Annotated in this window: 100 protein-coding genes and 1 pseudogene; 38 read left to right on the forward strand and 63 right to left on the reverse strand. The window is 64.6% G+C overall.

All coding sequences use genetic code 11. The features are described from left to right. Both N7422_RS19375 and N7422_RS19380 read right to left on the reverse strand, forming a co-directional pair. Positions 1-1,368, reverse strand: a 1,368-nt coding sequence (locus N7422_RS19375; protein ID WP_279808042.1) for a heavy metal sensor histidine kinase, incomplete at its 3' end; no start/stop codon positions are given. Beyond that, on the reverse strand, positions 1,365-2,039 hold the full coding sequence (locus N7422_RS19380; protein WP_279808043.1) for a heavy metal response regulator transcription factor: 675 nt from the start codon (positions 2,037-2,039) through the stop codon (positions 1,365-1,367). The genes N7422_RS19380 and N7422_RS19375, both read right to left, overlap by 4 nt. A gap of 293 nt (positions 2,040-2,332) precedes the next feature. Between N7422_RS19380 and N7422_RS19385 the strand changes: the two genes are divergently transcribed. Continuing rightward, a complete protein-coding gene (locus N7422_RS19385; protein ID WP_279808044.1) occupies positions 2,333-2,536 on the forward strand; it encodes a hypothetical protein in 204 nt (67 codons plus the stop codon). Positions 2,537-2,605: 69 nt separating this feature from the next. Here the strand turns inward: N7422_RS19385 and cmoB are convergent, their stop codons facing one another. From cmoB to N7422_RS19420, 7 genes are all read right to left on the reverse strand, one after another. Further along, entirely contained in the window at positions 2,606-3,562 is a 957-nt protein-coding gene (gene cmoB, locus N7422_RS19390) for a tRNA 5-methoxyuridine(34)/uridine 5-oxyacetic acid(34) synthase CmoB (protein ID WP_279808045.1), read from the reverse strand. Next, a complete protein-coding gene (gene cmoA / locus N7422_RS19395) occupies positions 3,559-4,302 on the reverse strand; it encodes a carboxy-S-adenosyl-L-methionine synthase CmoA (protein WP_279808047.1) in 744 nt (247 codons plus the stop codon). Before cmoA ends, cmoB begins: the two co-directional genes overlap by 4 nt. Before the next feature lie 89 nt (positions 4,303-4,391). After that, entirely contained in the window at positions 4,392-4,784 is a 393-nt protein-coding gene (locus N7422_RS19400) for a protease inhibitor I42 family protein (protein ID WP_279808048.1), read from the reverse strand. 168 nt (positions 4,785-4,952) lie between these two features. Then, positions 4,953-7,373: an endopeptidase La gene (gene lon / locus N7422_RS19405; RefSeq protein WP_279808050.1), complete on the reverse strand. Its 2,421-nt coding sequence runs from the start codon at positions 7,371-7,373 to the stop codon at positions 4,953-4,955. Positions 7,374-7,586: 213 nt separating this feature from the next. Continuing rightward, a complete protein-coding gene (locus N7422_RS19410; RefSeq protein ID WP_279808051.1) occupies positions 7,587-9,998 on the reverse strand; it encodes a glucose/quinate/shikimate family membrane-bound PQQ-dependent dehydrogenase in 2,412 nt (803 codons plus the stop codon). Positions 9,999-10,029: 31 nt separating this feature from the next. Next, the gene (locus N7422_RS19415) at positions 10,030-11,376 is read right to left on the reverse strand and encodes a carbohydrate porin (RefSeq protein ID WP_279808052.1); all 1,347 of its coding nucleotides are present in this window, start codon (positions 11,374-11,376) and stop codon (positions 10,030-10,032) included. A gap of 286 nt (positions 11,377-11,662) precedes the next feature. Next, positions 11,663-13,711, reverse strand: a complete 2,049-nt coding sequence (locus N7422_RS19420; RefSeq protein WP_279808053.1) for a TonB-dependent receptor — start codon at positions 13,709-13,711, stop codon at positions 11,663-11,665. Positions 13,712-14,079: 368 nt separating this feature from the next. Here N7422_RS19420 and N7422_RS19425 point away from each other — a divergent pair, with 368 nt between their 5' ends. After that, a complete protein-coding gene (locus N7422_RS19425; RefSeq protein WP_279808054.1) occupies positions 14,080-14,301 on the forward strand; it encodes a VF530 family protein in 222 nt (73 codons plus the stop codon). After that, a complete protein-coding gene (locus N7422_RS19430; protein ID WP_279808055.1) occupies positions 14,301-14,927 on the forward strand; it encodes a Pr6Pr family membrane protein in 627 nt (208 codons plus the stop codon). Before N7422_RS19425 ends, N7422_RS19430 begins: the two co-directional genes overlap by 1 nt. 173 nt (positions 14,928-15,100) lie before the next feature. Here N7422_RS19430 and N7422_RS19435 read toward each other — a convergent pair whose 3' ends face one another. The 3 genes from N7422_RS19435 to N7422_RS19445 form a co-directional block, all read right to left on the reverse strand. After that, on the reverse strand, positions 15,101-15,862 hold the full coding sequence (locus N7422_RS19435) for a siderophore-interacting protein (protein WP_279808056.1): 762 nt from the start codon (positions 15,860-15,862) through the stop codon (positions 15,101-15,103). Next, complete coding sequence (locus N7422_RS19440) at positions 15,859-16,386, reverse strand: PadR family transcriptional regulator (protein ID WP_279808057.1); 528 nt, start codon at positions 16,384-16,386, stop codon at positions 15,859-15,861. Before N7422_RS19440 ends, N7422_RS19435 begins: the two co-directional genes overlap by 4 nt. Positions 16,387-16,543: 157 nt before the next feature. Beyond that, positions 16,544-19,663, reverse strand: a complete 3,120-nt coding sequence (locus N7422_RS19445) for a transglycosylase domain-containing protein (protein ID WP_279808058.1) — start codon at positions 19,661-19,663, stop codon at positions 16,544-16,546. Between the two features lie 427 nt (positions 19,664-20,090). On the opposite strand from N7422_RS19445, the gene N7422_RS19450 reads away from it, so the two are divergent. Continuing rightward, the gene (locus N7422_RS19450) at positions 20,091-21,509 is read left to right on the forward strand and encodes an amino acid permease (RefSeq protein ID WP_279808059.1); all 1,419 of its coding nucleotides are present in this window, start codon (positions 20,091-20,093) and stop codon (positions 21,507-21,509) included. A gap of 123 nt (positions 21,510-21,632) precedes the next feature. On the opposite strand, the gene N7422_RS19455 is transcribed toward N7422_RS19450, so the two are convergent. Beyond that, complete coding sequence (locus N7422_RS19455) at positions 21,633-23,252, reverse strand: FMN-binding glutamate synthase family protein (RefSeq protein WP_279808060.1); 1,620 nt, start codon at positions 23,250-23,252, stop codon at positions 21,633-21,635. A gap of 160 nt (positions 23,253-23,412) precedes the next feature. Between N7422_RS19455 and N7422_RS19460 the strand changes: the two genes are divergently transcribed. Next, positions 23,413-23,670, forward strand: a complete 258-nt coding sequence (locus N7422_RS19460) for a type B 50S ribosomal protein L31 (protein ID WP_279808061.1) — start codon at positions 23,413-23,415, stop codon at positions 23,668-23,670. A gap of 91 nt (positions 23,671-23,761) precedes the next feature. Here N7422_RS19460 and N7422_RS19465 read toward each other — a convergent pair whose 3' ends face one another. Continuing rightward, positions 23,762-28,048 carry a DEAD/DEAH box helicase gene (locus tag N7422_RS19465; protein ID WP_279808062.1) on the reverse strand — a complete coding sequence of 1,429 codons (4,287 nt, stop codon included), beginning with the start codon at positions 28,046-28,048 and terminating at the stop codon, positions 23,762-23,764. A gap of 117 nt (positions 28,049-28,165) precedes the next feature. On the opposite strand from N7422_RS19465, the gene N7422_RS19470 reads away from it, so the two are divergent. Continuing rightward, positions 28,166-28,579, forward strand: coding sequence for an NUDIX domain-containing protein (locus N7422_RS19470; RefSeq protein ID WP_279808063.1), 414 nt, complete (start codon positions 28,166-28,168; stop codon positions 28,577-28,579). On the opposite strand, the gene metR is transcribed toward N7422_RS19470, so the two are convergent. Beyond that, the gene (gene metR / locus N7422_RS19475) at positions 28,563-29,480 is read right to left on the reverse strand and encodes a transcriptional regulator MetR (protein ID WP_279808064.1); all 918 of its coding nucleotides are present in this window, start codon (positions 29,478-29,480) and stop codon (positions 28,563-28,565) included. The genes N7422_RS19470 and metR overlap by 17 nt on opposite strands. A gap of 110 nt (positions 29,481-29,590) precedes the next feature. Continuing rightward, positions 29,591-35,008, reverse strand: coding sequence for a DUF6543 domain-containing protein (locus tag N7422_RS19480; protein ID WP_279808065.1), 5,418 nt, complete (start codon positions 35,006-35,008; stop codon positions 29,591-29,593). Positions 35,009-35,208: 200 nt separating this feature from the next. Between N7422_RS19480 and N7422_RS19485 the strand changes: the two genes are divergently transcribed. Continuing rightward, a complete protein-coding gene (locus tag N7422_RS19485; protein WP_279808066.1) occupies positions 35,209-36,204 on the forward strand; it encodes an alpha/beta hydrolase in 996 nt (331 codons plus the stop codon). 12 nt (positions 36,205-36,216) lie between these two features. Here the strand turns inward: N7422_RS19485 and N7422_RS19490 are convergent, their stop codons facing one another. From N7422_RS19490 to N7422_RS19540, 11 genes and pseudogenes are all read right to left on the reverse strand, one after another. Next, complete coding sequence (locus tag N7422_RS19490; protein ID WP_279808067.1) at positions 36,217-36,552, reverse strand: GlpM family protein; 336 nt, start codon at positions 36,550-36,552, stop codon at positions 36,217-36,219. Positions 36,553-36,579: 27 nt separating this feature from the next. Next, positions 36,580-37,908 carry a sigma-54 dependent transcriptional regulator gene (locus tag N7422_RS19495; RefSeq protein ID WP_279808068.1) on the reverse strand — a complete coding sequence of 443 codons (1,329 nt, stop codon included), beginning with the start codon at positions 37,906-37,908 and terminating at the stop codon, positions 36,580-36,582. After that, positions 37,905-39,809 carry an ATP-binding protein gene (locus N7422_RS19500; protein WP_279808069.1) on the reverse strand — a complete coding sequence of 635 codons (1,905 nt, stop codon included), beginning with the start codon at positions 39,807-39,809 and terminating at the stop codon, positions 37,905-37,907. Before N7422_RS19500 ends, N7422_RS19495 begins: the two co-directional genes overlap by 4 nt. Before the next feature lie 61 nt (positions 39,810-39,870). Further along, positions 39,871-40,605 carry an amino acid ABC transporter ATP-binding protein gene (locus N7422_RS19505; protein WP_279808070.1) on the reverse strand — a complete coding sequence of 245 codons (735 nt, stop codon included), beginning with the start codon at positions 40,603-40,605 and terminating at the stop codon, positions 39,871-39,873. Next, positions 40,602-41,273 carry an ABC transporter permease subunit gene (locus N7422_RS19510; RefSeq protein WP_279808071.1) on the reverse strand — a complete coding sequence of 224 codons (672 nt, stop codon included), beginning with the start codon at positions 41,271-41,273 and terminating at the stop codon, positions 40,602-40,604. The genes N7422_RS19505 and N7422_RS19510 overlap by 4 nt, the downstream gene beginning before the upstream one ends. Then, entirely contained in the window at positions 41,274-42,020 is a 747-nt protein-coding gene (locus N7422_RS19515; RefSeq protein WP_279808072.1) for an amino acid ABC transporter permease, read from the reverse strand. 146 nt (positions 42,021-42,166) lie between these two features. Beyond that, positions 42,167-43,084, reverse strand: coding sequence for a glutamate/aspartate ABC transporter substrate-binding protein (locus tag N7422_RS19520; RefSeq protein ID WP_279808073.1), 918 nt, complete (start codon positions 43,082-43,084; stop codon positions 42,167-42,169). Between the two features lie 410 nt (positions 43,085-43,494). Beyond that, positions 43,495-45,033 (reverse strand): glycerol-3-phosphate dehydrogenase, encoded by a 1,539-nt coding sequence (glpD, locus tag N7422_RS19525; RefSeq protein ID WP_279808140.1) that lies wholly within the window; start codon positions 45,031-45,033, stop codon positions 43,495-43,497. Between the two features lie 262 nt (positions 45,034-45,295). Beyond that, positions 45,296-46,051: a DNA-binding transcriptional repressor GlpR gene (gene glpR, locus N7422_RS19530; protein ID WP_279808141.1), complete on the reverse strand. Its 756-nt coding sequence runs from the start codon at positions 46,049-46,051 to the stop codon at positions 45,296-45,298. A gap of 90 nt (positions 46,052-46,141) precedes the next feature. Continuing rightward, positions 46,142-47,617 (reverse strand): annotated as a pseudogene (gene glpK / locus N7422_RS19535) (glycerol kinase GlpK); the annotation flags it as partial. Positions 47,618-47,696: 79 nt separating this feature from the next. Beyond that, positions 47,697-48,548, reverse strand: a complete 852-nt coding sequence (locus tag N7422_RS19540) for an aquaporin (RefSeq protein WP_279808075.1) — start codon at positions 48,546-48,548, stop codon at positions 47,697-47,699. 305 nt (positions 48,549-48,853) lie between these two features. Here N7422_RS19540 and ybaK point away from each other — a divergent pair, with 305 nt between their 5' ends. Together ybaK and N7422_RS19550 are read left to right on the forward strand one after the other, a co-directional pair. Further along, positions 48,854-49,324, forward strand: coding sequence for a Cys-tRNA(Pro) deacylase (gene ybaK, locus N7422_RS19545; protein ID WP_279808076.1), 471 nt, complete (start codon positions 48,854-48,856; stop codon positions 49,322-49,324). Between the two features lie 99 nt (positions 49,325-49,423). Beyond that, positions 49,424-50,203 (forward strand): PhzF family phenazine biosynthesis protein, encoded by a 780-nt coding sequence (locus N7422_RS19550; RefSeq protein WP_279808077.1) that lies wholly within the window; start codon positions 49,424-49,426, stop codon positions 50,201-50,203. A 51-nt stretch (positions 50,204-50,254) separates the two neighbouring features. Here N7422_RS19550 and N7422_RS19555 read toward each other — a convergent pair whose 3' ends face one another. Beyond that, complete coding sequence (locus tag N7422_RS19555) at positions 50,255-51,364, reverse strand: ABC transporter ATP-binding protein (protein WP_279808078.1); 1,110 nt, start codon at positions 51,362-51,364, stop codon at positions 50,255-50,257. After that, positions 51,361-52,281, reverse strand: a complete 921-nt coding sequence (gene argF, locus N7422_RS19560) for an ornithine carbamoyltransferase (RefSeq protein ID WP_279808079.1) — start codon at positions 52,279-52,281, stop codon at positions 51,361-51,363. The genes N7422_RS19555 and argF overlap by 4 nt, the downstream gene beginning before the upstream one ends. 363 nt (positions 52,282-52,644) lie before the next feature. Here argF and N7422_RS19565 point away from each other — a divergent pair, with 363 nt between their 5' ends. Further along, positions 52,645-54,753: a molybdopterin oxidoreductase family protein gene (locus N7422_RS19565; RefSeq protein ID WP_279808080.1), complete on the forward strand. Its 2,109-nt coding sequence runs from the start codon at positions 52,645-52,647 to the stop codon at positions 54,751-54,753. Positions 54,754-54,844: 91 nt separating this feature from the next. Further along, the gene (gene grxD, locus N7422_RS19570) at positions 54,845-55,180 is read left to right on the forward strand and encodes a Grx4 family monothiol glutaredoxin (protein ID WP_010952251.1); all 336 of its coding nucleotides are present in this window, start codon (positions 54,845-54,847) and stop codon (positions 55,178-55,180) included. Between the two features lie 113 nt (positions 55,181-55,293). On the opposite strand, the gene bfr is transcribed toward grxD, so the two are convergent. Together bfr and N7422_RS19580 are read right to left on the reverse strand one after the other, a co-directional pair. After that, positions 55,294-55,767, reverse strand: coding sequence for a bacterioferritin (gene bfr, locus N7422_RS19575; RefSeq protein ID WP_279808081.1), 474 nt, complete (start codon positions 55,765-55,767; stop codon positions 55,294-55,296). A 202-nt stretch (positions 55,768-55,969) separates the two neighbouring features. Further along, positions 55,970-56,191: a bacterioferritin-associated ferredoxin gene (locus N7422_RS19580; RefSeq protein WP_279808082.1), complete on the reverse strand. Its 222-nt coding sequence runs from the start codon at positions 56,189-56,191 to the stop codon at positions 55,970-55,972. 214 nt (positions 56,192-56,405) lie between these two features. On the opposite strand from N7422_RS19580, the gene N7422_RS19585 reads away from it, so the two are divergent. Then, positions 56,406-57,008 (forward strand): peroxiredoxin, encoded by a 603-nt coding sequence (locus N7422_RS19585; protein WP_279808083.1) that lies wholly within the window; start codon positions 56,406-56,408, stop codon positions 57,006-57,008. 133 nt (positions 57,009-57,141) lie between these two features. Here N7422_RS19585 and rnt read toward each other — a convergent pair whose 3' ends face one another. Together rnt and pyrC are read right to left on the reverse strand one after the other, a co-directional pair. Then, positions 57,142-57,816 (reverse strand): ribonuclease T, encoded by a 675-nt coding sequence (rnt, locus tag N7422_RS19590; RefSeq protein WP_279808084.1) that lies wholly within the window; start codon positions 57,814-57,816, stop codon positions 57,142-57,144. Further along, the gene (gene pyrC, locus N7422_RS19595) at positions 57,813-58,859 is read right to left on the reverse strand and encodes a dihydroorotase (protein ID WP_279808085.1); all 1,047 of its coding nucleotides are present in this window, start codon (positions 58,857-58,859) and stop codon (positions 57,813-57,815) included. Before pyrC ends, rnt begins: the two co-directional genes overlap by 4 nt. Positions 58,860-58,989: 130 nt before the next feature. On the opposite strand from pyrC, the gene N7422_RS19600 reads away from it, so the two are divergent. Together N7422_RS19600 and N7422_RS19605 are read left to right on the forward strand one after the other, a co-directional pair. Continuing rightward, entirely contained in the window at positions 58,990-59,955 is a 966-nt protein-coding gene (locus N7422_RS19600; RefSeq protein ID WP_279808086.1) for an OmpA family protein, read from the forward strand. A 128-nt stretch (positions 59,956-60,083) separates the two neighbouring features. Next, on the forward strand, positions 60,084-61,301 hold the full coding sequence (locus tag N7422_RS19605; RefSeq protein WP_003254941.1) for an argininosuccinate synthase: 1,218 nt from the start codon (positions 60,084-60,086) through the stop codon (positions 61,299-61,301). A gap of 53 nt (positions 61,302-61,354) precedes the next feature. On the opposite strand, the gene N7422_RS19610 is transcribed toward N7422_RS19605, so the two are convergent. Then, positions 61,355-61,879 carry a hypothetical protein gene (locus tag N7422_RS19610; protein WP_279808087.1) on the reverse strand — a complete coding sequence of 175 codons (525 nt, stop codon included), beginning with the start codon at positions 61,877-61,879 and terminating at the stop codon, positions 61,355-61,357. Positions 61,880-62,254: 375 nt separating this feature from the next. Here N7422_RS19610 and N7422_RS19615 point away from each other — a divergent pair, with 375 nt between their 5' ends. Beyond that, entirely contained in the window at positions 62,255-62,881 is a 627-nt protein-coding gene (locus tag N7422_RS19615; RefSeq protein WP_279808088.1) for a response regulator transcription factor, read from the forward strand. A gap of 43 nt (positions 62,882-62,924) precedes the next feature. On the opposite strand, the gene N7422_RS19620 is transcribed toward N7422_RS19615, so the two are convergent. The 7 genes from N7422_RS19620 to metG all read right to left on the reverse strand — a co-directional run bounded on the left by N7422_RS19620 (position 62,925) and on the right by metG (position 68,656). Then, entirely contained in the window at positions 62,925-63,101 is a 177-nt protein-coding gene (locus N7422_RS19620; protein WP_279808089.1) for a hypothetical protein, read from the reverse strand. A gap of 104 nt (positions 63,102-63,205) precedes the next feature. Continuing rightward, the gene (gene nth / locus N7422_RS19625; protein ID WP_279808090.1) at positions 63,206-63,844 is read right to left on the reverse strand and encodes an endonuclease III; all 639 of its coding nucleotides are present in this window, start codon (positions 63,842-63,844) and stop codon (positions 63,206-63,208) included. Positions 63,845-63,848: 4 nt separating this feature from the next. Beyond that, positions 63,849-64,373, reverse strand: coding sequence for an Rnf-Nqr domain containing protein (locus tag N7422_RS19630; protein ID WP_279808091.1), 525 nt, complete (start codon positions 64,371-64,373; stop codon positions 63,849-63,851). Further along, a complete protein-coding gene (locus N7422_RS19635; RefSeq protein WP_279808092.1) occupies positions 64,370-64,981 on the reverse strand; it encodes an RnfABCDGE type electron transport complex subunit G in 612 nt (203 codons plus the stop codon). Before N7422_RS19635 ends, N7422_RS19630 begins: the two co-directional genes overlap by 4 nt. Further along, the gene (locus tag N7422_RS19640; RefSeq protein ID WP_279808142.1) at positions 64,978-65,949 is read right to left on the reverse strand and encodes an RnfABCDGE type electron transport complex subunit D; all 972 of its coding nucleotides are present in this window, start codon (positions 65,947-65,949) and stop codon (positions 64,978-64,980) included. The genes N7422_RS19635 and N7422_RS19640 overlap by 4 nt, the downstream gene beginning before the upstream one ends. A gap of 37 nt (positions 65,950-65,986) precedes the next feature. Next, entirely contained in the window at positions 65,987-66,526 is a 540-nt protein-coding gene (locus tag N7422_RS19645) for an Rnf-Nqr domain containing protein (RefSeq protein WP_279808093.1), read from the reverse strand. Between the two features lie 90 nt (positions 66,527-66,616). Then, positions 66,617-68,656: a methionine--tRNA ligase gene (gene metG, locus N7422_RS19650; RefSeq protein WP_279808094.1), complete on the reverse strand. Its 2,040-nt coding sequence runs from the start codon at positions 68,654-68,656 to the stop codon at positions 66,617-66,619. 158 nt (positions 68,657-68,814) lie between these two features. Between metG and apbC the strand changes: the two genes are divergently transcribed. After that, positions 68,815-69,909, forward strand: a complete 1,095-nt coding sequence (gene apbC, locus N7422_RS19655; RefSeq protein WP_279808095.1) for an iron-sulfur cluster carrier protein ApbC — start codon at positions 68,815-68,817, stop codon at positions 69,907-69,909. Between the two features lie 178 nt (positions 69,910-70,087). Here the strand turns inward: apbC and N7422_RS19660 are convergent, their stop codons facing one another. Further along, a complete protein-coding gene (locus tag N7422_RS19660) occupies positions 70,088-70,297 on the reverse strand; it encodes a cold-shock protein (protein WP_003254922.1) in 210 nt (69 codons plus the stop codon). A 327-nt stretch (positions 70,298-70,624) separates the two neighbouring features. Between N7422_RS19660 and dcd the strand changes: the two genes are divergently transcribed. Continuing rightward, entirely contained in the window at positions 70,625-71,191 is a 567-nt protein-coding gene (gene dcd, locus N7422_RS19665) for a dCTP deaminase (protein ID WP_003258001.1), read from the forward strand. A gap of 97 nt (positions 71,192-71,288) precedes the next feature. Then, positions 71,289-71,531 carry a hypothetical protein gene (locus tag N7422_RS19670; RefSeq protein ID WP_279808096.1) on the forward strand — a complete coding sequence of 81 codons (243 nt, stop codon included), beginning with the start codon at positions 71,289-71,291 and terminating at the stop codon, positions 71,529-71,531. Between the two features lie 10 nt (positions 71,532-71,541). Here the strand turns inward: N7422_RS19670 and N7422_RS19675 are convergent, their stop codons facing one another. From N7422_RS19675 to N7422_RS19705, 7 genes are all read right to left on the reverse strand, one after another. Next, a complete protein-coding gene (locus N7422_RS19675) occupies positions 71,542-72,657 on the reverse strand; it encodes a M14 family metallopeptidase (protein ID WP_279808097.1) in 1,116 nt (371 codons plus the stop codon). Between the two features lie 125 nt (positions 72,658-72,782). Continuing rightward, positions 72,783-73,124 carry a hypothetical protein gene (locus N7422_RS19680; protein ID WP_279808098.1) on the reverse strand — a complete coding sequence of 114 codons (342 nt, stop codon included), beginning with the start codon at positions 73,122-73,124 and terminating at the stop codon, positions 72,783-72,785. A 111-nt stretch (positions 73,125-73,235) separates the two neighbouring features. Then, complete coding sequence (locus N7422_RS19685; RefSeq protein WP_279808099.1) at positions 73,236-75,671, reverse strand: penicillin acylase family protein; 2,436 nt, start codon at positions 75,669-75,671, stop codon at positions 73,236-73,238. 201 nt (positions 75,672-75,872) lie between these two features. Then, positions 75,873-76,070, reverse strand: a complete 198-nt coding sequence (locus N7422_RS19690; RefSeq protein WP_110738790.1) for an SEC-C metal-binding domain-containing protein — start codon at positions 76,068-76,070, stop codon at positions 75,873-75,875. A 7-nt stretch (positions 76,071-76,077) separates the two neighbouring features. After that, on the reverse strand, positions 76,078-76,554 hold the full coding sequence (locus tag N7422_RS19695; RefSeq protein ID WP_279808100.1) for an LEA type 2 family protein: 477 nt from the start codon (positions 76,552-76,554) through the stop codon (positions 76,078-76,080). 2 nt (positions 76,555-76,556) lie between these two features. Next, positions 76,557-77,033 (reverse strand): YchJ family protein, encoded by a 477-nt coding sequence (locus tag N7422_RS19700; protein WP_279808101.1) that lies wholly within the window; start codon positions 77,031-77,033, stop codon positions 76,557-76,559. A 4-nt stretch (positions 77,034-77,037) separates the two neighbouring features. Next, on the reverse strand, positions 77,038-77,532 hold the full coding sequence (locus tag N7422_RS19705; protein ID WP_279808102.1) for a DUF6231 family protein: 495 nt from the start codon (positions 77,530-77,532) through the stop codon (positions 77,038-77,040). A 160-nt stretch (positions 77,533-77,692) separates the two neighbouring features. Here N7422_RS19705 and N7422_RS19710 point away from each other — a divergent pair, with 160 nt between their 5' ends. The 4 genes from N7422_RS19710 to N7422_RS19725 all read left to right on the forward strand — a co-directional run bounded on the left by N7422_RS19710 (position 77,693) and on the right by N7422_RS19725 (position 80,317). Continuing rightward, positions 77,693-78,385: an OmpA family protein gene (locus tag N7422_RS19710; protein ID WP_279808103.1), complete on the forward strand. Its 693-nt coding sequence runs from the start codon at positions 77,693-77,695 to the stop codon at positions 78,383-78,385. 88 nt (positions 78,386-78,473) lie between these two features. Then, positions 78,474-79,193, forward strand: a complete 720-nt coding sequence (locus N7422_RS19715; protein ID WP_279808104.1) for an OmpA family protein — start codon at positions 78,474-78,476, stop codon at positions 79,191-79,193. Positions 79,194-79,290: 97 nt separating this feature from the next. Further along, positions 79,291-79,566, forward strand: coding sequence for a DUF1145 domain-containing protein (locus N7422_RS19720; RefSeq protein WP_279808105.1), 276 nt, complete (start codon positions 79,291-79,293; stop codon positions 79,564-79,566). Continuing rightward, positions 79,559-80,317 carry a collagen-like protein gene (locus N7422_RS19725; RefSeq protein ID WP_279808106.1) on the forward strand — a complete coding sequence of 253 codons (759 nt, stop codon included), beginning with the start codon at positions 79,559-79,561 and terminating at the stop codon, positions 80,315-80,317. Before N7422_RS19720 ends, N7422_RS19725 begins: the two co-directional genes overlap by 8 nt. A 370-nt stretch (positions 80,318-80,687) precedes the next feature. Here the strand turns inward: N7422_RS19725 and N7422_RS19730 are convergent, their stop codons facing one another. After that, positions 80,688-81,152 carry a CopD family protein gene (locus N7422_RS19730; RefSeq protein ID WP_279808107.1) on the reverse strand — a complete coding sequence of 155 codons (465 nt, stop codon included), beginning with the start codon at positions 81,150-81,152 and terminating at the stop codon, positions 80,688-80,690. Positions 81,153-81,250: 98 nt separating this feature from the next. On the opposite strand from N7422_RS19730, the gene dinG reads away from it, so the two are divergent. From dinG to pdxH, 5 genes are all read left to right on the forward strand, one after another. Then, the gene (dinG, locus tag N7422_RS19735; RefSeq protein WP_279808108.1) at positions 81,251-83,395 is read left to right on the forward strand and encodes an ATP-dependent DNA helicase DinG; all 2,145 of its coding nucleotides are present in this window, start codon (positions 81,251-81,253) and stop codon (positions 83,393-83,395) included. An 81-nt stretch (positions 83,396-83,476) separates the two neighbouring features. Then, positions 83,477-85,705 (forward strand): beta-galactosidase, encoded by a 2,229-nt coding sequence (locus tag N7422_RS19740; RefSeq protein ID WP_279808109.1) that lies wholly within the window; start codon positions 83,477-83,479, stop codon positions 85,703-85,705. 113 nt (positions 85,706-85,818) lie between these two features. Next, entirely contained in the window at positions 85,819-86,964 is a 1,146-nt protein-coding gene (locus tag N7422_RS19745; RefSeq protein WP_279808143.1) for a serine hydrolase, read from the forward strand. A gap of 99 nt (positions 86,965-87,063) precedes the next feature. Beyond that, a complete protein-coding gene (locus tag N7422_RS19750) occupies positions 87,064-88,041 on the forward strand; it encodes an OmpA family protein (protein ID WP_279808110.1) in 978 nt (325 codons plus the stop codon). Between the two features lie 19 nt (positions 88,042-88,060). Further along, positions 88,061-88,708, forward strand: coding sequence for a pyridoxamine 5'-phosphate oxidase (pdxH, locus tag N7422_RS19755; protein ID WP_279808111.1), 648 nt, complete (start codon positions 88,061-88,063; stop codon positions 88,706-88,708). 28 nt (positions 88,709-88,736) lie between these two features. On the opposite strand, the gene N7422_RS19760 is transcribed toward pdxH, so the two are convergent. Beyond that, positions 88,737-88,967: a hypothetical protein gene (locus N7422_RS19760; protein WP_279808112.1), complete on the reverse strand. Its 231-nt coding sequence runs from the start codon at positions 88,965-88,967 to the stop codon at positions 88,737-88,739. A 147-nt stretch (positions 88,968-89,114) separates the two neighbouring features. Between N7422_RS19760 and N7422_RS19765 the strand changes: the two genes are divergently transcribed. Then, positions 89,115-89,579 carry a glycine zipper 2TM domain-containing protein gene (locus N7422_RS19765; protein ID WP_023632818.1) on the forward strand — a complete coding sequence of 155 codons (465 nt, stop codon included), beginning with the start codon at positions 89,115-89,117 and terminating at the stop codon, positions 89,577-89,579. 102 nt (positions 89,580-89,681) lie between these two features. On the opposite strand, the gene N7422_RS19770 is transcribed toward N7422_RS19765, so the two are convergent. The 7 genes from N7422_RS19770 to N7422_RS19800 form a co-directional block, all read right to left on the reverse strand. Beyond that, complete coding sequence (locus N7422_RS19770; protein ID WP_279808113.1) at positions 89,682-91,289, reverse strand: NAD(P)/FAD-dependent oxidoreductase; 1,608 nt, start codon at positions 91,287-91,289, stop codon at positions 89,682-89,684. Positions 91,290-91,393: 104 nt separating this feature from the next. Further along, positions 91,394-92,071, reverse strand: coding sequence for a hypothetical protein (locus N7422_RS19775; protein ID WP_279808114.1), 678 nt, complete (start codon positions 92,069-92,071; stop codon positions 91,394-91,396). Between the two features lie 209 nt (positions 92,072-92,280). After that, positions 92,281-92,982: an ATP-binding cassette domain-containing protein gene (locus N7422_RS19780; RefSeq protein WP_279808115.1), complete on the reverse strand. Its 702-nt coding sequence runs from the start codon at positions 92,980-92,982 to the stop codon at positions 92,281-92,283. Next, on the reverse strand, positions 92,983-93,750 hold the full coding sequence (gene livG / locus N7422_RS19785; RefSeq protein ID WP_279808116.1) for a high-affinity branched-chain amino acid ABC transporter ATP-binding protein LivG: 768 nt from the start codon (positions 93,748-93,750) through the stop codon (positions 92,983-92,985). Beyond that, on the reverse strand, positions 93,747-95,003 hold the full coding sequence (locus N7422_RS19790; RefSeq protein ID WP_279808117.1) for a high-affinity branched-chain amino acid ABC transporter permease LivM: 1,257 nt from the start codon (positions 95,001-95,003) through the stop codon (positions 93,747-93,749). The genes livG and N7422_RS19790 overlap by 4 nt, the downstream gene beginning before the upstream one ends. Further along, positions 95,000-95,923 (reverse strand): high-affinity branched-chain amino acid ABC transporter permease LivH, encoded by a 924-nt coding sequence (gene livH, locus N7422_RS19795; protein WP_279808118.1) that lies wholly within the window; start codon positions 95,921-95,923, stop codon positions 95,000-95,002. The genes N7422_RS19790 and livH overlap by 4 nt, the downstream gene beginning before the upstream one ends. A gap of 238 nt (positions 95,924-96,161) precedes the next feature. Continuing rightward, positions 96,162-97,277 carry a branched-chain amino acid ABC transporter substrate-binding protein gene (locus tag N7422_RS19800; RefSeq protein WP_279808119.1) on the reverse strand — a complete coding sequence of 372 codons (1,116 nt, stop codon included), beginning with the start codon at positions 97,275-97,277 and terminating at the stop codon, positions 96,162-96,164. Between the two features lie 359 nt (positions 97,278-97,636). Between N7422_RS19800 and N7422_RS19805 the strand changes: the two genes are divergently transcribed. Then, on the forward strand, positions 97,637-97,942 hold the full coding sequence (locus tag N7422_RS19805; RefSeq protein WP_279808120.1) for a DUF2288 domain-containing protein: 306 nt from the start codon (positions 97,637-97,639) through the stop codon (positions 97,940-97,942). Positions 97,943-98,160: 218 nt separating this feature from the next. Here the strand turns inward: N7422_RS19805 and N7422_RS19810 are convergent, their stop codons facing one another. Beyond that, on the reverse strand, positions 98,161-100,344 hold the full coding sequence (locus N7422_RS19810) for a hypothetical protein (RefSeq protein WP_279808121.1): 2,184 nt from the start codon (positions 100,342-100,344) through the stop codon (positions 98,161-98,163). A 191-nt stretch (positions 100,345-100,535) separates the two neighbouring features. Here N7422_RS19810 and N7422_RS19815 point away from each other — a divergent pair, with 191 nt between their 5' ends. Beyond that, a complete protein-coding gene (locus N7422_RS19815; RefSeq protein WP_279808122.1) occupies positions 100,536-101,423 on the forward strand; it encodes an NAD(P)-dependent oxidoreductase in 888 nt (295 codons plus the stop codon). On the opposite strand, the gene N7422_RS19820 is transcribed toward N7422_RS19815, so the two are convergent. Further along, on the reverse strand, positions 101,323-103,587 hold the full coding sequence (locus N7422_RS19820) for an EAL domain-containing protein (RefSeq protein ID WP_279808123.1): 2,265 nt from the start codon (positions 103,585-103,587) through the stop codon (positions 101,323-101,325). The genes N7422_RS19815 and N7422_RS19820 overlap by 101 nt on opposite strands. 254 nt (positions 103,588-103,841) lie before the next feature. Further along, a complete protein-coding gene (gene rapA, locus N7422_RS19825; RefSeq protein ID WP_279808124.1) occupies positions 103,842-106,688 on the reverse strand; it encodes an RNA polymerase-associated protein RapA in 2,847 nt (948 codons plus the stop codon). A 127-nt stretch (positions 106,689-106,815) separates the two neighbouring features. On the opposite strand from rapA, the gene N7422_RS19830 reads away from it, so the two are divergent. The 7 genes from N7422_RS19830 (at position 106,816) to N7422_RS19860 (ending at position 111,750) form a co-directional block, all read left to right on the forward strand. Beyond that, complete coding sequence (locus tag N7422_RS19830) at positions 106,816-107,508, forward strand: hypothetical protein (RefSeq protein WP_279808125.1); 693 nt, start codon at positions 106,816-106,818, stop codon at positions 107,506-107,508. 112 nt (positions 107,509-107,620) lie between these two features. Next, entirely contained in the window at positions 107,621-107,947 is a 327-nt protein-coding gene (locus tag N7422_RS19835; RefSeq protein ID WP_279808126.1) for an aspartate-semialdehyde dehydrogenase, read from the forward strand. 59 nt (positions 107,948-108,006) lie between these two features. Beyond that, positions 108,007-108,168: a hypothetical protein gene (locus N7422_RS19840; RefSeq protein WP_186662249.1), complete on the forward strand. Its 162-nt coding sequence runs from the start codon at positions 108,007-108,009 to the stop codon at positions 108,166-108,168. A gap of 135 nt (positions 108,169-108,303) precedes the next feature. Continuing rightward, positions 108,304-108,420: a cytochrome c oxidase subunit CcoM gene (ccoM, locus tag N7422_RS19845; RefSeq protein ID WP_023629476.1), complete on the forward strand. Its 117-nt coding sequence runs from the start codon at positions 108,304-108,306 to the stop codon at positions 108,418-108,420. A gap of 249 nt (positions 108,421-108,669) precedes the next feature. After that, positions 108,670-110,658: an FUSC family protein gene (locus N7422_RS19850; protein ID WP_279808127.1), complete on the forward strand. Its 1,989-nt coding sequence runs from the start codon at positions 108,670-108,672 to the stop codon at positions 110,656-110,658. Next, a complete protein-coding gene (locus N7422_RS19855; RefSeq protein ID WP_279808128.1) occupies positions 110,645-110,851 on the forward strand; it encodes a DUF1656 domain-containing protein in 207 nt (68 codons plus the stop codon). The genes N7422_RS19850 and N7422_RS19855 overlap by 14 nt, the downstream gene beginning before the upstream one ends. Positions 110,852-110,862: 11 nt before the next feature. Continuing rightward, positions 110,863-111,750: an HlyD family secretion protein gene (locus tag N7422_RS19860; protein ID WP_279808129.1), complete on the forward strand. Its 888-nt coding sequence runs from the start codon at positions 110,863-110,865 to the stop codon at positions 111,748-111,750. A 75-nt stretch (positions 111,751-111,825) separates the two neighbouring features. On the opposite strand, the gene N7422_RS19865 is transcribed toward N7422_RS19860, so the two are convergent. Beyond that, positions 111,826-112,554, reverse strand: coding sequence for an SDR family oxidoreductase (locus N7422_RS19865; protein ID WP_279808130.1), 729 nt, complete (start codon positions 112,552-112,554; stop codon positions 111,826-111,828). Between the two features lie 101 nt (positions 112,555-112,655). Here N7422_RS19865 and N7422_RS19870 point away from each other — a divergent pair, with 101 nt between their 5' ends. Beyond that, positions 112,656-113,435 carry a LysR family transcriptional regulator gene (locus tag N7422_RS19870; protein ID WP_279808131.1) on the forward strand — a complete coding sequence of 260 codons (780 nt, stop codon included), beginning with the start codon at positions 112,656-112,658 and terminating at the stop codon, positions 113,433-113,435. Between the two features lie 13 nt (positions 113,436-113,448). Here the strand turns inward: N7422_RS19870 and N7422_RS19875 are convergent, their stop codons facing one another. Beyond that, positions 113,449-114,207 (reverse strand): SDR family oxidoreductase, encoded by a 759-nt coding sequence (locus N7422_RS19875; protein ID WP_279808132.1) that lies wholly within the window; start codon positions 114,205-114,207, stop codon positions 113,449-113,451. Positions 114,208-114,236 lie beyond the last annotated feature (29 nt).

A 114,236-nucleotide genomic window follows, 5' to 3' on the forward strand; every position in this document is an offset into this window, starting at 1 on the left:
CAAGGTGAATCGAGTCGGGCCCTGCGGCTGGCTTTGCACCTCGACCCGCCCGCCATGCAACTGCATGATCGACTTCACGATCGCCAGTCCCAACCCCGTCCCGCCTTCCAGTCGCGAACGTCCGGCCCCGGCCCGATAGAAGCGCTCGAACAGGTGCGGCAGGTGCGCCTGACCAATCCCCACCCCCTGGTTTTCCACCCAGACGCCAATCTCATTGCCCTGACGCTCGATGCCCACGGCCACCGGTTTGCCCTCCGGGCTATGGCGAATCGCGTTGCTCAACAGGTTCGAAAGCGCGCGCTGAAACATCAACCGGTCCGCCAGCGCGGTGCCCCAACCCTGCAGGTGCAGGGAGATGCCCTTGAGCTCGGCACTGAACGCGAACAGTTCGCTGACCCGCGCCACCTCGTCGGCCAATGCCACCGGGGCCAGCACGACCTGGGCCTGTGGCTGGCTGACCTGGGCGAGGAACAGCATGTCGTTGATGATGCGGTTGAGCCGGGTCAGTTCGTCGACGCTGTCTTCCAGGGCTTCGCGGTACTTGTCGCCATCGCGCTCGCGGGCCAGGGTCACCTGGGCCTTGCCCATCAGGTTGCCGATGGGCGTGCGCAGTTCGTGGGCCAGGTCGTCGGAGAACTGTGACAGTTGCCGTACGCCATGATCGAGCCGGTCCAGCATGACGTTGATGGCCCGAGCCAGGTCGCCCAGCTCAGCGGGCAGCCCTTGGTCCGGCAGGCGGTGTTCGAGGTCCTGCGCCGAGACTTGTCCTGCGATGCGGCGAAAGTGCCGCAACGGGCGCAGGCCGCGCTGGACCAGCTTCCAGGCGGCGATGCCGATGAGCACCAGCAGCAGCGGCAGGGCCAGGAGGGTCGAATGCAGGTAGGCCTGCAGCAAGCTGCTGTCATCGCTGCGATTGAGCGACATCAGCACCTTGACCGGGGTGTCGTCGCGCAGGCGCATCAGGCGGCTGGCAGTGAGGATCTGGTTGTCGGCGCCGTCGCGCCAGACGTGGAAGCTCAGCCGGTTGTCGCTGTCGAGGTTCATCAGATGCTGGGATTGCAGGGCCGGGCCAAGGCTCAGCAGCGCCGGATGGCGGCCATTGACGGCCATCACGCTGAGGCTCAGGTTGTCATGGCCCATCACCAGGTCGAGCAGGGGATGGGCACGGGCGCCCAGGTCATCGCTGCGCAGGTCCACGCGCAGGTTGTGTTCGACCTGCTGCATCTTGCGCGCCAGGTCCTTGCGTGCCCGGCTGTCCAGCTCGTGGTCGAGGGCGAACACCGCCAGGCACGCCAGCAGCAGCACCAGCGCGGCGCCCATCAAGGTGACGGTCAGGCCCAGGCGCAGCGACAGGGTCGGGCGTTTCACGTGCGCGCCTCGAGTACGTAGCCGACTCCGCGCAGGGTATGGATCAGCTTGTCCTCGAACGGGTCGTCGATCTTCGCCCGCAAGCGGCGGATAGACACTTCCACGACGTTGGTGTCGCAGTCGAAGTTCATGTCCCATACCAGCGAGATGATCTGGGTGCGCGACAGGACCTCGCCGCTCTGGCGCATCAACAGGTGCAGCAGGGCGAACTCCTTGGCGGTCAGGTCGATGCGCTGGCCACCGCGCCAGGCCCGGTGGCGACCGGGGTCTAGCTCGAGATCGGCGACTTTCAGCGTACTGGGCTGCAGGTGCTGGTCGTTGCGTCGCAGCAGGCTGCGGATCCGGGCCAGCAGTTCGGGGAACTCGAAGGGTTTGAGCAGGTAGTCGTCGGCCCCCAGGTCCAGGCCTTTGACCCGGTCGGCCAGGCGGCCGTGGGCGGTGAGCATCATGATCCGCGTCGACGATTCGGCACGCAGGCGTTGCAGTACGCTCCAACCGTCCAGTTCGGGCAGGTTGACGTCGAGGATCACCAGGTCGTACGGCTGCTGGCGGGCGAGGTGCAGGCCATCGGTGCCGGTGTGGGCACAGTCGACCACATAGCCGTTTTCGCGCAGGCCCTGTTGCAGGTACTCGGCGGTGCGGGGTTCGTCCTCGATGATCAGTAGGCGCATGGTCGGGCTCTGTGTGGAAAGGGGGGCGATTCTCGACCCTGTAGTGACATCAGGGTCAAGCGGCGAGAATGTTACTGGATGCGAATGGACAAGCGGCGGGAATAACGGATTTGTAATGCGCGGGTCATCTGCCTGACAGGGCCGCCGTCATCGCGGGGCAAGCCCGCTCCCACAAAGGCAGCACGACCCCGCGATGCGGTTCTCTTGCAAGACTGTAATGTCCGCCTCACCTTGCTGTTAGCTGCGTCTTGGCATGCTGGCCCTGTCGATACGGTTATCATGAGGCAAGCACGATGAACCTTACCAAATACCTGCTGCTGGCGATCCTGGCCCTGGGCAGTACCAGCGTTTTCGCCGAAGGCGGTGCCGAGCGTTCCAAGCAGTTCTGGCAAGCGTTCCGCGAAGACCAGGCGCGCCTGCACGGCGACAAGCAGCAGGCTGTGGCCGAGCGTGAGCGCAAGGCGCAGGAGAAGGCCCGCGAGGTGGCCAAGGACTGAGTACCACACACCTGCGCCGCGACAGCTCCTCGCCGCAGGTGGATTGCGGCGCCCCTGGGGGCGCCTTTTTTATTTGCGCGCCAGCAGCGTGGCCCGGCGTGGGGCCGGCAGGCCTTCGATGGTCTTGCCGTGGTCGTTCGGGTCGAGGAAATCGCCCAGCGACTGGTAGCGCATCCACTCGGTGCTGCGTTGTTCCTCGACACTGGTGACGCTGACATCGACGCAGCGCACATCACTGAACCCGGCCCGGCGCAACCAGCGCTCCAGCGCCGGCACCGACGGCAGGAACCAGACGTTGCGCATCTGCGCGTAGCGGTCCTCGGGCACCAGCACCTGCTGCTCGTCACCTTCGATCACCAGCGTCTCCAGCACCAGCTCGCCACCCTTGACCAGGCAGTCCTTGAGCGCCAGCAGGTGCTCGATGGGCGAGCGGCGGTGGTAGAACACGCCCATGGAAAACACGGTGTCGAAGCCTTCGAGGTTGGCCGGCAGGTCTTCGAGGGCGAAGGGCAGGTGCCAGGCCGGCAGTTCCGGCAGGTACTGTTGCACGGCCTGGAACTGGCAGAAGAACAGCCAGTTGGGGTCGACGCCGATGACCATGTCGGCGCCGGCGCCGAGCATGCGCCACTGGTAGTAGCCATTGCCGCAGCCCACGTCGAGCACGCGCTTGCCCTTGAGGTTCAGGTGCGGGCCGACCCGTGACCATTTCCAGTCCGAGCGCCATTCGGTGTCCACATGCACGCCGAACAGGTCGAACGGGCCCTTGCGCCAAGGTGACAGGCCCATCAGCGCCTGGCGCATCTGCGCGCGGGTGGCGTCGTCGCAGTCACAGTCCAGGCGCAAGCCGTCGACCAGGTCGATCTCGCTCGGGGTCAGCCGGGGTAGTGCCTCGAGGGCGCCGCGCCAGCGGTCGAGGTCGCCGTGGCCCTTTTCCAGCTTGGCGTCCAGTTGTGCCTGCAGGCCTTGGGACCAGGTGGCAAGGGGCGTGCCCGCCAGGCGGCGGACGAGGGGGGACAGATCGATCATGGCAGGGCTATCAGCGAGGCGAAATTGAGGCATTGGAACCACGGCACGACCTTGGAAAAACCGGCGGCGTGCAAGCGTTCCTTATGGGTTTGCAGGGTGTCGGGCTTCATCACGTTTTCGATGGCACTGCGCTTCTGGGCGATTTCCAGTTCGCTGTAGCCATTGGCGCGTTTGAAGTCCAGGTGCAGTTCGTTGAGCAACTGCTGCTCCTGCTCGTCGGCGAAGCGCAGCTTCTCCGAGAGAATCAGCGCGCCGCCCGGCAGCAGGGCCTGGCGGATGCGTGCGAGCAGTTCCAGGCGCTGTTCGGGAGCGATGAACTGCAGGGTGAAGTTCATCGCCACCACCGAGGCCGGTTCGAGTTCGAGCTTGAGGATGTCGGCCTCCAGCACCTGTGCCGGCAGCAGTTCCTGGAACATCGAGTCCTGGGCGGTGAGGTACTGGCGGCAGCGCTCGACCATGGCCGCGGAATTGTCCACCGCGATCACCCGGCAGCCGTCGCTGCGCACATGGCGGCGCAGGGCCTGGGTCACCGCGCCCAGCGAGGCGCCGAGGTCGTACAGCGCGGAGTTCGGCTGGGCGAAGCGGGCGGCGAGCACGCCGAGGTTCTCGACGATGGTCGGGTAACCGGGCACCGAGCGCTTGATCATGTCCGGGAACACTTGCACCACGTCCTCGTTGAACACGAAGTCGGGCACCTGCTCCAGGGGTTGGGCGAATAGGCGGTCGGGTTGTTTGCTCACGGTGGGTCCAGGCGGCTGGCAATCTACAGGGGCGGCATTCTAGCCAAACCGTGCTGAGCTTGCATGATTGGCTGACCGGCGCCGCTGGCTCATTTCACCCGGATGACGCAATCGAAGGTCTGCACCGGGCGCACTTCCGGGGCCCAGGGCTGCTGGTAGACCAGGATCAGGTGGCCTTCACCGGCGGCCTTGGCCTGGAAGCGCCAGCTGGAAAGGCCGCCGCTGCCGACGATGCCGGCCTCTTCCGGTGAGCTGTACACCTCGGGACCGAGGCTGCGCAGGATCTCCGGCGCTGGATTCTGCAACAGCCAGCGGTAGCCGGTGGTGGGGTTGCTGGGCAGGGTCAGGGTCAGGGCCTGGCCGACCTGCAGGCGCGCGGGGCACTCGCTTTCGCCGTCCAGTTCGACGGTGCGTTGCGGGTGCTGGGCGCAGGCGGTGAGCAGGGCCAGGCCCAGGGGAACGAGCAGACGAGGGGCAGTCATGTTGGCTCCGGAGGCTGAAAATGCCTGAGGATAACCGAAGCTGGCGGAAGTTTGTGGGGTCTGTGCGTACCCTATCGCCGGCAAGCCGGCGCCCACCAGGAGGGTGCGTGCCACGCTTCGTGGGAGCCGGCTTGCCGGCGATAGGGCCGCAACGCGGCCCCGCTCTCGCTAGAACAGCACTTTCGCCACATCGGCAAAGCGCTTGGCGAAATGCACGGTCAAGCCTTCCTTCAGGTACTCCGGCAATTCCTCGAAATCGCCACGGTTGGCCTCCGGCAGGATCAGTTCGAAGATCTTCTGCCGCCGCGCCGCGATCACTTTCTCGCGCACGCCACCGATCGGCAGCACCTGACCGGTGAGGGTCAGTTCGCCGGTCATGGCCACGCCCTTTTTCGGTGCCTGGTCACGGGCCAGCGACAGCAGGGCGCTGGCCATGGTCACGCCGGCGCTGGGGCCGTCCTTCGGCGTAGCGCCTTCAGGGACATGCAGGTGGATGAAGGCCTCGTTGAAATAGCCCGGCGTACCACCGAACTGCTTCAGGTTCGAGCTGACGTAGCTGTAGGCGATTTCCGCCGACTCCTTCATCACATCACCCAGCTGGCCGGTGAGCTTGAGGCCACGGCTGAGGGTATGGATGGGGGTGGCCTCGATGGGCAGGGTGGCGCCGCCCATGCTGGTCCAGGCAAGGCCGGTGATCACGCCCTTGCCGGCCAGTACCTGTTCGCTGCGGAACACCGGCATGCCCAGGGCGGGCTCCAGGTCCTTTGTGGCGATCCTGATCTTGGCTTCGGGGTCCTCCAGCAGCTTGACCACCGACTTGCGCACCAGCTTGCCCAGCTGTTTTTCCAGCTGACGCACCCCGGCTTCGCGGGCGTAGCCTTCGATCACCGCGCGCAGGGCGTTGTCATTGATGCCCAGGCTGGCCTTGGACACGCCGGCCTTTTCCAGTTGCTTGGGCCACAGGTGACGCTTGGCGATGGCCAGTTTCTCTTCGGTGATGTAGCCGGACAGGCGGATCACTTCCATGCGGTCGAGCAACGGGCCGGGGATCGAGTCCAGGGTGTTGGCGGTGCAGACGAACAGCACCTTGGACAGGTCCAGGCGCAGGTCGAGGTAATGGTCGAGGAAATCGACATTCTGCTCGGGATCGAGGGTTTCCAGCAGCGCCGAGGCGGGATCGCCCTGGTAGCTCTGGCCCATCTTGTCGATCTCGTCGAGCATGATCACCGGGTTCATCACCTCGACTTCCTTCAGCGCCTGTACCAGCTTGCCCGGCTGGGCGCCGATGTAGGTGCGGCGGTGGCCCTTGATCTCGGCCTCGTCGCGCATGCCGCCGACGCTGAAGCGGTAGAACGGCCGGCCCAGGGATTCGGCGATGGACTTGCCGATGCTGGTCTTGCCCACGCCCGGCGGGCCCACCAGCAGCACGATGGAGCCGCTGATCTCACCTTTCCAGGCGCCGACGGCGAGGAACTCGAGGATGCGCTCCTTGATGTCGTCGAGCCCGGCATGGTGGCGGTCGAGGACCTTGCGCGCGTGCTTGAGGTCGAGCTTGTCCTTGCCGTACACGCCCCAGGGCAGGGCGGTGGCCCATTCCAGGTAATTGCGGGTGACGGCGTACTCCGGCGAGCCGGTCTCGAGGATCGACAGCTTGCCCATCTCTTCGTCGATGCGCTTTTTCGCCTGCTCCGGCAGGGTCTTGCCTTCCAGGCGCTGCTGGAACTGCTCCAGGTCGGCGCTGCGGTCGTCCTTGGTCAGGCCCAGCTCCTGCTGGATGACCTTGAGCTGTTCCTTGAGGAAGAACTCGCGCTGGTGCTCGCCGATCTGCCGGTTCACCTCGGCGGAGATCTCGTTCTGCAGCCGGGCCACCTCGACTTCCTTGCGCAGCATCGGCAGGACCTTTTCCATGCGCTTGAGCATGGGCACGCAGTCGAGCACTTCCTGCAGCTGGTTGCCGGTGGCGGAGGTGAGGGCGGCGGCGAAGTCGGTCAGTGGCGACGGGTCGTTGGGGCTGAAGCGGTTGAGGTAGTTCTTCAGCTCTTCGCTGTACAGCGGGTTGAGCGGCAGCAGTTCCTTGATCGCGTTGATCAGGGCCATGCCGTAGGCCTTCACCTCATCGTTGGGTTCGGCGGGCTGGCGCGGGTACTCGACTTCCACCAGGTAGGGCGGGCGGTGGTGCTTGAGCCAGGTGCGGATGCGCACCCGGGTCAGGCCCTGGGCGACGAACTGCAGCTTGCCGCCCTCGCGGCTGGCGTGGTGCACCTTCACCAGGGTGCCGTATTCGGGCAGGGCCTTGGTGTCGAAGTGGCGGTGGTCTTCCGGCGGGGTGTCCATGAAGAACAGTGCCAGGGAGTGGTGCGGGGTCTTGGCCACCAGGTCGAGGGTTTCGGCCCAGGGTTCTTCGTTGACGATCACCGGCAGCACCTGCGCGGGGAAGAACGGGCGGTTGTGGATCGGGATCACGTAGACCTTGTCCGGCAGCTGCTGGCCGGGCAGGGCGAGGTTGTGGCCGGTGGTGGCCGAGGGATCGAGGTGTTCGACTTCGCTGTGTTCGTCAGGGTGTTCCGGGAAATCCTGCTGGTCGCTCATGGGGCACCTGCGTGAATGGCTATGGTGCTTAGATGGGGCGGTGGTTGGCAGGTTTCAATGGTAGACGAAGGGCGCGGTGTGGGAGCCTGTGCTGGCCTATTCGCGGGTAAACCCGCTCCCACAGGTACAGCGCTACCCTTGAGAACGGCGCTGTACCTGTGGGAGCGGGCTTGCCCGCGAAAGCGGTGGTGGGCGCGCCACCACCTGTGTGGCTTACTCAGCCAGTTTGTAAGCGATGATGTAATCGCCCATCTTGGTGCCGAGCGAGCCATGGCCGCCGGCGGTCACCAGCACGTACTGCTTGCCATCCTTGCCGGTGTAGGTCATCGGCGTGGCCTGGCCACCCGCTGGCAGGCGGGCCTTCCACAGCTCCTGGCCGTTCTTCACGTCATAGGCGCGCAGGTACTGGTCCAGGGTGCCGCTGAGGAAGCCGACGCCGCCGGCGGTGACGATCGAACCGCCCATGCTCGGCACGCCCACTGGCATGCCGATCGGCACCGGGGTGCTGTCACGGGTGGTGCCGTTCTTGTGCTTCCACACGACCTTGTTGGTGAACAGGTCGATGGCCGCCACGTAGCCCCAGGCAGGCGCCTGGCACGGGATGCCCAGCGGCGACATGAACGGGTGCATGGTCACGGCATACGGAGCGCCGGTGTTCGGCTGCACACCGCTGGTCTCGCTTTCGCGCTTGCTGCCTGCGGCCACTTGCTCGCGCGGGATCATCTTCGACACGAAGGCCATGTAGTTCGGCGACGTGAACAGGATCTGCCGCACCGGATCGACCGACACGCTACCCCAGTTGAACACGCCGACGTTGCCCGGGTAGACCAGGCTGCCCTGCTCGGACGGCGGGGTGTACTGGCCTTCATAGCGCAGGCTGCGGAACTGGATGCGGCAGAGCATCTGGTCGAACGGCGTCGCGCCCCACATGGCCTGTTCGGTCAGTTCAGGGCCGAGCAGGTTGAGGTCGGAGCGGGCCTGGGTCGGTGCGGTGTGGTCGCCCTTCACCGCGCCCTGCGGCACCGGAATCTCGCGGATCGGCACGATCGGGGTACCGTCGCGGCGGTCGAGGACGTACAGGCTGCCCTGCTTGGTCGGCACGATGACCGCCGGCTTGATACCGTCGTCGGTCTTCAGGTGGACCAGGGTCGGCTGGCTGCCGACGTCCATGTCCCACAGGTCGTGGTGGGTGAACTGGTAGTTCCAGCGCGCCTTGCCGGTGGCCAGGTCGAGGGCGACGATGCCGGCGCTGTACTTCTCGGCGCCCGGAGTGCGGTCGGCGCCCCACTGGTCGGGCGTCTGGTTGCCCAGCGGCAGGTAGATCATGCCGAGGTCTTCGTCGACGCTGGCGATCGACCACATGTTGGCCGAGTTGCGGCTGTACAGCTTGCCGTCGGCCAGGGGCTTGGTGTCGTCCGGGTTGTTGCTGTCCCAGTTCCACACCAGGTGGCCGTCGTGCACGTCGTAGGCGCGGATCACGCCGGACGGCTCGTTGGTCGACTCGTTGTCGGTCACGTGGCCACCGATGATCACCAGGCTGCGGGTGATCGCCGCTGGCGAGGTGGAGTAGTAGCCGCCGGCGGTGAACGGACCGATACCGCGGGTCAGGTCGATCACGCCCTGGTTGGCGAAGCCTTCGCAGACCTTGCCGTTGTCGGCGTTGATGGCGATCAGGCGGGCGTCGGCGGTGGGCAGGTAGAGGCGGCGTGGGCAAGCCTGGGCCACGGCCTGGCCGGCGTCGGTGATCTTCGGCGCGGGGCTGCCGTCACGGCTGACGTAGTTGTTCTCGTCGTAATACGAGACGCCGCGGCAGGTCATGTGGGCGAAGCCTTTGAAGGTGCCGGTCGGGCTCTTGACCTGCGGGTCGTAGCGCCAGATCTCGGCGCCGGTGTCCGGGTCCAGGGCCAGCAGCCGGCTGTGGGCGGTGCAGGCGTAGAGCATGCCGTTGACCTTCAGCGGGGTGTTCTGGTTGGTCAGCTCCACCGGGTCGTTTTCGGTCGGCAGATCGCCGGTGCGGATGCGCCAGGCTTCTTCCAGGCGATAGGCGTTCTGCGGCGTGATCTGGCGCAGCGGCGAGTAGCGGTCGCCGTGCTCGGTGCGACCGTAGGCCTGCCATTCACCTTCCGGCATGGCGGGCGCGGCGCTGGCCATCTCGCTGCTGTCGCGGTTGAACTCGCCACGGATTTCGCCCGGGTGGGTGAACTGGCTGGCCACGGCGGTGGCGCCGGAGGCGACCACGGCGACGCTGAGCAGGGCGGTGTTGACCTTAGAGGCGGGGCCGACCAGTGGGCGACGGGCCCAGGGCAGCAGCAGGATCACGCCGATGGCGAACCAGATGGCCAGGCGTGGCACCAGCTGCCACCAGTCCAGGCCGACTTCCACCAGGGCCCAGACCGTGCTGCCCAGCAGCACCAGGCCATACAGGCCCAGGGCGATGCGTCGCTTGGCCAGCAGCAGGATGCCGGACAGGGCGAAGCCGATACCGGCGATCAGGTAGTAAAGCGAGCCACCCAGCTGGCTCAGCTTGATGCCGCCCGCCAGCAGGGCCAGGCCCATCAGCAACAGCAGCACGCCCATCAGGCGCGGTAGCCAGCGGGTTCCATTCTTGGCACCGTCAGTGCTCATCGTCTGTTCTCCGTAGTGTCAAAGGGTCGGGTTAGAAACTGCTCTGGATCTTCAGGCCGCCGATCAGCGCGTCGTCGACCCGCGACACCCCGCCCGGATGGCGGATGTACTGCAGGTTCGGACGTACGGTGAGCCAGTCGGCCAGGTGGATGCCGTAATAGAGTTCGGCGCTGTACTCGGTGTCCTGCACGGGCAGGAAGCCGGGGTTGTCGTAGTCGTCCAGGCCCGCGGCCTGGTTGATGAGGCGGGCGTTCTTGCGGTAGCCGGGATTGACGTGCACGCGGGCCAGGGCGAAACCGATGTCGTCCTTGGCGCGGGCATCGAACGGCCCCTTGTAAACCACACCGGCCTGCACATAGTTGTCGATGGCATTGGTCTTCTTGTCGTGCACCGTGGCATTGGCGAACAGGCTCAGGCCGCGCGACTGGTCCGATGCCAGCGACGTCACTTGCTGCTGGGCACCGAGCCACAGGCCGTGCTTGCTCGAACTGCTGCGGTAGGCCGCGCCGCTGAGGGCGGCTGGCGCACCGTTGCTGTCCTTGAGTACATCCCGTGCCTTGGCATTACTGTAGTAGTAGCCGGCGCGATATTCCCCTTTCAGGCCATTGACCCGCGGGCTCCAGACCAGTTCGACCGGCATCACCGCGCCCTGGGTGCCGCTGCCGCTGAGCTTGAAGCCGTTGCCGCTCTCGAGGTTGGAGGGGTTCTGCTCGAACACGCCGACCTGGGCGTAGAGCGCCTCGTTCAGGTTGTAGCGCACGCGCAGCGCCCACTGGCTGACCGGCCAGTTGTACCAGATGCCGCCGACCCAGTTGCCCACCTGCGAGCCGCAGAACGCCAGGTTCTGGAAGTCGCAGGGGAAGCTGTTGAAGTCCTCGCCTTCGCCGAAGCGGCCGAATTTCACGTCCAGCGCGCCATCGAAGTACTTCTGCTTGATCCACATCTGGGTCAGTCGCCAGGTTTCGCCACGACCCCAGACTTCCTGCGCCGAGGTGAAACCGCCGACGCGCGGGTCGTTGATGCGGTCGTTGCTGATGTTGTCGCCGTGGCGTTCGGTGACGGTCAGCTGGAACTCGGTGGCGTGCCAGCCAAGGATCTTCTGCAGGTCCATGTTCACGCCGAAGGTGAACTGGTCGCTGTAGCGTGCGGTGCGGTCATGGCTGTAGCCGCCGTGCAGGTTGCTGCCCATCTCGCCGGTGTAGCCGAGGGTGAAGTCATAGCCCTGTTCCAGCAGCTCGCCGCGGCTGCCGCCCCAGTCGCCGAGCATCCACGGCGAATCCTTGGCGAACATTTCGCCGGCGCTGGTGGTGGGGGACAGGGCGCCGAGCAAGGTGGCGATGGCGAGGCCGGTGGAGCGGGTGTTGGGCAGCTGGAGCATGAGATAGCGCTATCTTTTGATTGTTGAAGAAACGGCAAGCGCAACGAAGTGCGGGGTCTTCGAAGGGAAATGGCTGCGACGGGTATCGAGTGAAGCGATTCAGCTTGCGGCGGGGAGGATATAGGGGAAGTTGTAAGAAAAAAAGACAAAATGTCGCAGGGGATTGTTGCTGATGGGGTAACAGTAAGTGTGCCGCCTATTCGCCGGCAAGCCGGCTCCCACAGGTAAAGCGCAGTTCTTGTGGGAGCCGGCTTGCCGGCGATAGGGGCGCAAAGCGCCCCGACCATCAGAAGCTGGTACGCAGACCGACCTGCACGCTGCGCCCCGGCGCCGGCGCGATATCCCGCAGGATCGAACTGGCATAGCGCACCGTCTGGTCCGTCAGGTTCTCGCCGCGCACGAACGCCAGCCATTCACTCTGGCCGATGTCGAAGCGATAGCCGAGGCTGGCGCCGAGGGTGGTGTAGCCATCGGTGCTGGTCTCGTTGGCCGGCTTGCGATGCTGCGAAGCGGCATGCTGCACGTCGACCCGCGCCTGCCAGCGGTCCAGCTCCCACACCAGCGCACTGTTCAGGCGCAGCGGCGCGATGCGTGGCAGCGGCTCGCCGCTGTCGAGGTTCTTGGCCCGGGTGTAGTCGCCGGACAGTTCCAGGGCGAAGCTGCCGTAGCGGTTTTCCAGCAACTGCCAGCGGTCCTGGGCCTCGATGCCGTAGAAGCGCGCCCGCACGCCCTGGTAGGCATATTCGGGGATGTCACCGTGGTCATGATCGTGGTCGTGGCCATGATCGTCATCGTGGTCGTGATCATGTCCTTCGCGCAGGTTGCCGGTACCGATCAGGCCGATGTAGTTGCGAAAGTGGCTGTAGAACACGCCGACGCTGCCCTTGTGGGTGCCGTTGTCGAAGCGCAGGGCCAGATCGGCGGAAATGGCCTTTTCCTTGTTCAGGTTCGGATCGCCGATTTCATAGGCGCCGGTGGCCACGTGGGCACCGTTGGCGTACAGCTCGTAAAAGGTCGGCGCACGCTCGGTGTAGCCGAGGTTGGCGGCCAGCGCCCAGATCGGGTCGAGCTGGTAGACCGCGCCCGAGGAAAGGCTGAAGGCATTGAAGCTGCTGGCGCTGTCGGCCCCGGCGAAGTTCTCGTTGCCCTTGGCGTCCGGATCGACCCGAGTGTGCTCCATGCGTGCGCCCAGGCTCAGGTTCAGGCGTTCGCTGGCCTGCCACTGCTCGAGCAGGAACAGCGCCAGGCTGTCGGTGTCGGTGTGAGGGACGAAGGCTTCTTCGCCCAGCGCGGAGAACTCGTTGCGGCTGACCTGGGCACCGATCACGCCTTCGACCGGGCCGAGCGGCTGGTGGCGGGCCTCGATACGCGCCTCGTAGCCCTTGTTCTTGAAGGTGGTGTGCACTTCACCGCTTTCGATCTCGCGGTGCTGGTAGTCGGTATAGCCGACATCGACCTTGACCGAGCTGAAAGGGCCGTCGAGGTCGCGCAGCTCCGAGGCGAAGCCGTAGTGGTCCTGCTGCATGTCCAGGCGCACGCCGGGCTCGGCCACCGAGCCGTAGTTGCTGTCGTAGCGGCTGTAGGACAGGCCGGCATAGCCATGATCCCAATGGTAGGAACCGCCGATCGCGCCACCGTCCTGGCGCCCATCGCTGTTTTCCAGGCGATGCTTGCTGCCCGGCTCGTCGGCGCTGCGCACTTTCGAGCTGCGCGCATAGCCAGGGATGCGCAGGTCGTTGAATTGGCGGCTGTTGGCGTCCAGGTGCAGGGCGAAGGCACCGTTGCCGGCCTCCAGCTTGCCGGCGCTGCTGCGAGTGGTGTCGGCGCCACCGTAGCGCAACTCGCCGGCCCCATGGATGCCGTCGATGGGCGAATCGGGGATGCGGTTGTCGAAGGTATTGACCACCCCACCGATGGCGTTGCCGCCGTAGAGCAGGGCGGCCGGGCCGCGGACGATCTCGACCCGCTCGACGGTGACCGGGTCCAGCGGCACGGCGTGATCGTAGGACAGCGACGAGGCATCCAGGGCGCCGACGCCGTTGCGCAGAATGCGGATCCGGTCGCCGTCCAGGCCACGGATCACCGGACGGCTGGCGCCAGGGCCGAACCAGGTGGAGGCGACGCCGGGTTGTTTGTTGAGGGTCTCACCGAGGCTGCCGTGTTGCTGTTGCAGCAGCGCGTCGCCCTCGAGAACGGTGTTCGGGGCGGCCAGTTGGGCGTTGCCGAGTGGGTTGGCGGTGATCACCTGGGGTTGCAGCTCGACGGCCTGGCTGGGGGATGAAGCCAGCCAGAGCGCGACGGCGAGAGGGGAGAGGTGGAGCGGCATGTGACGCATGGGAATGTGGCGTTCCTTGGCAGAAATGTTTATGGTTACTTTATAACATTTCATCACGAACTGTTCGGTACTGGCCAGTATTTTGTGGGGCGACCCTGTAGGAGATCGCTCAGCCTTGTGGGAGCGGCCTTGCGTCGCGAAAGGGCTGCGCAGCAGCCCGGCAATTTTGATGGTGGCTCAGAAGCTGGGGCCGCTGCGCGCCCCTTTCGCGACGCAAGGCCGCTCCCACAGGGGGACAGTTCCCAGCGCGACAGCGTGGCCCGAAGGGCTGGGCAGTCTCCTACAAGGCACAGCCGTACAGGCCGCAGATGCCACTACCCCACTACACTCGTGTAAGGTGCGCACCTTCCCGAATCTGGAGCACTGGCATGAGCACGGCCAATCACAACGCGCTGCACGGCAAGACCCTCGAACAGATCCTCACCGAGCTGGTGGCGCACTACCAGTGGCAGGGCCTGGCCGAGCGCATCGACATCCGCTGCTTCAAGAGCGACCCGAGCATCAAGTCGAGCCTGACCTTCCTGCGCAAGACCCCCTGGGCGCGGGAGAGGGTCGAGCAGCTGTACGTGAAGCTGCAGCGCAAAGGCTGATGCCGCGTCGTCCCTGGCTGACACTGGCTGCCGTCCTGGGCTGGGCGGGGCTGGCGATCCAGCTGTACCTGGTACTGCTGGCCCGCTGGCAGGAGCAGGCCAGCCTGATCGGTGGGCTGGTCAACCTGTTCTGCTATTTCACCGTGTTGAGCAACACACTGGTGGCCACGGTGCTGAGCCATGCCGCGTTTGGCCGCGAGTCGCCGGCCCGGCGCTGGTTCCTGTCGCCGGCGGTCAGCTCGTGCATCGCCGCGAGCATCCTGCTGGTGGCGCTGGCCTACAGCCTGTTGCTGCGCCATCTGTGGCAGCCCCAGGGCTGGCAGTGGCTGGCGGACGAACTGCTGCACGATGTGATGCCGCTGGTGTTCGTCCTGTACTGGTGGCTGGAGGTGCCCAAGGGGCGATTGCGGCTCTGGCACCTGGCGGCCTGGACGTTGTACCCGATGTTGTATTTCGCCTTCGTGCTGCTGCGCGGGCATGAGATCGGCGTCTATCCCTATCCGTTCATCGACGTGGCACGGTTGGGCTACGGGCAGGTGCTGGGCAATGCCCTGATGGTGCTGGCGGGGTTCTGGGGGATCGGGCTGGTGTTGCTCGGGGTGGATCGCTGGCGCAGGCCTTCATGACGTTGCCGACCTCGCCATTCAGATCAAGCGCAGCCCTGTAGGAGCGGCCTTGTGTCGCGAAAGGGCCGCAAAGCGGCCCCGGGGTCTCAGCGCCAGGACAGAAATTGCTGGGGCCGCTGCACGGCCCTTTCGCGACACAAGGCCGCTCCTGCACCGGGGCGTGCAGGTCCCGATCATTCGTCGTCGGCGGTACCGTCAGCTCGCCAGTAAGCGGCGGCCTTGAGGGCATCCTCGGGCACGCCTTTCTCCAGCAACAGCGCCTTGGCCTGGCGGGTCAGTGCCTTCTCCAGCGCCACCCAGCCATACAGCCGGCCCTGGGGCAGCGCCAGGTGCTTCACCCGCTCCAGCACATCCTCCTGCTGCCGACGCACCCAGATCACCTCGACCTGGGCCTTGCTTGCCAGCGCCTGGCGCTCCTGCTCGTCCTCGATCTGGATCACCGCCAGCACCTGGCGGCCTGCCGGTAGCTCCTCCAGGCGCCGGGCAATGGCCGGGATCGCCGTTTCGTCGCCGATCAGCAGATAGCTGTCGAAGATGTCCGGCACCACCATCGAGGCCCGTGGGCCGGCGATGTCCAGGGTCTGCCCGGGCGCGGCCTGGGCGGCCCAGGTGGAAGCGGGGCCGTCGCCATGCAGGACGAAGTCGATATCCAGCTGGTTGTTCACCAGGTCGATGCGCCGTGGCGTGTACTCGCGCATGGTCGGTCGGGCGCCGCCGTCGCGACCGAGGTTGCGGGCGTCGATGGTCTGCTGCTGCTCGGGTGTGTTGGCGAACAGCAGCTTGATGTGGTCGTCCGTGCCGACGCTGGTGAAGCCGGCCAGCTCTGCGCCACCGAGGGTGATGCGGCGCATGCGCGGGGTGAGGTCGGTGACGCGCAGCACCTCGAGGCGGCGCTGGCGGATCTCGTGATTGACGCGGTGGATGGTGTCGCTCATGGGGTGTTCTCCGTAACGGCCGGCCCGGAGGCGATGGCCTTGGCGGTATCGTTGAGCAGGGTGCGGACCCGCTCGATCTCTTCAGGCGTCCAGCGGCCGCTGTGCATGTGCAGGGCGTGGCGCAGGTTGCCGACGGCTTCGTGGATTTCCGCTGGACGGTCATGGCCACGCAGGGCGCGCTTGCTCACTTCGATGCGCATGCGCACGCCGTCGAGGGCGACGGCCTGCTCCTGCAGGGCACTGCGGCCGGCGTCGGTGATGGCGTAGAGGCGCTTGCTGCCCTGGATGGCGCCAGTGACCAGCTCGGCTTCCTCGAGGTAGCTGAGGGTGGGGTAGATGACCCCGGGGCTGGGGCTGTAGCTGCCGTCGAAGAGGGTCTCGATCTGGCGGATCAGGTCGTAGCCGTGGCCGGGTTGCTCGGCCAGCATCGACAGCATCAGCAGCTTCAGGTCGCCCGGGGCGAACACCCGTGGGCCACGTTCGCCGCGACCGGGGCGGCGTTCGAAGGGGTCGTGATCGCGCATGGGGAGGGCTCCGTCTGTTTCGATATATCGCAAGATATTACTCAAGATATATCTAAAGACAAGCCGTCAAACGCCGATGATTATCATCTAATCGTTTGATTGGTTCGCCGAGCCATCGTGGGGCCAGCTCGCTCCCATCAAAGCCCGATGACAGGGGTCAGGACTGGCCCGCCACTTGCGGCGCCTTGCAGGCGGTAGGGTTGCCCGGCTCCAGGTACGGCATGAGGATCGGCGCCATGCCCTTGAGCACTTGCACCGGCAACGCCGAGGTGAACTTGAACGCCTCGGCCGAGCGCCCCGGGACGAACGCGGTGAGGGTGCCGAAGTGGTTGTCGCCCAGGAAGAACACGAAGGTCGCGGTACGGTTGAGCGAGCGCGAGCCGATCAACCGGCCACCGGCACCGAAGCTTTCGATGCGGTTGTCGCCGGTGCCGGTCTTGCCGCCCATCACCAGTGGCGTGCCGTCGTGCAGCTTGAAGCTGCCGGAAATACGCCGCGCGGTACCTGCATCGACCACTTGCGACATGGCGCCTTTCAACGCCCGGGCGACCTCCACCGGCAGGATCCGCTGGCCGCGGTCCGGGTCGCTGATCAACTGGGTTTCGTAGGGGGTGTTCTGCGCGAAGTGCAGGGTGTCGATGCGCAGCGTCGGCAGGCGCACGCCGTCGTTCTGGATGATGCCGACCAGTTCGGAAAGGGCGGCGGGGCGGTCGCCGGAACTGCCGATGGCGGTGGCCAGCGAAGGCACCAGATGGTCGAACGGATAGCCGACACGCTTCCAGCGCTGGTGGATGTCGGTGAACGCTTCGATCTCGACCATGGTGCGGATACGGCTGTCACGGGCACCCTGGTGGCGGCTCTTGAACAGCCAGCTGTAGACCTCCTGGCGCTCGAAACGACTGGCGTTGAGGGCATCCTTGAGCGACGCGCCGGGGTTCTTCAGCAGGTAGCCGAGCAACCACAGGTCCAGCGGGTGGACCTTGGCGATGTAGCCCTGGTCGGGCAGGTCGTACTTGCCTGGGCCATAGGCTTCGTACATGTCCACCAGGCGGCCATCGGTGAGCTTGGCCATGGCGAGCTTGTCGCCCTTGCTGTGGGCGCGGACGAAGGCATTGAAGGTTTCCTGGCCGGCTTCGGGGAACAGATAGCGGTGCACCGCGGCCAGGCGCTGCGGGGTCACGCGCAGGCTGTCGAGGAAGGTGTCCAGGCGCTGCTGCGAGGTCTTGCGCTGGTATTTCTTCCAGAAACGCATGGTGTAGTTGGTGCCTTCGCGGTCGGCGAAGCGCGCCAGGTATTCCTGTCGGCGCGGGTCGCTGTCGTCCTTGAGCAGCGGCTCGCGGTTGAACGGCTGCTGGTAGGTGACGTAGCGCACGATGTCGCGCATCAGGCGGATGAACGGCAGGTTGATCGATTCGCGCAGGGCGTCCTTGAGAGTCGGGTTGCGGCTGTTGTCTTCCTTACGGAAGTTGTTGAACACGTGCATGCCACCGCCGGTGAAGAAGGCCTCGCCGGTATTGGCCGAGTACTTGCGCTCCAGGGCGGCGTCGAGCATGGCGTCGAGGCTCTGGTTCTTGCTGTTCAGCATCAGCCACTCCAGCGACCACTGGGTGATGCGGTCGAGTTCGGCCACCGGCACCTTCTTCAGCTCCGCGGCAGGTTTGCCGGCGTACTTGTCGTGCAGCTCGGCGATGATCTCCAGGTAGGTGGTCAGCACCCGCAGCTTGGCGGTGGAGCCCAGTTCCAGCTTGCTGCCTTCGTTGATGTCGAAGGGCTGGTTGGTGCTGTCGGTCTGGACCCTCACCCGCGAGCCGTCGGCGGTGCGCTCGAACAGGGTGAAGCTGTAGCTCACCTGGTCAGTGGTCTTGGCGGTGAGCAGGCGTTCGCCTATCAGGCCGATCTGCGCGGCGAACTCCGGGTCGGCGAGGTTCTTCAGGTACTGGCTGACCTGCACCTGCAGGTCAGCCTGCAGGGTGCTGGTGGCCGACAGGTCGAGGCGATCGAGGTCGTACAGCGGCCGGTTGAGCATCGCCGCCAGACGGTTGCGGGCCAGGCTGATGCCCTTGTTGGTGATGATCGGCACGATGGTCGGCTGGGCGACCCAGTCGCGGTACACCGCCTTGCTGGCCAGGGCGGCGTCGGCCAACGGGCGGTCGATGATGCCGTTGGCGGCGAGTACCCGGATATGCGAATCGGTGAGATCCGCCAGTTCGATGCGGCCCTTGGACAGGTAGTGCGAAGGCCGGCGCTGGGCAATCATCAACGACAGCACCTGGCGCAGGGCCAGGCCGCGCTCGGCCATGCTCTTCTCGTCGCTGGCGGTGGATGCCAGCGCCTGGTTGACCTGGTCGAAATCGGCGCCGTACCAGACCCGCAGGCCTTCCGCCATGCCATGCACCTCACCGTGGCCGGGCACCGCCGACAGCGGCACGCTGTTGAGGTAGTCGCGCACGATGCGCTCGCGGGCCTCGGTGGTGTCGGGGCCGCCCTGGTAGGCGCGCACGCTCGCGGAAATCATCTGGCGGATCTTCTCGGCGCCCGAGACGGTGAGCCCGTCCGGTGAATGGCGATACTTCTCCAGTTGGGTGGCCAGGGTACTGCCGCCGGCGGACTGGCCGGGCAGGGAAAAGTACTTGGCCACCTGGCTGTAGGCTGCCTTGGCGAAGCGCGGCCAGTCCACCGCGGGGTTGTTCTGCGGGTCCTTCGGGTCGAGCAGGTCGCGGTTCTCGATGAACAGCAGGCTGTTGACCATCACCGGCGGGATGGCGGCGAAGTTCGGGTACAGGTGTTGGGGATAGTTGTACTGGTACAGCGTGTCGCCACGGCAGTCGGTGATCGACAGGCCGGCCTGGATCTTTTCCACGAATGGCACGAACAGGCCGTGGTCGACGTAGTTCATCAGCGCCGGGGAGAAACGCACCTGCTGGTTGATCAGGTAGTCGCGCTTGAGCAGGCGCGGCAGGAATTCGCCCAGAGCGCTGTAGCCCAGGCGCTTGTCGAACGGGCCATCGCCGGGGTAGACGATGGCGTCGCTCGGGCCGGGTTCGAGGGCATAGGTCAGGGTACTGGCCAGGCGACTGAATTCGCGCGACTGCAGGCGCGAGGTCTGGAATTCGTCGTAGGCGGCAAAGCCTACCGCGACCACGGCTACCACCAGGATGAGGAGGATCAGGCGCCACCACAGGCGGCGCTGACGTGGGGTCCTGGGCAAAGGGGATTCAGCCTGAGGTGCTTTGGGTGCTTCCGTTCTGGTTGGTTCCGATTGCCACAGTGCGCCCATAGTCTTGAGTCCGGCCAGGTACTTTTCGCGTTGCTTGTCTGAAGCTTAGACGGTGGTCGGGTTTGGTGAAAAATTTGTAGGAAGCTTCGAAAAGTCGGGTGTGAACATGCGCCTTTGGTGCGACTTCCATTCTTCGGCAATGTTGTTAAGGTAGCTGCCCCATTCCTGTGCATGGGTGGGGCGGGGCGGTGATGCCCCTCCGTTGAAGGGGTTTTGTCCGAGAAATCTCGCCAAATATCCTGCTGTATATAGTGAAAAGCCCTGCAGGTGGCTTCCTATACTGCTCGCCCCCTTCGTCTGTCGGTGCCTTGGGCACGCGGTGGACAGGCCGGCCCACAAGGCTGCCTGGCAAGTCGACGCCCCGCCTATCGGCGCGGCTGGTGCTGCACGAAGGTCAAATCCAATAACAAAATGAGGTTGTATTGCTATGCCAGTCGGCAACCACCCTGCCCACGGCGAGTCCGCCCAGGGCGGCCCGCTCAAGCGCGAGCTGGGCGAACGGCACATCCGTCTGATGGCCCTTGGCGCCTGTATCGGCGTCGGCCTGTTCCTCGGCTCGGCCAAGGCCATCGAAATGGCCGGCCCCGCCATCATGCTCTCCTACATCATCGGTGGCCTGGCCATCCTGGTGATCATGCGCGCTCTTGGCGAGATGGCCGTGCACAACCCGGTCGCCGGGTCGTTCAGTCGCTACGCCCAGGACTACCTCGGCCCGCTGGCGGGCTTCCTCACCGGCTGGAACTACTGGTTCCTGTGGTTGGTGACCTGCGTCGCCGAAATCACCGCCGTGGCGATCTACATGGGTATCTGGTTCCCCGACGTGCCGCGCTGGATCTGGGCGCTGATGGCGCTAGGCAGCATGGGCGCGATCAACCTGATCGCGGTCAAGGCGTTCGGAGAGTTCGAGTTCTGGTTCGCCCTGATCAAGATCGTCACCATCATCGCCATGGTCCTGGGCGGCATCGGCATCATCGCCTTCGGTTTCGGCAACGATGGCGTGGCGATGGGCATCTCCAACCTGTGGAGCAACGGCGGCTTCATGCCCAATGGGGTGACCGGCGTGCTGATGTCGCTGCAGATGGTGATGTTCGCCTACCTGGGCGTGGAAATGATCGGCCTGACCGCCGGTGAAGCGCGCAACCCGCAGAAGACCATCCCCCAGGCCATCGGCTCGGTGTTCTGGCGCATCCTGCTGTTCTATGTGGGCGCGCTGTTCGTGATCCTGTCGATCTACCCGTGGAACGAGATCGGCAGCCAGGGCAGCCCCTTCGTCATGACCTTCGAGCGCCTCGGCATCAAGACCGCCGCCGGCATCATCAACTTCGTGGTGATCACCGCCGCGCTGTCGTCGTGCAACGGCGGCATCTTCAGTACCGGGCGCATGCTCTACAGCCTGGCGCAGAACGGCCAGGCGCCGGCCACCTTCGCCCGGACCTCGAAGAACGGCGTGCCGCGTAACGCGCTGCTGCTGTCGATCGGCGCGCTGCTGCTGGGTGTGCTGGCCAACTACCTGGTGCCGGAGAAGGTGTTCGTCTGGGTGACCTCGATCGCCACCTTCGGCGCGATCTGGACCTGGGTGATGATCCTGCTGGCGCAGCTGAAGTTCCGTGCCGGACTGTCCACTGCCGAGCGCAATGCGCTGAAATACCGCATGTGGCTGTGGCCGCTGAGCTCGTACCTGGCGCTGGCGTTCCTGGTGCTGGTGGTGGGGCTGATGGCGTACTTCCCGGACACCCGCGTGGCCCTGTACATCGGGCCGGCGTTCCTGGTGTTGCTGACGGTGCTGTATTACACCTTCCGTCTGGCGCCGAAAGAGGCCTCGGGCGTGGCGAGTACCGCCTCCTGATCTGAAAGCGTCGGGGCCGCTCTGCGGCCCTTTCGCGACACAAGGCCGCTCCTGCATGATTCGTGATCGCCTGTAGGAGCGGCCTTGTGTCGCGAAAGGGCTGCGCAGCAGCCCCAGGATCTATCAGGCCGCCACTTCGCTGTGCGGCTCGAAGCTGTCCGCCCGGGCCAGCTGCCACATCCGCGAATAGAACTGCCCATTGACCTCGCCGGTCAGCAATTCCCCCGGTTTGAGGAACACATGCATCTGCGAGAACAGCTTGATCTCGGTGGCCGAGATCCGCCGTACCAGGTGCTTGGCTTCCAGTTGCGCCGGATGCTCCAGGCCTGCCGCGGCGAGCATCTCGGCCAGGGCGCGCAGGGTGTTGTGGTGGAAGTTCAGCACCCGCTGGGCCTTGTCCGGCACCACCAGGGCGCGCTGGCGCAGGGCGTCCTGGGTGGCCACGCCGGTCGGGCACTTGTTGGTGTGGCAGCTCTGCGACTGGATGCAGCCAATGGCGAACATGAAGCCGCGCGCCGAGTTGGCCCAGTCGGCGCCGATGGCCAGCACGCTGGCGATGTCGAAGGCGCTGACGATCTTGCCGCTGGCGCCTAGCTTGATCTTGTCGCGCAGGTTCAGGCCGACCAGGGTGTTGTGCACGAACAACAAGCCTTCACGCAGCGGCACGCCGATATGGTCGGTGAATTCCACCGGCGCGGCGCCGGTGCCGCCCTCCTTGCCATCGACGACGATGAAGTCGGGCAGGATGCCGGTCTCCAGCATCGCCTTGGCGATGCCCATGAATTCCCAGGGGTGACCCAGGCAGAACTTGAAGCCCACCGGCTTGCCACCGGACAGTTCGCGCAGCTGGGCGATGAACTGCATCATCTCGATCGGAGTGGAGAAGGCGCTGTGGCGCGATGGCGAGATGCAGTCCTCCCCCATGAGCACGCCGCGGGTCTCGGCGATTTCCTGAGTCACCTTGTGCTTGGGCAGGATACCGCCATGGCCGGGCTTGGCGCCCTGGCTCATCTTGATTTCGATCATCCGCACCTGCGGATTCTGCGCCTGGGCGGCGAAGCGCTCGGGGTCGAAGCGACCGTCCGCCGTGCGGCAACCGAAGTAGCCGCTGCCCAGCTCCCAGACCAGGTCGCCGCCGTGTTCGCGGTGGTAGGGGCTGATGCTGCCTTCGCCAGTGTCGTGGTGGAAGTTGCCCAGCTTGGCGCCCTGGTTGAGGGCGCGGATGGCATTGGCGCTGAGCGAGCCGAAGCTCATCGCCGAGATGTTGAAGATCGACGCCGAGTAAGGCTGGGTGCACTGCGGGCCGCCGACGACGACCCGGAAGCTGGCCGGATCGGCCAATGGCGCCGGGCGCATGGAGTGACCGATGAACTCGAAGCCCGACTCGTAGACGTCGATCAATGTGCCGAAGGGCTTGTCCGACGCCTCGTTCTTGGCCCGGGCGTAGACCAGCGAGCGCTGGGCGCGGGAGAACGGCAGGGCGTCGCTGTCGGATTCCAGCAGGTACTGGCGGATCTCCGGGCGGATGCCTTCGACCAGGTAGCGGATGTTGCCGAGGATCGGATAGTTGCGGCGTACCGCGTGGCGTTGCTGCAGCAGGTCGAACATACCGATCAGGCTGAGCACTGCGGTGGCGAGCGTGAATGGCCACAGCCAGTCATGCTCCAGGAACGGCAGGCTGACCAGGGTGAACAGCACGCAGGCGGCGAAAAAGGCGTAACGGCTGAGAAGTGACAGGCTCATACGGTGTCCTTGCGAATGGCTCGGTCAGGCTCAGGGGCCTGGGCAAGGTCCGACCATAGCCCGGTTGGACGACGGGGTAAAAATGAAAATTCGGGTATCGAAAATCATTCTCGTTAATGTATGTTATAAAGTAACAACATTGTTCAGAGGAGTATCCCCCATGAAAGCTGGCATCCATCCCGCGTACCGCCCTGTGCTGTTCCACGACACGGCCGCCGATGTGTATTTCCTGATCGGCTCTACCGTCGATACTGACCGGACCCAGGTGCACAGCGATGGCCAGACCTATCCGTATGTGGCGCTGGATGTATCCAGTGCCTCGCACCCGGTGTACACCGGGCAGCAGCGCAAGACGACGATCGAAGGGCGGGTGGCCGGATTCAACAAGCGGTTCGCCGGTTTCCAGGCCAAGCGCTGATCCTCCTGCAGATCGCCCAGCGCCATGGGCTGGGCGATCTGCAGGGAACAGCATCCAGCACCACCCACGTGGGAGCGGACAAATCTGTTCCCTACAGCGCTGGTGTGCCGCGCAACAGGTGCTGGCGCCATTGCGCCTGTTCGGTGGCTGTCGTATCGACAAGAAATTGATACTTTCCCGCCACCCGAGTGGCCACTGCCACGCCCTCCCGGTACAGCACACGGTTGCCCGCCACCGCCGGTACCCTGGTTCCCGGCAACAAGGTCCCCACCAGGTTCAACGGATCGCAGCCGCTGACCACCACCAGCTCGCCCTGCGGCGAGCGTCGGCGCACCTGACGCAACAGCCCCACTGCCTCGGGCAAGGCGAACTGCTCGCCTGCCAGCCCGGCGATGAAGCGCCCGCCACGGATCTCACCACGGGCCTCGAGGCGGTGATAGCAGCGCAGCAGGTCGCGCCATGCTGGCAGTACATCGCTTTCGCGTTCGAGCAGTCGCCAGCACACCACGCCATAACGACGCAGCAGGCTGCGGGCGACATGTTCCAGGCGCTGGTCGACATCGTCAGTGGCGACCGTGCGTCGCAGCAATGCCCAGCGCCCGGCGTGGACCATGCTGCTCGACAGTGGCGGGTGTCCGCGGCGGCTGTTGCGCGACGAACGCCTGGCCGCCGGGGTGATCAGGCTGCGCAGGCCGCTGAAGCCGTCGGCACTGGCCAGGCCCGCGCCGACCAGTTCCTGCAGGGCCGACTCCAGTTCGCTGGGCAACAGGTGGGCTTCATGGGTCAGTTCGTCGAAGAACAGCGCGCCTTGTTCCTGCAACGTCCGCAGCACCCGTTGCGCGCGAGCGCCCAGTTGCTCGAGGTCGGGCGCCGGGGCCAGGCTACGCCACAGCCCCAACTGCTCGCGCGGCAGCAGCACCAGCGGGGTGCTGCTCAGGGTGCTGGCCGCCACCGTGGCCGCCAGCCGGCTCCATGTCCACAGGCCGCTGCGGCAGGCATCGTCCAGCCAGTGCGGGCTGTAGTCCTTGATCCGCGCCGGCAACAGGTCGCTTTCCCAGGCCCCGGCGGCGGCGGGAAAGCCCTGCAGTTGGGCGAGGACTTCAGCGACCGCCTGCGGCCCGCGCAGGCGTGTGTCGCCGCTCAAGTGCTGCCAATCGCACAGAAAACGCAGGTAGTCCTGCAGGCTGACGGGCTCGATCTCCTGGCGCAGGCGCTTGACCGTATAGCGATGGATGCGTGCCAGCAGGTGCCGTTCACACCATTGCAGACGCGTCTGGCCGGGGCTGAAGTGGCCACGCATCACGTAGCCTTCGCCTTCCAGGCGAGCCAGCGCCTGTTCGGTGTCCGCGGCTGCCAGTGCGAGGGGCTCGGTGATCTGTGGCAGGGTCAATGGGCCGAAACCGCTCAGGCGCGCGCGCAGCAGTTCGGTCAGGGCCGTGTCGCGCTCGCAGGGATCGTCGAAGCCCGCTAGCACCGGCACATCCGGCTCCAGGCGGGCATCGGGATACAGGGTCAGCATCGGTTGCAGGCGTTCGCGGGCCAACCACAATCGTTGCCCGCCTGCGTCCAGGCAGCAGGCCCGACCTGAGCTGGCCAGTTGCCGCAGCAGATCCTGCCAGGCGCCATTGTCTTCGACCTCGTCGCAGGTAATGGCGCCCAGGCCCATCAGTGCCTCATGCATCTCGTCGGCAGTGTCCGCCCGTGGCCAGGCTTCGGCTTGCACGGCGGCAATGGCGTCGGCGTCCAGCGCGCCCAGATCGTCAGCGCTGTGAACTTCGTTCCAGCGTCGGTTGAGCACGGCCTGGGTGCGCCGTTCCTCCAGCGGTGCATCGTCGAGAAAGGCATAGGGCCGCGCATTGAGAATCGCCGAGGCCAGCGGCGAGGGCGTCGGCAGGTCACGGCTGAGCAGGCGCACCTCGCCGTTCTCCATGCGCCGCAGCAGCGCCAGCCAGCCTTCGCTGTCCATCGCTTCGTGCAGACAGTCGTCGAGGGTCTGCTCGACCAGTGGATGATCGGGAATCTGCCGCTCGCCGACGATGTTTTCCAGGCAGGCGATCTGATCGGGGAACACCGCGGCCACCAGGTCCTCGCTCTTCATCCGCTGGATCTGCGGCGCCACCTTGCGCCCGCCCACATAGCGCGGCAGGGCCATGGCCACCGCAGCGTTCCAGCGCCAGCGCACGCCGAACAGCGGCGCGTCGAGCAGGGCCTGGACCAGGATCGGCTCGGCCGTGCGGCTGTTCAGGTAGCGCCAGACCTCCTCCAGCTCGAAGCTGTGGCTGGTGGACAGCGACAGCACGATGGCGTCTTCGCTGGCCGCCGCCTGCAGCTCGAAATTGAAGGTACGGCAGAAGCGCTTGCGCAGGGCAAGGCCCCAGGCACGATTGATACGGCTGCCATGGGGCGAGTGGATGATCAGCTGGGTGCCGCCGGACTCGTCGAAGAAACGCTCCATCACCAGCGTCTGCTGCGAGGGCAGGGCGCCAAGCACCTGCCAGGTGCGGCCGAGGTAGTCGAGCAGCTGGCTGGCGCAGGCGTCATCGAGGGCATAGGCCGTCTGCAGCCAACTGGACACCCGCTCGCCATCGCCGGCCTGCAACTGCTGGTCGATGCGCTGTTGCAGGCGCGCCACGGCCGCGGACAGTTCGTCACTGCGCCCTGGCGCCTCGCCCAGCCAGAACGGAATGGTCGGCGGTAGCCCATGGGCATCCTCGACCCTCACTCGACCGGGTTCGACCCGCAGGATGCGATAGGAGGCGTTGCCCAGCTGGAAGATGTCGCCGGCGATGCTTTCCACCGCGAAGTCTTCGTTGACGCTGCCGATGTTCAGCGCCTGGGGTTCGAGCAGCACCGCGTAGTCGGCGGTTTCCGGGATGGTGCCGCCGCTGGTCAGTGCGGTCAGCTGGCTGCCCCGGCGTCCGCGCAGGGAGCCGTTCACCGCATCGCGGTGCAGGTAGGCGCCGCGTACGCCCTGGCGGCCGTTGTAGCCCTCGGCGAGCATGCGCAGCAGGGCCTGGTAGTGGCCTTCGTCGAGCTCGGCATAGGGCGTGGCCTGGCGCAGCAGATCGAACAGCGCACGTTCGTTCCACGGCTGGTTGCTGACTTCGGCGACGATCTGTTGCGCCAGCACGTCCAGCGGCGCCCGGGGGACGTGCAGCGTGTCGAGTTCGCCCTGGCGCACGCAGTCGAGCAGCGCCACGCATTCGATCAGTTCGTCCCGCGAGGTTGGGAACAGGCGCCCCTTGGGGATACCGTCGACCTGGTGCCCGGAGCGTCCGACCCGTTGCAGGAATGCGGCGATCGAGCCGGGGGAGGCAATCTGGCAGACCAGGTCGACCTCGCCGATGTCGATGCCCAGCTCCAGCGAGGCGGTGGCCACCAGCACCTGCAGTTCGCCGGCCTTGAGTCGTTGCTCGGCAGCCAGGCGATGCTCCTTGGCCAGGCTGCCGTGGTGCGCGGCCACCGCCTCGTTGCCCAGGCGCTCGCCGAGGTGACGGCTCAGGCGCTCGGCCAGGCGCCGGGTGTTGACGAACACCAGTGTGGTGCGATGTTCGCGGGCGAGGGCGGCGAGGCGGTCGTAGACCAGGTCCCAGACATCCGTGGCCATCACCGCGCCCAGCGGCACGGGCGGTAGCTCCAGCGCCAGGTCACGCTGACGGGCATGGCCGATATCGACGATGGCGCACGGGCGTTCGTGCCCCACCAGAAATTGCGCGACCCGCTCGACGGGGCGCTGGGTGGCGGACAGCCCGATGCGTCGCAGCGGTCGGCCTGTCAGCGCCTGCAGGCGTTCGAGGGTCAAGGCCAGGTGGCTGCCGCGCTTGTTGCCGGCCAGGGCGTGGATCTCGTCGACGATCACCGTGTGCACGTTGGCCAGCCCTTCACGGCCTGACGCCGAGCCCATCAGCACGTACAGCGACTCCGGGGTGGTCACCAGGATATGTGGCGCCAGCTTGCGCATGGCGGCGCGTTCCTTTTGCGGCGTGTCGCCGGTACGCACCGCGGTGGTGATGCGCGGGGCTTGCATGCCGAGTCGTTCGATCTGCTGGCTGATGCCTTCGAGCGGCGCGTCGAGGTTCAGGCGGATGTCGTTGGACAGCGCCTTGAGTGGCGAGACATACACGACCTGGGTGTGCGCCGGCAGCTCGCCACCGTGTTCCAGGCCCTGGCGGAACAGCTCGTCGAGCACCGCGAGAAACGCGCTGAGGGTCTTGCCCGAGCCGGTCGGCGCGGCCAGCAGCATCGACTGGCCGGCGTGGATCAGCGGCCAGGCACCGGCCTGGGCCTCGGTGACCGTGGCGAAGCGCTGGCGAAACCAGGTGGCCACGGCCGGGTGGAACAGGTCGAGCACCGGGTGCAGGTGGGCGGGGAGGTTCATGGCTTGTTTATGGAGGGGCGATGACGGATTGGCAAGGGGCCGTTCGTCCGGGGAGCTTGCCCCGCGACAGGGCCCTGTCAGGTATCCTGTTCGCCCTCATCCAGCTGTGAGCCCCTCATGTCCAACACCATCCGCATCGCCGCCGCTCTGCTGATCGACGCGCAGGGCCGTACCTTGCTGGTGCGCAAGCGCGGCACGCTGGCCTTCATGCAGCCCGGCGGCAAGATCGACGCAGGCGAATCGCCCGCCCAGGCGCTGGTGCGTGAGCTGCATGAAGAGCTGGGGCTGCGGGTCGATCCTGGCCAGGTCGTGCACCTGGGCCGCTTCAGCGCGCCCGCGGCCAACGAGCCCGGTTTCGCCGTCCAGGCCGAACTGTTCCGCGTCGACAGCGCCGAGGCCGTGGCCCCGGCGGCGGAGATCGAGGAAGTGGTGTGGCTGGCCGCCAACCAGGCGCCGAGCCTGAACCTGGCGCCGCTGACCCGCGACCTGATCCTGCCGCTGTGGCGCGAGGGCCTCAACGCACCGCGCTGACGCCATCGAGGGTGGCGAACGAGGTGTCCTTGGCGGTCAGCAGGAAGTCGCGCATGTACGGCGCATCGAGCATGTCGGTGCGCACCGCCGCGTAGAGCGTGGCGAACAGGCCTTTCTCGCCCAGTCGCTTGCCTTTCACGTAACCGCGCGAACTGTACTCGTGCAGCGCCCAGTGCGGCATGCCGCACACGCCACGGCCGCTGGCCACCAGCTGCATCATCATCACCGTCAGCTCCGAGGTACGCACGGCGGCGGGCTCGATGTCGGCCGGTTCGAGGAAGCGGGTGAAGATGTCCAGGCGATCGCGCTCCACCGGGTAGGTGATCAAGGTCTGGTCGAGCAGGTCCTGGGGCACGATGCAGGGCTTGCCGGCCAGCGGGTGCTGGTTGGCGACGGCAAGCATGGCCTCGTAGGTGAACAACGGCACGTAGGTGATGCCGGCCAGGTCCACGGGGTCGGAGGTCACCACCAGGTCCAGGTCGCCACGGGCCAGGGCCGGCAGCGGGGCGAAGGCGAATCCCGAGGCCAGGTCCAGCTCCACCTCCGGCCAGGCGTCGCGGAACTGGTCGATGGTCGGCATCAGCCACTGGAAGCAGCTGTGGCACTCGATGGCCATGTGCAGGCGCCCGGCGGTGCCACCGGCCAGGCGGGCGATGTCGCGCTCGGCGCCGCGCAGCAGCGGCAGGGTGGCGTCGGCCAGCTGCAGCAGGCGCAGGCCGGCGCTGGTGAAGCGGATGGGTTTGGTCTTGCGTACGAACAGCGGCAGGCCCAGGCGCTCCTCCAGCTCCTTGAACTGGTGCGACAGCGCCGATTGCGTGAGGTGGAGGCGCTCGGCGGCCTCCACCAAGCTGTCGGCCTCACGCAGCGCATGAAGGGTTTTCAGGTGACGCATTTCCAGCACGACGAACTCCGGGACACGAGGGCAGGGGATGTTGAGTCTCCCTCATGTTCACGCGGTTGTCGATGCGCCAGGGCAGGAAACAGGGCATCCCGGGGATGCCCTGTCGACGGTCAGAACAACGGCTGGAAATGCCGCACGGCCATGGGGCGACCGATCTCGCCTCGCCAGATGTCCTCGACATGGGTCGCCTGCCACTCGCCGCCCAGGTAGCGTTGCGCCGGAATCTTCAGATGAGCCGCTTCGAACTCGGTGAATTGCGCTTGTGCCTTGCTGAAATGGAAGTGAGCGAACCAAAGCTCGGTCGGTGGCTGCTGGGTGAGATCACGCACCACGAATTCCTGGAGGAAATCCTGGCGACCGTCCTGCCGTTTGCCCAGGAGGGTGAGGCTGCCGATACGCTCGATATCGACGGCCTGCTGGTCCAGGAGATAGCCAAGCATGGCGGCGGTGGGGCGGTGGCTGCTCATGTATTGGCGAACATGCAGTTTGCGTCCGTCTTCGATGAGCGTCGATGCCTCTCGGCGCAGCCTGGCAAGCAGCGCAGCGGAGGCATCCTGGGCGTTGATCTGACTGGCAAGGTCGTTCAGGTCCTGGGCCTTGAAGTGCATCAGGTCCTCCAGGCTGGCGCCGTCCATGCCTGTGCGGGCGTAGCGCTCGATCTGCTGGCGGTAGCCGGCAAGGCCATCGAGGTGCCGATTGGCTTCAGCCTCGAGTTCCGCCATTGACGCGGCCCTGGATCCGGGTGGCGCAACTGGGTTGCTCAGGGTGAACTTGCCCGGGGTGGACTCGATGTAGATCTCGGTATGCCCGCTCGGCCCGGTAATCCGGTATTCGTTGGCCTGTCGGCGCGGTTCGCCGATCAGGTAGTGGTTGTCCGTGGTCTCGAAGACTCGCGGCGCGCTCGCATCGGCTGGTCGGGTTGGCGAGGACGGTGTCGGGCTTGGCTCCCGCACAAGCGTGCGATAGTGCTCGGTGTGCCGCTTCAGGACACTCTTCAACCGCTCGAGCGACGCCGTGTCGAAGAACTGGCCGTAGCTCGCCTGCCAGTAGCGCAGCTTGCTCCGGTAACCGTCGATCTTGCTCAGCGAGGTGCTCAGGATGTCCTGTCGCTGATTCTTGCTGGAGTGCACGCCAGGCAGTTGATGGAGGGCATGCAGGGCGCGGTCCAGTTCGATCAGCGGATCGTGCATGAGCTTCTGCAACTTGACCCACGACAGATCCAGCGTTGCCGGTGCCCGCGTGATCAGCGCGGTGAGCTGACTGATCAGCAGGTAGTCCAGGGCCGGGCGGGGCAGGCGCGTCAGGTCGTTGTCGATGGCGTCGAACAGCTTCAGCCGCTTGCGAGGCCGTAAGGCCTTGGCCTCCCAGTGCCGCATCTGATCCATGCGCATGCTCAGCTCATCCACCTCGATCAGGGTGCTCTGGCGAATCTCCCGCATCCGTCGACGCAGCTGCAGCATCTGCGAGGTCAAGGTCACCATCCGCGGCCGTTCGAGGTCGGGGGTGAGCTGGTGGGAGACGTCCTGAAGCGTGGCGATGAGCTGCTTGATCTCCTCCAGGTGCCTGAGGAAGCGCTTGTGCGCGTGAACCCGCAGGTGATAGTTGCCTTCGCAGATCGCTTCGGCCATCTCGCTCGCCAGCTTCTTCGCCTCGCTTTGTCTTGCCCTGCTCGAAACGCCTTGAAGCCTTTCGTAATCGGCATGATTACGGCGTGCCTCATCGATGTAGCGCTCCAGGCTCGACCTCAGCACTGTATCGTCCAGGGCATTTTCCACTGCCGTTCGCGACTCGAGGTCCTTGCCGAGCTTGCTCAGGGTGTGTGTGCGGGCACTGATCGAGTCCTGCAGCTGCTTGCGCAAACGGTAGGTCCGATCGCGCCACCAGAGCGGCAGGCGTGCCTTGATGGCGGCAGGCCAGAGCGGCTCGAGGGTGTCGGCAATGCGGCTGGCGGCTTGCCCACCACCGCCTCCGGCGCCGCGCACATGAACGCCGTGCAAGGCGAAGTGGGTGTCCCAGCGTCCCAGTTCATCCAGGCCGACCGCCATCTTCCAGGAGGACCGGGCATTGCCGCTAAGGCGCCAGGTGTGCAGGGTGGCATCCCATTCGACCTGGAAGGGGGTGCCTTCGATCAGGATGAAATCCCCTTGTCCGGTTCGGTACACACCGCGCCAACGTCCCGAGGTGGGGCTTGGCAAGCCCTGCAGCGACAGCGGTTGATCGTACTCGTACCCTCGCAGCCGTTTCAGGCGTTGCCCGGCTGCGGCAGAGAGGTAGCGGCTGCCTGGCCTGTGGCCCTTGAGCTGGCGCAGTTGTCGTTGCTTGCTGGTGCGCAGGGCTGCGCTGGGGCTGAAGCCCACGCCGTTCACCAGGTCCATCGCGGCGTCGATCAGCGAGGTGATCGCGTTTTCCAGCTCGTCCAGGCCATGGGCAATTTCACCTTGGGTGAAGGCTTTGGCCGCCTGGTGCATGGCGTCGACCACATCATAGAGACCGATGGCGGTGCCGACGAAGGGGATGAACCCCAAGGCCATCTTCAGGTAGTTGAAAACCATGCCGCTCTGGTAGGTGAAGTTCTCCTGCCACAGGTCGCGGCTGGAGCGGGAGGTGGCACGGTTCGCCTCGATCAGCCGGCCCATTTCGGCGTCGAGCAGCAATTGCGCCAGGGACGTGCTGGCGGGCCACTGCGCGCCCAGGCCGATGATGCCGCTGAAGCGATTGGCGTGGGCCTGGGCAAGGCGCGACCTGTGGGCGTCGGGATTGCCGAGCAAGGCACGGCTGATCAGGTACGCCTGTTCCTCCTGGGTCTTGCTGCGTTCGTAAAGGCTCAGGCGCGCCTCTTCCAGATTGGGGTACTGGCGTACCGGGCTGGCGGGATGGTCGGGCAGGTAGAGCAGGGTGACGCCACTGGCCTGGTCCTCGATGAAGGTGACGCCGGACAGGGTGACGGGCTGGTCGTCCGTGTCCGGGCCGCCACTGGTCAGCCGTGCGGCGAGTAGACGTATGTCGTGCCCGTCGGCCTGGTACCGGGCATCGCTGGCAAGGGCAAGGATGGCCTGGCTCTGGTCATTCAGGTAACCGCGTTCATGGAAGAGCAGGCGCTGGATCTGCAGCATCAGCCGTACGGGTTCGAGCAGGGTCTCGCGGCGATATGCCCGGGCGTGCTCTGTCTCGTCAAGGCCCAGGAACGCCTGGCGAATCCGGTCTTCGTAGGCTTGTGCCAGGTCGAGGGCCGTCGCCAGGCCGTGGACGTAACTGGAGGTCAGGCCTGATGTCAGGACCCGCACGGTGTCAGCGCTGCTGGAGGCGACCTGCACCTTCAGGAACTGCAGACGGCGGGTCATCTCGGTATCGATGTTCTCGAGCAGTAGGGTCTGCAGGGGCACCTGGGTACGTTCCTGGCTGGGGGTATCCTCCAGCCTCACTGGAACGCCCTGCGCGCCACTGCCGACGATCGGATCCCTCTGCGAGGTAACCCGTATGGGAAGGTCCAGGTGGATCTGGCCGACGTCGTCGGCATCGAAATCGTCCTTCAACTTTCGGTTGATCAATGCCCGGCAGAACGCTTCCCGAACCGGCAAGTCGCGCGCGAGCAGTGCGCGGCTGCTGCGCATGGCGCTGATGTAACGCTCGAGCACCTCCACCAGTGCTTGTCGATTGGCGGTCGACATGGCTTTCAACCAGGAAGGCGCGGCCCCGGCCAGTTTCACGGCATGCGACTGTTCTTCGAGCAGGCCATGGGCGCTGGCCCTGGCGGCGTGCCCTGGAGCTTGCAGGTCTGACTTCAATGCCTGGCTGATGCGTGGTAGCGCCTGTTTGAGCGTGTGAATGCCCTCGTCCTGAAGAATGCGTGTGCAGCTCTGGCGTGCCGAGGCGAACTTGTGGGCAAGGATCTGCGCCATGGCATCGCCGCTGATCGACTGCAAACTCAGTGACTGGCCATTGTCCTTGCCGACACCCAGGCACTGTTCCAGCGCGGCCTGGTCGGGGCAACGCAGCAGCCCGCCGTGTTCACTCGCCCAATACACCAGCAGGCTGCGGGTTGTGGGGCGGGCGTTCAATGCCGAAGGATGGGTGATCACCAGTGCGTCCATCAGGCGGTGCGTGTGGCCGGCATCGGTGGCAGGCGACGCGGTCTGTTCGAGCTTCGGACAGACGGCCGAGCCTGCGGCGTCATTGCGCTGGGTCAATGCCTCGATCCAGCTCAGTTCGGTCGCGTCGATCTGGCCGAGCAGATGCTGGATCTGCCCATGGGCACGCAATGCCTTGTAGTGCGCGTCGACCAGCTCGCGGGAGGGGACGACCGCTGCCGCGTCGGAATGCCAGCGCGGGGATTGCAGGTGTACCTCGATCGCCGCCAGAGCCTTGGCTTGCGCGGCTTTCAGGCTGGATTCGTGATCCCTGAGCTGTCGCAAGGTAGCTTCGTCCAGGCTCGACAGCCGTTCGAGCAGGTCGCTGATCTGGCGTGAGCGCAGCGCGTGGGGAATGTCCTCGGTGAGGGCGCCGAAATCGAAAAGCGAAGGCTGGCTGTCGTCCTCGGTGTCCGCTTCAGGTGCTGGAGGGCCGGCGAATACGTTGGGCGAGCGCCGCTGGAGATTCAGGTCGTCCGCCTGGCTCAGCGCGAACTCGGCATGCTGCCTGATGTCGGCACCCGGGTCGTGATCCAGGGTGGCCAGGGTGGCGGCCAGCAGTTGGTCGAGCACGGCGGTAAAACCGTCGGCAACGCCATCGAGCGTGAGGTATTCGAGGCCGGCCTGTGTGTCGGGAGAGAGCGCCTCTTCGAGCCTGGCCTGGTTTTCGTAGCCTGTGAAAACGGGCTGCCCGGCCGGGCGATAGAGCACTCGCGCGGGTTCCTCGGCAAGGCTGAAGATCAGGCTTGCGGGGTGGTCGGCGAGGGTCTGGATGCGAACCTGCTGGCCGTCCTTGATCAGCCACTCCGGATTGTCCGCCACCGCCTGGAGCGGGCGCAGCTGCGCCTCGCTCAACGTCTGCTCGAGGGTGGCAATCTTCAGGGCCGCGTCGAAATGCCCGACATATTGTTTCCTGGCGTGTTCCTGGCGGCTGAAAGGCGTGCCGGCGGCACGGGCTTGCCAGTAGGCGTTCCAGCGCTCGCCAATCGAGTGGGACGTATCCATTGTCGCCAGCCGTGCATACAGCTCGCTGGGGCGCAGGTTGGCGAGAACGGGCCCGGCATCGGGTGTTCCGCGCACCTTGGCGAGGGTGTCCAGATCGCTGGGTGGTGTGGGGTGATGGCGGACGAAGGCAAGTAGGTGCGTGAGGCTGATGAAGGCGAAGTCATCATCGCTGCGAAATACCAGGCCGGTGGTGTCGGGGTCCACCTTGAACGTGTCGGCGAGCAGGGTGCGCAGGATTTCGCGCACCCCTGGCGCTTTGCCCAGCAGGTCGTTGAACGTGGTGAGCAGGGTGCGCCACTGCTCGACGGCGGCATGCGCCGCGGGGCTTTCCAGGGAGTACGGTGGCGCGCTCGCGGGCACGGGGACGAAGGCGGGCGTGTCGGGGGTAATGTTCATGGGGCGATGACACCGTTGCTTGAGGCCGGAATTGGCCTGGCAATTGAGCGTCCGCCGGGAGCACCGCAGGTGTTAGTTAATGCTGGTCGCTTACCGTTTGGCAGGGTTCATCAAATTGTCACTGAACTGTGGCAGCGCGCTTGAATGGATTTCATCAGACTCGCGCTCTACTGGGGATTTGCATTCTGGTGTTTCTTTTCATGCGGGCTTTACTACTTTTCTTCTTTCTGCTGGTCAGCGTGCCGGCGAGCTTCGCCGATGGCCGCTGCGACGTCCATGTGCCGGTGCAACGCGCGGAGCTTGGTGAACTGAGCCTGGTCTACCAGAGTGTCGGCGCGCCGCGCGATCCTGTGCTGCTGCTGGTCATGGGCCTTGGCGGGCAGCTCATCCACTGGCCTGACGATGTGGTCGAAGCGTTGTGCCGCCAGGGCTTTCGGGTGATTCGCTACGACAACCGCGATGTCGGCCTGTCGCGCTGGAACCAGCTGCCGGCCTCGGCCAACCTGACCGTCGAACTGCTGCGCTACAAGCTCGGCTTGCCCGTGTCGGCACCCTACACCTTGACCGACATGGCCGGTGACGGCCTGCGCCTGATGGATGCCCTGGAGATCCGCCAGTTCCATGTGCTGGGCGTGAGCATGGGCGGGATGATCGCCCAGCATCTGGCGGCCATGGCCCCGGAACGGGTGCGCAGCCTGACGCTGGTGATGTCCAGTTCAGGCGCCGCTGGCCTGCCGGCACCGGATCCGGCGCTGGTGCAACTGCTGGCGCGGCGCAGCGCGCCGAACCGCGAGGTGGCGATCGAGCAGCAGGCCGACTTGCTGGCGGCGCTCGGCAGCCCCGAGGTGCACGACGATCGAGCGGTGTTGCTGCAGCAGGCAGCGCTCGCCTATGACCGGGCGTTCAATCCGGAAGGGGTGAAGCGGCAGATCATGGCCATTCTCGCCGAGCCGAGCAGGGTCGAGCTGCTCAATCAGTTGCGGGTGCCGACAATGGTGGTGCATGGCACGGCCGATCCACTGCTGCCGGTGATGCACGGCGTGCATCTGGCGGCGCATATCCAGGGTAGCCAGCTGCGGCTGATTCCGGGGTTGGCGCATCGCTTCCAGGAGCCGTTCAAGGCGCCATTGCTGGGGGCCGTGCTGCCCTATCTGCAGGCCCATCGGCAGGATCTCTCGCATATCGCCCGACTCTAGGCCGCGCTGTGTTCAATGCATCCTCACCCAAACGCTCACCAGCACCGTCGCCGCCACCAGCCAGGCCACCGTGGCCAGCGCCAGAGAAGCCTCAAGGCGCATGCGTTCGACCAGCACGTACAACGTCGCCAGGTACACGAAGTAGGGAATGATCGACCACATCCCGAACAGGATGGTGGTCTTCAGGTCTGCCAGCGAGCGGCCCTTGCCGACGATGTAATGGGCGATCAGGGCGAAGGTGGGAAACAGTGGCACGAGGCCTGCGATGTAGTAGTTGCGGGTTTTCGACAGGATCGCCAGAAGCACCACCACGCCGGCGCCCAGGGCCGCCTTGAATACCAGGTCCACGTTGTCTTTCCAGGGTCAAGTTGCTGATCAGCCGAGGCCGTATTTCTTCACTTTGTCGAACAGCGTGGTCTTGGCCATGCCCAGCTCCTGGCTGGCCTGGCTGAGGTTGCCGCCGCTGCGCTGCAGGGCATCGCCGAGCAGGTTGCGCTCGAATGCCTCGACCGCCTCGGCAAAGCCCAGCCCCTGGCTGGCGCCACCACTGGGGCCTTTCTTGAACGCGGGCAGGCCCAGGGCGTAGCGTTCGGCGACGTTGCGCAGCTCGCGCACGTTGCCTGGCCAGTCGTGGGCCATCAATCGCGACAGGGTCTGGCTGTCCAGCTCCGGCACTTCGCGGTCGAAACGCAGGGCCGACTGCTGCAGGAAGTGTTCGAACAGCTGCAGGATGTCTTCACGGCGCTCGCGCAGCGGCGGCAGCTCCAGGGTGACGACATTGAGGCGGTAGTACAGGTCGCTGCGGAACTGGCCGCTCTGGCCCAGGGCATCGAGGTCGGACTTGGTCGCGGCGATCACCCGGCAGTCCACCGGGATGCTCTGGTTCGAGCCCAGTCGCTCCAGGGTGCGTTCCTGCAACACGCGCAGCAGCTTGATCTGCAGGTTGAGCGGCATGCTTTCGACCTCGTCGAGGAACAGCGTGCCGCCGTTGGCGTGCTCGATCTTGCCGATGCGGCGCTTGCCGGCGCCGGTGAAAGCGTTGGCCTCGTGGCCGAAGATCTCGCTTTCGAACAGGTTTTCCGGCAGGCCGCCGCAGTTCAGCGCCACGAACGGCTGGCCCTGGCGGCGGCTGAAGTCATGCAGGCAGCGGGCGACCAGCTCCTTGCCGGTGCCGGTTTCACCTTCGATGAGCACGTTGGCCGAGGTGTCGGCGACATTGGCGATCAGCTCGCGCAGGTGCGCCATGGCCGGCGAACGGCCGATGATGCGGCCTTCCAGGCTGCTCTGCTCGGCCAGTTGGCGGCGCAGGGCGAACACCTCGCGGGACAGGCCTCGCTGTTCCAGCGCACGACGTACCACGTCGACCAGGCGCTCGGGCGAGAAGGGCTTTTCCATGAAGTCGTAGGCGCCGTTGCGCATGGCGCCGACGGCCATGTCGATATCGCCGTGTCCGGTGATCAGCACCACCGGCAGGCTGCGGTCGCGGGCCTTGAGGCGATTGAGCAGTTCCAGGCCATCGATGCCCGGCAGGCGGATATCGCTGACGACGATGCCGGCGAAGTCATCGCCGATGCGCTCCAGGGCCTGCTCGGCACTGCCGACGCCTTCGCAGGCGATGTCTTCCAGGGCCAGCGCCTGCTGGCAGCCGAGCAGCACGTGCGGATCGTCTTCGACGATCAGGACGGTGAGAGGTGCTTTGTTCATAGGGGCTCAGCCAATTCGCTAGGGGGCGTGACCAGGGGCAGGGCAAGGACGAACGCGGTGCCGCCGCCGGCGGGGTGTTCGACGCTCAGCGTGCCCTTGGCGGCGGTGGCCAGGCTCGCCGACAAGGTCAGGCCCAGGCCCAGGCCATGCTCGCCCGGTTTGGTGGTGAAGAAAGGCTCGAACAGGTGCTTGCGCGCCTCGGCATCGATGCCGTGGCCATTGTCGCGCACCCGCAGGCGGTACTTGTCGCCCTGAACCTCGCCTTCCAGCCACAGTTGCGGCAGTGGCTGGGTGGCCATGGCGTCGAGGGCGTTGCCGATCAGGTTGACCAGAATCTGCTCCAGGCGGGTCTGGTCGATGGCCAACTGCTGGTCGTCGAACTGCCGGTGCAATTGCAGGTGGCAGGCGCTGGTGCGGTTGGCCAGCACCTGCAGGGTAGCTTCCACCGCCTTCTCCAGCGAAGCCTGGCCACTGTCGTCGCCGCGCCGGGCGAACGAGCGCAGGCTGGCGGTGATGCGGCCCATGCGGTCGATCAGGTCGTTCATGGTGCGCAGGTTGGCGCTGGCGGTTTCCAGCGCGCCGCGTTCGAGGAAGCGCACGGTGTTGCCAGACAGGGTACGCAAGGCCGCCAGGGGCTGGTTGAGCTCGTGGGCGATGCTGGTGGACATTTGCCCGATGGCCGCCAGCTTGCCGGCCTGGACCAGTTCGTCCTGGGCGTGACGCAAGGTCTGCTCGGCGTGGCGACGCTCGCGGATCTGGCCCTTGAGGCGTTCGTTGCTGGCGCGCAGGTCGGCGGTGCGCTCGGTGATCTTGCGCTCCAGCTGGCTGTTGGCTTCTTCCAGCGCTTCACGGGCCGCCAGGCGGGTGGCGATCACCTTGCGCCGCTCGTTCCAGGCGATGGCCAGGATCGCCAGCAGGGCGAAGGCGACACCGACCAGGATGCCCTGCACCATCGACTCGCGGCGCAGGTCCTGCAGCGGGGTGAGCAGGGTGAAATGCCACGGCGTGTCGGCCAGGCGCCGGGTCTGGGCCAGATACGAGACATCGCGCTGCTTGCCCTTGTCGGTCTCGCTGTTGGCCGGGAAGGTGAGTTTTTCCACACCGTCGGCCAGGGTTTCGCGGGCCAAAGGTTGCAGCTCGTTGAGCGGCCACCAGTAGTACTGCAGGCTGCGCGCCAGGCGCTCCTTGATCTGCGGGGTCAGCGGGCGCACCGATTTCAGGCGCCGGGACGGGTCGCTGGAGAGGATGATGATGCCGTTCTCGTCGCTGACGAAGGCTTCCAGGCGGGCACGCTGCCAGCGCTCTTCGAGGGTGTCGAGACGGACCTTGATCACCGCCACGCCGATGATCTTGCCGTGCTCTTCCAGGCCATGGGCCAGGTAGTAGCCGGCTTCGCCGGTGGTGCTGCCGATGCCGTAGAAGCGCCCCGGCTCGCCGCGCACGGCCGTCTGGAAATAGGCACGGAACGCCAGGTCCTCGCCGAGGAAGGAGTCGGCGTCGCGCCAGTTGCTGGTGGCCTGGACCCGGCCGCTGGTGTCGAGGACGAAGATCGCCCGGCTGCGGCTGCGCCGGTTCAGGCCTTCGAGGTATTCGTTGACCGCCTGGCGGTCACCGGCGTCAGGGTCGGTGAGCAGGCGCGAGACGCTGTCTTCCAGCTCCAGCAGGCTGGGCAGGTAGGTGTACTTGCTGATTTCGCTTTCGACGGTGCGCGCATGCAGTTCCAGCTGGCGCTCGCCGTTTTCGCTGAGGGTGCGGATGCCGTTGCTCTCGCTGATCAGAAAGCCGGCCAGGCCCAGGCCGACCATCAGCAGGATGACCAGGGGCGGCAACAACAATTGGCGGATCACACGGGATTTCACGGCAGGCTGGGCAGGGTGAAGGAGCGAAGGGTCGCATTTCATCACAGTGGCCTTGTCACGACCAGCTTCCGCTGCCTGGGAGGGCAGCGGAACCCGTGCCGGCTCAGTGCTGCAGGATCTTGCTGAGGAAGTGCTGGGTGCGTTCGTGACGATTCTCGGGGCTGCCGAAGAAGTCTTCCTTCTGGCAGTCCTCGATGATGTTGCCCTTGTCCATGAAGATCACCCGGTTGGCGACCTTGCGGGCAAAGCCCATCTCGTGGGTGACGCACATCATGGTCATGCCTTCGTGGGCCAGTTCGACCATCACGTCCAGTACCTCGTTGACCATTTCCGGGTCCAGCGCCGAGGTCGGTTCGTCGAACAGCATGACGATCGGGTCCATCGACAGGGCGCGGGCGATCGCCACGCGCTGTTGCTGGCCACCGGAGAGCTGGCCAGGATGCTTCTTGGCGTGGGCGGCCAGGCCGACACGGTCGAGCAGGGCCAGGCCCTTCTTGGTCGCTTCCGCCTCGCTGCGGCCGAGCACCTTGCGCTGGGCGATGGTCAGGTTCTCGGTGATCGACAGGTGCGGGAACAGCTCGAAGTGCTGGAACACCATGCCTACCCGCGAACGCAGCTTGGGCAGGTTGGTCTTCGGGTCGGCGATGGAGGTGCCGTCGACCACGATATCGCCTTTCTGGAAAGGCTCCAGGGCGTTGACGCACTTGATCAGCGTGGACTTGCCCGAGCCGGACGGGCCGCAGACCACCACCACTTCACCCTTCTTGACCTCGGTGCTGCAGTCGGTCAGTACCTGGAAGTCCCCGTACCACTTGTTGACGTTCTTGATGGAAATCATACGGTGATCCTTTTTTGCAGGCGCTTGACCAGCCAGGAAGCGGAGAAGCTGATGAGGAAGTAGACGACACCGGCGAAGATCAGGAACTCGTGGGAGCGCCCGATGATGTCGCCGTTCGAGCGGGCCGAATTGAGGAAGTCCACCAGGCCGACGGTGTAGACCAGCGAGGTGTCCTGGAACAGGATGATGCTCTGCTGCAGCAGCAGCGGAGTCATCTTGCGGAAGGCCTGCGGCAGGATGATCAGGCGCATGCACTGGCCGTAGCTCATGCCCAGCGCCTGCGCGGCGCCCATCTGGCCCTTGGAGATCGACTGCACGCCGGCACGCACGATCTCACAGAAGTAGGCGGCCTCGAACATCATGAAGGCCACCACGCAGGAGGTGAACGCGCCCACCGGCGTATCCTGCCCGGTGATCCAGCGCAGCACGAACGGCACCGCCAGGTAGAACCAGGTGATCACCAGCAGCAGCGGGATCGAGCGGAAGTAGTTGACGTAGGCGCCGGCCACGTTCGACAGCAGCTTGTTCGACGACAGCCGCATCAGCGCCAGGATGGTGCCCAGCACGATGCCGCCGACCACGCCCATGACCATCAGCTTGAGGGTCATGACCATGCCTTCCCAGAGGGCGGGCAGCGCGGGGATGATTTCGCTGAAATCCATTTCCATTTACTTGCCCCCCACGGAAATCAGGCCCGGTACCGAGACTTTCTTCTCGACCGCGCGCATGAGCAGCATCAGGCCCATGTTCAGGGTGAAGTAGATCAGGGTGGCCAGGGTGAACGCCTCGAACAGGTTGGCCGAGAACTCGGCGGTCTGCTTGGTCTGGGCCAGCAGTTCCATCAGGCCGATCAGCGAGGCCACCGAGGAGTTCTTGAACACGTTCAGGAATTCCGAGGTGAGTGGCGGAATGATGATCCGGTAGGCCTGGGGCAGCAGCACGTTCAGGTAGATCTGCGGCAGGCTGAAGCCCATCGCGCGCCCGGCCGCTTCCTGGCCACGGGGCAGCGCCTGGATGCCGGTGCGCACCTGCTCGCAGACGCGGGCGGCGGTGAACAGGCCAAGGCAGACGACCACGCTGATCAGCGCCGAGGTGGTCGGGTTGAGGTCCTGCTTGAACCATTCCTGCAGGCCTTCGGGGAGCAGATCCGGTACCAGGAAGTACCAGATGAACAGCTGCACCAGCAGCGGCACGTTGCGGAACAGCTCGACGTAGGCGGTGGCAATCCCTGACACCAGACGGTTGGGCACGGTACGCATCACGCCGAGGAGCGACCCCAGCAGCAAGGCGATGATCCACGCGCAGATGGCGATGGCGATGGTCCAGCCCAGACCGGTGATGTACCAGTCCAGATAGGTCTCGCTACCCACGCCGGTGGACTTGAAGAACACGCCCCAGTCCCAGTTGTAATTCATCGGGATTTCCCCTCAGACGGTTGTTTCACGGGCACCTTCAAACATCCGGGGGTGCTGAGCACCCTCGGATGAAAGGTTAGACACTAACTGAGTGGCCTGTCGGATCGATTCGCGCGGATGCGCTTCAGGCCACTATCTGCTGGAGGTCAGGACTTCTTCTCGTCCGCCGCCTTGTCGGTCGGCTCGGCGATCAGCTTCTTCAGCTCATCGCTCATCGGGAACTGAAGGTTCAGGCCTTTTGGCGGAATTGGCTGCTGGAACCACTTGTCGTAGCTCTTGTTGACGTCACCCGACTTGAAGTAGGCGACGATGGCCTCGTCGACCGCTTTCTTGAAGGCTGCGTCGTCCTTGCGCACCATGCAGCCGTAGATTTCGTACGACTGCGGAGTGCCGGTGATGACCCAGTCCGCCGGCTTGCGTGCCTTGGCCATTTCACCGGCCAGCAGGGCGTCGTCCATCATGAAGGCCACGGCGCGGCCGCTTTCGAGCATATTGAAGGCTTCGCCGTGGTCTTTGGCCGAGATCACGTTCATCTTCATCTGCTTGTCGGCGTTCATTGCCTTGAGGATGCGCTCGGAAGTGGTGCCGGCGGTCGTCACCACGTTCTTGCCGGCCAGGTCAGGGAAGTCCTTGTAGGATGGCTGGCCATCCTTGACCTTGGTCAGCAGGCGGGTGCCGACTTCGAAGATGCCCACCGAGAAACCGACCTGTTGCTGGCGCTCGACGTTGTTGGTGGTGGAGCCGCACTCCAGGTCGACGGTGCCGTTCTGCACCAGCGGGATGCGGGTCTGCGAGGTGACGAGGTTGTACTTGACCTTGATGTCGGTGCCCAGTTGCTTCTTCAGGGCTTCGACCACGGCCAGCTGGATGTCGTGGGAGTAGCCCACGGGCTCCGGCTTGCCAGCCAGGTAGGAGAACGGAATGGAGGAGTCGCGGTGGCCCAGGGTGATGGTGCCGGAGTCCTTGATCTTCTTCAGGGTGCCGGTCAGTTCTTCGGCCATGACAGGCGACGAAATGACAGCTGCCGCGATGGCGGCGCCCAGCAATTGACGAACGATGCGCATCAAATTTTCCTCGACGTGTTTGTTTTTCTTATGGAGCCGTTGGCGGACTCTTTCGTTCAACGAATACAGCATGAAGCGTGGTGCATTCGGCTACCAAGTGTAGAGCATGACTCGTGCCAAGCCCTGACGTTGATCATAACGCCGCGAAAATACTGGGAATTAATCTTTTTTGATGCCTTTACGACAGTATGTGTCGTACGGCTTTCCGAAAGGATCGTGGCAGAGTGTTCGGAAATCCGAACGAATAGGTGCGCGCTGGCTCGGTCAGGCCCATTGCAGGTAAGCCCGTTCCCACAGGTACGGGGCAAACCTCAAGGCATGCACTGATTCTGTGGGAGCGGGCTTGCCCGCGATGGGCTGCACAGCAGCCCCAATGATGATGACGGAACCCAGGCTTTACCGGTTCGGCATCAGGCGGCTTGCACGCGCTCGCGGTTGGCCATGGCCTGCTGCAGGTAATCAGCCAGTGCCTGTTGCTCGGTGGCGCTGGTGAACAGGCCCAGCTTGGTCCGGCGCCAGAGGATGTCGTCGGCGCTGGTCGCCCATTCTTCGGCGCACAGGTAATCGACCTCACGGGTGAACAGGCCACCGCCAATCGACTGGCCGAGGTCTTCGGGGCCGCTGACGCCTTCGAGCAGGCGCCATACACGGCTGCCATAGGTCGTCGCCCAGCGCCTGGCGATATCCAGCGGCAGCCAGGCATGGCGCGCCACCAGCGCGTCGACCAGGGCCTGCACGCAGGTCACGTTCTCGCCGCCCGGCAACGGCGCGTCGGCGGTCCAGCTGCCGCGCATCTGGGTGAAGAACGGGTGCAGCTCGACCATGGCCGATTCGGCCAGCTTGCGGTAGGTGGTCAGCTTGCCGCCGAACACCGACAGCAGCGGCGCCTGACCTTCGCTGGCGGACAGCGCGAGGGTGTAGTCGCGGGTCACAGCGGACGGATTGTCCGACTCGTCGTTGCACAGCGGGCGCACGCCGGAGTAGGTGTGCAGGATGTCGGCCCGGCCGAGCTGGTGGTTGAAGTGCTCGTTGACCACCTTGAGCAGGTAGTCGGTTTCCTGCTCGGTGATCGCTACCTTGGCCGGGTCGCCGCTGTATTCGCGGTCGGTGGTGCCGATCAGGGTGAAGCGTTCCAGGTAGGGGATGCAGAAGACGATGCGTTGGTCCTCGTTCTGCAGGATGTAGGCATGCTCACCGTCGTACAGGCGCGGCACGATGAGGTGGCTGCCCTGGATCAGGCGGATGCCGTACGGCGCGTCGAGCTTGAGGTCGTCCTTGATGAAACTGGCCACCCAAGGGCCGGCGGCATTGACCAGGGCGCGGGCGCGGAGGGTCTGCAGGCTGCCGTCGGCATGTTGCAGCTCGACCTGCCACAGGCCATCGATGCGCTCGGCGCGCAGGCAGCGGGTACGGGTGCGGATGTGCGCGCCTTTCTCACGCGCGGCCATGGCGTTGAGCACCACCAGACGGGCGTCGTCCACGGCGCAGTCAGCGTATTCGAAACCGCGGGTGATGGCTGGCTTGAGCGGGTAGCCCGGGCCGAAGCGCAGGCTGCGCGAAGCCCCCAGGCGTTTGCGCTTGCCCAGGTGGTCATAAAGGAACAGACCGGCGCGGATCATCCAGGCCGGGCGCAGGTGCGGACGGTGCGGCAGGACGAAGCGCATCGGCTTGACGATATGCGGGGCCTTGGCCAGCAGGACCTCGCGCTCGGCCAGGGCTTCGCGCACCAGGCGGAATTCGTAGTGTTCCAGGTAGCGCAAGCCACCGTGGATCAGCTTGCTGCTGGCCGAGGAGGTGTGCTGGGCCAGGTCGTCCTTTTCGCAAAGGAACACCTTCAGGCCACGCCCGGCGGCATCGGCAGCGATGCCCACGCCATTGATGCCGCCGCCGATCACGGCGAGGTCATAGCAATCGTGCAAGGGGGGCTGGGACGAAACGGGCTGGGACACGGGCAAGGCCTCCTGGGGGCTGTCCACATCGAATGTGAACATCTATGTTCGTTTCCGAAAATGTTAGCGCAATGGACAGGCGCCCGCCAGTCAGTCTTCATAGAAAAAACTGATCGAATTACAGGGAAATGAACATTTTCGAAAAGGGCAGGAGATCGGTTCGCGGTTTACAGGGGCGCCAGAGCTGAACGCCGACCGTGCGGGCGGCGTTCGATCTCACCGGCGCTACAAGCCTCGAAGCCTGTGCCCTGGGTGGCCGCGTTCAAACCACGTCGAGACGGATCTTGTACTGGTTGAGCAACTGGGTCAGGGCAGGAGAGGGCGCCTGGTCGGTCACCAGGCAGTCGACCAGGCTGATCGAGCCAAGGCGCACCATGGCATTGCGGCCGAACTTGCTCGAGTCCGCGGCCAGCAGCACCTGGCGCGCATTGGCGATGATCGCCTGCGACACCCGCACTTCCTGGTAGTCGAAGTCCAGCAGGCTGCCGTCCTCGTCGATACCGCTGATGCCGACCACGGCGAAGTCGACCTTGAACTGGTTGATGAAGTCGACGCTCGCCTGGCCAACCACGCCGCCGTCGCGGCGCACCGTGCCGCCGGCCACCAGTACCTCGAAATCATCCTTGGCCGCCAGGATTGCCGCCACGTGCAGGTTGTTGGTGATGACCTTCAGGTGGCTGTGGTTGAGCAGGGCGCGGGCGATGGATTCGGTGGTGGTACCGATGTTGATGAACAGCGAAGCATGGTCGGGGATCTGCCGGGCGACGGCCTCGGCGATGCGTTGCTTCTCGTCGCGCATCTGGTCGGCGCGCATGGCGTAGGCGGTGTTCTCGATGCTCGAGTCGTAGGCCGCGCCACCGTGGTAACGGCGTAGCAAGTTGGCTTCGGCGAGCTGGTTGATATCGCGGCGGATGGTCTGCGGGGTGACGACGAACAGCTGCGCCATTTCCTCGATGCTGACGTAGCCGCGTTCGCGGACCAGCTCGAGGATTTGTTGTTGGCGAGGGGGCAGATTCATGGGCGGTCCTTTGGGGCAGCCGGACAAATTCTGCAATGATGCCGTAGGTCGTGGTGTAGGACCAGTCTGGTTATTGCGTAAAGGTCCATCGCGGGTGCGATCGACAGCTTTGCGCCAGCCCTTGTACAGCTTCTCTTTCGCCGCTTCATCCAGCTGCGGGCTGAACTCGCGCTCGATGATCGCCTTGTCGCGCAGCTCGTCCAGACCGCTCCAGAAGCCGCAGGCCAGGCCCGCCAGGTAGGCGGCGCCCAGGGCCGTGGTCTCGCGCATCTTCGGGCGCTCGACGCAGGTACCGAGGATGTCCGCCTGGAACTGCATGAGGAAGTTGTTGGCCACCGCGCCGCCGTCCACGCGTAGCTCGGAAAGGCGCTGGCCACAGTCCTGCTGCATGGCATCGAGCACATCACGGGTCTGGTAGGCGATGGATTCCAGCGCCGCCCGGATGATGTGGTCGACCTTGACGCCACGGGTCAGGCCGAACAGCGCGCCACGGGCGTACGGATCCCAGTACGGCGCGCCCAGGCCGGTGAAGGCCGGCACCAGGTAGACGCCATTGCTGTCCTTGACCTTGCTGGCGAAGTATTCGGTGTCGTAGGCATCGTTGACGATCTTCAGCTCGTCGCGCAGCCATTGCACCGTGGAGCCGCCGTTGAACACCGCGCCTTCCAGGGCGTACGCCACTTCGCCGCGGGGGCCGCAGGCGATGGTGGTGAGCAGGCCGTGGGACGACTGGACCGCCTTGTCGCCGGTGTTCATCAGCAGGAAGCAGCCGGTGCCGTAGGTGTTCTTGGCCTGGCCGGGCTCCACGCACATCTGGCCGAACAGGGCCGACTGCTGGTCGCCGGCGATACCGGCGATGGCGATGCCGCTCTTGGTCTGGCCGTACACCTCGGAAGATGGGCGAACCTCGGGCAGCATCTGGCGCGCAATACCGAGGATGTCGAGAAGCTTTTCATCCCACTGCAGCGTGTGGATGTTGAACATCAGGGTGCGCGAGGCGTTGGTGTAGTCGGTGACGTGCACCTTGCCGCCGGAGAACTTCCAGATCAGCCAGGTATCGATGGTGCCGAACAGCAGTTCGCCGCGCTCGGCGCGTTCGCGGACGCCCTCGACATTGTCGAGGATCCACTTGAGCTTGGTGCCGGAGAAGTACGGGTCGGTGACCAGGCCGGTGGCTTCGCGGATGTACTGTTCATGGCCATCGCGCTTGAGCTGGGCGCAGATGTCGGTGCTGCGTCGGCACTGCCAGACGATCGCGTTGTACACCGGGCGACCGGTTTCCTTGTCCCAGACCACCGTGGTCTCGCGCTGGTTGGTGATGCCGATGGCGGCGACCTGGGCGTGGCTGATGCCGGCCTGGGCGAGGGCCTCGACCATGGTCGCGCTCTGGGTGGCGAAGATTTCCATCGGGTCGTGTTCGACCCAGCCCGCCTGCGGGTAGTGCTGGGCGAATTCGCGCTGCGAAGTGCCGACCACATTGGCATCGCGATCGAAGATGATGGCGCGCGAACTGGTGGTGCCCTGGTCCAGGGCGATGATGTAGTTCTTGTCCAGGGTGTCTGTCATGTCGATGGCCTTGCACGAAATGGGAGTAAGTCAGGGCGTGGCGGGCGCCGGCTTTTCAGCCTCGGGCCCGGCGCTGGCATCAGGAAACCTGGGTGTCGCCCTGACGATTATCGTCGGTCTGTGGGGTCTCGGCTTGCGCAGTCGGCAGGTTGCGGGCAATCAGGCCGCGGTAAAGGGCCGCGCCGAGGCTGGCGCCGAGGATCGGTGCGAATACGGGCACCAGGAAATACGGGATGTCGCGCCCGCCAGTGAAGGCGATTTCGCCCCAGCCGGCGAGGAATGTCATCAGCTTGGGGCCGAAGTCGCGTGCCGGGTTCATCGCGAAGCCGGTCAGCGGGCCCATGGCGCTGCCGATCACGGCAATCAGCAGGCCGATCAGCAGCGGCGCGGTGGCGCCGCGGGGCAGGCCGTTGTTGTCGTCGGTCAGCGCCATGATCACGGCCATCAGGATGGCGGTGATGATCACCTCGACGAGGAATGCCTGGCCGGTGGACAGCGCCGGGTGCGGATAGGTGGAGAACACCGAGGCCAGCTCCAGGCTGGCCTGGCTGCCACGCAGCATGGCGTGGGACTGTTCGAAATCGAAGAACAGGTTGCTGTACAGGAAGTACACCAGCGCGGCGCCGCAGAACGCCCCGCAGACCTGGGCGAGCATGTAGAACGGCAGCTTGCGCTTGTCGAAGCCGGCGAAGAGGGCGAGGGCGATGCTCACGGCCGGGTTCAGGTGCGCGCCGGAAACCCCGGCGGTGAGGTAGATCGCCATGCTCACGCCGACCCCCCAGATGATGCTGATCTCCCACAGGCCGAAGCTGGCACCGGCGACCTTGAGCGCGGCGACGCAGCCGGTACCGAAGAAGATGAGCAGGGCGGTGCCGAGGAACTCGGCCAGGCATTGGGCGGAAAGCGTCGGTTGTCGTAGAGCAGTCGTCATGTTTGACCTCGGTTCTTGTTGTTGTGAGGCGCTGGGCGCTCGACAGCAAAAAGCCCGGAGTCGATCCCCATTGACGCCGGGCGGGTACAGGAAGCGCACCTTATAAGTGCACCATTTATTCATAAACGAAAAAATATAGACAAGAAACGCTGATGTCAAAGGTCGAAAATGAACGCCCAGTCACAATCTGACAGCCAGGCTCGTTGTGGAATCGCCAGCCGCTGCTCTAGCCTGGGGGCTGTGCTGGCTGGTCGGGGTTATTTGCCCTAAAGTAGCCGCCGAAACGTGATCGACTGGAGCCCTGCATGACCCCCGCCCTGGACCTGCTGAAAAAGGCGCGCGCCGAGCACCGCGTGCACAGTTACGAACATGATCCCAAGACCGCCTCCTACGGCCTGGAGGCGGCCGAGAAGCTTGGGCTTGAGCCGTTGCGTGTGTTCAAGACGCTGCTGGCCAGCAGCGAGAAGGGCGAGCTGCTGGTGGCGGTGGTGCCGGTGGTCGGCACCCTCGACCTGAAGGCGTTGGCCCATGCGGCCGGGGTGAAAAAATGCGAGATGGCCGACCCGCAGGCCGCCCAGCGCGCCACGGGTTACCTGGTCGGTGGCATCAGTCCGCTGGGGCAGAAGAAGCGCCTGCGTACGTTCATCGACCAGTCGGCGCAACAACATGAAACCATTCATGTCAGCGCTGGACGCCATGGCCTCGAAGTGGAGCTCGCCGCCTCGGTGCTGGCCACCCATACCCAGGCACAGTTCGCCGAGATCGGTCGCGGCTGATCATCTGTACTGATTGAAAATCCTCGACTCTGTCACTGTCGGGGCCAAGCGCCATGCCGCATGCTCGGCCCCGTTCCCGCCAAACACAGGAGTCGTGGCATGCAGTTGCATTTCCATCAGGTCGACGCGTTCAGCGACCGCCCCTTCGCCGGCAATCCGGCCATGGTCTACCACCTCGAGCAGTGGCTCGATGATGTGCTGATGCAGCAGATCGCCGCCGAGCACAATCTCGCCGAGACTGCATTCGTGGTGGCCGAAGGCGAGGGCTATCGGATTCGCTGGTTCACGCCGAGCACCGAGGTGCCCCTGTGTGGTCATGCGACCCTGGCCAGTGCCCATGTGTTGTTCGAGGTATACGGCGAGAAGGCCTCGCGGCTGGACTTCCATAGCCGCTCAGGCCCGTTGAGCGTGACCCGCGAGGGTGATCGCCTGTGGCTGGACTTCCCGCGTATCGATCCGCGGCCGCTGGCCGAGCCGCTGGCCGTGGCCGAGGCGTTGGGCTGCGAGGTGCAGGAGGTCTACCAGACCCAGGAGCTCTTCGTGGTCCTGGCGTCGGAGCAGGCAGTGCGCGCCTGCACGCCCGACATGGTGGCGCTGGCCCGCTTGCCGGGCCTGGGCGTGATCGTGACGGCGCCGGGACAGCAGCACGATTTCGTGTCGCGCTATTTCGCGCCTGGCATCGGCATTCCGGAGGATCCGGTCACAGGCTCCACGCATTGTTCGTTGATCCCCTACTGGGCAAACCGCCTGGGCAAGTCCGAACTGCGCGCCTTCCAGCGTTCGGCCAGAGGCGGTGAGCTGTTCTGCCGCCTGGAAGGGGAGCGGGTGAAGATCGGCGGTCAGGCCAGGCGAGTGGCGAGCGGTACACTGACGCTGTGATGCAAGGGCTGTGAACAGCTTCGCGGGCTTGCCCCGCGAAGCGTCTGTTCATCAGTGCGCGGCGCTTACTCGGCGCACGCCGTTCTCATGGTGGGCCTGTTGCGTGGCCACGCTGCCAGGCACGGGGAACAGCACCAGGTGGTCGGCGGCCACGGCAATGCCGACATCCTCGCCCACCTGATGGTCGTTGTGGCTGGGGAAGATCGCCTCTAGCTGGCTGCCGGTCGGCAATCGCAGGCGATACAGCGTGGAGGCGCCGAGGAAGCTCTTGCCGATGACCTGCGCGCGCAGCGCACTGTCGGGCGCATGGACGATATCGTCCGGGCGCAGCAGCACGTCGACCGAACTGCCCGGGGCCATGGTGTAGGCGCGGTTGCCACGCAGTTCGCCCAGTTCGGTGGCCACGGCTTCATGGCTGCTCATCTGGCCACGGATGAAGTAGCCCTGGCCGATGAAGCTCGCCACGAATGGCGTCTGTGGCTCGTGATAGAGGTTGTAGGGGGTGTCCCACTGTTCCAGCCGGCCTTCCTTGAACACGCCGACGTGATCGCTGACGGCGAAGGCCTCTTCCTGGTCGTGGGTGACGAGGATGGCGCTGGTGCCCCGACTCTTGAGAATGTCGCGGACTTCGTGGCTCAGGCGCCGCCGCAGTTCCACGTCGAGGTTGGAGAACGGCTCGTCGAGCAGCAGCAACTGCGGTTCGGGGGCCAGTGCCCGGGCCAGTGCCACGCGCTGCTGCTGACCGCCCGACAGTTCGTGCGGGTAGCGCCCGCCGAGGCCGTCGAGCTTGACCAGTTCGAGCATGTCCTTGACCACCTCGGCCTGCTGCGGGTGCTTGCCGATGCCGAAGGCGATGTTCTGGGCCACGGTGAGGTGGGGGAACAGTGCGTAGTCCTGGAACACCATGCCGATCCGGCGTTTCTCCGGGGCCAGGGTGAACCCGGCGCGAGAAATGACCTCGTCGGCCAGCTGGATTTCCCCCGCGTGCACCGGCTCGAAACCGGCAATGGCGCGCAGGGTGGTGGTCTTGCCGCAACCGGAGGAGCCCAGCAGGCAACCGATGTCGCCTGCGTTCAGGTGCAGGTTGAGGTTCTGGACGATGCGCTGGTCGCCATAGCCGCAGGCCAGGTCGCGCAGGTTGAGCAGTAGGGGTTGACTCATGCGTGGTGGTAAGCCGGTTCTACAAGGAATTCCAGAAGGGCCTTCTGTGCATGCAGGCGGTTTTCGGCTTCGTCCCAGGCGACCGAGCGTGGGTCGTCGAGCAGGTCCGGGCTGATTTCCTCGCCGCGGTGGGCGGGCAGGCAGTGCATGAACAGGGCGTCGGGTGCCGCCAGGTCGAGCAGTTCGCGGGTGACCTGGTAAGGCGCGAAATGCGCCAGGCGCCGTGCAGTTTCCTCCTCCTGGCCCATGGAAGTCCAGACATCCGTGGTCACCAGGTGGGCGCCGCGCACGGCTTCCTTCGGGTCACGGACGATCCGCACGCGCTCGCCGCCCAGTTCGAGAAAGCGCGCGTCGGGCTCGTAACCCTCGGGGCAGGTGATGCGCAGCTGGAAGTCGAACTGACGGGCGGCCTCGATGTAGGAGTTGCACATGTTGAAACCGTCACCGACCCAGGCCACGGTCTTGCCCTGGATCGAGCCGCGATGCTCGAAGAAGGTCTGCATGTCGGCCAAGAGCTGGCAGGGGTGCGATTCGTCGGACAGGCCGTTGATCACCGGCACCTTCGAATGGGCGGCGAATTCGGTCAGCGTGCTGTGCGCATGGGTACGGATCATCACCGCGTCGACCATGCTCGACAGCACGATGGCGCTGTCGGCGATCGGCTCGCCACGACCCAGCTGGGTATCACGTGGCGACAGGAAGATGGCCTGGCCGCCAAGCTGGATCATGCCGGCCTCGAACGACACGCGGGTGCGGGTCGAGGACTTCTCGAAAATCATGCCCAGCACGCGATTCTTCAGCGGTTCGAACAGCACGCCACGCTTGCGCAGGTCCTTCAGCTCGATGCCTCGGCGGATCACACCGAGCAGTTCGTCGGTGGTGAAATCCAGCAGGGAGAGAAAGTGCCTTGCGCTCATGATTGACTACCTTATCTGCAACGGTTTGCAGGTCGACCGTATGGGTTTTGTTGACAACGGGAGTGACCTGCGGCGTAAGCCGCACGGGGCGGACGGAATAGGGAAAGGCGCAATACTATAATTAAATGTCGCCTCAAACCAAGAGGGGAAACAGCGCCTCTGTGTCAAAGGGTGTCGTAAGCCCTTGGCGGGCAGCTGTTTTTTATTTGCTACAGCGGTTGTACACGGCTCGGCGCGCGTTTGGCAAACCTGTTGTCGCGAATCGCCCGCCTGATGTCGCCCGATTCACGCCGCGAACGTCGCTGGCCAGGCCTGGCTGGCAGGCCCATAGTCGAACGTCCAGAACAACAAGCAGAGGCGGCCATGACCAAGACCCTGCATCACCGTGCCTGTCACCTGTGCGAGGCCATTTGCGGCCTGAACATCGAAGTCACCCATGAGGCCGACGGCCGGTCGCGTATCAGCTCGATCAAGGGCGATCCGCAGGACTCGTTCAGCCGTGGTCACATCTGCCCCAAGGCGGTCGCCCTGCAGGATATCCAGGAGGACCCGGACCGCTTGCGCCAGCCGCACCGCCGCATTGGCGAGCAGTGGCATGCCATCGGCTGGGAGGAGGCCTTCGAGCTCGCCGCCGAACGCCTGTGGGCGCTACGGCAGGCCCATGGCGCTGATGCTGTCGCGGTGTACCAGGGCAATCCAAGTGTGCACAACTACGGGCTGATGACCCACAGCAACTACTTCCTCGGCCTGCTGAAGACACGCAATCGCTTTTCCGCCACCTCCGTGGACCAGTTGCCCCAGCACCTGACCAGCCACCTGATGTATGGACACGGACTGCTGCTGCCGATCCCCGACATCGACCACACCGGTTTCATGCTCATCCTCGGCGGCAATCCACTGGCCTCCAATGGCAGCATCATGACCGTGCCGGATGTGGAAAAGCGCCTCAAGGCGCTCAAGGCCCGAGGTGGGCGTCTTGTGGTGGTGGACCCGAGGCGCAGCGAAACGGCAGCCATCGCCGACCAGCATCTGTTCATTCGTCCTGGCGGCGATGCCGCGCTGCTGTGCGGCCTGCTGCATACCCTGTTCTGCGAAGGCCTGGCCCGGGGTTCGCATCTGCCGGTCGACGGGTTGGAGCAGGTGCGTGATGCGCTCCTGCCCTTCGACGCCGAGACGATGAGCCGGGTCTGTGGTATCGCCGCGCAGGACATTCGCCAGCTGGCCCGCGATTTCGCCGCGGCCGACAAGGCTGTGTGCTATGGCCGGATGGGGGTATCGACCCAGTCCTTCGGCTCGCTCTGTCATTGGCTGGTACAGCTGATCAATCTGGTGACCGGCAACCTCGACCGCGAAGGTGGGGCCTTGTGCACGGCGCCTGCGGTGGACCTCGTCGCCACGACCTCCGGCGGGCACTTCAACCGCTGGCAGAGCCGGGTCTCGGGGCTGCCGGAGTATGGCGGCGAACTGCCGGTCTCGGCCTTGGCCGAGGAGGTGCTGCAGCCCGGCGACGGGCAGGTGCGAGCCCTGGTGACCGTGGCCGGCAACCCGGTGCTGTCCACGCCCAACGGGCGGCGTCTGGATCAAGCGTTGGACGGGCTGGAGTTCATGCTCAGCATCGACCTCTACATCAACGAGACCACCCGCCATGCCGACCTGATCCTGCCTTCGACGTCAGCGCTGGAGAACGACCACTACGACTCCACCTTCAACTTGTTGGCGGTACGCAACGTTACCCGCTTCAACCGGGCGATCCTGCCCAAGCCAGAGGGCACGTTGCACGACTGGGAGATTTTCGTCGGGTTGGCTCAGGCCTACGCAAGAAGGGCGCAGGTCGAGCTCAAGGCGACCCTGCCGCCCATGCAGATGATCGACTTCGCCTTGCGCAAAGGCGCTTACGGCGACGCGTCGGCCTGGAGGCTGTCGGTCGAGAAACTCGATGAGTATCCCCACGGCCTGGACCTCGGGCCGCTACGCCAGAACCTCGCAGCGCGCCTGCGCACCGAGAGCCGGAAAGTCGAGGCCGCACCAGCGGCCATGCTCGAGGACCTGCAACGTCTTGCCCGGCAGGTGCCACCGGCACCCGACCAGTTGCTGCTGATCGGTCGTCGCCACGTGCGCAGCAACAACTCGTGGATGCACAACTATCATCGGCTGGTCAAAGGCAAGCCGCGCCACCAGTTGCTGATGCACCCTGACGACATGCGTCCGCGTCAGTTGCAGGATGGCCAGACCGTGCGCATCCGCTCGCGTACCGGGGTACTCGAAGTGCAGGTGCAGGCCAGCGAAGAGATGATGCCGGGGGTGGTGAGCCTGCCGCATGGCTACGGCCATGGGCGCCAAGGCGCCCAGTTGCGGGTCGCCGGCGCGCAGCCTGGGGTGAGTGCCAATGACCTGACCGATGAGTGCTTGCGCGACGAGGTTTCCGGCAATGCGGCGCTCAATGGCGTGCCGGTGCAGGTGGAGGCGGCCTGAAGATCGGCAAGGCCGAGCACGCTGCTCGGCTTTCCGATACAATGCGTCACCGTGCCGACGATCAGGTCGGAAAGTTCAGCCGAGGTGCTTCATGGATATCATCGAAACAATCAAAGAGCAGATCGCCAACAACACCATTCTGCTTTACATGAAAGGCTCGCCGAATGCCCCGCAGTGCGGCTTCTCGGCCCGTGCTTCGCAGGCTGTGATGGGCTGTGGCGAGAAGTTCGCCTACGTCGACATCCTGCAGAACCCGGAAATCCGCGCCAACCTGCCCAAGTACGCCAACTGGCCGACCTTCCCGCAACTGTGGGTCGCCGGTGAGCTGGTCGGCGGCAGCGACATCATGCTGGAGATGTTCGAGAAGGGTGAACTGCAGACCCTGATCAAGGACGCCGCCGCCAAGGCCAAGGCTTCCGAGGCCTGATGAGCCCCACGGCCCGCTTTCGCGGGCCGCAGCTGCAGCGGGTGTTCCCGCGCAGACACGAAAAAGCCCCGCACATGGCGCACATGGCGGGGCTTTTTCGTGTCTGGCGAGACTTATTCTTCGCCCATCTGCGACTGCAGGTAGTTCTCGATGCCGATCTTGTCGATCAGGCCCAGCTGGGTTTCCAGCCAGTCGATATGCTCTTCCTCGGACTCGAGGATGTCCTCGAGCAGTTCGCGGGAACCGAAGTCACCGCAGGTTTCGCAGTGGGCAATGGCCGCTTTCAGGTCAGCGTGACCTTTCTTCTCGAGCTTCAGGTCGCATTCGAGCATTTCCTTGGTGTGCTCGCCGATCAGCAGCTTGCCCAGGTCCTGGACGTTGGGGATGCCTTCGAGGAAGAGAATACGCTTGATCAGTTTGTCAGCGTGCTTCATCTCGTCGATGGATTCCTTGTACTCGTGCTTGCCGAGCTTGTTCAGGCCCCAATCTTCGTACATGCGCGCGTGCAGGAAGTACTGGTTGATCGCGACCAGCTCGTTTCCGAGGATCTTGTTGAGATGCTGGATGACGCTTACGTCGCCTTTCATGATGGGGTCCTGCCCTGTGGAAGTTGAGCCAATGAAATCAAGTCTGAGCCCGACAACTTCCCATGTCAAACCTAAGTTATTGAATAATAAGTGAAATTTAATCGGAATAAGAATGTTTGTGAACCGCGTTCTGGCGCTAACTTATTGAATTGCGGGCATAAAAAAACCGGACACAGGGTCCGGTTCTTCGAAATCGGGAAAATTATGCCGCGTTGAATTCAACGGGGTAGGGCAGTGCGGCCTGTTGGCTGACCTGCAACTCGGTGAGCGTTTCACGCACCACCTGCTTGGCGAGGCAGGCACACTTGCCGCATTGGCTGGCGACATTGGTGGCGGCTCGAACTTCCTTGTAACTGCAGCATCCTTCGTAGATCGCATCGCGAATCTGTCCGTCGGTGACACCGACACAAAGACACACATACATAAAGGCTGACCATCACGGGTTGAGTCGATGGGTTGGAGAGTAATGGTAATGAGAATGCTTGTCAAAACACTTTGTGTAAGCCTCGCCCTTGAGCGACCGGCGGTTGGAATTCGGCCTGTCACGCAAAGCTGTGTATGATGGTCGGCCTTTGCTGATTCCGGGGGAAAGCATTCCTCCCGGGCAAGGTTCTTCACCCCTCATCAGGAGAAATCGAATGAGCGTACTCGTTGGCAAAAAAGCCCCTGACTTCACCGTGCCAGCCGTGCTGGGCAACGGCGAGATCGTCGACAGCTTCAACCTGGCCTCGGCCATCAAAGGCAAGTACGGCCTGGTGTTCTTCTACCCGCTGGACTTCACCTTCGTCTGCCCGTCCGAGCTGATCGCCCTGGACAACCGCATCCCGGACTTCCAGGCTCGCAACGTGGAAGTGATCGGCGTTTCGATCGACTCGCACTTCACCCACAACGCCTGGCGTAACACCCCGGTCAACAGTGGCGGCATCGGTCAGGTCAAGTACACCCTGGCCGCCGACATGACCCACGAAATCTGCAAGGCCTACGACGTCGAGTCCGAAGGCGGCGTGGCCTTCCGTGGCGCCTTCCTGATCGACACCAACGGTGTTGTCCGCTCGCAGATCGTCAACGACCTGCCGCTGGGCCGCAACATGGACGAGCTGCTGCGTCTGGTCGATGCCCTGCAATTCCACGAAGAGCACGGCGAAGTCTGCCCGGCCAACTGGAAAAAAGGCGACAAGGGCATGAATGCCTCGCCGGAAGGCGTTGCCGCCTACCTGAGCGAGAACGCCGGCAAGCTGTAATTGCCGAGCGCACAAAAAAACCGGCCTCATGGCCGGTTTTTTTGTGCCTCAAGTTTCAAGCTGCAAGCGACAAGACAAAGCACTGTTGAAGCCAGATGCTCATTCCTGTCGCTTCAAGCTCGCAGCTTGCGGCTCAATCGTTGAAGTCGCGCCAGCCGCCCATCTCTTTCCAGCGATTGACGATGCCGCAGAACAGTTCAGCGGTCTTCTCGGTGTCGTAGCGCGCCGAATGCGCCTCACGTCCATCGAAATCGATGTCCGCGCTCTGGCAGGCTCGCGCCAGCACGGTCTGGCCGTAGGCGAGGCCGGCGAGGGTGGCCGTGTCGAAGCTGGAGAACGGGTGGAACGGGTTGCGCTTGATATCGTTGCGCGCCACCGCGGCATTGAGGAAGCCCAGGTCGAAGCTGCTGTTGTGTCCGACCAGGATCGCCCGCTTGCAACCATTGGCCTTCAGCGCCTTGCGCACGCCGCGGAAGATATCGGTCAGCGCGCTTTCCTCGCCTACCGCCATGCGCAGCGGGTGGTCCAGCTTGATGCCGGTGAACTCCAGCGCGGCCGGCTCGATATTCGCGCCTTCGAACGGTTCGACTCGATAGAAATAGGTGTGCTCGGGGAACAGAAAACCTTTTTCATCCATGCCGATGGTCACGGCGGCGATTTCCAGCAGGGCGTCGGTGGCGCTGTTGAAACCGCCGGTCTCGACGTCCACCACCACCGGCAGGTAACCGCGGAAGCGCTCGGCCATCGGGTGGCGCGAGCCGCTGCTGACCGGGCTGTCCTGATCGTCTTCGTACAGATCTTCGCTCACGCGTTGTCCTCCAGCAGGCGCCAGCGCAGCTTCTCACCGGCACGCAGCGGGATCACGGTGGTGTCGCCAAACGGCAGGCTGTCTGGCGCGGTCCATTCGTCGCGTACCAAGGTGATGGTGTCGGTGTTGCGCGGCAGACCGTAGAAGTCCGGACCGTGCTTGCTGGCGAAGCCTTCGAGCTTGTCCAGTGCGTTGCGCTGCTCGAACGCCTCGGCATACAACTCGATGGCGGCATACGCGGTGTAGCAGCCGGCGCAGCCGCAGGCGGCTTCCTTGGCGTGCTTGGCGTGGGGCGCCGAGTCGGTGCCGAGGAAGAACTTCGGATTGCCGCTGGTTGCTGCATCCAGCAGCGCCACCTGATGGGTGTTGCGCTTGAGGATCGGCAGGCAATAGAAGTGCGGGCGGATACCGCCGACCAGCATGTGGTTGCGGTTGTACAGCAGGTGCTGGGCGGTGATGGTCGCACCGACGTTGGCCGGCGCTTCGCTGACGAACTGCGCGGCGTCGCTGGTGGTGATGTGCTCGAAGACCACTTTCAGGGTCGGGAAGCGTTCGACCAGGCGGCGCATGTGCTCGTCGATGAAACGCTTCTCGCGGTCGAACACGTCGATCTCGCTGCGCGTGACTTCGCCGTGCACCAGCAGCGGCATGCCGGTCTCGGCCAGGGCCTCGATCGCCGGGAAAATGTTGTCGATGCTGGTCACGCCCGAATCGGAGTTGGTGGTGGCGCCGGCCGGGTAGAGCTTGGCGGCGTACACGATGCCGCTGGCCTTCGCCGCGCGGATGTCTTGCGGGGTGGTGCGGTCGGTGAGGTAGAGCACCATCAACGGCTCGAAACGGCTGCCGGCCGGGCGTGCGGCAAGGATGCGCTCGCGGTAGGCACCAGCCTCGACGGCGTTGCGCACCGGCGGAACCAGATTGGGCATGATGATGGCGCGGGCGAAGGTGCGTGCCACGTCACCGACGGTATGGGGCAGGACAGCACCATCGCGCAGATGGATGTGCCAGTCGTCGGGGCGCAGGAGGGTCAGGCGATCGGACATTGGGGATTCCAGGCGGGTCGAACTCAGAAGCCAATGCTACCGGAAAACCCCTGTTCGAGCACGGCTATCAAGTTTTCCCGCCGGCGTCCGATAGCGTTCAGGTAAGCCGTCAGAATCAGTGGAGCCGCCCGTGCGCCAGCGTTACCTAGCCCTGTTCACCCTTGTCGCCAGCCTGCCGGCTGGGGCGCTGACCTTCCAGACTCGCGTGGAGAACGTCGCCTGGAAAGTCGAGGGGGACCAGTTCGAATGTCGCCTGATCCAGCCGATCGACGGTTTTGGCAGTGGCGAGTTCGTGCGTCGCGCGGGGGAGCAGCCGACCTTCCAGCTGCGATCGGACAGCAACGTCCTGGGCGCCGGTTCCGCCAGCTTGATTGCCGCTGCGGCCCCCTGGCAGCCGGGGCGTGGGGACATCAACCTCGGCGCGGTACAGATGGCCCGTACGGGTGTGCTGTTCACCTCCAGCCAAGGCCAGGCCAGCCGCCTGATCAATGGGCTGCTCGATGGTCGCAGCACGGTGGTGCGCAATCATCGCGGCGAAGGTGGTCGCCCCATGGAAGTGCATGTGATGCCGGTCAGCTTCGCCAAGGCCTACGGCGACTATCAGGTGTGTGCCGCCAAGCTGTTGCCGATGAACTATGACCAGATTCGTCAGACCCAGGTCGGCTTCCCTGGCGGCGGGATCGAACTGGATGGCTCGGCGCGTGCTCGTCTGGATCTGATCCTCGACTATCTCAAGGCCGACCCTACGGTCAATCACATCGAGCTCAACGGCCATTCGGACAACAGTGGCAACCGCCTGACCAATCGCGACACTTCGCGTCGGCGGGCGTTGGCCGTGGCCGAGTACCTCAAGGCTCACGGCGTGCCAGACGAGCAAATCACCGTGCGCTTCCATGGCGAGCGCTATCCACTGGCCAAGAACAACACGGCCGCCAATCGCGCGCGCAACCGTCGCGTGAACATTCAACTCGATCGCGTGACACCGGTCGAGAAGCCTGTGGAGAAGCCCGCAACGCCTGCTCCCACGGCGCCTGCGCCGGTACCTGCGGCTCCTGCCGCAGGCAATGTTCAGTCGGCGCCTGGCCTGAAGTCCTGAGTGCGACCGCTGGTCGCGCTCTCGACAGTTCCTGTCGCTTTGTCGTCACAAGCTGTCGCCCCATTGTAAATTTTTCGGCAAGGCCGGTAGAATCATCGGCTTTCCGTACAACCCCGTGGAGTGATGGCATGGCGGACGTAAAAAAGGTCGTATTGGCGTATTCCGGCGGCCTTGATACTTCGGTGATTCTCAAGTGGCTGCAGGACACCTACAACTGTGAAGTGGTGACCTTCACCGCTGACCTCGGTCAGGGCGAGGAGGTCGAGCCGGCCCGTGCCAAGGCCCAGGCAATGGGCGTGAAAGAAATCTACATCGACGACCTGCGCGAAGAGTTCGTGCGTGACTTCGTGTTCCCGATGTTCCGCGCCAACACCGTCTACGAAGGCGAGTACCTGCTGGGTACCTCTATCGCCCGCCCGCTGATCGCCAAGCGCCTGATCGAGATCGCCAACGAAACCGGCGCCGATGCCATTTCCCACGGTGCGACCGGCAAGGGCAACGACCAGGTGCGTTTCGAGCTCGGCGCCTACGCGCTCAAGCCGGGTGTCAAGGTCATCGCCCCATGGCGCGAGTGGGACCTGCTGTCCCGCGAGAAGCTGATGGACTACGCCGAGAAGCACGGTATTCCGATCGAGCGCCACGGCAAGAAGAAGTCGCCCTACTCGATGGACGCCAACCTGCTGCACATCTCCTACGAAGGCGGTGTCCTGGAAGATACCTGGACCGAGCACGAGGAAGACATGTGGCGCTGGAGCGTTTCCCCGGAGAACGCCCCGGACCAGGCCACCTACATCGAGCTGACCTACCGCAACGGCGACATCGTTGCCATTGACGGTGTCGAGAAAAGCCCTGCCACCGTGCTGGCCGACCTCAACCGCATCGGTGGCGCCAACGGCATCGGGCGCCTGGACATCGTCGAAAACCGTTATGTCGGCATGAAGTCGCGTGGCTGCTACGAGACCCCGGGCGGCACCATCATGCTCAAGGCTCACCGCGCCATCGAGTCGATCACCCTGGACCGCGAAGTCGCTCACCTGAAGGATGAGCTGATGCCGAAGTACGCCAGCCTGATCTACACCGGCTACTGGTGGAGCCCGGAGCGCCTGATGCTGCAGCAGATGATCGATGCTTCGCAGGTCAATGTGAACGGTGTTGTTCGCCTGAAACTGTACAAGGGCAATGTGACCGTCGTGGGGCGCAAGTCGGACGACTCCCTGTTCGATGCCAACATCGCGACCTTCGAGGAAGATGGTGGCGCCTACAATCAGGCCGACGCCGCGGGCTTCATCAAGCTCAACGCGCTGCGCATGCGCATTGCAGCGAACAAGGGGCGCTCGCTGCTCTGAGTTTGCAGGCAAAGGAAAACCCGGCCATCGCCGGGTTTTTTTGTGCCTGTGATTCAAGGTATCCGCGTGCTGGCGAAGGGTACTTCGACATCGTCACCCATGGGCGCTGCCGAAAGGTGGATACACGTGCGGGTCTCGAGGTTGTACAGGGTCCAGCGCTGGGCGGTGGTATGGCGTTTCTCGATCATGCGCAATATGTGATTCTCGATCATCTTGCGGCTGTCCGGGCCCGAGATGGCGATGAATATGTTGCCGTCCTGTTCGGCTGGTTGTTCGGCTGCCGCAGCGGGAGCCTCATGCGCTTCTTGCGCCGTCGAGTTCGGCGTCGCATGAGGCGCAGCGGTTGGTGCGGGGCTAGAGCAGGGTTCGTGCTTGTCGGGGGCGAACAGTGAACCGGTGTTGAAATTCAACGTCAGGAAGAACAGCACGGTCAGGAAAAACGGGAATACCACGAGGAACCATGTATAGATGGTCTGGCTGTCATCGCTCAGGAACGGCAGCGAAGCCAGTGCCGAGGCTTCGATAACGCCGGCGAACACGGCGATGAGGGTCAGTGGACTGATGGATTCTTGGCTCATGATGAGTGCCTGGGCATGCTTTGCTCATCAGTAACCGATTTTTCCGCAGGGAATAATGGTGGATCTTTTCCTCGACTGGACGTAAATCCACTTCAGTTTTGATACTGCCTAATATCTCGTACACAGAGTAGAAATTTCCTGCGTGAAGAGTAAGGCCCTAGCACTTGGATCCCATGAGTCGGCCTGTTAACTTTCTGGCCGTTGTAAAGCGCATGGGTCGGTTGGTTTTATTGCTATTGACGCATGTAGGAAAAGTCCTTAAAGCTCGTAGTCCTCTTCTTTCGGTGATTCTGCCAGGGAAACCGCTGCATTAATAATCGTTATGCTCGGTTACGGTGGGCTATTGAATTAAAATTACGTATCAATGGATATCGCATGAATAAAGTGCTGATCGTGGATGATCACCCGGTCATTCGCCTGGCCGTACGCATGCTGATGGAACGGCATGGCTACGAGGTGGTGGCGGAGAGCGATAACGGTGTGGATGCCTTGCAACTTACGCGGGAGCATCTGCCGGACATCGTCATTCTGGATATCGGGATTCCCAAGCTCGACGGGCTGGAGGTCATTGCCCGGATGACGCTGATAAGCCCTGCAAGCAAGGTGCTGGTACTGACGTCGCAGGCACCTGGGCATTTTTCCATGCGTTGCATGCAGGCCGGTGCCGCGGGTTATGTATGCAAGCAGCAGGAATTGACCGAGCTGTTGAGTGCCATCAAGGCGGTGCTGTCCGGCTACAGCTATTTCCCCAATCAGGCGCTGCACAAAGGGCGCTCCGGTGTAGGGGGCGGCACGGAAATCGAGATGGTCGAACGGCTTTCTGGACGAGAAATGATGGTTTTGCAGCAACTCGCACGTGGCAAGAGCAACAAGGAAATAGCTGATAGCATGTTCCTCAGCAACAAGACCGTAAGTACCTACAAGACCCGCCTGTTGCTCAAGCTCAATGCACGTTCTCTGGTAGATCTCATCGAGCTGGCTCAACGGCACGGGTTGGCCTGACGGTATAGAAAGCCTCCAGTCGGGAGGCTTTTTTTTGTCCGAGTTACAGGTCGTAGTCGAAATCGGCCAGCTGTTTCCTCAGACGTCGTTCTTCGAGCATGTTGTCGATGGTGCGGCGTTTGCTGAGGTTGGTCTTGGCCGGTTCAGCCGGCGGATCCTCTTCTTCGTTCGTATTCGAGAAATCTTCGTCGATAGCCAAGTCTTCTTTATCGGTGCTCATGCGTCACTCCAAGCCAAAGGGCCCTTGGCCGTCCTTATAGCGGGATTCCCTGAGCGGGTAAAAAAGATTTTTTCAATCGTGATGTGCGGATTTCAGCTATCGCCTCAATCGTCCGAGGTCTTGTGCTTGTACTCGCACAAGTCTTCGATGCGGCAACTGCCGCAGCGCGGCTTACGGGCCTGGCATACGTAGCGCCCGTGCAGGATCAGCCAGTGGTGGGCGTCGAGCAGATAGTCCCGGGGCACGAACTTCAACAACTTCTTCTCTACTTCCAGCACGGTCTTGCCGGGGGCTATCCCCGTACGATTGCTTACCCTGAAGATATGCGTGTCGACGGCCATGGCCAGTTGCCGGAAGGCGGTGTTGAGTACGACGTTGGCGGTCTTGCGACCTACACCGGGTAACGCTTCGAGCGCTTCACGGGTTTGTGGTACTTCACTGCCATGTTGCTCGACCAGAAGCCGGCAGGTTTCGATGACGTTCTTGGCCTTGCTGTTGTATAGGCCGATGGTCTTGATGTATTCGCTCAGGCCGTCCACGCCCAGGGCGTGAATGGCTTCTGGCGTATTGGCCACCGGGAACAGTCGGGCAGTGGCCTTGTTGACCCCGACGTCGGTTGCCTGGGCCGAGAGAATCACGGCGATCAGCAGTTCGAAAGGGCTGCTATAGGCCAGCTCGGTCTTCGGTTCGGGATTGTCTTCATGCAGCCTGTGAAAGATCTCCAGGCGTTTGGCAGCATTCATGGGGTCAAAGGCTTCCTTGACGGCGTGGGGGAATGGGCTGTGGACGCAGGTGATTGTACAAGCCCAGCAGCAGGCCGAGCAGTATCAGCGCGCCAGGGGCGAGCCGGGCGATATGCAGGCCCAGGTGTTCGGCCAGCAGTTGACGGCACAGACCCAGGGCCAGGCTGACCGCCAGTAGGCCTGCGAGCCCCATGAGCAGTGTGCGCCAGCGGCCCTCGTTCGGCAGCAACTGGTCGCTGGCCAGGCAGGTCAGGGCCAGTAACGTCGGGAAGTGACCGAGCGCCTGTGCCAGTGGCAAGGCCCAGGCCTGCAGGCCGAGTTGCAGGCAGACCGTGAGCGCGCAGGCCAGCACAAGGCTCGTGCCCCGACGCGCAGTGGCTTCGAGATGGCGACGTAGCGGTGCCATCAGCAGTTGATGAACGCCCGTCAGCACCATTGCGCAGAGGGCGATCGAGAGAGCCTGGAGGAGCGTGGCGGTGGCGCCGAGCACGGGCGTCAGGGCGGCGCTGAGCAGCCAGAATCTGGTCAAGGGTTCACCTCCCCCAACAGTGAGGCGCGATGCTCGTCGAAGTAGCGTAGGGCATCCTGAATGGCATCGATCACCGCCCGAGAGGTAACGGTCGCGCCGGCCAGTTGGTCGAATGCGCCATGATCCCGCTTGATCGCCCAGCGAGGCTCGGGTGTATCGCTCAGTGTCTTGCCCGTGAACTGATCGAGCCAGTGCAGTGCTGGGTCGACCAGCCGGCTACCCAGGCCGGGGCTTTCCTGTTGCTCGAGCACCCGAACGCCCAGCAGGCGGCCTTGAATGTCGACGGCGATGATGAGCCTGATGGGGGCGGCATAGCCCTGGACGCTACTGTGCAGCAGCACAGCGACGGGCGCGTTGGCCAAGCTGGCACGATAGCCGGCGAGCAGGCGGCTGTGGCGCAGGGTGGTGTCGATCAGGGGGAGGGGGGCATCCAGTGGCTGGTTGTCATAGCTGCCTTGAGGGAGCACCGCAAGCCATTGCTGCTGTTGCAGCTGCCGTGTGCGCTCGGCGATCGGCTGGGCGGTCCAGCGTTGCCAGGCCAGGGTCGTGGCAAGCGCCAGGCCGATTACCAGCAACAGCAGCAAGGTGCTGCGCCACCGAGCATTCATGGCGTGGCCTGCTGTCGACGTTCGACCCAGCGATCCAGGGCCGGCACAGCGAGGTTCATCGACAAGACGGCGAACGCCGTGCCATCGGCATAACTGCCCCAGGTGCGGATGACATAGATCAGCACGCCGGTGCCGATCCCGAACAGCAGTCGCGCCAGTGGGCGGCGACAGCCGGAGACAGGCTCGGTGGCGATGAAAAAGGCCGCCAGCATGGTCGAGCCCGAGAACAGGTGCAGCAGCGGTGAGCCATTGGAGTCGGAGCCGGAACCGTTCCAGCCCAGCAGGCTGAGCAGGAACAGCGCGCCCAGCAGGCCGACGGGCGCATGCCAGCTGAAGACCTTGCGTTGCAACAGGAACAGTCCGCCGGACAGGAAGGCAAGGTTCACCCATTCGCTTTCACGCCCGCCCACATGGCCGAAGGCCGGATGGGCGGCGAACAACTCGTCGGTGGTCAGGCTGCGGTTATGGCGCAGGGTGTCGAGCACTGTCGGCCTGGCCCAGGCGTCGATCTGATTGCTGTCGACGAAGCTCAGTCGCAGGCTGTCCAGCAGGCCGTGCGTGCCATCTGGCCAGTGATTCATCTGCTCGGGAAAGCTCAGTAGAACGAAGGCATAGCCGACCATGGCCGGGTTGAACGGGTTGCGCCCCACGCCCCCAAAGGCTTGCTTGCCCAGACCGATGGCGGCGATCGATGCCATTACCGGCAGCCACCAGGGCGCCTGGCCGGGAAGCGCCGCGCCGAGCAGCACAGCGGTTACCAGCGCGCTGCCGTCGCCAAGGGCCGCGACCACGGGCTGCCGGCGCCAGGCCAGCAGCACGGTTTCAGTGGCCAGGGCCGCACCGGCGCACAGCAGCAGATTGACCAGTATTCCCCACCCCTGCAGCCAGACCAACGCCAGCAAGCCCGGAAGGCACGCCAGCAAGACCAGATTCATGGCGCTACGCAGGCGTGGGTCGGCCGCGAGCATGGGGGTGTGACTCTTCAAGATGCGTCCGAGGCAGTTTTCATTGTATGAACAGTCCGTTGAATCCGGAGAGCGCCATGGCCATCAGGCCGGCGCCGATCAGTTCGATAGGCCGCCCGCGCAGTGCCGAAGGGATATCGGGGTGGTGGCTGCGTGCGCGCAGATCGGCGAACAGTGCCAAGGCGAGCCAGAAGCCCAGCCCGCCAAGCACGCCGTAGATCAGGGCCTGCCGCAGATCGCCACCGTCGGTCGCAAGCTGCAACAGCAAGCCTAGCACCACGGCATTGACTGCCAGGATGCGGGGCAAGTCATCGACGGGCCACTTCGGCAGTGCCTTGCGCAGCAACTGCGGCACCGCCCAGGCCAGCGCGGCGAGCAGGGGTAGCAGCAGGAACAGCCGCAGGTCCTGAAGTTGTGGCGTGACGAGCAGGGCGTGCTGGAGCAGCACCCCGGCCGGCAAGGCGATGAGAATCAGCAGGGCACTGCACAGACCGAGGGCCTGCAGGCGCTCACGCTCAGGTTGCAGGACCAGGTGATTGACCAGCGCCGCGCCGACCAGGACCAGGACATAGTCGCTCATGAGTTAGCCGAGAACGGGAGGGAGCCTTGATTATCGGGCAGCGGGCGCTGGATGCAAATGCCCCGGCCAGTTGGCCGGGGCAGGAGGGCGTTACTTGATGCGCTGGCCGGGCTTGGCACCGCTGTCCGGGCTGAGCAGGTAGATTTCCTCGCCGCCAGGGCCGGCAGCCATGACCATGCCCTCGGAGACGCCGAACCGCATCTTCCGCGGCTTGAGGTTGGCCACCATCATGGTCAGGCGGCCCTCGAGCTTGGATGGGTCAGGGTAGGCCGACTTGATGCCCGAGAACACGTTGCGGCGTTCGTCGCCGATGTCGAGGGTCAGGCGCAGCAGCTTGTCGGCGCCTTCGACCGCCTCGGCCTTGACGATCAGCGCCACGCGCAGGTCGACGGCGGCGAAGGTGTCGAACTCGATCTCGGCCGACAGCGGGTCCTTGGTCAGTTCGCCGTTGCCGGCCGGGGCCTTGGCCTCGGCGGCGAGCAGGTCTTCCTTGCTCGCGGCGACCATGGCTTCGACCTTGCTCGGCTCGATGCGGCTCATCAGCGCCTTGAACGGATTGAGCTTGTGGTTTTCCAGGCGCGACAGGTGGTCGTTCCAGGTCAGCGGGGCGACGTTGAGGAACGTCTCGGCGTCGGCCGCCAGCACCGGCAGCACCGGCTTGAGGAAGATCACCAGTTGGCGGAACAGGTTGATGCCCTGGGCGCAGATGGCCTGTACCTCGTCCTGCTTGCCTTCCTGCTTGGCCAGCGACCACGGGGCCTTGTCGGCGATCCAGGCGTTGGCGCGATCGGCCAGGGCCATGATCTCGCGCATGGCGCGGCCAAAGTCGCGACCTTCGTAGGCCTCGGCTATCGAGGGCGCGGCGGCGAGGAAGGCCTCGGTCAGCTCTGGTGCGGCGTCACCTGGGACCATGACGCCGTCATTGCCCTTGTGAATGAAGCCGGCGCAGCGGCTGGCGATGTTGACCACCTTGCCGACCAGGTCGGAGTTGACCTTCTGCACGAAGTCTTCGAGGTTCAGGTCGAGGTCGTCGACGCCGCGGCCCAGCTTGGCGGCGTAGTAGTAGCGCAGGTACTCCGGCTGCAGGTGATCCAGGTAGGTGCGCGCCTTGATGAAGGTGCCACGCGACTTGGACATCTTCGCGCCATTGACGGTCAGGTAGCCGTGCACGTTGACCGCGGTTGGCTTGCGGAACCCCGAGCCCTCGAGCATGGCTGGCCAGAACAGGGCGTGGAAGTTGACGATGTCCTTGCCGATGAAGTGATACAGCTCGGCCTTGGAGCCTTGGTTCCAGAACGCGTCGAAGTCAAGCTCCGGGCGGCGTGCGCAGAGGTTCTTGAAGCTGGCCATGTAGCCGATCGGCGCGTCCAGCCAGACGTAGAAGTACTTGCCGGGCTCGCCTGGGATCTCGAAACCGAAGTACGGTGCGTCGCGGGAGATGTCCCACTCCTGGAGGCCGGAATCCAGCCATTCGGCGAGCTTGTTGGCAACGGCGTCCTGCAGGGTACCGCTGCGAGTCCACTGCTGCAGCATCGCCTGGAAGTCGGGCAGCTTGAAGAAGAAGTGCTGGGAGTCACGCAACACCGGCGTGGCGCCGGAGATCGCCGACTTGGGGTTCTTCAGTTCGGTCGGTGCATAGGTGGCGCCGCATTTCTCGCAGTTGTCGCCGTACTGGTCCTCGGCCGCGCACTTGGGGCAGGTGCCCTTGATGAAGCGGTCGGCGAGGAACATGCCCTTCTCTGGGTCGTAGTACTGGGTCACGGAACGGGTGGCGATATGCCCGGCATCACGCAGGCGGGTGTAGATCAGACCCGACAGCTCGCGGTTCTCCTCGCTGTGCGTGGAGTGGAAGTTGTCGAAGTCGACCAGGAAGTCCGCGAAGTCGCTACTGTGCTCGGCCTGGACGTTGGCAATCAGCTGTTCCGGGGTGATGCCTTCCTTTTCCGCACGCAGCATGATGGCCGAGCCGTGGGCGTCGTCGGCGCAGACGTAGATGCACTGGTTGCCACGCATCTTCTGGAAGCGCACCCACATGTCCGTCTGGATGTATTCCAGCATATGGCCAAGGTGGATCGATCCATTGGCATAGGGCAGGGCGCTGGTGACGAGAATCTGACGTGGCTCGGACATGGTGGCTCGGCTACTTATCTGGCGACGGGTAAAAATGAGGGTGATCGGCCACTATAAAGGGCTGCGAAATATATTTCACCCCAACGACGCATCGGCTGACGATTGACGGGTTAGCATAGGCGCCTGTTCCGTTATTCAGTCTGCCAATGGGAGCCTCCATGAGTGCCGTTACCCGCGCCGCCGTCGAAGGCGTGCTTCGCCAGTACACCGACCCCTACCTGAACCAGGATCCGATCAGCGCTGGCTGCGTGCGTGCCATCGATATCCAGGGCGGACAGGTCAGCGTGCAGTTGCAACTGGGCTACGCCGCAGGCCTGTTCAAGGGCGGCTGGGCACAGGTGCTGCAGACGGCCCTCGAGAACCTCGAAGGGGTCGATGCGGCCAGTGTGAGCATCGACTGCGTGATCGCCACCCACAAGGCCCAGGCCCAGGTGCCGGCCATGGCCAACGTGAAGAACATCATCGCCGTGGCCTCGGGCAAGGGCGGGGTGGGCAAATCGACCACCGCCGCCAACCTGGCGCTGGCCCTGGCCCGGGAAGGCGCCCGGGTCGGTATTCTCGACGCCGACATCTACGGCCCCAGCCAGGGGGTGATGTTCGGTATCCCCGAGGGTACCCGTCCGCAGGTGCGCGAGCAGAAATGGTTCGTGCCGATCAAGGCCCATGGCGTCGAGGTCATGTCCATGGCCTTCCTCACCGATGACAACACGCCGATGGTCTGGCGCGGTCCGATGGTCTCGGGCGCATTGCTGCAACTGGTGACCCAGACCGCCTGGGACGATCTCGATTACCTGGTGATCGACATGCCTCCGGGCACCGGCGACATCCAGCTGACCCTGGCGCAGAAGGTGCCGGTGGCAGGTTCGGTGATCGTTACCACGCCTCAGGATCTGGCGCTGCTGGACGCGAAGAAGGGCGTGGAGATGTTCCGCAAGGTCAACATCCCGGTGCTGGGCGTGGTGGAGAACATGGCGGTGCACATCTGCTCCAACTGTGGCCACGCCGAGCACCTGTTTGGCGAAGGCGGCGGTGAGAAGCTGGCCGCCCAGTACGACGTCGAACTGCTGGCGTCGCTGCCGCTGTCGATGCTGATCCGCGAGCAGGCCGACAGCGGCAAGCCCACGGCCATCGCCGAGCCGCAGAGCCAGATCGCCATGGTCTACCAGGAGCTGGCACGGCAGGTTGGGGCGCGGATCGTGCTGCAGGAGGCCGCGGCGCCGGCGATGCCGAGCATCACCATCAGCGAGGATTGAGTACTGCGGCGGCCCCTTCGCGGGCAAGCCACTCCCACAGGAAATGCACCGCCTTTGAAACCTGTGCTGTACCTGTGGGAGCGGGCTTGCCCGCGAAGAAGGCGCTGCGATCTTTCGCCCGGACACAAAAAAACCCGCCAATGGCGGGTTTTTTCTGAAGCGAGGAAGCGAGATCGACTTAGGCGATCTGAACTTCTTCAGCCTGCATGCCTTTCTGGCCGCGGGTAGCGACGAAAGTAACAGCCTGGCCTTCTTTCAGGGTCTTGAAGCCGTCAGCTTGGATGGCTTTGAAGTGCACGAACAGGTCGTCGCCCGACTGAGGGGTGATGAAGCCGTAGCCCTTCTCATCGTTGAACCACTTGACAACACCGGATTGACGGTTGGACATGTTTCTGTCTCCTTGGACAAAGTTGATTGCGGTCAGGAAAAACCCTGGCCGGGACTGAGCGCAAAGAGAGCAGAAAATTCAGCGATGGGCCGATGAGTATCGTGCATCAAACTAGAGATTCTCGGTGTCACGTGCAGCACAGTGGCGCCACCTTAACCCACTTTCCACGGCCTGCCAATGGCCAAGAAGCGCTTTGATGAATTTCGGATCGGCGGCCAGCGCAGGCCCCGTCTGGCGCGGGATAGGCAACGAAACTTTAACCCGGGCCTCGGGACCGGTAAGATGCGCATCTCGTTTTTCACCTTGCACTCTTCAGGACACCCCGCCATGAGCATCAAATCGGACAAGTGGATTCGCCGCATGGCGCAGGAACACGGCATGATCGAACCGTTCGTCGAGCGCCAGGTGCGTGGCGAACAGGACAGCCGGGTCATCTCCTTCGGCGTCTCCAGCTACGGCTACGACGTGCGCTGCGCCGATGAATTCAAGGTGTTCACCAACATCAACTCGGCCACCGTCGATCCAAAGAACTTCGACGCCGGCAGTTTCGTCGACATCAAGAGCGACGTCTGCATCATCCCGCCGAACTCCTTCGCCCTGGCCCGTACCGTCGAATACTTCCGCATTCCACGCGACGTGTTGACCATTTGCCTGGGCAAGAGCACCTATGCCCGTTGCGGCATCATCGTCAACGTCACCCCGCTCGAGCCCGAGTGGGAAGGCCACGTCACCCTGGAGTTCTCCAACACCACCACCTTGCCAGCGAAGATCTACGCCAACGAAGGCGTCGCGCAGATGCTGTTCCTGCAGTCCGACGAAGAGTGCGAAGTTTCTTACAAGGACCGCGGCGGCAAGTACCAAGGCCAGCGCGGCGTCACGCTGCCACGCACCTGAGCCGACAAAACGCGGGAATTGTTTCCGCGCTCGGCACTCCAACGAGATAACAGTCCCGGCGTGCATGACGCACGTCGGCTCTCGTCAGGAGCAGCCCATGAAACTCGACCCCGCAATCAGCGCCAAGCTGGCCGTCCTGCAGCCGAATCAGATTGGCTTGCCGGTCTGGTCGCTGTTGGCGCACCCGCCGATACATACGCCGCTGCCGATGCGCGCTGGCGGTGTGCCTCATCAACCTGGCCCCGATACCCCTCAGCCGGCGGAACCGGGCGAACATCCGCCGATGGAACCGGGCGAGCCGACCCTGCCCGACGAGCCACCTCCGGCGCCCGTGGCTTGAGCGTTGTTCCTCAGTTGCCCAGCAGGTAGCCGCTACGGCATATCTGCTCGCCGGCAACGTGGGCAACCACCATTCCCGCCGTGGCCATGCGCCGCACGCTGCGGGCGTAGAGCAGCCCGGCCTGGGTGTTGCGCAGCGCGGTGACGCGGTCATTGAGCGGGTCGATCACCTCGGCGATCAGTTCCCCGGCCTCCAGGTGTTGCCCAGGCTTGGCATGGAACACCAGCAGCCCGCCAAGTGGCGTCGTGACGGGTTCCACCGCCGCGAGTGGGGTCGCGCGATAGCGTAGTGGAGGCAATGCGGCCGGCTGGCCTTCGATGACCCCTGCATGGGTGAGGTAGTCGAGGATCGCCTGGCAGTCCTGGGTTGCCAGGGCATGGCTGACATCGGCCTGGCCACGCAGTTCTATGGTCACCGAGAAGCTGCCCAGAGGGATCGGGAACTGCTTGCCGAAGCGCTGTTGCAGCTGCCACCAGACCAGGCTGAAACTTTCGTCGAACGATTGCCCGCCCGAATCGGTGGCCAGCAGGCTGGCCTGGACCCCCAGGTAGCGTGCCAGTGGCTCGACCCGAGGCCAGGCTTCCGGTGTGGTGTAGAGGTGCTCGACCGCTTCGAAGTCGCAATGCAGGTCGAGCACCATGTCCGCGTCGCAGGCCAGGCGCTGCAGGGTCAGGCGCTGGGACTGCAAGGCTGTCTGCGCGGGGTGGGCCTCCAGCCCGCGGCGCAGGTGCTCGCGGATCAGCGCCACATTGTGCGCAGGGTCCTGGGTCAGGTGCCCTTCGATCTGGTCGCCGATGCTGTCCGACAGGTCGACGAACTTGCGGTTGAAGTTTTCCCCGCTTTGCAACTCGAAGCGCCCCAGGGGGGCATCCAGCAACACCTGCTCCAGGCCGACCGGGTTGGCCACTGGAACCAGGACGATTTCCCGGCGTAGACGGCCCTGCTGCTCCATTTCCACGAGACGTCGCTTGAGGTGCCAGGCCACCAACATGCCCGGTAGCTCGTCGGCATGCAGCGAGGCCTGGATGTACACCTTGCCGTGGCCGCGGGGGCCGAAGTGGAAGCTGTGCAGCTGGCGGGCGATGCCCGGGACAGGGGAGAGCAGGTCATGGGTCGAGTGGTGCATGGTGATCCTGATGAAGGCAGTCTGCGACAAGGGCCGGGATCAGGAATAGAAGCACAACTTCGTGGCGCATGCATCTGCGCTCTGCGTTGCAGCCCCGGGGAACTGGCCAGGTAGAGGGCGTCTGCTCAGGAGAGATTCACTTTCCATACGCCATCGTTGACCTGCTCGATATCGATCTTTGCCAGCCGTTCGACATTGAGACGCTTGCCCTCGTGCATCAGGTAGGGCGAGGTGTGGAAGTAGCCCCAGGTAGTGCTGGCATCGTCAGGCGTCAGTTCTTGTGGGTCGTAGGAGATTTCCAGCACCGTTGGCGAGCTGTCGGCCGGTGCCGAACAATCGCCAGCGCTGATCATGCGATAGAAGGCCGTATCGCTACCGACCCAGAGTTGGGCATTGACGGTGGCGCCGGCGGGGACGGCCAGGGAAGCGGGCCAGGAAATTTCCATTTTCAGGGTCGTGCTGCTCATGTTACGCATCCTTGTGGTTGAGAGAACGCGGCCCGGGTCGGGTATGACCCAGGCGGCGAAACAGGATGCTAGGGCAGTCCGTTACCTGGCGGTCAGCTGGAAGCCTTCACCTCAGCGACCTGGCGTGAGGGTCAGGCGCTGGCTGCCGTAAGCGCGGGCGAAATTTTGTGGCTGCACGGGCAGGCTCATGAAGCGCCCCTTGAACCAGGCCTCCAGCGCGTCGCTGTAGTGACGGCTGGCCGGGTTGCCGGACTGGCCACTGCTGGTCAGGACCTGCAGTGGTTCGGCCTGGCCAAAATCGACGATCATTCGCGCCGATGCCGGCAGGTAGGTATCGAAACCGTCACCCCAGGCATAGGGCGTCAGTGCCAGCGTGCTGAAGTCGCCACCGGCGGGCAGCGGGGAGCGGGCGTGGCTGTCGCCCAGACCGTGATAGACCGGTGCCGGCCAACGGTACTGGTGCAGCTTGCCCCACTGCCAGGCGCGGCGGTCGGCGCCAAGCTGCGTGGTGCCGGCGTCGATCGCGGCCGCCAGGCTGCGGGCGAGGATGGCGGGCTTGTCTTCCTTCTGCGGGGTGCCGCGATCATCCCAGAACGGGCTGTCCTCACGCCCGAGCAGGTGGTCGGCCTGGGCGGAGTAGGACAGGCGGGCATTGCCGACGAAGGCTTGCCAGGCCGGGCTGGACTCTGGCCCCAGCTCGTCGAGGAAGGTCAGTCGGGTGACTTGCTGCAGGAACAGTTCGTACAGGGCCGCATCGGCCGATACCGGGCTCAGCCGGCCGTCGAAGGCCTTGAGTCGGGCCAGTGCGTCGCGGGCCTTGTCGCGCTGGGCTGCGGGCAAGGTGTCGATGGCCTGCTTGAGCGGCTGGGCCATGCCGGGGGCGTCGAACATCTGCTTGAGCTTGCCGGCCAGCAGCGTGACCTGATCGTTCTGCAACGCCATCAGGCTGCGGCTGTCATGGCGACCGTTGCCGGCCAACTGGGCCAGGCGTTCGGCACGCTCGGGGTAGTACCAGGTGCTCGACAGCTGCATGCCATAGCCCTTGGGCAGGCTGCGCTGGTTGGCGTGAGCGATGCAGCCTGCCGGTGGGTCCTGATCGTAGGGGTGAAGCATGGCGTCGGCATAGCCGTCCCAGTCGTAGCGCCCATCCCAGCCAGGGGACGGCAACAGACCTTGGCCTTCACGGCGGTTGGGATAGCGTCCGCTGACCTGCCAGCCGATATGTTCCGGCTCGGCGAACACGAAGTTGAGCGCCGCGGCACCCACTTCACGGGTGTTGTCGAAGGCCCGTTCGACGTTGCTGGCACGGGTCAGGTCGAACAGCGCGTCGAGGCTGCGATCACCCTTGAACTGCGGCAGGTGCAGCGCCAGCGCCAGGCTGCCATGACCGGGCAGCAGGGTGCCGTGACGGGTGTCGAACATCACTTCACGCTGGGGGCGCTGGCCACGGACGAAGAAGGTCTCGTTGCGTGCGCGAGCCTGCTGCCATTTGCCATCGGCGAGGTAGGTCAGCTGGCTGCCCTGGCGACGGACTTGTTCGAGAAACAGGTCCTGGTTATCGGCCATCACCGCGCTGGCGCTCCAGGCCAGCTTGCCGTTGTAGCCGGCCAGCACGATCGGCAGGCCCGGCAGCGAAAGCCCGGCTACCTGGTACTTGCCGGTATGGATCTGCACCGGGCTCAGCGCCCAGGTGGCGCGACTGTCGCTGGCCAGCAGGCTCTTGCCACCGCGGCTGCGCTGGGGCCCCAGGGCCAGGTTGGCGGAGCCCGGGCTGCCAAGCAGGCCAAGGTCGGCGAGCTGCTGGCCGGCGGCGGTCAGCGCGGCCAGCCCTGGCAGCTGGCTGGCCAGGTTCAACCCCTTGAGCTTGTCCGCTTCATGCTCGGCCAGCGGCTCGTCGGGCGCACCAGGCAGCAGCCAGGCCAGCTTGTCGGTGCCGACTTTCTGCGCCAGGGCCAGCGCTGACAGTTCCTCCTGCAGGTTCACCGACTGGCTGAAGGCATAAAGGCTGAAGATCAGCGCCGAGTCCTCGGGCTTCCAGTACTCCGGGCGGTAGCCGCTGCGGGCGAGTTCCGCCGGCAGTTTGTCGCGGTAGCGGAACAGGTAGGCGTTGACCCCGCGGGCATAGACCTCGAAGAAGCGCTTCAGGCGCGGCGAGGCATCGGCGTAGAGCTGGCCGGCGCTCTGCTTGAGATTGGCCGCGCGCATCAGGCGGTCGATTTCCAGGGCATCGGCCCCGGCCAGTTCGGCCAGGCGCCCCTGGGCGAGCAGGCGCATGGCCACCATCTGCTCGATGCGGTCGCCGGCATGCACGTAGCCCAGGCTGAACAAGGCGTCATGGAAGTTGCCGCTTTCGATCAGCGGCGCGCCCATGGCGTTGCGCCGCACCGAGACGTTCTGCGCCAGCCCCTTGAGCGGCTGCACACCGGTGGTCGGAGGGACGCTGTCCTGGTAGCCACCCATCTGGCAGCCGGTGAGCGCAAGCATGCCAAGCAAGGCGGCGGCGCTGCCGAAGCGGGGAGGGAAGGGCGGAAGGACGGGGGCGGCCATGACTAGGCTCCTGCAGGGCGTGGCGGGGTTCTGAAAGGCGCTAAGGTAGTGAGCGCGCAGTCGCCGTGCAAGGTGCCGGGAAGCTTTATTTACGAATGGTCGGCCGTGCAGGTCGCCAGCGACAAGCCGTGAGGGAAAAGCCGGCGCTACGCCGATCCGTTCCCGCTCGCGGCTTGTGGCTCGAAGCTCAGTTGCCGCTCTTCAAGCGCCGTGGCACTTCTTGAATTTCTTCTCGCTGCCGCAGGGGCAAGGGTCGTTGCGACCGACGTCCTTCAGGGCGTTGCGCACCGGCTCCTGGTGGCCGTGGTTGCAGTGCGGGCCGTGAACATGGCCGTGGTCGTGGTCATGGTCGTGACCGTGGTTGCAGTCGGGGCCATGGACATGGGGTTGCTGGGTCATTGCGGGATCACTCCGGTTGTAGATCGCCGGGGATTATCGCACCACTGCGCGACAAGTGCAGGTCCCGGTGGACGATCAGCCCGGTGGCCAGCTCGCCCTGCAACTGATATTGCAGCGGTTGTCCGGCCTTGAGCAGCTTCGCCAGGGGCTTGAGGTGCTGCCAGAGGTTGGTTCTTGCCGTGACCTTGAAGGTGCGCCGGGCGTGGCTGCCGACACTGCGCCAGAGGCTGATGTCGTCCTTGGCCAGCAGCAGGTCGCCGAGTTTTACCGAATAGGTCAGGTTGCGGATGAACAGGCGGCTGTCGTTCGGGTTGTCGACCCGCAGGTGAAGGATGAACTCCTGCTGATGCAGGCGCATCTTCACTTTCTCCACCTTGAGCAGATGCACCTGTGGTGCCTGCCAGGTGTCGCCGCGCCAACTGACACAGCCCGCCAGCCCACCCAGCAACAGGCTGAGCGCGAGCAGGCGGGCCAGGATGCGCATGCTCAGCTCCCGATGTAACTGGCGCAGCATTTCTTGAACTTCTGCCCGCTGGCGCAGGGGCAGGGGTCGTTGCGCCCGGCCTTGAGCGGCACCGTCGGATCGATGAAGTACCAGCGCCCGGCGTGCTGGACGAACGCTGAGCGCTCGCGGTGCTGGTGATCGCCCTCCAGGTCGTGCCAGCGCGCGGTGAAGGTGACGAAGGCATGCTCGGGCTGGCCGCCCAGCACCTCGGCACTTTCCACCTCCAGCCCCAGCCAGGTGCTCTGCGCGCTCCAGGCCGCCATGCCGGCGCGGTCCAGGCCTGCCTGCTGGGCGGGCAGGGTGGTGGCTGTCAGGTAGTCCACCAGCCCCAGCACATAGGCGCTGTAGCGCGAACGCATCAGGGTCTGGGCGTCCGGCGCCGGGGTACCGTCGTGATAATGCCCGCAGCAGGCGCCGAGCAGATTGCCACTGCCGCAGGGGCAGACCGAGACACTCATTGAATCACCACCAGTACTTGCCGAAATTTTCAGGGTTGGCCCAGAACCTGGCATTGAGCCAGTCCGGTACCTGCTTGTAGTCATGCAGATCATAGGTGAACAGACTCAATACCTGTTCCTCACGCTTGAATTTCTCGCTGGCCGAGAGTGCCAGCGAGTAGAAATCGGTGTCCTGCCAGCCGCAGACGGCGAGGTCCGCCAGCACCGCGACGCGGCTGGCGTTGAGGTTGCGAATGCCGCCCAGCAGCTCCAGGCCGGTGCGCTTGGGCAAGTGCTCCAGGCAATCGACCAGGATCGCCAGGTCGAAGCGCCGGGCGGCTTGTCCGGGCGGTAGCGGGCCGGGGGCGGCGACTTCTATCCTGGTGTCGGGGTGGGCGGCGGCGAAGGCCTCCAGGGCCGGGAAGCGGCTGCCCACCAACAGCAGGTGGCGCGGCGTGAAGCGCTCGAGCAGCGCGGCCAGGGCCTGCTGCGGCGTGCGTTGTGAGAAAGCGTCGGTCATTGCCATTCCTCGTACAGGTCGCTCAAGACTAGCGGTCCCCGGCGATCGGGCAAAGAGGCGCGTCGCCACGTCGTGGCTTATTGCTGGCAGAGCGGTATTCGCCGGTCTTTACTCCCAGAGCATCGGTTTTGCACCGATTCCCCCTAGGAGAAGCAACAACATGAGCATAGTACGCACAGCGTTACCCCTGGTTCTGCTCACCAGTGTGCTGACTGGTTGTGCAGGTTTGCAGAAAACCGACTGGCCGAAGTGCGCTGCCGTCGGGGGCGTGGGCGGCGCGGCCCTCGGTGCTATCGAGAGCTCCAGCTGGGCTGGCTGGGGTGCCTTGCTCGGTGGCGGCCTGGCGGCCGGCTACTGCTGGGCGCACGGCGATGGTGACGAGGACGGCGATGGTGTGCCGGACAGTCGCGACAAGTGCCCCGGCACTCCGCGCGGGGTGCAGGTCGACGCCAATGGCTGTCCGCCGGAGGTGCCGGTGGTGGTCGAGGAAGTCGTGGTGCAGAAGGAGGAGGTCATCGTCATCCGTGATGTGCATTTCGAGTTCGACTCGGCGCGCCTGACGAGCGCTGACAAAGAGCGCCTGAACACCATCGCGACCCGTCTCAAGCAGGAAGCGCCGAGCGCCCGCCTGAGCGTTACCGGCCACACCGACAGTGTGGGTTCCGACAGCTACAACCAGAAGCTTTCCGAGCGTCGTGCCCAGTCGGTGACCAACTACCTGGTCGAAAGCGGTGTGCCGCGCGCCAGCTTCGTGTCGGTGGTGGGTGCCGGCGAGGCCCAGCCGGTTGCCGACAACGCCACGGCCGAAGGACGCAGCATGAACCGTCGCACCGAGATCAAGATCCAGCGTTGACCGTCGTGCGCCGCGCCTTGAGAAGTGGCGCGGGCGCGTCTTTACTCCTGTGTGACCGGTAGCGGCCGGTGACACAGGAGCATTCACCATGAGTGTTTTGTCGAAGGCGGCTCTGCCGCTGGTGGTGGCCACGAGCCTGCTGACAGGTTGTGCCACCCACAGCGACGGCAGCGCGCCCCTCAATCAACGGACCTGGCCCATCTGCAGCCTGCTCGGCGGGCTGGTCGGTGGTGGCCTGGGCGCCATCGAGAGTTCCAGCTGGGCGGCGGGCGCGGGCGCCCTTGGCGCCATCACCGGTGGTCTGATCTGCTACGCCCAGGATGGCGACGAGGATGGCGATGGCGTCTTCGACCGTCGAGACCGTTGCCCGGATACGCCGGCTGGCACCCAGGTCGATCACATGGGGTGCCCGCTGCCGCAGTACCCAGCATCCGCGCCACAACCCGAACCGGCGGCGACTCCTGAGGTGATCACCCTCGATGACCAGGGCCAGGTGCTGTTCGCTTTCGACTCCGCCGAGCTCACAGGCGGCACCCAGCAGCGTCTGCAGGGGCTGCTACCCAAGCTCAGCGATCCCCGGGTGGTCAGTGTCAAGGTCGTCGGTTTTACCGACAGCGTCGGTTCCGACAGCTACAACCAGGGGCTGTCGGAGCGCCGGGCCAGCAGTGTGGCCGAGTACCTGATCAGTCAGGGGCTGGCGCCGAACAAGGTGACCAGCCAGGGGCGTGGCGAAAGCCAACCAGTGGCCGACAACGACAGCGATGAAGGTCGCGCGCGCAACCGACGGGTGGAGCTGCACCTCAACTGACCCCTCTGGCGTACGCCCCGACAGTGGGGTTACTGTTGCCGGCGCGGTCCGCTCGAACGGGCCGCGCCGACATAACAACAGATCATGGGGGCGGGATATGAAGTTCATCCTGGGCCTGGGCAAGGCCCTGACGGTGGTGTTCTGGTGGGTGGTGCTGGTCAATCTGTTCATGCCGCAGCCCTTGCCGTTCAATCTGCTGATCAATGCAGCGGGCATTTTCCTGCTCTCCTTGCATGTGCTCGAGGTGCTGTTCTTCAATGGCAGCCTGCGTGAGCGCAGCCATCGCTGGTTCGACCGGTTGCAGATCCTGCTGACCGGCATTTTCCATGTCATGTCCATTCCACGGCCGCAGGAGGCGCCGAGCCATGCGTAAATTGATGTTGCTGGCCGCATTGGCCACGCCCATGGCCCAGGCCGAGAGTCTTGAAGTCGCCGCCCATTCGATGCTGCGCCTGCCCAACAAGTCGGCCAGCGTGCACCTGGAGCAACTGCGCGTGGCCGATTCGGCGACCCTGTTGCTGCCGGCCACGCTCACCGAACTGAAGATCGATCGGCTCGAGCTGGGGCGCGATGCGCGCATCGCCATTGCCCCGGCCGAGCGTGACCTGAGCATCGAGGCGTTGAGTGCGCGTCTGGGCGAGGGTAGCGAGTTCAGCGCGCCAGGTGCGCCTGGCACCTACGAGCGCGCCGCCCGGCCGGGGCGCAACCTGGATCTGCGGTTGCAGGCGCTGGAGGCCGATCGGCTGTCTATCGATGCCCGGGGCGGGGCTGGAGCGCCAGGCTATGCCGGGCTCGATGGCGCCAATGGCAAGCCGGGGGGCTGTACCTGGGGGCAGGCCAGTCGGGGGGCCAATGGTGACGACGGGGGCAACGGGCATGATGGTGCGCCCGGGGGGCGGGTTCGCCTGACGCTGCCTGAAGGGTTCGAGCAGGAGCGGATTGTGGTTCGCCTCGATGGTGGCGCGCCGGGGAAGGCGGGGGCGGCTGGTAAGGCTGGGGCTGGTGGAGCCAGCAAGGGGTGTCTGGTTTATCGGACCGATGCAGGGCGCAATGGGCGGCCTGGGCAGGCCGGGCAGCCTGGGTTGGCTGGGGCTTCGGGAGAGTTGATTCTGCGGCGGCTTTGAGTGGGATTGGGGAATGTTGCTTAGCTGAGTAGCTGGTTGGTTTTGAAGTAACCAAGGCCGTGCGCTCAATTCATCCGGCCCAGCGCTTCGCTCCGGGTTCCCTCACTCCGGCCTCCTGAGGTCACGACGCTATGGGCGGCGCTTGGACTGGGCGTGCAGATGAAAGGTATGTTTGCCGATGCCGATCAGGGGCACGTTGCTCATGATGGCAAAAACACCCTGCGAAAGCGTACGCCTCGCAGAGTGCCGAGGTGGCCATCACATTAAGTAGGCCGCCGTAAAAGGCGGAAAGTTATCTAAATGTCGACATCGCCTACGAATATGCTTACAAAAACCAAAACAGTCATCTTGGAAGCCGAAGCCAAAACCGTCAAACCAATACCCGCGAACTCGCCACCCCCACCACCATCAGCCCGATCAACAGATTGACCCCCACCATCCGCCGAATCCGCCCCAGCACCCCCGCTCCCGCAGCCCAATCCTCAGCCTGCACCGCCGTGCGCAGCTCAGGCAACAACAAAGACTGAATCCGCATGAACAACGCAAACATGACGATCCCCCCGCCAATCATCACCTGCACATAGCGGGGCGCCGTCTCGAATCCGGCAAACCGCAGGTGAATCATCCCGACCCCGCTGACAGCCAGTACCGCCACCGCGAGCCAGACCCATCTGAAGAACCGCTGGAAAACCTCCACCCACAACCGCAGCCGCGCGGGCCCTTCCAAGGCGGCAACCGTGGCTGGCCGCAGCACCAGCCAGGCGAAGAACATCCCGCCGACCCAGACGAGGGCGGCCAGGACATGCAGGGTGTAGGACAGGGCAAAGGCGAGCATCCGGATCTCCATGCGGCACAAAGGGCAATAGCGGGGTATGATAGCCGGCCCATGCGAAACACTGAAAATATATCCAGCCCTTCGGGCGCCCGCAGACCATGATCAGCAACGAACTCAAAGCCACCATCCAGGGCGCCTATTCGCGTTTCCTCGAAGCCAAAAGCCTCAAGCCACGCTATGGCCAGCGCCTGATGATCGCCGAAGTGGCCAAGGTGCTCGGCGACATCGCCTGCGACGACGAAGGCCGCCGTGCCGGCGAGCCTGCCGTGGTGGCGGTCGAGGCCGGTACCGGTACCGGCAAGACTGTCGCCTACAGCCTGGCCGCGATTCCCGCCGCCAAGGCCGCGGGTAAGCGCCTGGTGATCGCCACCGCGACCGTGGCGCTGCAGGAGCAGATCGTCTTCAAGGACCTGCCCGACCTGATGCGCAACAGCGGGCTGAATTTCAGCTTCGCCCTGGCCAAGGGCCGTGGTCGCTACCTGTGCCTGTCCAAGCTCGACGTCCTCCTGCAGGAAGGCCATGCCCAGTCGGCCACCGCCCAGCTGTTCGAGGAGGAGGGCTTTCGCATCGAGGTCGACGAGCGTAGCCAGAAGCTGTTCAACAGCATGATCGAGAAGCTCGCCGGCAACCGCTGGGACGGCGACCGCGACAGCTGGTCCGAGAGCATCGAGGACCAGGACTGGGCGCGCCTGACCACCGATCACAGCCAGTGCACCGGCCGCCATTGCCCGAACTTCCAGCAGTGCGTCTTCTACAAGGCGCGGGAGGGAATGGGCAAGGTCGACGTGATCGTCACCAACCATGACATGGTCCTGGCCGATCTTGCCCTCGGCGGCGGTGCCGTGCTGCCCGATCCGCGCGAGACGATGTACGTGTTCGACGAAGGTCACCACCTGCCGGACAAGGCCATCGGCCACTTCGCCCACTATTCGCGCCTGCGTTCCACCGCCGACTGGCTGGAACAGACCGCCAAGAACCTGACCAAGCTGCTGGCCCAGCACCCCCTGCCGGGCGACCTTGGCAAGTACATCGAGCAGGTGCCGGAGCTTGCCCGCGAGGTGCGAACCCAGCAGCAGTTCATGTTCACCCTCTGCGAACAGGTGGCGGATTTCCGCGCCGGCGAAGACATGGAAGGTCGCGACCGCCCGCGTTACCGCTTCGAAGGGGGCGTGGTGCCGGAGCAGATCCGCGAAGTCGGCATCGAGCTCAAGAAAGGCTTCGCCCGCCTCAACGACCTGTTCACTCGCCTGGCCGACCTGCTCAAGGAAGGTATGGACGGCGAGAACAACATCGGCATCGCCAGCCACCAGGCCGAGGAGTGGTACCCGCTGTTCGGCAGCCTGGTGACCCGTGCCCAGGGCAACTGGGAGCTGTGGACCGCCTTCACCGCCGAAGACCCGGAGGACAACCCGCCCATGGCGCGCTGGCTGACCCTGGCCGAGAGCGGTGCATTGTTCGACATCGAAGTCAACGCCAGCCCCATTCTCGCCGCCGAGATGCTGCGCAAGAGCCTGTGGAATGTCGCCCACGGCGCCCTGGTGACCTCGGCGACGCTCACCGCGCTGGGCAAGTTCGACCGCTTCCGCATGCGTTCGGGCCTGCCGCGCGATGCCGTTACCTGCGTGGTGCCCAGCCCGTTCGTGCACGGCGATGCCGGTTTGCTGCGGGTGCCCGACCTGGGCGCCGACCCGCGGGACGCCACGGCACATACGGCGGCGATCATCCGTGAACTGCCGAGCATCGTCGAAGAGGCGCGTGGCGCGCTGGTGCTGTTCTCCTCGCGCAAGCAGATGCAGGACGTGTTCGACGGCCTGGACCGCGACTGGCGCAAGCTGGTGCTGATCCAGGGCAACCTGTCCAAGCAGGAAACCCTGAACAAGCACAAGGCGCGGGTCGATGACGGCCAGCACAGTGTCCTGTTCGGCCTCGCCAGTTTTGCAGAGGGGGTCGACTTGCCGGGGGCTTATTGCGAGCACGTGGTGATCGCCAAGATTCCCTTCGCGGTGCCGGACGACCCGGTCGAGGCCGCGCTGGCCGAGTGGATCGAAGCCCGTGGCGGCAACCCGTTCATGGAGATCGCCGTGCCCGATGCCTCGCTGCGCCTGATCCAGGCCTGCGGTCGCCTGCTGCGGACCGAGCAGGACCGCGGCGTCATCACCTTGCTCGACCGGCGACTGGTCACCCAACGCTATGGCAAGGCTATTCTCAACGCACTGCCACCCTTCCGACGGGAAATCGGCTGACTGCCGGAGCAAGACGCACGACCCGTTGTCCATTACTCGATCGTGAGCCCATGACGGGCTCCGAAGGAGAGCTACCGCCCTATGATCCGCCGTACCCTGCCTGTCATGTTCTCCCTGTTGTTCAGCGCGCCCTTGTCGGCGGGGCAACAGACGCTGTTCAGCTTCGTGCGCCCGGCCTCGGTGGTGAGCGTGGTCACCCAGGACGCCAGCTTGCCGCAGTACAACGCGGAACAGACAGCCGAAGGCGAGGTACTGCGCAGGGTGGTGTTCAATCCGGTGGCGCAGCCGACGCTGCGCCTCGCGCCGCAGAGCGGGGCGTGGGACTGGTCTGCCGGGCAGGCGCTGACCTTGCGCCTGCAGAGCGGCATGGACTGGGCGCTGACCGTGGATGTGGTGGTGCAAAGCGGTGACGGGCGCACGCTCAGCAGCCGGATCGACCTGCCGGCGGGGCCTGCGCAGACCGTGATGATTCCGCTCAAGGCCAGCTCGCCGTTGAGCCAGGGCATGCGCGCCGGGCCACCGATGCCCTGGACGTTCGAGGGCCAGCGTGTGCTGCTGACCAGCAGCGAAGGGGAGGCCGATCTGGCGCAGATCACCTCCATCAGCCTGACTGTTCCCAACCCCAAGGTGGCGCAGAGCCTGCTGATCGAGAAAGTCGGCCTGCAGGATGACGACCTGGCGCTCAAGGCCGCCTACAGCGGGCTGATCGACGTCTACGGCCAGTCAACCCGCGGTCGCTGGCCCGAAAGAGTCGTCAGTGACGATCAGCTCAAGGCCGCCGACACGCGCGAGCAAGCGCAACTGAAAGCCTGGCTGGGCGCGCGTGACAAGCTTGAGCTGGACACCTATGGCGGTTTGCTGGCGGGGCCGGCGTTCGAGGCCAAAGGCTTCTTCCGCACGGAAAAGCGCGAGGGGCGCTGGTATCTGGTGACGCCTGACGGGCACCCGTTCTACTCGCTCGGGGTCAATGCCGTCGCCGCCGATGGCGGGCGTACCTATGTCGCTGGCCGCGAAGGCATGTTCAATGCCCTGCCGGGTGAGCAGGATGCATTGACCGCTTTCTATGGCGAAGGCAATAACGATGACGGCAATACCTCGTCCAAAGGGCGCAACTACAAGCAGGGACGCTGGTTCGACTTCTACGCCGCCAACCTTCAGCGCACCTACGGCACGCCATGCGCCCAGGCGGATGGAGCCCCGGCCTGTCCGTCGGCGGCACTGGACACGCAGCGCTGGCAGGCCCACACCCTCGACCGTATGCAGGCCTGGGGCTTCAACACCCTCGGCAACTGGAGCGATCCAGCGCTCGGCCAGGCCAGGCGCATGCCGTACACCTTGCCACTGTCGATCGTCGGCGATTACGCCAGCATCAGCACTGGCATGGACTGGTGGGGGCGCATGCCTGACCCGTTCGACCCGCGCTTTGCCATGGCCACCGAACGTGCGGTGGCCATCGCCGCCCGCGATCATCGCGACGACCCTTGGCTGATTGGCTACTTCGCCGACAACGAACTGGCCTGGGCCGCGCCCGGCGATGATCCCAAGGCGCGCTATGGCCTGGCCTACGGCACCTTGCGCCTGACCACCGACGTGCCGGCCAAGCGTGCCTTTCTCAAGCAACTGCGCGACAAGTACCGCAACCAGGAGGGGTTGTCCAAGGCCTGGGGTATCGAGCTGACGGCCTGGGAGCTGATGGAAGACCCGGGGTTCGAGGCGCCATTGCCCAACCCCGAACATCCGGAGATCGAACGCGACTACCAGTACTTCCAGCAAGTGTTCGCCGAAACCTACTTCAAGACCATCTCCGATGCATTGAAATGGCATGCCCCCAATCATTTGCTGCTGGGCGGACGCTACGCGGTCAGCACGCCCGAGGCGGTCAAGGCCTGCGCCGAGTTCTGCGATGTGCTGAGTTTCAACTTCTATACCCTCAAGCCCGAGGATGGCTATGACTTCGCCCAGCTGGCCGAGCTGGACAAGCCGGTGCTGGTTTCGGAATTCCAGTTCGGCTCTCGCGACCGTGGCCCGTTCTGGCCCGGCCCGCTGGAAGTCGCCCGCGAGGAGGATCGCGGGCCGGCCTACGGCAACTTCCTCAAGGCGGCTCTGGCCCAGCCGATGATCGTCGGCGCCCACTGGTTCCAGTACCTCGACCAGCCGGCCAGCGGGCGGCTGCTCGATGGCGAGAACGGGCACCTGGGCCTGGTGGCCATCACCGATGTGGCGTATCCGGGGTTCGTCGAGGCGGTGCGCCGGAGCAACCTGCAACTGCTTGAGCAATTGCGTGCCCAGCTGGAGAAGCCGGCGCCGTGACGGCTGGCCCTTCATCCTGTGGTCAACCACCCAGCCATATTCAGTAGGCAAATCGTCCAACTACTGGAACAATGCACGCTTTTGCAGAACAGGCCGCGCAGAGAGGTAGTCGGGTGCAGATCCAGGGTCACTATGAGCTGAAGTTCGAGGCGGTGCGCGATGCTTTCGCCGCGTTGTTCGAGGATCCCCAGGAACGTGGCGCCGCGCTGTGCATCCAGGTCGGCGGGGAAACCGTCGTCGACCTGTGGGCCGGCAGCGCCGACAAGGATGGTCGCGAAGCCTGGCACAGCGATACCATCGCCAACCTGTTCTCCTGCACCAAGGCGTTCACCGCCGTCACCGCCCTGCAGCTGGTGGGCGAAGGCAAGCTCGCCCTTGACGCGCCGGTGGCGCGCTACTGGCCGGAATTCGCCCAGGCTGGCAAGGACCAGGTGACCTTGCGTCAGCTGCTCAGCCACCGCGCCGGCCTGCCGGCCATTCGCGAAGTGCTCCCGGCCGAGGCCCTGTACGACTGGCAGGCCATGGTCGATGCCCTGGCCGCCGAGGCACCCTGGTGGACGCCTGGCACCGAGCACGGTTATGCGGCGATCACCTATGGCTGGTTGATCGGTGAGCTGATTCGCCGCGCCGATGGAAGCGACCCGGGTGATTCGATCGTTGCCCGTACCGCCCGGCCACTGGGTCTGGATTTCCATGTCGGCCTGGCCGACGCGGAGTTTCATCGCGTGGCGCATATCGCCCGTGGCAAGGGCAACCCCGGCGATGCCGCGGCCCAGCGCCTGCTGCAGGTCACCATGCGTGAGCCGGCGGCGCTGTCGACCCGCGCCTTCACCAACCCACCGGCGATTCTCACCAGCACCAACAAGCCCGAATGGCGACGCATGCAGCAGCCGGCGGCCAATGGCCACGGCAACGCCCGCAGCCTGGCGGGCTTCTATGCCGGCCTGCTGGACGGCAGCCTGCTCGAATCCGAGCTGCTCGACGAGCTGACCCGCGAGCACAGCCTCGGACAGGATCGCACCCTGCTGACTCAGACCCGTTTCGGCCTGGGTTGCATGCTCGACCAGCCGCAAGTGGCCAATGCCACCTTCGGCCTTGGCGCTCGTGCATTCGGCCACCCAGGCGCGGGCGGCTCGGTCGGATTCGCCGACCCCGAGCATGACGTGGCCTTTGGCTTCGTCACCAATACGCTTGGCCCTTACGTGCTGATGGATCCGCGCGCGCAGAAACTGGTGCGGATCCTTGGCAGTTGCCTTTGATCGGGTAACGCGGGTATTGCCCGGACCCTTTGACTATCCTCAATGCCAACGCCTGAAGCGTATGGGCAAAATTTCTTTCTATTTCATGGTGTATCGCTGATGTCTTCACAAAAAACCTTAGCACTCGCCCTGTGCCTGGCCATGACCGGCTGCGCCAGCCACTCGCAGGATGCCTCCAAGGATGCCGGCTTGAACTGGTGGCCCTTCGGTTCGGACAAGGTTGCCGAACAGGAGGTGAAGGAGGCCGTCGTCGAGAACGTTGCCAAGGCTGACGCCAAGTCTGAAAGCAGCAGCCGCTGGTGGTGGCCGTTCGGTGGCGACGAGAAGAAGGACAAGGTCGCGGCGGTGCCGAAGATCGACCAGAAGGCCACTCAGGCCTGGCTCGACCAATACGAACCCAAGTTGCGCGAAGCCATCAAGGGCAGCAAGTTCGAGCTGGAGCGCCGCGAGGATGTGCTGGCGGTGACCATTCCGGTGGACAGCTCCTACAACCCGGACCGTCCGAACATGCTGCTGCCTGTGACCCTTGGCCCGATCACCCAGGTGGCCAAGGTCATCGAGACCGACACCAAGACCGCCGTGCTGGTCCTCGGCCACGCCGACAGCAGCGGGGCCACCGCCGCCAACCAGAAACTCAGCCTCGAGCGCGCCGCCTCGGTATCGGCCATCTTCCGTCTCAGTGGCCTGCAGCGTGACCGCCTGATGCTCAAAGGCATGGGTTCGGTGATGCCGCGTGCCGCCAACGACAGCGCTGAGGGCCGGGCCCTGAACCGCCGTGTCGAGCTGCTGCTGACCCCGCAGAACACCATGATCGCGTTGCTGGCCAAGTACCAGCAGGCGGCACCTGCGCCGGTTCCGGCCGCGATGGTGGCCACCCAGGACGTCAAGGCTGCGGCGACCAAGCCTGCCGCCAAGGCCGCTGCCAAGCCGGCAGCGAAGAAACCGGCCGCCAAAGCCAAGGCCCCGGCCAAGACCAGCACCGCGGCGAAGAAGAAAGCCGCTGCGGCCAAGCCAGCCGCGAAGAAGGCCACCACCGACAAAAAAGTCGCCGCCAACAGCCCTGCGAAGACCAACTGATCGTCAAGGAAACGCAGTCATGACCCAATCCCTGGCCGATATGCGCCGCGACTACACCCGTGATGGCCTGGCAGAAGCCCAGGCCCCGGGTGAGCCGTTCGCGCTGTTCCATCACTGGTTCGCCGATGCGGTGAAGACCGAACAGCTGCCGGTGGAAGCCAACGCCATGACCCTGGCGACCGTCGATGCCGAGGGTCGTCCGCATTGTCGGGTGCTGTTGCTCAAGGCGCTCGACGCGCGTGGGTTCACCTTCTTCACCAACTACGAAAGCGCCAAGGGCCAGCACATCGCGGCCAATCCCTTCGCGGCGATGACCTTCTTCTGGCCGGCGTTGGAGCGTCAGGTGCGCATAGAAGGGCGGGTGGAGAAGGTGACGGCCAAGGAGTCGGACGACTACTACCAGGTACGTCCACTGGGCAGTCGCCTCGGGGCCTGGGCATCGCCGCAGAGCCGGGTGATCGCCGATCGCGAGGAGCTCGAGGGGTTGGTCAAGGCCACCGAGGCGCGCTTTTCCGACACGCAACCGCATTGCCCGGAACACTGGGGCGGCTATCGCCTGGTGCCGGAGCGCATCGAGTTCTGGCAGGGGCGGGCCAGCCGCTTGCATGACCGCTTGAATTACCGGCTGGTCGATGGCCAGTGGCTGCGCGAGCGCCTGGCCCCCTGAAGTGATGCGGCTGCAAAGCAGCCGCGCGTTACCGATACCCTGCCGCCTCCCGCTCAAGCCACGCCGCCAGCTCCTTGCGCCGCACCTTCTCGACCCGCGATCGCTCCAGCAGCCGGAGCATGAACTCCCTCTTCGCCGGATCCTCCCCGGCCAGCGACAACGCCAGGTCGCGGTCCATCCAGCGGCGCATGCGCACATACAGCCACCAATGGAAATACAGGCCAGCGGCAGTCACGACGGCGACGATGAAGTAATCCATGGCTATCCTTGGTCTCACGTGAAAGCCCACCACTCGGTCGGCATTGGCTGTACCCGGGCTGAATGAAAACAATTTTATAACGATTGCGCCGTGACACTTGTCAAGGCGCGGAGTCTAATGGACACCTGTCTTATGGAGATTGACCCCATGCGTAAATCCGCTTTGCTGCTGGCCAGCTTCACCACCGTGTCGCTGCTGCTGGGCGGCTGCCAGTCGTCGTTGACCGGCGACAGCTACTCCCGTGATGAGGCCCGCCGCGTGCAGACCGTGCGCATGGGAACCATCGAATCCCTGCGTCCGGTCAAGATCGAGGGCACCAAGACCCCGATCGGCGGTGGTGCCGGTGCGATCGTCGGCGGTGTCGCCGGCAGTGCGGTCGGCGGTGGCCGTGGCAGCATCGTCGCCGCGGTGATCGGCGCCGTGGCCGGTGGCCTGGCAGGCTCGGCCGCCGAAGAGGGCCTGACCCGTACTCAGGGCGTCGAGATCACCGTGCGCGAAGACGACGGCAGCATGCGCGCCTACGTGCAGCAGGTTCAGCAGAACGAAATCTTCCGCGTTGGCGAGCGTGTACGCATCATGACCGTCGATGGCACCAGCCGCGTCACTCACTGATAACGCGTGCAAAAAGAAACCCCGGACGGGCCTGGCCTGTCCGGGGTTTTCTTTTGCCTGTAGCAGCACTATCGCGTGTGAGCGGCTTGCCCCGCGATGGGATTACCGGCCGAGCATGTCCCGCGCCACCGCCTCGGCGATGCGGATGCCATCCACGCCCGCCGAGAGAATGCCGCCAGCGTAGCCTGCACCTTCGCCAGCAGGGAACAAGCCCTTGAGGTTGAGGCTCTGGAAACTGGCATCGCGGGTGATGCGCAGCGGCGACGAAGTACGGGTCTCGATCCCGGTCAACACCGCGTCGTGCAGGTTGTAGCCCTTGATCTGGCGGTCGAACGCCGGCAGCGCTTCGCGGATCGCCTCGATGGCGAAGTCCGGCAGGCTCGGCGCCAGGTCACCGAGCGTGACGCCTGGCTTGTAGGAGGGCTCCACACTGCCCAGCGCGGTGGACGGACGTCCGGCGACGAAGTCGCCCACGAGCTGCGCAGGCGCCTGGTAGTTGCTACCACCCATCACGTAGGCATGCGCCTCGAGGCGCTCCTGCAGCTCGATGCCGGCCAGCGGGCCACCTGGGTAGTCGCGCTCGGGGTCGATGCCGACGACGATTCCGGAGTTGGCGTTGCGCTCGTTGCGCGAATACTGGCTCATGCCGTTGGTGACTACGCGACCTGGCTCGCTGGTGGCAGCGACCACGGTGCCGCCCGGGCACATGCAGAAGCTGTACACCGAGCGGCCGTTCTTGGCGTGGTGCACCAGCTTATAGTCGGCGGCACCGAGCTTGGGGTGACCGGCGTACTTGCCCAGGCGCGCCTTGTCGATCAGCGACTGCGGGTGCTCGATGCGAAAACCCACCGAGAACGGCTTGGCCTCCATGAACACGCCTTTGGCGTGGAGCATGCGGAAGGTGTCACGGGCGCTGTGGCCCAGGGCAAGGACCACATGACGCGAATGCAGCTGTTCACCGCCATCGAGTACCACCCCGGTGAGCTGCTCACCGTCGACCAGCAGGTCGGTGACCTTTTGCTGGAAGCGCACTTCGCCGCCCAGGTTGATGATCTCTTCGCGCATCTTCTCGACCATGCTGGTCAGGCGGAAGGTGCCGATGTGCGGCTTGTTGATGTACAGGATCTCATCCGGTGCGCCAGCCTTGACGAACTCCTCCAGCACCTTGCGGCCATGGTGGTGCGGATCCTTGATCTGGCTGTACAGCTTGCCGTCCGAGAAGGTGCCGGCGCCGCCTTCGCCAAACTGCACGTTGGACTCGGGGTTGAGCACGCTCTTGCGCCACAGGCCCCAGGTGTCCTTGGTGCGCTGGCGCACTTCCTTGCCGCGCTCGAGCACGATCGGCTTGAAGCCCATCTGCGCCAGCAGCAGCCCCGCGAAGATGCCGCAGGGGCCGAAGCCGACCACGATCGGGCGCGCCTGCAGGTCGGCTGGTGCTTGCCCTACGAACTTGTAGCTGACGTCCGGAGCGACGCTGATCTTGCTGTCGTCCTCGAAGCGGCGCAGCAGTTCGGCTTCGTTGCTGGTCTCGAGGTCGATGGTGTAGATGAACAGCATTTCGCTGTTCTTCTTGCGCGCATCGTAGCTGCGCTTGAACAGGGTGAAACCGAGCAGTTGCTCATCGCTGATGCCCAGGCGCTGGACGATGGCGGCGCGCAACTCGTCGTCGGAGTGGTCCAGGGGCAGCTTCAGTTCGGTGATTCGTAGCATGGCAGGGTCCAGTATCCCGGCCATGGGGCGGCCGGCGGCTTTACACAAACCGCCAAGTATAAGCTGTTAGTCGCCCCGACTGGCAGGAGAAAAGCACCTGGCGATCAGAGGTCGCGGGCGCCACCGTAGTAGGCGCAGCCTTGCAGGGTCTTGCCGTCGATGCGCAGTTCGGCCTTGAGGTGGCGGATGGCGCCGGTGGCGCCGTCGACGCAGCGTTGCGGCGCGACCCACAACTCGACGCGCTGGCCGTTGGCTTCGCTGGACAGGTTCAGGCCGCCACCAGGCATTTCTTCCTCCAGATAGGGCAGCGGCAGCGGATCCTGGCCGATGCGGTTGAGCACCATGCCCTTGCCGCTGGCCTTGATGTCCCAGTCCGGTTCATGGCCGCCGGCGCGCAGGGTCAGGCGCTTGAAGTTGGGGTCTTCGCAGCCGCTGTATTCGGAGGACTCGAGGCGGTACAGGCGGGTCACGTCGAGCTGGCCATCGGTGCTGGCCTGCTTGCTGCCGGCCAGGCGGCCACGGACGTCGGCGAACAGCTTGTCACCCGCGTCTTCGGCCAGGGTGGCGGCCTCTTGCAGGATGCCGGTGGCAGCCACGTCTTTGACGATGAAGCGGCGGCTTTCGCTGCACGGCTTGAACAGCAGTTGGCCACCGGCCGCGCTCAGTTCGCCCTGCATGCGGGTGGTGCCCAGGTTCGGGTCGACCGGTTTGTCGGCCAGCATCTGGCAGCCGGCGAACAGCGGCAGCAGGGCGGTGAACAGCAGGGAAGGGGTGAGGCGCATGGGGCGGGCTCCGGTGTTCGGGCAAAAAGTGCGGGCCACGTTACCGAGCCTGTCGGGTGTCTACAAGAGGCGCGGCCCAATCGCGGGGCAAGCCCGCCCCCACGACAGCTTGCTCGCCAGCGTGGGGGCGGGCTTGCCCCGCGATAGGGCCGGTACTGCAATCATCTGTTCAACAGGTAGAAAAAAGGGCCCGCAGGCCCTTTGATCATTCACCCCCCCAGATACGCGTCACGCACCTTCGGGTCGATCAGCAGCGCTTCACCGGTGCCCTGCATCACCACCTTGCCGTTCTCCAGCACATACGCCCGGTCGGCGATTTTCAGCGCCTGGTTGGCGTTCTGCTCCACCAGGAACACGGTCACGCCATCGCGGCGCAGCTGTTCGATGATGTCGAAGATCTGCTGGATGATGATCGGTGCCAGGCCCAGCGACGGTTCGTCCAGCAGCAACAGCTTGGGCTTGCTCATCAATGCCCGGCCGATGGCCAGCATCTGTTGTTCGCCACCGGACATGGTGCCGCCGCGCTGGATATAGCGCTCCTTCAGGCGCGGGAACAGCTGCAGGACCTTGTCCAACTGCTCCTGGTAGTCGCCCTTGCTGGTGAAGAACCCACCCATGGCCAGGTTTTCCTCGACGGTCAGGCGGGCGAACACGCGGCGGCCTTCCGGCACCACCGCGATGCTCTTGCGCATGATGTGCGAGGACGGCTGGCCGACCAGCTCCTCGCCCAGATACTTGATGCTGCCGCTGCTCGCCTGGGGCGAGCCGCAAAGGGTCATCAGCAGGGTGGACTTGCCGGCGCCGTTGGCGCCGATCAGGGTGACGATCTCGCCCTGGTTGATCTCCACGTTGACGCTGTGCAGCGCCTGGATCTTGCCGTAGAAGGTGGAAACGTTCTCGAACTTCAGCATTTACGCCTCCCCCAGGTAGGCCTTGATCACATCAGGGTTGCCGCGAATCTCTTCCGGCGTGCCGTCGGCCAGGGGCGTGCCCTGGTTGATCACCACGATGTGGTCGGAAATGCTCATCACCAGCTTCATGTCGTGCTCGATCAGCAGCACGGTCACGTTGTGGGACTCACGCAGGTAGGCGATGAGGGCCTTGAGGTCCTCGGTCTCCTTGGGGTTCAGGCCGGCGGCGGGCTCGTCGAGCATGATGATCCGTGGCTGGGTCATCATGCAGCGGGCGATTTCCAGGCGCCGTTGCTGGCCGTAGGCGAGGGTGCCGGCGGTGCGGTTGGCGAACTCGGTCAGGTTGACCTTCTCCAGCCAGTACTGCGCGCGCTCCATGGCCTCCCGCTCGCTGCGGCGAAAGCTCGGGGTCTTGAACAGGCCGGCGAAGAAGTTGGTGTTGAGGTGGCGGTGCTGGGCGATCAGCAGGTTCTCCAGCGCGGTCATCTCCTTGAACAGGCGCACGTTCTGGAAGGTCCGCACCACGCCCTTGCGGGCGATCTGGTGGCCGGCCAGGCCCTGGATCGGCTGGCCGTCGAGCAGGATGGTGCCGCCGCTGGGCTTGTAGAAGCCGGTGAGGCAGTTGAACACGGTGGTCTTGCCGGCGCCGTTCGGGCCGATCAGTGCCACCACCTGTTTTTCCTTGACGGTCAGGCCCACGCCGTTGACCGCCAACAAGCCGCCGAAGCGCATGCTCAGGCCGCTGACTTGCAGAATTTCGCGGCTCATCGAGGCAGCTCCATGTGCGGACGTTGCATGGGCAGCAAGCCCTGCGGACGCCAGATCATCATCAACACCATCAGCGCACCGAACATCAGCATCCGGTATTCGCTGAACTCACGCATCATTTCCGGCAGCAGGATCATCACCACGGCCGCGAGAATCACGCCCAGCTGAGAACCCATGCCACCCAGCACGACGATGGCGAGGATGATCGCCGACTCGATGAAGGTGAACGATTCCGGTGTCACCAGCCCTTGGCGGGCGGCGAAGAAGCTGCCGGCGAAACCGGCGAAGCAGGCGCCCAGGGTGAACGCCGAAAGCTTGATCACGGTGGGGTTCAGGCCCAGCGCGCGGCAGGCGATCTCGTCTTCACGCAGCGCCTCCCAGGCACGCCCGATCGGCATGCGCAGCAGGCGGTTGATGACGAACAGCGCCAGCAGCGCCAGCAGCAGGGCCACCAGGTAGAGGAAGATGACCTTGTTGATCGAGTTGTATTCCAGCCCGAAGAACTCGTGGAACGTCTGCATGCCCTCGGCGGCGCGGCGTTCGAAGGTCAGGCCGAAGAACTCCGGCTTGGGGATGTTGCTGATGCCGTTGGGGCCGCCGGTCCAGTCGGTTAGGTTGCGCAGGAACAGGCGGATGATCTCGCCGAAGCCGAGGGTCACGATCGCCAGGTAGTCACCGCGCAGACGCAGCACCGGGAAGCCGAGCAGGAAGCCGAAGGTGGCGGCCATCAGGCCGGCGATCGGCAGGCAGGCCCAGAAGCTCCAGCCCAGGTAGTGCGAGAGCATCGCGTAGCTGTAGGCACCGACGGCGTAGAAGCCGACGTAACCCAGGTCGAGCAGGCCCGCCAGGCCGACCACGATGTTCAGGCCCAGGCCCAGCAACACGTAGATCAGGATCAGGGTGGCGATGTCGACCGCGCCACGCGAGCCGAAGAACGGCCACACCAGGGCAACGGCGATCAGCCCCATGATGATCCAGCGTTGGGTCTTTGGCAGGGTGAGGAAGTTGCTGACCGCCGGGGGCACCAGCTTGCGCTCCGAACGACGGCCCATCACCGCGCTCCACTGCTTGTCGAACAGCACGCGCAGGAACATCAGCACCGAGCACGCGGCGATGATGCTTAGGGTGAACGAGCCTTGGCTGTGCACGATCAGGCTGATGCCATCGATGCTGAGTTTCAGGCCCAGCACGGGGAAGGCCACGGCCCAGACCAGCAAGGCGCTGAAGAACGCCTGTTTGAGATTTCTGTTCATACTTTTTCAACCTCCGGGCGGCCCAGGATGCCGGTCGGCCGGAACAGCAGGACAAGAACCAAGAGACCGAATGCCACCACGTCCTTGTACTGGTCGCCGAAGATATCGGCGCCGAACGCTTCGGCCACGCCCAGCACCAGCCCGCCGAGCATGGCGCCCGGGATGCTGCCGATGCCGCCCAGCACCGCGGCGGTGAAGGCCTTCAGGCCCACCAGGAAACCGGCGTTGGGGTTGATCACGCCGTACTGCATGCTCAGCAGCACGGCCGCCACCGCCGCCAGCGCGGCACCGATGACGAAGGTCAGGGCGATGATGTTGTTGGTGTTGATGCCCAGCAGGTTAGCCATCTTGATGTCCTCGGCACAGGCGCGGCAGGCGCGGCCCAGTCGGGAACGGGAGATGAACAGGGTCAGGCAGGTCATGGCGACGAGGGTGACGACGAACACCAGGATCTGCATGTAGGAAACGAGCACTTCCTCCGCGCCGCCCGGGCCGAACGAGAAGCTGCCGGGGATCAGGTTGGGGATGGACTTGTCCTTGGAGTCCTGGGCGAGCAGGACGGTGTTCTGCAGGAAGATCGACATGCCGATGGCGGAAATCAGCGGGATCAACCGGTTGCTGTTGCGCAGCGGTCGGTAGGCGACCCGTTCGATGCTGTAGCCGTAGGCACTGGTGACGAAGATCGTGGCGACGAAGGCCACGGTCATCAGGATCGGCAACGAGTGGATGCCCATCATGGCCAGCCCGGCGAGGGCGATGAAGGCCACGTAGGAACCGATCATGTACACCTCGCCGTGGGCGAAGTTGATCATGCCGATGATGCCGTACACCATCGTGTAACCGATGGCGATCAGCGCGTAGGTACTGCCGATGGTCAATCCGTTAACCAGTTGTTGTAGGAAATGGTAGATCTCAGGCATTACAGCGCTCCTAAAAACCTGATTTGCATTTCTCTGGCGGGGGTGACCCGGGCCCATTTGTTCTCGCGGTCTTCGCCGCGTGATCGTTGTGCGGGCACAGCCAGGAAACCGCGGGTGACGGTTTTAAGATTTTCAGGTGAACCGGCTCCCGGATCGCGGGAATCAGGTCCATAGAACCTCGTAAAACAAAGCCCACTGCTCGCACAGTGGGCTTCTCGGTCAGCTATTAGTCACGCAGTTACTGAGGGGAGACTTCGGTCTTCGGCTTGCCGAAGTGCCATTCGTAGACCACGAACTTGAAGTCCTTCAGGTCGCCCCTGGCGTCGTAGGACAGGTCGCCGGTCGGGGTCTTGAAGGTGCCGGCGTGGATGGCGGCAGCCACCTTGTCGGTGTCTTCGGACTCGGCGGCCTTGATGCCCTGGGCGATCAGCTCGACGGCGGAGTAGGCTGGGAACACGAACGGACCGCTCGGATCCTTGCCGTCGGCCTTGATGGCGTCGACGATGGCCTTGTTCGCAGGATCGGCGTCGAACGACTTCGGCAGGGTGACCAGCAGGCCTTCGGAGGCGCCCTGGGCGATCTGCGAGATGGAATCGTTACCCACGCCTTCCGGGCCCATGAACTTGGCTTTCAGGCCTTTTTCCTGAGCCTGGCGCAGGATCAGGCCCAGCTCCGGGTGGTAGCCGCCGTAGTAGACAAAGTCGACGTTGTTCTGCTTGAGCTTCTGGATGATCGAGGAGAAGTCCTTGTCACCGGCGTTCAGGCCTTCGAAGACGGCGACCTTGGTGCCTTTGCCCTCGAGGGTCTGCTTGACCGCGGTGGCGATGCCTTCGCCGTACTGCTGCTTGTCGTGCAGGACCGCGACCACTTTCGGCTTGACGTGATCGGCGATGTAGTTGCCGGCGGCCGGGCCCTGGGCGCTGTCCAGGCCGATGGTGCGGAAGATCAGCTTGTAGCCACGGTCGGTGATTTCCGGCGAGGTGGCAGCCGGGGTGATCATGATCACGCCTTCGTCTTCGTAGATGTCGGACGCTGGCTGGGTGGAACTGGAGCACAGGTGGCCGATCACGTACTTGACGCCATCGTTGACCACTTTGTTGGCGACGGCCACGGCCTGTTTAGGGTCGCACGCGTCGTCGTATTCCTTGGCTTCGAGCATCTTGCCATCGACGCCGCCCTTGGCGTTGATGTCCTTGATGGCCTGTTTGGCGCCGACGAACTGCATGTCGCCGTACTGGGTCACCGGACCGGTCTTGGGACCGGCGATACCGATCTTGATGGTGTCGGCGGCAAACGAATGGCTGGCGACTCCGGCCAGAACCATCGCGGCAAACAGCTTGGAAATCTTGATCATAGTGCTCCACTCATTCTGTTGTAATTCTTATAGTCCTGAGGCCAGGGCTACAGACCGGGCGGGAATCGCGGCCTGGCTACGCCAATGCCGTAAGCCCACCTTCCCCCGGAACATGTCCCGGAACTGTACCGGTACAGTGTAGAGCGCTGCCCGAGCGCTTGAAAAGCGGGCGAAAAGCGTCTGTTTCCAGGGGTGTCGCGTGATCGACATAAAGATACAGAAAAGCGCCATCACTTTGCCTGCATCCGTGGCCCGCCCCCACAAGTTCGGGACCGATCGACCAAATTACGTATTTGAAACCGGGTTTTTCTGCAAAAATGCCGGCCTTTTTGTTGGACGATCTTTGCGCAGGTAAACCCATGACTGATCAAGTAAGCACCCTCTATGCCAAATTGCTCGGCGAGACTGCCGTCATCGAGTGGAAAGCCCTGGAGCGTTTCTGGGCCAAGGGTGACCTGATTTGGGTCGACCCCAGTCTCGACCTGATCACCGTTGCCGAGGCGATGGCCGAGAATCGCCGCGAGATCTTCGCCAAGTGGCGTGATGATGGCACTGTCGGGCCGGTCTCTGCAGAGCAGGCACTCGACCTGCAAACCCGCGATCCAGAGATCTGGGCGGTGGTGGTTTCACCGTTCATCGTGATCCAGGTGAAGAAAGCGGAATAAGCACGCGCTTTTTTAGTGCGCGAAAATGCGCAGGCGCTTCGCAATGGTGCGCATTGACGCTCACGTAAGGTGGAAACAAGTAACAGTGGTGGGCTGATTCGGCGGGGCGGTAACAGTTTACGGCATGCGTAATAAGCCGCAGATACCATCGCGGGGCAAGCCCGCTCCCACGAGGACTACACGATTCCCGTGGGAGCGGGCTTGCCCCGCGATCGCTTTCAGTAGTCCACGCGCCCGGTATGGCTGTTCAGCGAAATCACCCGGGTCTTGCCGATGCGGTGGCGGAAGATCTCGCGCAGGTACTTCACCGCCTTCTTCACGCATTCGCGCGACAGGCGGATGTCGTTGATCGAGACGAAGCGGCTCTTGTCGTTGATCAGCTCGCGGTACTTCTTCTCGTACATCGGCTTGATCGCGTACCAGTTGGTGTCGAGGATCTTCGCCGGGTTCTCGAACTCGTTGAGCAGGTCGTCGATGCGGTCCTCGTCGAAATGCTCGCCGGTGATGAACTCGAGGACGGCATTGTCCAGGGTGTCGTCGAAGCGGTACGGGTTGCGCGCGAAGCAACGCTTGATGAACGCCACGATCAGGGTCAGGAAATCGTCCGACAGGCACGGGCTCTTGGCGATCAGGGTGGTCAGCGACAGGTTCGCCGAGGCGCCGATCACCAGCGCGTAGCGCTTGAGCGTGGTGTTGGGGAACAGGCTGTTGAGGTGAGTCTTGAGCCGGTTCAGGTCCATGTAGGACAGCTTGTAGTCCTTGGGCAGCGAGACGATCGACACCACCGACGAGCAGTTCTTGAAGAAGTGCAGGTCGTGCAGCGCCGCGGCGTCGTAGCCCGAGGCCTGGTACTGCTCCAGCGCCGCACGGTAGCGGCGCGACTCGATCGGCAACAGGCTGATGCCTTCGATGGCCTGGGTCTGCTTGTTGAAGTGCGGCAGGTCGATGGAGCGCAAGAACAGGTCATCGATGTCCAGGCGCGGCTGCTCGCGCTCGAACACCTTGAACTTGTCCGAGCCCTGGGGCGGGATCTCCGGCACCACCGATTCGGCGTAGGCGATGGCCACGGGGCCTGCCAGGCTCATGAACAGGTCGTTGGCATCCAGGCGGATGGTTTCGCCGATGTCGATGCCGGCGCGGCGGAAGTAGTTCTGGTCGTAGTCGGTGGTCACCGCCTGGGCGGTGAGGATGTTGAAGATCTGCTGGGAGATGTACTGGTTGGCGTGCTTCTCCATGGCGTTGACGTCGATGTTCTGGATCGTGCCGTCGTCGCTTTCCTCGGCATAGCGCATGATGTCGTTGGAGATCAGCATCATCGCGTTCCATGGGCGGATGCGGCCCATGACGCTGGCTTCACTGCTGTCTTCGTTGTCGAAGTTGTACGAGAAGTCCCATTCCTCCGAGAGGTATTTGCACAGCAGGCGCCCGGCGTTGATGTGCAGGGCTTCGGACATTTCGCTGCGATGGTCGGAGGCGTTGGGCAGCACGCAGATGCCGCTGGTGAAGATCGGCTCGAAGACGAACGAGTGCCCGCTCTTGCCGTCGTTCTCGTCGGCCGGCTTGGTGTCGAAGGTCTTGTTCATGTACGAGTACTGCTGGGCCAGGCCGAACTCCGAGGCCATCCCTGAGCCGGTGCCGCCGCCGGCGCTGAAGATATAGAAGTACAGGCGCGACTGGTTGGCCTTGATGCCACAGGAGTCGATCAGGTAAGAGTGGATCAGTTTCCAGTCAGCGCTGGAGAACCGCTGGGTGTCCTTGTTGAGGATGATCTTGGCCAGGTACTGGCCGAGGATCGGCGCGTTGCCGGCGCCGCCGGCATGCACCTCGGACAGGTCCATGATCTTCATCTTGCTGTAGTCGCGCAGGAACGCGCCGCGTTCACCCTTGCGCGAGAAGCGGATGCGCCCGGCGATGTCCTTGTCCAGGTCGCCGAGCATCACCAGCGGCTCGACCAGGAACACCGGTTTGGCGGCCTTGTTCTGCACCAGTCGCAGGTTCTGGCGGATCCAGCGCGCCGGGCTGTAGCCGGCCTCACCTTTGAAGCGGTCTTCGTTGTTGAACTCGTTGAGGAAGAACGTGCGCGCGTTGTACACCAGCTCCGCCACATCCAGGGCGATGTTCGAGCCGCAGCGGCCCAGGCCGATCAGGCAGACCGAGGGGAACTGCTGTTCCAGGCGCAGCTGGTCTTCGTCCTCGACGTGCAGGTTCTGTGGGAACACCAGGTCGCGCAGGCCGTCGAGGTTGTCGAGGATGCGCTGGATGTCCTGTTCGGTGAAGTACAGATACTGCTGCGCCGGCATGCCGCGGGCGGCGCAAAGGTCTCGAGCGCTGCCGGCGGCCCGCGCAGTGGGAATGAGCGACGACTCGGGGACCGCGTTGGCAGAAGTGTTCGTAGAGGTCATAGTGCGCCATTTGCCTGGTGTTGGTGGCTTTCCGCTGGCGCATGTCATATGGCCATTACGGAAAATTTCGCGACTTTATCAGTGCGTCTTTTTCTTGTGCGATCGGGGTTTTCCCTAGTCCTACTAGGGTTTTTGTCTCGTACCCGCACTGCATCGCCCGTTTGTCACGCTTCTTTAATCTGGAGTCCTACATGAGTACTGCATTGCCTTCGCTGGGGTTCGCCGGAATCGGCTTGATGGGGCTGCCAATGTGTCGTCGTCTGTTGGCCGCCGGTTATCCGCTGACCGTGTGGAACCGCAGCCCGGACAAGTGCGCCGAACTGGTCGCGGCCGGAGCCCGTCTGGCCGCCAGCCCTGCCGAGCTGTGCCAGGCGACGGACATGGTGTTGCTGTGCCTGGCCGACACGGCGGTGGTGCGCGAGGTGGTGTTCGGTGTGCAGGGCATCGCCCGCGGCGGGCGCAGTGGGCAGTTGCTGGTGGATTTTTCCAGTCTCGAGCCAACCGCCACGCGGGAGATGGCCGCGGAGCTGGCGGCCGTGTGTGGCATGGCCTGGCTCGATGCGCCGGTGTCGGGTGGCACGCCGGGCGCCGAGGCGGGGACCCTGGCGATCATGGTCGGTGGCGAGACGGGCGATCTGGAGCGGGCGCGACCGATATTGCTGACTCTGGGGCAACGGGTCACGCATATGGGCGGCGTGGGCGCGGGGCAGGTGACCAAGGCGTGCAACCAGATGATCGTCGCCTGCAACGCATTGGTGATCGCCGAGGTGGTGGCCCTGGCGGAGCAGTCAGGGGTCGATGCGCGGCTGATCGCCGAGGCGCTGGCCGGCGGTTTTGCCGACTCCAGGCCGTTGCAGATTCTCGCCCCGCAAATGGCCGAGAGCCGCTTCGAGCCGATCAAGTGGCATGTGCGCACCTTGCTCAAGGACCTCGACACCGCGGTGAAGTTTTCCCGCGAGCAGGGCTCGGCGACCCCGGTCAGTGGCCTCGCCGCGCAGTTGATGCGCCTGCACGGTAGCCAGGGTTATCTGCAAAAAGATCCGGCGACCCTGGTAGAGCTGTATCGCAACAAGGATTGAGGTCGTTGTTTTGGCGGTCGAGCCGGTCGAGGATCGGCCGCAGTTCGGCCAGCGGCACCGGGCGGCTGAGCAGGTAGCCCTGCAGGTAGTCGCAGCCGTGACTGGCGAGGAACCTGTGCTGTTCGACGGTCTCGACACCTTCTGTGACCACCTTCAGGTGCAGGGTATGGGCCATCATGATGATCGCCTGGACGATCTCACGGTCCTTTTGGCTGGCCGGCACGTCCTGGATGAACGAGCGGTCGATCTTCAGCACGTCCAGCGGCAGGCGCTTGAGGTAGGCCAGCGATGAATAGCCGGTGCCGAAATCGTCGATCGACAGGGCCACGCCCATGGCCCGGATGCGCTTGAGCAGATTGATGGTGTGATGGATGTCGCCCATCAGGGCGTTTTCGGTGACCTCCAGCTCCAGCTGGCGTGGTGCCAGACCGGCCTGGAACAGCGCCATTTCCACTTCGTTGGCCAGTTCCTCGCGGCCGAGGGTGAGCGCCGAGCAGTTCACCGTGACCTTCAGTTCGCCGTAGCCATGCTGGTTGAGCGTGGCCAGATCCTCGCAGGCGCGGTGCAGTACCCAGAGGTCCAGTTCGGCGATCAGCCCGTTGGCCTCGGCGATGCCGATGAAGCGCTCGGGGCTGAGCAGACCGTGTTGCGGGTGCTGCCAGCGCACCAGGGCTTCGAGCTTGGCGACTTGCCCGCTGTGCAGGTCGAAGATCGGCTGATAATGCACGCACAGGCCGCGTTCCTCGAACAGCGCCACGCGCAGCTCTTCTTCCAGTTGCAGCTCGAGGGTGGCGCGGGTCTTCAGGCCATTGTTGAAGAAGTTCAGGCTGTTGCGCCCGCAGCCTTTGGACTGGTAGAGCGCCAGGTCGGCGTTCTTGAGCAGTTCCTCGGTGCTCTGCCCGTCGTCGGGAAAGATGCTGATGCCGATGCTGGTGGTCATCACCATGCGCCGACCGGCCAGGTCGATCGGCTCTTTCATCCGCTGCATGATGCGCTGGGCCAGGTGCCGGGCTTCATCGCGGCTGTTGAGGCCGGTGACGATGCAGAACTCGTCGCCACCGAAGCGCGATACCAGGTCCTGGCCACGGGTCGCCGCCTTGATGTGGCCGGCGATCACCTTGAGCAGCTCGTCGCCGGCAGCATGCCCGAGGCTGTCGTTGATGCGCTTGAAGTGGTCGATGTCGAGGAACATCACCGCCAGCATGCCGTCATGGGCCGATTGTTCGGCCAGACGCTCGGCGAACACCTGGTTGAAGCCACGGCGATTGACCAGGTTGGTCAGGGCATCGTAATGGGCCGCCTGCTGCAGCGAGGCCCTTGCCTGGTCGAGCTGGCTGAGCAGCACGTTGACCCGGCGCAGGTCGTGTTCCTTGCTCTGCAGCTTCTTGTCGGCCAGGGCCGCACTGATGCTGCTGCCACTGATCAGCAGGGTGATGAAGGCGATGGTCAGCGCCAGCTGCAGGCTGTTGTCTCCGGAGGACAGGTGCAGGGCGGTCTCGTGGGGGATCACCAGTGTCATCGCGGCCATGCCGGTGAAATGGGTGAGCACGATGCCGCCGGCCATCAGCAGGCTGGCGCCGTACTTCAACAGCAGGTGCAGCGTGCCGCTGCCCTCATGGAAAGAGCGGGCCATCAGCAGCGCCACCAGGCTGGTGACCACGGCGATGCCGATGGAGGCCAGCAGCAGCCCGGTCTGGTAGTACTGCTGGGCGCTGGTCTGCAGCGCGGCCATGCCGGTGTAGTGCATGGCGCTGATCCCCAGGCCGATGAGCAGCGCGGTCTGCAAGTAGTGGCGCAGGCGCATCTCGCTGCGATTGAGGCTGTTCATCGCCAGCCAGGCGGCGAGCAGGGCGATCAGCAGCGAAAGGCCGGTCAACGGGGCGTCATAGTGGAGTTCCAGCGGTGCCTCGAAGGCCAGCATGCTGATGAAGTGCATGGCCCAGATGCCGCCGGCCAGGCAGCAGGCTCCGAGCACCCGCCATTGCCTGCGGGCGAAGCGGTCTTCGCAGTGGCTTTGCCGTTCGCTCATGTCCAGGGTGGCGAAACAGGCGGCGCTGGCCACGGAGAAGGCAAGTAGCACCAGATAAGGGTTGTGTCGGCAGTCGAGGACGATCTGTCCCGTCGCCGGTAGGTCGGCGAACAATTGCAGTCCCAGCCACTCCATTGCAGGCCTCTTCGTCGAGTCTTCACTCGTCCCCAAAAAGCACGGATGGAGACTGTTCCTGCTGGAGTATAGAAACGCGTGTTTAAGCCTTCCTGGTTAATGGCACTTTGATCTCTACCATTTGGATATGAGGGTAATAGCCGGAAAGTCTAAATGGATATCGAAAGGCTGAAGCGATTGCGGGGCAAGCCCGCTCCCCAAGCCTGTCGGGCTCTTGTGGGAGCGGGCTTGCCCCGCGCTGACGTTCATCGGGATCAGCCGGCGACGAGCACCCGGATCGCTTCCAGACGCAGGGCCGCTTTTTCCAGCGCCGCCAGGCCGTCCTCGCGCTGCTTGCGCAACGCCTCGATTTCGCTGTCGCGCACGCTTGGGTTGACCGCCTTCAGCGCGGTCAGGCGTGCCAGCTCTTCGTCGGCTTCCGCGGTCAGGCGCTGCTGGGCCTGGGCCACGCGTTCGTCGTGTACCGGCATGACCTTGGCCTCGCCGTCGGCAATGCGCTTGGCCAGCACGTCGCGCTGGGCCTGGACGAACTTGTTGGCGCTGGCTCTGGGCACGCTTTCGAGCTGGTCGTTGAGGGTTTCGAAGGCCACGCGCGGGCCCAGGTCGTTGCCGTTGGCGTCGAGCAGGCAGCGCAGCGCGGCCGGCGGCAGATAGCGGCCCATCTGCAGGCTACGCGGCGCCACGACCTCGCTGACGTACAGCAGCTCGAGCAGCACGGTGCCTGGCTTGAGCGCCTTGTTCTTGATCAGCGCCACGGCGGTGTTGCCCATCGAACCGGACAGCACCAGGTCCATGCCACCCTGGACCATCGGGTGCTCCCAGGTGAGGAACTGCATGTCCTCGCGGGACAGGGCCTGGCCACGGTCGTAGGTGATGGTCACGCCTTCGTCGTCGCCCAGCGGGAAGCTGGCGTCGAGCATTTTCTCGCTCGGCTTGAGCACCAGGGCGTTCTCCGAATGGTCCTCGCTGTCGATGCCGAAGGCGTCGAACAGGGTTTCCATGTAGATCGGCAGGGCGAACTGGTCGTCCTGCTCGAGGATCGCCTCGACCAGTGCCTGGCCTTCGCCGGCGCCGCCGGAGTTGAGTTCCAGCAAGCGGTCGCGGCCGGTGTGCAGCTCGGCCTCCAGGCGTTCGCGCTCGGCGCGGGCCTCGGCCACCAGCGTGTTCCAGCTCTTGTCGTCGCCACCTGCCAGCAGCGGCAGCAGGCGCGTGCCGAACCGATGCTGCAGGGCATTGCCGGTCGGGCAGGTGTTGAGGAACGCGTTGAGGCCTTCGTGGTACCACTGGAACAGGCGTTCCTGCGGGCCGTCCTGCAGGTACGGGATGTGCAGCTGGATCGTGTGTTTCTGGCCGATCCGGTCGAGGCGGCCGATGCGCTGTTCGAGCAGGTCGGGGTGGGCCGGCAGGTCGAACATCACCAGGTGATGGGCGAACTGGAAGTTGCGGCCTTCGCTGCCGATCTCGGAGCAGATCAGGACCTGGGCGCCGAACTCTTCATCGGCGAAGTAGGCGGCGGCGCGGTCACGCTCGAGGATGCTCATGCCTTCGTGGAACACCGTGGCCGGAATGCCGGAGCGCACGCGCAGGGCGTCTTCCAGGTCCATGGCGGTCTCGGCGTGGGCGCAGATCACCAGGACCTTGGTGCGCTTGAGCATCTTCAGGGTGTCGATCAGCCAGTCGACCCGTGGGTCGAAGCGCCACCAGCGTTCGTCGTCGCCAGCCTCGCCCTGGGCCTGGAAGGCGACTTCCGGGTACAACTCGGCACGCTCGCCGGACGGCAGCTCGGCGTAGGCTTCGGGATTGGCCAGCGGGTAGGGGTGCAATTGGCGCTCGGGGAAGCCCTGGATCGCCGCGCGGGTGTTGCGAAACAGCACGCGGCCGGTACCGTGGCGGTCGAGCAGCTCGCGGATCAGGCGGGCGCTGGCCTGGGTGTCGCCATCGGTGACGGCGGCCAGCAATGCTTCGCCTTCGGCGCCGAGGAAGCCTTCGATGGTGGCGTGGGCCTTGGGCGACAGACGGCCTTCGTCGAGCAGTTCCTGCACGGCTTCAGCCACCGGGCGATAGTTTTCGCTTTCGGCGCGGAACGCGGCCAGGTCGTGGAAGCGGTTGGGGTCTAGCAGGCGCAGGCGCGCGAAGTGGCTGTCCTGGCCCAGTTGCTCAGGGGTGGCGGTGAGCAGCAACACGCCCGGAATGACCTGGGCCAGTTGCTCGACCAGCGAATACTCGGGGCTGGCCTGTTCCTCGTGCCAGACCAGGTGGTGGGCCTCGTCGACCACCATCAGGTCCCAGCCGGCGGCGAACAGCGCATCCTGGGCCTTCTCGTCTTCGACCAGCCATTCCAGGGCGACCAGCGCCAGCTGGGCATCCTCGAACGGGTTGCTGGCATCGCTTTCGATGAAGCGCTCGGCGTCGAACAGCGCGACCTGCAGGTTGAAGCGTCGGCGCATTTCCACCAGCCACTGGTGCTGCAGGTTCTCCGGGACCAGGATCAGCACGCGGCTGGCGCGGCCTGACAGGAGCTGGCGGTGGATCACCAGGCCGGCTTCGATGGTCTTGCCCAGGCCCACTTCGTCGGCCAGCAGGACCCGGGGGGCGATGCGATCGGCGACTTCACGGGCGATGTGCAGCTGGTGGGCGATGGGTTGTGCGCGAACGCCGCCCAGCCCCCACAGGCTGGAAAGCATCTGCTTGCTGGTGTGCTGCAGGGTGTTGTAACGCAGGGAGAACCATGACAGTGGGTCGATCTGCCCGGCGAACAGGCGGTCGCTGGCCAGGCGGAACTGGATGAAGTTCGACAGCTGCGTCTCCGGCAGCGTGCGGGGCTGGTTCTGCCCGTCGATGCCGTGGTACACCAGCAGGCCATCGGCGTCATCGACCTCGCGCACGGTCAGCTTCCAGCCTTCGAAGTGGGTTATCTGGTCGCCTGGCGAGAAGCGCACGCGGGTCAGCGGCGCATTGCGTAGCGAGTACTGGCGGGTGTCGCCCGTGGCCGGGTAGAGCACGGTCAACAGGCGGCCATCCTGCGCCAGGATGGTCCCAAGACCGAGCTCGGCTTCGCTGTCGCTGATCCAGCGTTGCCCCGGTTGATACTGCTGCGCCATACTGCCAAAACTCCCGCGATGAACAAAGCCGGCTATGGTAACGGATCGGCCGCGCCACACCAAAGAATCTACAGAGTCTAGCGTGTTCATCGACGAACACCGTCCGCCACGAGGGCCATGCGCCACCATGTTTGCCAAGCACCGCTGGTTGAACGTCTCCTTGGGCCTGGGCAGCCTGGCGCTGCTGACCGCCTGTGAACAGAAGAGTTTCGAGGTCCTGCCGCCGATTCCGGTCGAACAGCTGGAGGTGCTGGGCGTGCAGACGCCGATCAAGAGCGTGCACTTCCACGACCGCGAAGGCGAAGGGCTGCTGGTGCTGAGCCGGGCCGATGGCCAGGCCACCGACCCCGATACCGAGGAAGAGGTGGACAAGGTGGTGCTCAAGGCCACCCTGTATGGCCGCGCGACCAGCGACGATGTGTTCAAGCCGCGCTGGCAGAACGAGCAGGAGACCACCTGCGCCGGCCTGGACCTGGACGTGGATTTCTACACCGATGTCAGCGACGTCAGCGACTTGAACAAGGACGGTATCGCCGAGGTGACGGTGGCCAGCCATTCCTTCTGCGGCGGCGGCATCGACCCTCACGACATCGCCATCGAGATGCGTGAGGGCCAGGCGGTCTACACCATCACCGGTCAGTCGCTGATCACCCCGCCGGGAGAAGACCCGTTCGGCGGAGAACGTGAAGACAGCGCTTCGCTCAAGAATGCCCCGCAGGTGTTGCGCGAGCACATGGACGCGGTCTGGCAGCAGGTCTACAAGCGGCCCTGGAGCGATTCCTCCACGCCGTCCGACGACCCGGACGACGAAGCCGAATAAGCCCACGCTATACTCCGGGCAGTGCGGTGTTGTGACGCGCCGCACACCTTCGCCCGCAGGCACTCAAGGCGGCGGACCACCAGCCGACACAACGGCTACAGGAGACCCACCCATGCTGCCGCCGATCATTCCACTCAGTGCCGTCCCCGTGACCTCGCAACAGGACCCGGTCAAGCCGCCGCCCACCATTGCGCCGGTGGTACCCGCGCAGCCAACGTCCAGTGATGGCGCCATCGACCTGAAGAACCATCGCGATCCCGAAGAGCAGGCATTGCTGCTGCGCGATGAGCAGCGCCGCCAGCAGCAGCGGCGTCAGCAGGCCGAAGGGGAGCGTTACGAGGCCGTGCCCGGCGACGAGCTGAACGCCGACAACACCGTGCCGGTGGCGCCGTTGGGGGAACGTACGCGCCAGGGATTGCTGGTGGATATCGAAGTCTGACTAGTCAGCACAGGCGCTTGCCTTCATCATGAAGGCCTCTGCTGTCCGTCGAGCCCGCCATGAGCCAAGACAACCTGATCGATTTCGGCGCCGAGCGTGCCAAACGCATCCATGACCTCAACGACAAGCGCCTGAACGACATGCGCCAGGCCTTCGAGCAGGCCATGCCGCTGGGGCAGGCGAAGAAGAAAAAGCCCAAAGGCAAGCCCAAGAAGCGCTGAAACTTGATGCAGGTCAACCCTGCGCCCGCCTTGCGTGCCCGGCCCCGGGCACCTTTGACTCCGGTCAATTTTCCCCCTCCCTGCATTGGTTACCTTGCACCCATCGGATGACGGCACACCAAGGGAGGGGCCGACATGTTCTTCGACAACGTGGTTATCGCCGGAGTGGTAACGGTCGGGTTGATGTTGGCCTTCTTCGCCGGTCTGGGCATTTTCATCTGGAAGGACTCGAAAAAGCGCAACCAGCGCTGATCCTTCCCGATTCACGAGCACGCAAGGCATTTAGGGCGACTTCGGTCGCCCATTTTTTTTGCCTGTGGAAAGGTCATGGCGAGGCGCAGGTCCTGGTCTTTCAATCAACAGTTCATCTGCTTCCTCGGAGCCGCAGGCAGTGCGATTAAAAGCAATGGCTTAGATGATTAGCTAGCTAATTAATCGTTTACGATTTATCCTTCCTCCGTTGTCTATCTTTTAGTACACAGCCTTTCCAAGGTCCGATTCGTGCCCATCACCTTCCAGGCCCTGTTCGCCCCCAGCAGCCTCGCCCTCAAGTTCGCCATCAAGACCTTGCTCGGTGGTGGCCTGGCGTTGTGGCTGGCCCTGCGCTGGGGCTTGGAGCAGCCGGCCTGGGCGCTGATGACCGCGTTCATCGTCGCCCAGCCGCTGTCGGGCATGGTGGTGCAGAAAGGCCTGGCCCGCCTCGCCGGGACCCTGGTCGGGACCTTCATGTCGGTGGTGTTCATCGGCCTGTTCGCCCAGACCCCCTGGCTGTTCCTGCTGGCGCTGGCCTTGTGGCTGGCGCTGTGCACCGCGGCCTCCACCCAGCTGCGCAGCGCCTGGGCCTATGCCTTCGTGTTGGCCGGCTATACGGCGGCGATCATCGCCCTGCCAGCCATCGATCATCCGCTGCAGGTGTTCGACCAGGCCGTGGCGCGCTGTACCGAGATCAGCCTGGGCATCTGCTGTGCCACCGCCACCAGTGCCCTGGTCTGGCCGATGCGGGTCGAGCAGCAGCTTGCCGGCCAGGCGCGCCAGGCCTGGCAGAACGGCTTGCAGGCAGCCAGCGCCATGCTGGGTGGCGAAGACGAGGCGCGCAAAGGCTTGCTCGACAGCCTCGGACGTATCGTCGCCATCGACACGCAACGTGAACATGCCTGGTTCGAAGGCAGTCGTGGCCGCCAGCGAGCCCGCGCGATTCGCGGCCTCAGCCAGAAACTGATGGTGCTGCTGCGCATCTCTCGCTCGGTACGCCGGCAGTGGCGCCAACTCGATGAAACCGAGGCCGGACACGTGGCGCCGTGGCTGGATGAAGTGCGTGCGCAACTGGCCGCACCCGATCGACCCAGCCTGCTGGTATTGCGCCAACGGGTCTGGGATGCTGCCCATGACGAAACCATCAGCTCCGCCGAGCATTACTGCCTGGCGCGCCTGACCTTGCTGTTGGACTTCGCCATGGCCGCGACCCAGGCCCTCGACGATGTGGAGCAGGGCAGGGCACCGAAGGAAGTCTCGCAGAGCCTGGCCGCCCACCGCGACATATCCCTGGCGTTGCTGTTCGGCTCGCGCAGTGCCCTGGCCTTCCTGGCCATGAGCAGCTTCTGGCTGGCCACGGCCTGGCCTTCGGCGCCGGGCGGGCTGGTGCTGACCTGCGTGGTCTGCAGCTTGTTCGCCAGCCGCGAGAATGGCGCGCAGATCGGTCTGAGCTTCCTGCGCGGCATCTTGCTGGCGATCCCGGTCGCGTTCCTGGTGGGGCAGATCCTGCTGGCGCAGTGGAGCAGTTTCGCCATGCTCTGCCTGGGGATGGGCGTGCCGCTGTTCTTCGGCGCACTGGGCATGGCACACCCGCGGATCGGCGCCACCGCCACCTCCTATTGCCTGCATTTCATCGTGCTGGTCGCACCGCTCAATGCCATGCATTTCGATGTCGCGAGCATGCTCAACAGCGCCCAGGCCATGCTCCTGGGCGTGGGCGCCGCGGTGCTGGCGTTCCGCCTGCTGGTGCTGCGCCATCCGGCCTGGCTCGGCCGCCGCCTGCGCGCCGCCACGCAGAGCGACCTGGTACGTCTGACCCGGCGCGACCTGCGCGGTGCCGACAGCTGGTTCGGCGGGCGCATGGCCGACCGCCTGATGCAGTTGGCGCGGCATGCCAGCGAGCTGCCCGAAGCCGAGCGCAAGCGCTGGGATGACGGCTTGCATGGTCTGGACATCGGCGACGAACTGGTGCACCTGCGCATGTGCCTGGCGGTGGCCAACGCGCCGCTGGGCAATGCCGAGCGGGAGTACCTGCGGCAACTGGAAGCGGTGCTCGCCAGGGGGCCGGCCCCTGGGCGCGGCCAGCGCCTGGACGCCGCCACTGAACAGTTCATCGAGGCCCTGCGCCGCCAGCCGTCCAGCGACCCGCTGCGCCTGGCCATCGGCGCGGTCTTGCAGTTGCGCAAGAGCTGGGGCAAGTGGTGCCATTGGCAGGAGGACGTGCATGGGGTTGCGTGAGTGGGCGCTGGGTGGCGTGTTGCTCAGCCCGTTTCTGATCTATGTATTGATGGCGCTGGTGTTCACCGGGCTGTTGCGCATCCTCGTGCAGGCCACGCCCCTGGGGCGGTGGATCTGGCATGAGGCATTGTTCGACGCGGCGCTGTTCGTGTGTGTGCTGTACCTGGTGGTACGGCTGCTGGGACCATTGTAAGGAGTAACTCCATGCGTACCGCCGTACGTACCCTGGTCACCCTGTGCGTGGTGATTCTCGCTGTCTTCGCCGGCTATCGACTCTGGCAGTACTACATGCTCACGCCCTGGACCCGGGATGCCCGGGTGCGGGCCGACGTGGTGGTGATCGCCCCGGACGTGTCCGGCTGGGTGAGTGCGCTGAAGGTTCACGACAACCAGCAGGTCAAGGCGGGCGACCTGCTGATGACCATCGACCGCGAACGCTTCCAGGCCGCGTTCGACCAGGCCAGTGCCGTGGTCGAAACCCGTACCCAGCAACTGCGTCTGCGTGACCGCGAAGCCGCCCGGCGCACCGCCCTGGGGCCGGAGGCGATCAGCGCCGAGCTGCGCGAGAACGCCCAGATCAACGCCGCTGTCGCCCGTGGCGAGCTGCACCAGGCCCAAGCGCAGCTGCAAGAGGCGAAGATCAACCTGGCCCGCAGCGAGGTGCGCGCCCCGCGTGGCGGGCATATCACCAACCTGCGCCTGGCCGAGGGCAACTTCGTCAACACCGGGCAGTCGGTGATGGCGCTGGTGGACGACTCCACCTTCTACATCCAGGCCTATTTCGAGGAAACCAAGTTGCCGAGGATCCGTGTCGGCGACCCGGTCAAGGTCTGGCTGATGGGCGCCGGCGACTCGATGCAGGGCCATGTGCAGAGCATCAGCCGCGGCATCACCGACCGCAACTCGACGCCGGACGGGCAGCTGTTGCCCGAGGTGGAGCCGACCTTCAACTGGGTGCGGCTGGCGCAGCGGATTCCGGTGCGTATCCGCCTGGACCAGATTCCCGAAGGAGTGACACTGAGCGCCGGCATGACCGCGAGCGTGCAGGTTCATGAAGACAGCGAGAAGGGCGTAATGCGAAGGGAGCAATGATGTTGCGCCGCCTGCACCGGCTTCATCGCCGGCAAGCCGGCTCCCACAGGATGGACTGCCCCCGATGCACCGAGCTCAAGGCTGCTGGGCAGTCGCCGCCAGCACGATCTCGCGAACACACACGTGCTGCGGTTGCTGGTAGGCCCAGACGATCGCTTCGGCCACATCTTCCGCCGCCAGCACCACGCCGCCCATGTCATTGGCTTTCCATGCCTCGTAGTCGCGCTTGATGCCTTCATCGGTGGTATGTCCGAGCAATTCGGTCTCCACCGCGCCCGGGGCGATGGTCACCACCCGCACATTGTGTGGTGCCAGCTCTTCGCGCAGGTTCTCCGACAGCCCGTGCACGGCGAACTTGCTGCCGACATAGGCCACATGATTGGGGAAGGTCTTGCGCCCGGCCACGGAGCTGACGTTGATCAAGGTGCCGTGGCGCCGCTCGATCATCCCCCCGACCAGCGCGTGCACGCCGTTGAGCAGGCCCTTGACGTTGATGTCGAACATGCGTTCCCACTGTTGCGGGTCCTGCTCGTGCATCTGCCCCAGCAGCATCACCCCGGCGTTGTTCACCAGGGCGTCGGCCGGGCCGTACAGGGCTTGGGCTTCATTCACCGCCGCCACCAGTGCCGCACGATCGCGGATATCCACCGCCCGGCACAGGCAATTGGGCAAGGCCAGCGCTTCAAGGCGCTCCAGGCGGCGGGCGATCAGCAGCAGGGGATGGCCCGCAGCGCAGAACAGGCGGGCGGTGGCGGCGCCGATACCGGAGCTGGCGCCGGTGACGATGATCAGTGGTTTGTTCATGATTGCCTCCCAGGCATAATCGCTTTCGATGGGCGAAATTCTAGATTGCGCCTATCGCCATGAAAAACGGCTTATTTCTCTGGCAGGCATCGGTTATATCTATGGATATCCGTCATCTCAAGGCGTTCATCGCGGTCTTCGAAGCACGCAACATCACCATAGCCGCCCAGCGCCTGTGCGTGGCCCAGCCGACCTTGTCGGTGACCATCCGCCAACTGGAAGAGGACCTGGGCGTCGAGCTGTTCCTGCGTCAGGCGCGGGGTGTCGAGGTCAGCGAGCAGGCGCGCGAGCTGTATCCGCAGGCTTGCCGCATGGTGGCCGAGGCCGACGCGCTGCGCCTGCGCTTTCGTCAGGGGCAGGAGCAGGTACCGCTGGCGCTGGGCATCGAGGCGGACATCGCACCGGCTCAGGTCGAGGCCTGCGTGCGCCTGGCCAGCCAGGCGGTGGCGGGCCTGCAGCTGGCGCTGCTTGAGGGGTGCGAGGGGGATGCGCGCCTGGCCGACGAGGCCCAGCGCTGCGAAGACGAATTGTTCCTGCCGCTCTGGGAGGAAGCGTTCGTGCTGGTCATGGCCACCGGCAGCCAGCCGAATGGGCGCTGGATCACCTGCCCGCAGCATCCTTCGCACCAGCGCTTGATGGGGTTGTATGGCGAGGGCGAGCAGGTCGGTCAGGCCGGCTCGTTGCAATTGGTCCTGGCCATGGTCGCCGCCGGCCAGGGCGCGGCCTGGTTGCCGCAGTCCCTGGTCGAGCGCTGTCCGGGGGTCTACTGGCAGCCGGGCAGCGGCCTGCCACTGCGCCGCCGGGTTGGGCTGTGCGTGACCCACGAGGCATTGGCACTGCCGGCATTGGCCGCGCTGCATCAGGCCCTGAGCCGTTCCTGAGTGCGGCTCGGCCTTAGAGGAACATCCCCCCGGATACCTCCAGGCGCTGCCCGGTGATCCAGCCATTGCCATCCTCCAGCAACAGGGCGATCGCCGCGCCGATGTCGTCAGGCAGGCCGACCCGACCCAGGGCGGTGTTGCCGGCGATGAAGTCATTGACCTGCTGGTTGTCCCGCACCACGCCACCGCCGAAATCGGTCTCGATGGCACCGGGGGCAAGGATGTTCACGCGAATGCCACGCGCGCCCAGCTCCTTGGCCTGATAGCGGGTCAGCACTTCCATCGCCCCTTTCATCGCGGCATAGGCGGCGTAGCCCGGTAGGGCGAAGCGAGTCAGCCCGGTGGAAATGTTGACGATTCGCCCGCCATCGGCCAACAGCGGCAGCAGGCGCTGGGTGAGGAAGAACGGACCTTTGAGCTGGATGTTCAGCAGTTGGTCGAACTGTGCTTCGCTGGTGTCGCTGAATGGCACGTTCAGGCCGATGCCGGCGTTGTTCACCAGAAAGTCCAGCTGGCGACGGCCGAACCGTTGTTCGAGGGTGTCGCCCAGACGCTCGGCGAAGCCGGTGAAACCGGCGCTGTCGCTGACATCCAGCCGCAGCATGGCGGCGCGTACGCCGGCCTGCTCGAGCGAGGCGGCCACGGCTTGGGCTTCGTCGGCCTTGCTGTGGTAGGTGCCGATGACATCGATGCCACGGGCGGCAAGGTGTTCGGCGGTGTTCTTGCCCAGGCCGCGGCTGGCGCCGGTGATGAGTGCGATCTTGCGGGTCATGTCGGTTACCTCGGTGGGTTGGCTGTTGA

The sequence above is a fragment of the Pseudomonas sp. GD04091 genome, from assembly GCF_029836165.1.
GTDB lineage: Bacteria > Pseudomonadota > Gammaproteobacteria > Pseudomonadales > Pseudomonadaceae > Aquipseudomonas.

Bases quoted from the DNA above. Each gene is read 5' to 3' on its own strand.
- N7422_RS19465 (WP_279808062.1), bottom strand. From the start codon at position 28,048: ATGAACCTCCCCGCCCACCTGCACCCGGTGCTCGACCTGTTCCACCCG.
- N7422_RS19765 (WP_023632818.1), top strand. From the start codon at position 89,115: ATGCGTAAATCCGCTTTGCTGCTGGCCAGCTTCACCACCGTGTCGCTG.
- N7422_RS19780 (WP_279808115.1), bottom strand. From the start codon at position 92,982: ATGCTGAAGTTCGAGAACGTTTCCACCTTCTACGGCAAGATCCAGGCG.
- pdxH (WP_279808111.1), top strand. From the start codon at position 88,061: ATGACCCAATCCCTGGCCGATATGCGCCGCGACTACACCCGTGATGGC.
- N7422_RS19730 (WP_279808107.1), bottom strand. From the start codon at position 81,152: ATGCTCGCCTTTGCCCTGTCCTACACCCTGCATGTCCTGGCCGCCCTC.
- nth (WP_279808090.1), bottom strand. From the start codon at position 63,844: ATGAATGCTGCCAAACGCCTGGAGATCTTTCACAGGCTGCATGAAGAC.
- bfr (WP_279808081.1), bottom strand. From the start codon at position 55,767: ATGAAAGGCGACGTAAGCGTCATCCAGCATCTCAACAAGATCCTCGGA.
- N7422_RS19700 (WP_279808101.1), bottom strand. From the start codon at position 77,033: ATGAGTGTCTCGGTCTGCCCCTGCGGCAGTGGCAATCTGCTCGGCGCC.
- N7422_RS19515 (WP_279808072.1), bottom strand. From the start codon at position 42,020: ATGAATTACAACTGGGACTGGGGCGTGTTCTTCAAGTCCACCGGCGTG.
- N7422_RS19385 (WP_279808044.1), top strand. From the start codon at position 2,333: ATGAACCTTACCAAATACCTGCTGCTGGCGATCCTGGCCCTGGGCAGT.
- N7422_RS19480 (WP_279808065.1), bottom strand. From the start codon at position 35,008: ATGAACATTACCCCCGACACGCCCGCCTTCGTCCCCGTGCCCGCGAGC.
- N7422_RS19640 (WP_279808142.1), bottom strand. From the start codon at position 65,949: ATGCTCGCGGCCGACCCACGCCTGCGTAGCGCCATGAATCTGGTCTTG.
- ybaK (WP_279808076.1), top strand. From the start codon at position 48,854: ATGACCCCCGCCCTGGACCTGCTGAAAAAGGCGCGCGCCGAGCACCGC.
- N7422_RS19540 (WP_279808075.1), bottom strand. From the start codon at position 48,548: ATGACGACTGCTCTACGACAACCGACGCTTTCCGCCCAATGCCTGGCC.
- N7422_RS19445 (WP_279808058.1), bottom strand. From the start codon at position 19,663: ATGGGCGCACTGTGGCAATCGGAACCAACCAGAACGGAAGCACCCAAA.
- N7422_RS19565 (WP_279808080.1), top strand. From the start codon at position 52,645: ATGACCAAGACCCTGCATCACCGTGCCTGTCACCTGTGCGAGGCCATT.
- N7422_RS19610 (WP_279808087.1), bottom strand. From the start codon at position 61,879: ATGAGCCAAGAATCCATCAGTCCACTGACCCTCATCGCCGTGTTCGCC.
- N7422_RS19750 (WP_279808110.1), top strand. From the start codon at position 87,064: ATGTCTTCACAAAAAACCTTAGCACTCGCCCTGTGCCTGGCCATGACC.
- N7422_RS19635 (WP_279808092.1), bottom strand. From the start codon at position 64,981: ATGAATGCTCGGTGGCGCAGCACCTTGCTGCTGTTGCTGGTAATCGGC.
- N7422_RS19715 (WP_279808104.1), top strand. From the start codon at position 78,474: ATGAGTGTTTTGTCGAAGGCGGCTCTGCCGCTGGTGGTGGCCACGAGC.
- N7422_RS19380 (WP_279808043.1), bottom strand. From the start codon at position 2,039: ATGCGCCTACTGATCATCGAGGACGAACCCCGCACCGCCGAGTACCTG.
- N7422_RS19875 (WP_279808132.1), bottom strand. From the start codon at position 114,207: ATGACCCGCAAGATCGCACTCATCACCGGCGCCAGCCGCGGCCTGGGC.
- N7422_RS19645 (WP_279808093.1), bottom strand. From the start codon at position 66,526: ATGAGCGACTATGTCCTGGTCCTGGTCGGCGCGGCGCTGGTCAATCAC.
- N7422_RS19705 (WP_279808102.1), bottom strand. From the start codon at position 77,532: ATGACCGACGCTTTCTCACAACGCACGCCGCAGCAGGCCCTGGCCGCG.
- N7422_RS19605 (WP_003254941.1), top strand. From the start codon at position 60,084: ATGGCGGACGTAAAAAAGGTCGTATTGGCGTATTCCGGCGGCCTTGAT.
- N7422_RS19435 (WP_279808056.1), bottom strand. From the start codon at position 15,862: ATGAGCGACACCATCCACCGCGTCAATCACGAGATCCGCCAGCGCCGC.
- N7422_RS19410 (WP_279808051.1), bottom strand. From the start codon at position 9,998: ATGAGCACTGACGGTGCCAAGAATGGAACCCGCTGGCTACCGCGCCTG.
- N7422_RS19760 (WP_279808112.1), bottom strand. From the start codon at position 88,967: ATGGATTACTTCATCGTCGCCGTCGTGACTGCCGCTGGCCTGTATTTC.
- N7422_RS19860 (WP_279808129.1), top strand. From the start codon at position 110,863: ATGCGTACCGCCGTACGTACCCTGGTCACCCTGTGCGTGGTGATTCTC.
- N7422_RS19770 (WP_279808113.1), bottom strand. From the start codon at position 91,289: ATGCTACGAATCACCGAACTGAAGCTGCCCCTGGACCACTCCGACGAC.
- N7422_RS19855 (WP_279808128.1), top strand. From the start codon at position 110,645: ATGGGGTTGCGTGAGTGGGCGCTGGGTGGCGTGTTGCTCAGCCCGTTT.
- rapA (WP_279808124.1), bottom strand. From the start codon at position 106,688: ATGGCGCAGCAGTATCAACCGGGGCAACGCTGGATCAGCGACAGCGAA.
- N7422_RS19710 (WP_279808103.1), top strand. From the start codon at position 77,693: ATGAGCATAGTACGCACAGCGTTACCCCTGGTTCTGCTCACCAGTGTG.
- N7422_RS19810 (WP_279808121.1), bottom strand. From the start codon at position 100,344: ATGACCTCTACGAACACTTCTGCCAACGCGGTCCCCGAGTCGTCGCTC.
- N7422_RS19580 (WP_279808082.1), bottom strand. From the start codon at position 56,191: ATGTATGTGTGTCTTTGTGTCGGTGTCACCGACGGACAGATTCGCGAT.
- N7422_RS19775 (WP_279808114.1), bottom strand. From the start codon at position 92,071: ATGCGCCTCACCCCTTCCCTGCTGTTCACCGCCCTGCTGCCGCTGTTC.
- N7422_RS19800 (WP_279808119.1), bottom strand. From the start codon at position 97,277: ATGATCAAGATTTCCAAGCTGTTTGCCGCGATGGTTCTGGCCGGAGTC.
- N7422_RS19865 (WP_279808130.1), bottom strand. From the start codon at position 112,554: ATGAACAAACCACTGATCATCGTCACCGGCGCCAGCTCCGGTATCGGC.
- N7422_RS19455 (WP_279808060.1), bottom strand. From the start codon at position 23,252: ATGAGCCTGTCACTTCTCAGCCGTTACGCCTTTTTCGCCGCCTGCGTG.
- N7422_RS19505 (WP_279808070.1), bottom strand. From the start codon at position 40,605: ATGATTTCCATCAAGAACGTCAACAAGTGGTACGGGGACTTCCAGGTA.
- N7422_RS19470 (WP_279808063.1), top strand. From the start codon at position 28,166: ATGTCCAACACCATCCGCATCGCCGCCGCTCTGCTGATCGACGCGCAG.
- N7422_RS19695 (WP_279808100.1), bottom strand. From the start codon at position 76,554: ATGCGCATCCTGGCCCGCCTGCTCGCGCTCAGCCTGTTGCTGGGTGGG.
- N7422_RS19835 (WP_279808126.1), top strand. From the start codon at position 107,621: ATGCTGCCGCCGATCATTCCACTCAGTGCCGTCCCCGTGACCTCGCAA.
- N7422_RS19520 (WP_279808073.1), bottom strand. From the start codon at position 43,084: ATGCGCATCGTTCGTCAATTGCTGGGCGCCGCCATCGCGGCAGCTGTC.
- grxD (WP_010952251.1), top strand. From the start codon at position 54,845: ATGGATATCATCGAAACAATCAAAGAGCAGATCGCCAACAACACCATT.
- N7422_RS19690 (WP_110738790.1), bottom strand. From the start codon at position 76,070: ATGACCCAGCAACCCCATGTCCATGGCCCCGACTGCAACCACGGTCAC.
- N7422_RS19550 (WP_279808077.1), top strand. From the start codon at position 49,424: ATGCAGTTGCATTTCCATCAGGTCGACGCGTTCAGCGACCGCCCCTTC.
- N7422_RS19440 (WP_279808057.1), bottom strand. From the start codon at position 16,386: ATGCGCGATCACGACCCCTTCGAACGCCGCCCCGGTCGCGGCGAACGT.
- dinG (WP_279808108.1), top strand. From the start codon at position 81,251: ATGATCAGCAACGAACTCAAAGCCACCATCCAGGGCGCCTATTCGCGT.
- glpR (WP_279808141.1), bottom strand. From the start codon at position 46,051: ATGAATCTGCCCCCTCGCCAACAACAAATCCTCGAGCTGGTCCGCGAA.
- N7422_RS19725 (WP_279808106.1), top strand. From the start codon at position 79,559: ATGCGTAAATTGATGTTGCTGGCCGCATTGGCCACGCCCATGGCCCAG.
- lon (WP_279808050.1), bottom strand. From the start codon at position 7,373: ATGAGCGACCAGCAGGATTTCCCGGAACACCCTGACGAACACAGCGAA.
- livH (WP_279808118.1), bottom strand. From the start codon at position 95,923: ATGCCTGAGATCTACCATTTCCTACAACAACTGGTTAACGGATTGACC.
- dcd (WP_003258001.1), top strand. From the start codon at position 70,625: ATGAGCATCAAATCGGACAAGTGGATTCGCCGCATGGCGCAGGAACAC.
- N7422_RS19740 (WP_279808109.1), top strand. From the start codon at position 83,477: ATGATCCGCCGTACCCTGCCTGTCATGTTCTCCCTGTTGTTCAGCGCG.
- N7422_RS19830 (WP_279808125.1), top strand. From the start codon at position 106,816: ATGTTTGCCAAGCACCGCTGGTTGAACGTCTCCTTGGGCCTGGGCAGC.
- N7422_RS19720 (WP_279808105.1), top strand. From the start codon at position 79,291: ATGAAGTTCATCCTGGGCCTGGGCAAGGCCCTGACGGTGGTGTTCTGG.
- N7422_RS19425 (WP_279808054.1), top strand. From the start codon at position 14,080: ATGAGCACGGCCAATCACAACGCGCTGCACGGCAAGACCCTCGAACAG.
- N7422_RS19460 (WP_279808061.1), top strand. From the start codon at position 23,413: ATGAAAGCTGGCATCCATCCCGCGTACCGCCCTGTGCTGTTCCACGAC.
- N7422_RS19680 (WP_279808098.1), bottom strand. From the start codon at position 73,124: ATGAGCAGCACGACCCTGAAAATGGAAATTTCCTGGCCCGCTTCCCTG.
- N7422_RS19815 (WP_279808122.1), top strand. From the start codon at position 100,536: ATGAGTACTGCATTGCCTTCGCTGGGGTTCGCCGGAATCGGCTTGATG.
- N7422_RS19450 (WP_279808059.1), top strand. From the start codon at position 20,091: ATGCCAGTCGGCAACCACCCTGCCCACGGCGAGTCCGCCCAGGGCGGC.
- argF (WP_279808079.1), bottom strand. From the start codon at position 52,281: ATGAGCGCAAGGCACTTTCTCTCCCTGCTGGATTTCACCACCGACGAA.
- N7422_RS19555 (WP_279808078.1), bottom strand. From the start codon at position 51,364: ATGAGTCAACCCCTACTGCTCAACCTGCGCGACCTGGCCTGCGGCTAT.
- N7422_RS19430 (WP_279808055.1), top strand. From the start codon at position 14,301: ATGCCGCGTCGTCCCTGGCTGACACTGGCTGCCGTCCTGGGCTGGGCG.
- N7422_RS19495 (WP_279808068.1), bottom strand. From the start codon at position 37,908: ATGAACAAAGCACCTCTCACCGTCCTGATCGTCGAAGACGATCCGCAC.
- N7422_RS19500 (WP_279808069.1), bottom strand. From the start codon at position 39,809: ATGAAATGCGACCCTTCGCTCCTTCACCCTGCCCAGCCTGCCGTGAAA.
- cmoB (WP_279808045.1), bottom strand. From the start codon at position 3,562: ATGATCGATCTGTCCCCCCTCGTCCGCCGCCTGGCGGGCACGCCCCTT.
- N7422_RS19870 (WP_279808131.1), top strand. From the start codon at position 112,656: ATGGATATCCGTCATCTCAAGGCGTTCATCGCGGTCTTCGAAGCACGC.
- N7422_RS19790 (WP_279808117.1), bottom strand. From the start codon at position 95,003: ATGAACAGAAATCTCAAACAGGCGTTCTTCAGCGCCTTGCTGGTCTGG.
- N7422_RS19400 (WP_279808048.1), bottom strand. From the start codon at position 4,784: ATGACTGCCCCTCGTCTGCTCGTTCCCCTGGGCCTGGCCCTGCTCACC.
- apbC (WP_279808095.1), top strand. From the start codon at position 68,815: ATGAGTGCCGTTACCCGCGCCGCCGTCGAAGGCGTGCTTCGCCAGTAC.
- N7422_RS19415 (WP_279808052.1), bottom strand. From the start codon at position 11,376: ATGCTCCAGCTGCCCAACACCCGCTCCACCGGCCTCGCCATCGCCACC.
- N7422_RS19840 (WP_186662249.1), top strand. From the start codon at position 108,007: ATGAGCCAAGACAACCTGATCGATTTCGGCGCCGAGCGTGCCAAACGC.
- N7422_RS19675 (WP_279808097.1), bottom strand. From the start codon at position 72,657: ATGCACCACTCGACCCATGACCTGCTCTCCCCTGTCCCGGGCATCGCC.
- N7422_RS19685 (WP_279808099.1), bottom strand. From the start codon at position 75,671: ATGGCCGCCCCCGTCCTTCCGCCCTTCCCTCCCCGCTTCGGCAGCGCC.
- N7422_RS19420 (WP_279808053.1), bottom strand. From the start codon at position 13,711: ATGCGTCACATGCCGCTCCACCTCTCCCCTCTCGCCGTCGCGCTCTGG.
- N7422_RS19660 (WP_003254922.1), bottom strand. From the start codon at position 70,297: ATGTCCAACCGTCAATCCGGTGTTGTCAAGTGGTTCAACGATGAGAAG.
- N7422_RS19585 (WP_279808083.1), top strand. From the start codon at position 56,406: ATGAGCGTACTCGTTGGCAAAAAAGCCCCTGACTTCACCGTGCCAGCC.
- N7422_RS19615 (WP_279808088.1), top strand. From the start codon at position 62,255: ATGAATAAAGTGCTGATCGTGGATGATCACCCGGTCATTCGCCTGGCC.
- N7422_RS19805 (WP_279808120.1), top strand. From the start codon at position 97,637: ATGACTGATCAAGTAAGCACCCTCTATGCCAAATTGCTCGGCGAGACT.
- N7422_RS19510 (WP_279808071.1), bottom strand. From the start codon at position 41,273: ATGGAAATGGATTTCAGCGAAATCATCCCCGCGCTGCCCGCCCTCTGG.
- N7422_RS19670 (WP_279808096.1), top strand. From the start codon at position 71,289: ATGAAACTCGACCCCGCAATCAGCGCCAAGCTGGCCGTCCTGCAGCCG.
- N7422_RS19620 (WP_279808089.1), bottom strand. From the start codon at position 63,101: ATGAGCACCGATAAAGAAGACTTGGCTATCGACGAAGATTTCTCGAAT.
- livG (WP_279808116.1), bottom strand. From the start codon at position 93,750: ATGAGCCGCGAAATTCTGCAAGTCAGCGGCCTGAGCATGCGCTTCGGC.
- N7422_RS19485 (WP_279808066.1), top strand. From the start codon at position 35,209: ATGCGGGCTTTACTACTTTTCTTCTTTCTGCTGGTCAGCGTGCCGGCG.
- ccoM (WP_023629476.1), top strand. From the start codon at position 108,304: ATGTTCTTCGACAACGTGGTTATCGCCGGAGTGGTAACGGTCGGGTTG.
- N7422_RS19820 (WP_279808123.1), bottom strand. From the start codon at position 103,587: ATGGAGTGGCTGGGACTGCAATTGTTCGCCGACCTACCGGCGACGGGA.
- metG (WP_279808094.1), bottom strand. From the start codon at position 68,656: ATGTCCGAGCCACGTCAGATTCTCGTCACCAGCGCCCTGCCCTATGCC.
- pyrC (WP_279808085.1), bottom strand. From the start codon at position 58,859: ATGTCCGATCGCCTGACCCTCCTGCGCCCCGACGACTGGCACATCCAT.